The 113,994-nt window shown below is 59.9% G+C and carries 109 protein-coding genes and 1 riboswitch (2 of these 110 running past the window's edge); of the genes, 54 read left to right on the top strand and 55 right to left on the bottom strand.

Features of this window, described 5'->3' with window-relative positions:
* The 3 genes from metK to FHW68_RS14325 form a co-directional block, all read left to right on the top strand.
* Positions 1–1,108: the 3' portion of a methionine adenosyltransferase gene (gene metK / locus FHW68_RS14335; protein ID WP_183680931.1), read on the top strand. The gene continues 83 nt to the left of window position 1, outside the view; the window shows 1,108 of its 1,191 coding nt (coding positions 84–1,191); its start codon lies beyond the left edge, outside the window; its stop codon occupies positions 1,106–1,108.
* 166 nt (positions 1,109–1,274) lie between these two features.
* Positions 1,275–2,954: an NAD-dependent DNA ligase LigB gene (gene ligB, locus FHW68_RS14330; protein ID WP_183680929.1), complete on the top strand. Its 1,680-nt coding sequence runs from the start codon at positions 1,275–1,277 to the stop codon at positions 2,952–2,954.
* A 90-nt stretch (positions 2,955–3,044) separates the two neighbouring features.
* Positions 3,045–3,440: a DUF1090 domain-containing protein gene (locus tag FHW68_RS14325; protein WP_095633722.1), complete on the top strand. Its 396-nt coding sequence runs from the start codon at positions 3,045–3,047 to the stop codon at positions 3,438–3,440.
* Between the two features lie 167 nt (positions 3,441–3,607).
* On the opposite strand, the gene FHW68_RS14320 is transcribed toward FHW68_RS14325, so the two are convergent.
* Positions 3,608–4,057 (bottom strand): cytochrome c, encoded by a 450-nt coding sequence (locus FHW68_RS14320; protein WP_183680927.1) that lies wholly within the window; start codon positions 4,055–4,057, stop codon positions 3,608–3,610.
* A 128-nt stretch (positions 4,058–4,185) separates the two neighbouring features.
* Between FHW68_RS14320 and FHW68_RS14315 the strand changes: the two genes are divergently transcribed.
* Complete coding sequence (locus FHW68_RS14315; protein WP_183680925.1) at positions 4,186–5,358, top strand: murein transglycosylase A; 1,173 nt, start codon at positions 4,186–4,188, stop codon at positions 5,356–5,358.
* A 113-nt stretch (positions 5,359–5,471) separates the two neighbouring features.
* On the opposite strand, the gene FHW68_RS14310 is transcribed toward FHW68_RS14315, so the two are convergent.
* From FHW68_RS14310 to FHW68_RS14295, 4 genes are all read right to left on the bottom strand, one after another.
* A complete protein-coding gene (locus tag FHW68_RS14310) occupies positions 5,472–5,858 on the bottom strand; it encodes an MAPEG family protein (protein WP_095633725.1) in 387 nt (128 codons plus the stop codon).
* A 50-nt stretch (positions 5,859–5,908) separates the two neighbouring features.
* Positions 5,909–6,742 (bottom strand): EamA family transporter, encoded by an 834-nt coding sequence (locus FHW68_RS14305; protein ID WP_095633726.1) that lies wholly within the window; start codon positions 6,740–6,742, stop codon positions 5,909–5,911.
* Between the two features lie 92 nt (positions 6,743–6,834).
* Positions 6,835–7,719, bottom strand: a complete 885-nt coding sequence (locus FHW68_RS14300; protein WP_183680924.1) for a formate/nitrite transporter family protein — start codon at positions 7,717–7,719, stop codon at positions 6,835–6,837.
* Between the two features lie 221 nt (positions 7,720–7,940).
* On the bottom strand, positions 7,941–8,345 hold the full coding sequence (locus tag FHW68_RS14295; protein WP_183680922.1) for a hotdog domain-containing protein: 405 nt from the start codon (positions 8,343–8,345) through the stop codon (positions 7,941–7,943).
* A 190-nt stretch (positions 8,346–8,535) separates the two neighbouring features.
* A riboswitch (S-adenosyl-L-homocysteine riboswitch) is annotated at positions 8,536–8,634 on the top strand.
* 23 nt (positions 8,635–8,657) lie between these two features.
* On the opposite strand from FHW68_RS14295, the gene ahcY reads away from it, so the two are divergent.
* From ahcY to FHW68_RS14275, 4 genes are all read left to right on the top strand, one after another.
* The gene (ahcY, locus tag FHW68_RS14290; protein ID WP_095633729.1) at positions 8,658–10,067 is read left to right on the top strand and encodes an adenosylhomocysteinase; all 1,410 of its coding nucleotides are present in this window, start codon (positions 8,658–8,660) and stop codon (positions 10,065–10,067) included.
* A 185-nt stretch (positions 10,068–10,252) separates the two neighbouring features.
* Positions 10,253–11,098: a methylenetetrahydrofolate reductase [NAD(P)H] gene (metF, locus tag FHW68_RS14285; RefSeq protein WP_095633730.1), complete on the top strand. Its 846-nt coding sequence runs from the start codon at positions 10,253–10,255 to the stop codon at positions 11,096–11,098.
* 193 nt (positions 11,099–11,291) lie between these two features.
* The gene (locus FHW68_RS14280; RefSeq protein WP_095633735.1) at positions 11,292–12,107 is read left to right on the top strand and encodes an ABC transporter substrate-binding protein; all 816 of its coding nucleotides are present in this window, start codon (positions 11,292–11,294) and stop codon (positions 12,105–12,107) included.
* 222 nt (positions 12,108–12,329) lie between these two features.
* Positions 12,330–14,192, top strand: coding sequence for a DEAD/DEAH box helicase (locus FHW68_RS14275; RefSeq protein ID WP_095633731.1), 1,863 nt, complete (start codon positions 12,330–12,332; stop codon positions 14,190–14,192).
* Positions 14,193–14,360: 168 nt separating this feature from the next.
* On the opposite strand, the gene FHW68_RS14270 is transcribed toward FHW68_RS14275, so the two are convergent.
* Together FHW68_RS14270 and FHW68_RS14265 are read right to left on the bottom strand one after the other, a co-directional pair.
* Positions 14,361–14,954, bottom strand: coding sequence for a YceI family protein (locus FHW68_RS14270; protein WP_260296571.1), 594 nt, complete (start codon positions 14,952–14,954; stop codon positions 14,361–14,363).
* A gap of 32 nt (positions 14,955–14,986) precedes the next feature.
* A complete protein-coding gene (locus FHW68_RS14265) occupies positions 14,987–15,538 on the bottom strand; it encodes a cytochrome b (protein ID WP_095633270.1) in 552 nt (183 codons plus the stop codon).
* A gap of 283 nt (positions 15,539–15,821) precedes the next feature.
* On the opposite strand from FHW68_RS14265, the gene FHW68_RS14260 reads away from it, so the two are divergent.
* A complete protein-coding gene (locus FHW68_RS14260) occupies positions 15,822–16,751 on the top strand; it encodes a YncE family protein (protein ID WP_095633269.1) in 930 nt (309 codons plus the stop codon).
* Positions 16,752–16,833: 82 nt separating this feature from the next.
* On the opposite strand, the gene FHW68_RS14255 is transcribed toward FHW68_RS14260, so the two are convergent.
* Positions 16,834–18,597 carry an FAD-dependent oxidoreductase gene (locus FHW68_RS14255; RefSeq protein WP_095633268.1) on the bottom strand — a complete coding sequence of 588 codons (1,764 nt, stop codon included), beginning with the start codon at positions 18,595–18,597 and terminating at the stop codon, positions 16,834–16,836.
* 222 nt (positions 18,598–18,819) lie between these two features.
* On the opposite strand from FHW68_RS14255, the gene FHW68_RS14250 reads away from it, so the two are divergent.
* Complete coding sequence (locus tag FHW68_RS14250; protein WP_183680918.1) at positions 18,820–20,226, top strand: adenosylmethionine--8-amino-7-oxononanoate transaminase; 1,407 nt, start codon at positions 18,820–18,822, stop codon at positions 20,224–20,226.
* A gap of 138 nt (positions 20,227–20,364) precedes the next feature.
* The gene (locus tag FHW68_RS14245; protein WP_183680916.1) at positions 20,365–21,084 is read left to right on the top strand and encodes a 16S rRNA (uracil(1498)-N(3))-methyltransferase; all 720 of its coding nucleotides are present in this window, start codon (positions 20,365–20,367) and stop codon (positions 21,082–21,084) included.
* A 124-nt stretch (positions 21,085–21,208) separates the two neighbouring features.
* Here FHW68_RS14245 and FHW68_RS14240 read toward each other — a convergent pair whose 3' ends face one another.
* Together FHW68_RS14240 and FHW68_RS14235 are read right to left on the bottom strand one after the other, a co-directional pair.
* The gene (locus FHW68_RS14240) at positions 21,209–22,111 is read right to left on the bottom strand and encodes a transporter substrate-binding domain-containing protein (RefSeq protein ID WP_183680914.1); all 903 of its coding nucleotides are present in this window, start codon (positions 22,109–22,111) and stop codon (positions 21,209–21,211) included.
* 27 nt (positions 22,112–22,138) lie between these two features.
* Positions 22,139–23,425, bottom strand: coding sequence for a D-amino acid dehydrogenase (locus FHW68_RS14235; RefSeq protein ID WP_183680989.1), 1,287 nt, complete (start codon positions 23,423–23,425; stop codon positions 22,139–22,141).
* 62 nt (positions 23,426–23,487) lie between these two features.
* On the opposite strand from FHW68_RS14235, the gene FHW68_RS14230 reads away from it, so the two are divergent.
* Positions 23,488–24,396, top strand: coding sequence for a LysR substrate-binding domain-containing protein (locus FHW68_RS14230; RefSeq protein ID WP_183680912.1), 909 nt, complete (start codon positions 23,488–23,490; stop codon positions 24,394–24,396).
* A 5-nt stretch (positions 24,397–24,401) separates the two neighbouring features.
* Here FHW68_RS14230 and trhA read toward each other — a convergent pair whose 3' ends face one another.
* The 9 genes from trhA to pilG form a co-directional block, all read right to left on the bottom strand.
* The gene (gene trhA / locus FHW68_RS14225) at positions 24,402–25,019 is read right to left on the bottom strand and encodes a PAQR family membrane homeostasis protein TrhA (protein ID WP_183680910.1); all 618 of its coding nucleotides are present in this window, start codon (positions 25,017–25,019) and stop codon (positions 24,402–24,404) included.
* A 208-nt stretch (positions 25,020–25,227) separates the two neighbouring features.
* The gene (locus FHW68_RS14220; RefSeq protein WP_183680908.1) at positions 25,228–25,653 is read right to left on the bottom strand and encodes a hypothetical protein; all 426 of its coding nucleotides are present in this window, start codon (positions 25,651–25,653) and stop codon (positions 25,228–25,230) included.
* Positions 25,616–26,245 carry a nucleotidyltransferase domain-containing protein gene (locus tag FHW68_RS14215; protein ID WP_183680906.1) on the bottom strand — a complete coding sequence of 210 codons (630 nt, stop codon included), beginning with the start codon at positions 26,243–26,245 and terminating at the stop codon, positions 25,616–25,618. The genes FHW68_RS14220 and FHW68_RS14215 overlap by 38 nt, the downstream gene beginning before the upstream one ends.
* 353 nt (positions 26,246–26,598) lie before the next feature.
* A complete protein-coding gene (locus FHW68_RS14210; RefSeq protein ID WP_183680903.1) occupies positions 26,599–27,057 on the bottom strand; it encodes a chemotaxis protein CheW in 459 nt (152 codons plus the stop codon).
* A complete protein-coding gene (locus tag FHW68_RS14205) occupies positions 27,050–32,953 on the bottom strand; it encodes an Hpt domain-containing protein (RefSeq protein ID WP_183680901.1) in 5,904 nt (1,967 codons plus the stop codon). Before FHW68_RS14205 ends, FHW68_RS14210 begins: the two co-directional genes overlap by 8 nt.
* A 37-nt stretch (positions 32,954–32,990) precedes the next feature.
* Complete coding sequence (locus FHW68_RS14200; protein WP_095633258.1) at positions 32,991–35,039, bottom strand: methyl-accepting chemotaxis protein; 2,049 nt, start codon at positions 35,037–35,039, stop codon at positions 32,991–32,993.
* 123 nt (positions 35,040–35,162) lie between these two features.
* Entirely contained in the window at positions 35,163–35,726 is a 564-nt protein-coding gene (locus FHW68_RS14195) for a chemotaxis protein CheW (protein WP_095633257.1), read from the bottom strand.
* 10 nt (positions 35,727–35,736) lie between these two features.
* Entirely contained in the window at positions 35,737–36,102 is a 366-nt protein-coding gene (gene pilH / locus FHW68_RS14190; RefSeq protein ID WP_007987790.1) for a twitching motility response regulator PilH, read from the bottom strand.
* Between the two features lie 58 nt (positions 36,103–36,160).
* Entirely contained in the window at positions 36,161–36,565 is a 405-nt protein-coding gene (pilG, locus tag FHW68_RS14185; protein WP_095633256.1) for a twitching motility response regulator PilG, read from the bottom strand.
* 233 nt (positions 36,566–36,798) lie between these two features.
* Between pilG and gshB the strand changes: the two genes are divergently transcribed.
* From gshB to FHW68_RS14150, 7 genes are all read left to right on the top strand, one after another.
* Positions 36,799–37,770 carry a glutathione synthase gene (gshB, locus tag FHW68_RS14180; RefSeq protein ID WP_095633255.1) on the top strand — a complete coding sequence of 324 codons (972 nt, stop codon included), beginning with the start codon at positions 36,799–36,801 and terminating at the stop codon, positions 37,768–37,770.
* A gap of 106 nt (positions 37,771–37,876) precedes the next feature.
* On the top strand, positions 37,877–38,776 hold the full coding sequence (locus FHW68_RS14175; protein WP_095633254.1) for an energy transducer TonB: 900 nt from the start codon (positions 37,877–37,879) through the stop codon (positions 38,774–38,776).
* A gap of 134 nt (positions 38,777–38,910) precedes the next feature.
* Entirely contained in the window at positions 38,911–39,483 is a 573-nt protein-coding gene (locus FHW68_RS14170; protein ID WP_095633253.1) for a YqgE/AlgH family protein, read from the top strand.
* On the top strand, positions 39,483–39,920 hold the full coding sequence (gene ruvX / locus FHW68_RS14165; RefSeq protein ID WP_008007435.1) for a Holliday junction resolvase RuvX: 438 nt from the start codon (positions 39,483–39,485) through the stop codon (positions 39,918–39,920). The genes FHW68_RS14170 and ruvX overlap by 1 nt, the downstream gene beginning before the upstream one ends.
* A gap of 99 nt (positions 39,921–40,019) precedes the next feature.
* Entirely contained in the window at positions 40,020–40,523 is a 504-nt protein-coding gene (pyrR, locus tag FHW68_RS14160; protein ID WP_007897945.1) for a bifunctional pyr operon transcriptional regulator/uracil phosphoribosyltransferase PyrR, read from the top strand.
* Positions 40,524–40,550: 27 nt separating this feature from the next.
* Positions 40,551–41,555: an aspartate carbamoyltransferase catalytic subunit gene (locus FHW68_RS14155; protein ID WP_007897943.1), complete on the top strand. Its 1,005-nt coding sequence runs from the start codon at positions 40,551–40,553 to the stop codon at positions 41,553–41,555.
* On the top strand, positions 41,552–42,823 hold the full coding sequence (locus tag FHW68_RS14150; RefSeq protein ID WP_183680899.1) for a dihydroorotase: 1,272 nt from the start codon (positions 41,552–41,554) through the stop codon (positions 42,821–42,823). The genes FHW68_RS14155 and FHW68_RS14150 overlap by 4 nt, the downstream gene beginning before the upstream one ends.
* A gap of 140 nt (positions 42,824–42,963) precedes the next feature.
* Here the strand turns inward: FHW68_RS14150 and FHW68_RS14145 are convergent, their stop codons facing one another.
* On the bottom strand, positions 42,964–43,383 hold the full coding sequence (locus FHW68_RS14145) for a TM2 domain-containing protein (RefSeq protein WP_095633251.1): 420 nt from the start codon (positions 43,381–43,383) through the stop codon (positions 42,964–42,966).
* Positions 43,384–43,632: 249 nt separating this feature from the next.
* Between FHW68_RS14145 and FHW68_RS14140 the strand changes: the two genes are divergently transcribed.
* Complete coding sequence (locus FHW68_RS14140; protein ID WP_095633250.1) at positions 43,633–44,256, top strand: C40 family peptidase; 624 nt, start codon at positions 43,633–43,635, stop codon at positions 44,254–44,256.
* A gap of 157 nt (positions 44,257–44,413) precedes the next feature.
* Here the strand turns inward: FHW68_RS14140 and FHW68_RS14135 are convergent, their stop codons facing one another.
* Positions 44,414–45,448, bottom strand: coding sequence for a type IV pilus twitching motility protein PilT (locus tag FHW68_RS14135; protein WP_183680898.1), 1,035 nt, complete (start codon positions 45,446–45,448; stop codon positions 44,414–44,416).
* Positions 45,449–45,504: 56 nt separating this feature from the next.
* Here FHW68_RS14135 and FHW68_RS14130 point away from each other — a divergent pair, with 56 nt between their 5' ends.
* The 10 genes from FHW68_RS14130 to FHW68_RS14085 all read left to right on the top strand — a co-directional run bounded on the left by FHW68_RS14130 (position 45,505) and on the right by FHW68_RS14085 (position 52,501).
* Positions 45,505–46,203: a YggS family pyridoxal phosphate-dependent enzyme gene (locus FHW68_RS14130; protein WP_183680895.1), complete on the top strand. Its 699-nt coding sequence runs from the start codon at positions 45,505–45,507 to the stop codon at positions 46,201–46,203.
* A gap of 33 nt (positions 46,204–46,236) precedes the next feature.
* Positions 46,237–47,055, top strand: coding sequence for a pyrroline-5-carboxylate reductase (proC, locus tag FHW68_RS14125; RefSeq protein ID WP_095633248.1), 819 nt, complete (start codon positions 46,237–46,239; stop codon positions 47,053–47,055).
* Between the two features lie 24 nt (positions 47,056–47,079).
* Positions 47,080–47,667, top strand: a complete 588-nt coding sequence (locus tag FHW68_RS14120; RefSeq protein WP_095633247.1) for a YggT family protein — start codon at positions 47,080–47,082, stop codon at positions 47,665–47,667.
* Positions 47,667–47,957, top strand: a complete 291-nt coding sequence (locus tag FHW68_RS14115; RefSeq protein ID WP_183680893.1) for a DUF167 domain-containing protein — start codon at positions 47,667–47,669, stop codon at positions 47,955–47,957. The genes FHW68_RS14120 and FHW68_RS14115 overlap by 1 nt, the downstream gene beginning before the upstream one ends.
* A gap of 187 nt (positions 47,958–48,144) precedes the next feature.
* Positions 48,145–49,284, top strand: a complete 1,140-nt coding sequence (locus FHW68_RS14110; protein WP_095633245.1) for a homoserine O-acetyltransferase — start codon at positions 48,145–48,147, stop codon at positions 49,282–49,284.
* 7 nt (positions 49,285–49,291) lie between these two features.
* Complete coding sequence (gene metW / locus FHW68_RS14105) at positions 49,292–49,912, top strand: methionine biosynthesis protein MetW (protein ID WP_183680891.1); 621 nt, start codon at positions 49,292–49,294, stop codon at positions 49,910–49,912.
* 26 nt (positions 49,913–49,938) lie between these two features.
* Positions 49,939–50,373: a DUF4426 domain-containing protein gene (locus FHW68_RS14100; protein WP_063342254.1), complete on the top strand. Its 435-nt coding sequence runs from the start codon at positions 49,939–49,941 to the stop codon at positions 50,371–50,373.
* Positions 50,370–50,966 (top strand): RdgB/HAM1 family non-canonical purine NTP pyrophosphatase, encoded by a 597-nt coding sequence (rdgB, locus tag FHW68_RS14095; RefSeq protein ID WP_183680889.1) that lies wholly within the window; start codon positions 50,370–50,372, stop codon positions 50,964–50,966. The genes FHW68_RS14100 and rdgB overlap by 4 nt, the downstream gene beginning before the upstream one ends.
* Complete coding sequence (hemW, locus tag FHW68_RS14090; protein WP_095633242.1) at positions 50,963–52,168, top strand: radical SAM family heme chaperone HemW; 1,206 nt, start codon at positions 50,963–50,965, stop codon at positions 52,166–52,168. The genes rdgB and hemW overlap by 4 nt, the downstream gene beginning before the upstream one ends.
* 9 nt (positions 52,169–52,177) lie before the next feature.
* A complete protein-coding gene (locus FHW68_RS14085) occupies positions 52,178–52,501 on the top strand; it encodes a DUF3392 domain-containing protein (protein ID WP_007897907.1) in 324 nt (107 codons plus the stop codon).
* 139 nt (positions 52,502–52,640) lie between these two features.
* Here FHW68_RS14085 and trmB read toward each other — a convergent pair whose 3' ends face one another.
* The 4 genes from trmB to FHW68_RS14065 all read right to left on the bottom strand — a co-directional run bounded on the left by trmB (position 52,641) and on the right by FHW68_RS14065 (position 54,896).
* On the bottom strand, positions 52,641–53,366 hold the full coding sequence (trmB, locus tag FHW68_RS14080; protein WP_095633241.1) for a tRNA (guanosine(46)-N7)-methyltransferase TrmB: 726 nt from the start codon (positions 53,364–53,366) through the stop codon (positions 52,641–52,643).
* Between the two features lie 9 nt (positions 53,367–53,375).
* Positions 53,376–54,170 (bottom strand): thiazole synthase, encoded by a 795-nt coding sequence (locus FHW68_RS14075; protein ID WP_183680887.1) that lies wholly within the window; start codon positions 54,168–54,170, stop codon positions 53,376–53,378.
* Positions 54,171–54,233: 63 nt separating this feature from the next.
* Complete coding sequence (gene thiS, locus FHW68_RS14070) at positions 54,234–54,434, bottom strand: sulfur carrier protein ThiS (protein ID WP_168185100.1); 201 nt, start codon at positions 54,432–54,434, stop codon at positions 54,234–54,236.
* 90 nt (positions 54,435–54,524) lie between these two features.
* Positions 54,525–54,896 (bottom strand): DUF423 domain-containing protein, encoded by a 372-nt coding sequence (locus FHW68_RS14065; protein ID WP_095633239.1) that lies wholly within the window; start codon positions 54,894–54,896, stop codon positions 54,525–54,527.
* A 73-nt stretch (positions 54,897–54,969) separates the two neighbouring features.
* On the opposite strand from FHW68_RS14065, the gene mtgA reads away from it, so the two are divergent.
* A complete protein-coding gene (gene mtgA / locus FHW68_RS14060; protein WP_095633275.1) occupies positions 54,970–55,692 on the top strand; it encodes a monofunctional biosynthetic peptidoglycan transglycosylase in 723 nt (240 codons plus the stop codon).
* 198 nt (positions 55,693–55,890) lie between these two features.
* Here mtgA and rpoH read toward each other — a convergent pair whose 3' ends face one another.
* The 4 genes from rpoH to ftsY form a co-directional block, all read right to left on the bottom strand.
* Positions 55,891–56,745: an RNA polymerase sigma factor RpoH gene (gene rpoH / locus FHW68_RS14055; RefSeq protein ID WP_045059814.1), complete on the bottom strand. Its 855-nt coding sequence runs from the start codon at positions 56,743–56,745 to the stop codon at positions 55,891–55,893.
* 113 nt (positions 56,746–56,858) lie between these two features.
* The gene (ftsX, locus tag FHW68_RS14050) at positions 56,859–57,887 is read right to left on the bottom strand and encodes a permease-like cell division protein FtsX (protein ID WP_095633238.1); all 1,029 of its coding nucleotides are present in this window, start codon (positions 57,885–57,887) and stop codon (positions 56,859–56,861) included.
* Positions 57,884–58,555 carry a cell division ATP-binding protein FtsE gene (gene ftsE, locus FHW68_RS14045; protein ID WP_007897888.1) on the bottom strand — a complete coding sequence of 224 codons (672 nt, stop codon included), beginning with the start codon at positions 58,553–58,555 and terminating at the stop codon, positions 57,884–57,886. Before ftsE ends, ftsX begins: the two co-directional genes overlap by 4 nt.
* Complete coding sequence (gene ftsY / locus FHW68_RS14040) at positions 58,552–60,126, bottom strand: signal recognition particle-docking protein FtsY (RefSeq protein ID WP_183680885.1); 1,575 nt, start codon at positions 60,124–60,126, stop codon at positions 58,552–58,554. Before ftsY ends, ftsE begins: the two co-directional genes overlap by 4 nt.
* Positions 60,127–60,470: 344 nt before the next feature.
* Here ftsY and FHW68_RS14035 point away from each other — a divergent pair, with 344 nt between their 5' ends.
* The 4 genes from FHW68_RS14035 (at position 60,471) to FHW68_RS14020 (ending at position 65,016) form a co-directional block, all read left to right on the top strand.
* Positions 60,471–61,826, top strand: coding sequence for a pitrilysin family protein (locus FHW68_RS14035; RefSeq protein ID WP_095633236.1), 1,356 nt, complete (start codon positions 60,471–60,473; stop codon positions 61,824–61,826).
* Entirely contained in the window at positions 61,819–63,309 is a 1,491-nt protein-coding gene (locus FHW68_RS14030; protein ID WP_183680883.1) for a pitrilysin family protein, read from the top strand. Before FHW68_RS14035 ends, FHW68_RS14030 begins: the two co-directional genes overlap by 8 nt.
* Positions 63,309–63,926: a 16S rRNA (guanine(966)-N(2))-methyltransferase RsmD gene (gene rsmD / locus FHW68_RS14025; RefSeq protein WP_095633234.1), complete on the top strand. Its 618-nt coding sequence runs from the start codon at positions 63,309–63,311 to the stop codon at positions 63,924–63,926. Before FHW68_RS14030 ends, rsmD begins: the two co-directional genes overlap by 1 nt.
* 73 nt (positions 63,927–63,999) lie before the next feature.
* Positions 64,000–65,016: a hydrolase gene (locus tag FHW68_RS14020; RefSeq protein WP_095633233.1), complete on the top strand. Its 1,017-nt coding sequence runs from the start codon at positions 64,000–64,002 to the stop codon at positions 65,014–65,016.
* Positions 65,017–65,089: 73 nt separating this feature from the next.
* Here FHW68_RS14020 and FHW68_RS14015 read toward each other — a convergent pair whose 3' ends face one another.
* Both FHW68_RS14015 and FHW68_RS14010 read right to left on the bottom strand, forming a co-directional pair.
* A complete protein-coding gene (locus tag FHW68_RS14015) occupies positions 65,090–65,944 on the bottom strand; it encodes a sulfurtransferase (RefSeq protein ID WP_183680881.1) in 855 nt (284 codons plus the stop codon).
* Between the two features lie 44 nt (positions 65,945–65,988).
* A complete protein-coding gene (locus tag FHW68_RS14010; protein WP_095633231.1) occupies positions 65,989–66,660 on the bottom strand; it encodes a TetR/AcrR family transcriptional regulator in 672 nt (223 codons plus the stop codon).
* A gap of 146 nt (positions 66,661–66,806) precedes the next feature.
* On the opposite strand from FHW68_RS14010, the gene FHW68_RS14005 reads away from it, so the two are divergent.
* The 5 genes from FHW68_RS14005 to FHW68_RS13985 all read left to right on the top strand — a co-directional run bounded on the left by FHW68_RS14005 (position 66,807) and on the right by FHW68_RS13985 (position 71,523).
* On the top strand, positions 66,807–68,237 hold the full coding sequence (locus FHW68_RS14005; RefSeq protein WP_095633230.1) for a coniferyl aldehyde dehydrogenase: 1,431 nt from the start codon (positions 66,807–66,809) through the stop codon (positions 68,235–68,237).
* 28 nt (positions 68,238–68,265) lie between these two features.
* Positions 68,266–68,811 (top strand): twin-arginine translocation pathway signal protein, encoded by a 546-nt coding sequence (locus tag FHW68_RS14000; RefSeq protein WP_095633229.1) that lies wholly within the window; start codon positions 68,266–68,268, stop codon positions 68,809–68,811.
* 156 nt (positions 68,812–68,967) lie between these two features.
* A complete protein-coding gene (locus tag FHW68_RS13995) occupies positions 68,968–70,563 on the top strand; it encodes a GMC family oxidoreductase (protein WP_183680879.1) in 1,596 nt (531 codons plus the stop codon).
* Positions 70,564–70,678: 115 nt separating this feature from the next.
* Positions 70,679–71,158, top strand: a complete 480-nt coding sequence (gene coaD, locus FHW68_RS13990; RefSeq protein WP_007897855.1) for a pantetheine-phosphate adenylyltransferase — start codon at positions 70,679–70,681, stop codon at positions 71,156–71,158.
* A gap of 113 nt (positions 71,159–71,271) precedes the next feature.
* Complete coding sequence (locus FHW68_RS13985; protein WP_046487844.1) at positions 71,272–71,523, top strand: YfhL family 4Fe-4S dicluster ferredoxin; 252 nt, start codon at positions 71,272–71,274, stop codon at positions 71,521–71,523.
* A 92-nt stretch (positions 71,524–71,615) separates the two neighbouring features.
* Here the strand turns inward: FHW68_RS13985 and FHW68_RS13980 are convergent, their stop codons facing one another.
* The 3 genes from FHW68_RS13980 to FHW68_RS13970 are packed head-to-tail and all read right to left on the bottom strand — an operon-like array spanning position 71,616 to position 73,649.
* Positions 71,616–71,939, bottom strand: coding sequence for a hypothetical protein (locus FHW68_RS13980; protein ID WP_007897853.1), 324 nt, complete (start codon positions 71,937–71,939; stop codon positions 71,616–71,618).
* A gap of 54 nt (positions 71,940–71,993) precedes the next feature.
* Positions 71,994–72,806 (bottom strand): bifunctional DNA-formamidopyrimidine glycosylase/DNA-(apurinic or apyrimidinic site) lyase, encoded by an 813-nt coding sequence (gene mutM, locus FHW68_RS13975; protein WP_183680878.1) that lies wholly within the window; start codon positions 72,804–72,806, stop codon positions 71,994–71,996.
* 30 nt (positions 72,807–72,836) lie between these two features.
* On the bottom strand, positions 72,837–73,649 hold the full coding sequence (locus FHW68_RS13970) for an HDOD domain-containing protein (RefSeq protein ID WP_168185102.1): 813 nt from the start codon (positions 73,647–73,649) through the stop codon (positions 72,837–72,839).
* Positions 73,650–74,003: 354 nt separating this feature from the next.
* Here FHW68_RS13970 and FHW68_RS13965 point away from each other — a divergent pair, with 354 nt between their 5' ends.
* The 5 genes from FHW68_RS13965 to ilvD all read left to right on the top strand — a co-directional run bounded on the left by FHW68_RS13965 (position 74,004) and on the right by ilvD (position 80,999).
* Complete coding sequence (locus FHW68_RS13965; protein ID WP_183680875.1) at positions 74,004–75,200, top strand: class I SAM-dependent rRNA methyltransferase; 1,197 nt, start codon at positions 74,004–74,006, stop codon at positions 75,198–75,200.
* 435 nt (positions 75,201–75,635) lie between these two features.
* On the top strand, positions 75,636–76,715 hold the full coding sequence (locus FHW68_RS13960; RefSeq protein WP_183680873.1) for a SagB family peptide dehydrogenase: 1,080 nt from the start codon (positions 75,636–75,638) through the stop codon (positions 76,713–76,715).
* Positions 76,712–77,686: a diiron oxygenase gene (locus FHW68_RS13955; protein WP_183680871.1), complete on the top strand. Its 975-nt coding sequence runs from the start codon at positions 76,712–76,714 to the stop codon at positions 77,684–77,686. The genes FHW68_RS13960 and FHW68_RS13955 overlap by 4 nt, the downstream gene beginning before the upstream one ends.
* Entirely contained in the window at positions 77,679–78,899 is a 1,221-nt protein-coding gene (locus FHW68_RS13950) for a multidrug effflux MFS transporter (RefSeq protein WP_183680869.1), read from the top strand. The genes FHW68_RS13955 and FHW68_RS13950 overlap by 8 nt, the downstream gene beginning before the upstream one ends.
* A gap of 258 nt (positions 78,900–79,157) precedes the next feature.
* Positions 79,158–80,999 (top strand): dihydroxy-acid dehydratase, encoded by a 1,842-nt coding sequence (gene ilvD / locus FHW68_RS13945; protein ID WP_095633221.1) that lies wholly within the window; start codon positions 79,158–79,160, stop codon positions 80,997–80,999.
* Between the two features lie 153 nt (positions 81,000–81,152).
* On the opposite strand, the gene FHW68_RS13940 is transcribed toward ilvD, so the two are convergent.
* Entirely contained in the window at positions 81,153–82,214 is a 1,062-nt protein-coding gene (locus FHW68_RS13940; protein ID WP_095633220.1) for a phosphorylcholine phosphatase, read from the bottom strand.
* 238 nt (positions 82,215–82,452) lie between these two features.
* Between FHW68_RS13940 and FHW68_RS13935 the strand changes: the two genes are divergently transcribed.
* Positions 82,453–83,844, top strand: coding sequence for an L-cystine transporter (locus FHW68_RS13935; protein WP_183680867.1), 1,392 nt, complete (start codon positions 82,453–82,455; stop codon positions 83,842–83,844).
* Positions 83,845–83,954: 110 nt separating this feature from the next.
* Here FHW68_RS13935 and FHW68_RS13930 read toward each other — a convergent pair whose 3' ends face one another.
* Positions 83,955–84,467, bottom strand: coding sequence for a dihydrofolate reductase (locus tag FHW68_RS13930; protein ID WP_038980923.1), 513 nt, complete (start codon positions 84,465–84,467; stop codon positions 83,955–83,957).
* Between the two features lie 85 nt (positions 84,468–84,552).
* Here FHW68_RS13930 and FHW68_RS13925 point away from each other — a divergent pair, with 85 nt between their 5' ends.
* Together FHW68_RS13925 and FHW68_RS13920 are read left to right on the top strand one after the other, a co-directional pair.
* A complete protein-coding gene (locus FHW68_RS13925) occupies positions 84,553–85,932 on the top strand; it encodes a DUF2868 domain-containing protein (RefSeq protein WP_183680865.1) in 1,380 nt (459 codons plus the stop codon).
* Positions 85,925–87,301 (top strand): GTPase/DUF3482 domain-containing protein, encoded by a 1,377-nt coding sequence (locus FHW68_RS13920; RefSeq protein ID WP_183680863.1) that lies wholly within the window; start codon positions 85,925–85,927, stop codon positions 87,299–87,301. The genes FHW68_RS13925 and FHW68_RS13920 overlap by 8 nt, the downstream gene beginning before the upstream one ends.
* Before the next feature lie 145 nt (positions 87,302–87,446).
* Here FHW68_RS13920 and FHW68_RS13915 read toward each other — a convergent pair whose 3' ends face one another.
* The 7 genes from FHW68_RS13915 to FHW68_RS13885 all read right to left on the bottom strand — a co-directional run bounded on the left by FHW68_RS13915 (position 87,447) and on the right by FHW68_RS13885 (position 96,433).
* Positions 87,447–88,004 (bottom strand): phosphonate degradation HD-domain oxygenase, encoded by a 558-nt coding sequence (locus tag FHW68_RS13915; protein ID WP_183680860.1) that lies wholly within the window; start codon positions 88,002–88,004, stop codon positions 87,447–87,449.
* A complete protein-coding gene (locus FHW68_RS13910; RefSeq protein WP_183680858.1) occupies positions 88,004–89,137 on the bottom strand; it encodes a TIGR03364 family FAD-dependent oxidoreductase in 1,134 nt (377 codons plus the stop codon). The genes FHW68_RS13915 and FHW68_RS13910 overlap by 1 nt, the downstream gene beginning before the upstream one ends.
* Positions 89,138–89,207: 70 nt before the next feature.
* Positions 89,208–90,233 carry a putative 2-aminoethylphosphonate ABC transporter substrate-binding protein gene (locus FHW68_RS13905; RefSeq protein WP_183680856.1) on the bottom strand — a complete coding sequence of 342 codons (1,026 nt, stop codon included), beginning with the start codon at positions 90,231–90,233 and terminating at the stop codon, positions 89,208–89,210.
* A 37-nt stretch (positions 90,234–90,270) separates the two neighbouring features.
* The gene (locus FHW68_RS13900; protein ID WP_183680854.1) at positions 90,271–91,995 is read right to left on the bottom strand and encodes a putative 2-aminoethylphosphonate ABC transporter permease subunit; all 1,725 of its coding nucleotides are present in this window, start codon (positions 91,993–91,995) and stop codon (positions 90,271–90,273) included.
* Positions 91,995–93,071, bottom strand: a complete 1,077-nt coding sequence (locus tag FHW68_RS13895) for a putative 2-aminoethylphosphonate ABC transporter ATP-binding protein (RefSeq protein ID WP_183680851.1) — start codon at positions 93,069–93,071, stop codon at positions 91,995–91,997. The genes FHW68_RS13900 and FHW68_RS13895 overlap by 1 nt, the downstream gene beginning before the upstream one ends.
* Before the next feature lie 235 nt (positions 93,072–93,306).
* Positions 93,307–94,170, bottom strand: coding sequence for a LysR family transcriptional regulator (locus tag FHW68_RS13890; protein WP_183680849.1), 864 nt, complete (start codon positions 94,168–94,170; stop codon positions 93,307–93,309).
* A 16-nt stretch (positions 94,171–94,186) separates the two neighbouring features.
* Complete coding sequence (locus FHW68_RS13885; protein ID WP_183680847.1) at positions 94,187–96,433, bottom strand: heavy metal translocating P-type ATPase; 2,247 nt, start codon at positions 96,431–96,433, stop codon at positions 94,187–94,189.
* 85 nt (positions 96,434–96,518) lie between these two features.
* On the opposite strand from FHW68_RS13885, the gene cadR reads away from it, so the two are divergent.
* Positions 96,519–96,968: a Cd(II)/Pb(II)-responsive transcriptional regulator gene (gene cadR, locus FHW68_RS13880; RefSeq protein WP_095633209.1), complete on the top strand. Its 450-nt coding sequence runs from the start codon at positions 96,519–96,521 to the stop codon at positions 96,966–96,968.
* 161 nt (positions 96,969–97,129) lie between these two features.
* Here cadR and FHW68_RS13875 read toward each other — a convergent pair whose 3' ends face one another.
* The 3 genes from FHW68_RS13875 to FHW68_RS13865 all read right to left on the bottom strand — a co-directional run bounded on the left by FHW68_RS13875 (position 97,130) and on the right by FHW68_RS13865 (position 99,837).
* Positions 97,130–98,101, bottom strand: coding sequence for a thymidylate synthase (locus FHW68_RS13875; RefSeq protein ID WP_183680845.1), 972 nt, complete (start codon positions 98,099–98,101; stop codon positions 97,130–97,132).
* 64 nt (positions 98,102–98,165) lie between these two features.
* A complete protein-coding gene (gene lgt / locus FHW68_RS13870; protein WP_095633206.1) occupies positions 98,166–98,972 on the bottom strand; it encodes a prolipoprotein diacylglyceryl transferase in 807 nt (268 codons plus the stop codon).
* Positions 98,973–99,054: 82 nt separating this feature from the next.
* Entirely contained in the window at positions 99,055–99,837 is a 783-nt protein-coding gene (locus FHW68_RS13865; RefSeq protein ID WP_095633205.1) for a sulfite exporter TauE/SafE family protein, read from the bottom strand.
* Positions 99,838–99,971: 134 nt separating this feature from the next.
* On the opposite strand from FHW68_RS13865, the gene FHW68_RS13860 reads away from it, so the two are divergent.
* Positions 99,972–100,718, top strand: a complete 747-nt coding sequence (locus FHW68_RS13860) for an NRDE family protein (RefSeq protein ID WP_183680843.1) — start codon at positions 99,972–99,974, stop codon at positions 100,716–100,718.
* A gap of 129 nt (positions 100,719–100,847) precedes the next feature.
* On the opposite strand, the gene ptsP is transcribed toward FHW68_RS13860, so the two are convergent.
* Positions 100,848–103,127, bottom strand: coding sequence for a phosphoenolpyruvate--protein phosphotransferase (gene ptsP / locus FHW68_RS13855; protein ID WP_095633203.1), 2,280 nt, complete (start codon positions 103,125–103,127; stop codon positions 100,848–100,850).
* Between the two features lie 22 nt (positions 103,128–103,149).
* The gene (locus FHW68_RS13850) at positions 103,150–103,629 is read right to left on the bottom strand and encodes an RNA pyrophosphohydrolase (RefSeq protein WP_007897732.1); all 480 of its coding nucleotides are present in this window, start codon (positions 103,627–103,629) and stop codon (positions 103,150–103,152) included.
* Between the two features lie 143 nt (positions 103,630–103,772).
* Between FHW68_RS13850 and FHW68_RS13845 the strand changes: the two genes are divergently transcribed.
* Entirely contained in the window at positions 103,773–104,429 is a 657-nt protein-coding gene (locus tag FHW68_RS13845; protein WP_183680834.1) for an HAD family phosphatase, read from the top strand.
* 118 nt (positions 104,430–104,547) lie between these two features.
* Here the strand turns inward: FHW68_RS13845 and FHW68_RS13840 are convergent, their stop codons facing one another.
* Together FHW68_RS13840 and ilvA are read right to left on the bottom strand one after the other, a co-directional pair.
* A complete protein-coding gene (locus FHW68_RS13840) occupies positions 104,548–104,976 on the bottom strand; it encodes a DUF2269 domain-containing protein (protein WP_183680832.1) in 429 nt (142 codons plus the stop codon).
* A gap of 39 nt (positions 104,977–105,015) precedes the next feature.
* On the bottom strand, positions 105,016–106,530 hold the full coding sequence (gene ilvA, locus FHW68_RS13835; protein ID WP_095633200.1) for a threonine ammonia-lyase, biosynthetic: 1,515 nt from the start codon (positions 106,528–106,530) through the stop codon (positions 105,016–105,018).
* 277 nt (positions 106,531–106,807) lie between these two features.
* Between ilvA and rpiA the strand changes: the two genes are divergently transcribed.
* A complete protein-coding gene (gene rpiA / locus FHW68_RS13830; RefSeq protein WP_183680830.1) occupies positions 106,808–107,482 on the top strand; it encodes a ribose-5-phosphate isomerase RpiA in 675 nt (224 codons plus the stop codon).
* Between the two features lie 126 nt (positions 107,483–107,608).
* On the opposite strand, the gene FHW68_RS13825 is transcribed toward rpiA, so the two are convergent.
* The 4 genes from FHW68_RS13825 to FHW68_RS13810 all read right to left on the bottom strand — a co-directional run bounded on the left by FHW68_RS13825 (position 107,609) and on the right by FHW68_RS13810 (position 111,850).
* A complete protein-coding gene (locus FHW68_RS13825; RefSeq protein ID WP_183680827.1) occupies positions 107,609–108,526 on the bottom strand; it encodes an SdiA-regulated domain-containing protein in 918 nt (305 codons plus the stop codon).
* 97 nt (positions 108,527–108,623) lie between these two features.
* The gene (locus FHW68_RS13820; RefSeq protein ID WP_183680826.1) at positions 108,624–109,553 is read right to left on the bottom strand and encodes an SdiA-regulated domain-containing protein; all 930 of its coding nucleotides are present in this window, start codon (positions 109,551–109,553) and stop codon (positions 108,624–108,626) included.
* Positions 109,554–109,766: 213 nt separating this feature from the next.
* Positions 109,767–110,432, bottom strand: coding sequence for a fumarylacetoacetate hydrolase family protein (locus FHW68_RS13815; RefSeq protein ID WP_095633196.1), 666 nt, complete (start codon positions 110,430–110,432; stop codon positions 109,767–109,769).
* Positions 110,433–110,455: 23 nt separating this feature from the next.
* Positions 110,456–111,850 (bottom strand): FAD-binding oxidoreductase, encoded by a 1,395-nt coding sequence (locus tag FHW68_RS13810; protein ID WP_183680987.1) that lies wholly within the window; start codon positions 111,848–111,850, stop codon positions 110,456–110,458.
* Between the two features lie 204 nt (positions 111,851–112,054).
* Between FHW68_RS13810 and serA the strand changes: the two genes are divergently transcribed.
* Positions 112,055–113,284 (top strand): phosphoglycerate dehydrogenase, encoded by a 1,230-nt coding sequence (gene serA / locus FHW68_RS13805; RefSeq protein ID WP_095633194.1) that lies wholly within the window; start codon positions 112,055–112,057, stop codon positions 113,282–113,284.
* Between the two features lie 119 nt (positions 113,285–113,403).
* Here the strand turns inward: serA and FHW68_RS13800 are convergent, their stop codons facing one another.
* The gene (locus FHW68_RS13800; protein WP_095633193.1) at positions 113,404–113,829 is read right to left on the bottom strand and encodes a DUF4399 domain-containing protein; all 426 of its coding nucleotides are present in this window, start codon (positions 113,827–113,829) and stop codon (positions 113,404–113,406) included.
* A gap of 138 nt (positions 113,830–113,967) precedes the next feature.
* Here FHW68_RS13800 and FHW68_RS13795 point away from each other — a divergent pair, with 138 nt between their 5' ends.
* A protein-coding gene (locus FHW68_RS13795; RefSeq protein ID WP_095633192.1) for a transporter substrate-binding domain-containing protein crosses the window boundary here: on the top strand, positions 113,968–113,994 show its start. The gene runs 552 nt beyond the window's last position; the window shows 27 of its 579 coding nt (coding positions 1–27); its start codon is at positions 113,968–113,970; its stop codon lies off the right edge, out of view.

Raw genomic sequence — 113,994 nt, 5'->3', positions numbered from 1 at the left:
GCTGGACGCCATCATTGCTGAAGACAAATTCGCCCGTGTAGCGTGCGAGACCCTGGTCAAAACCGGCGTGGCAATCATCGCAGGTGAAGTCACCACGTCGGCCTGGGTCGATCTGGAAGACATCGTCCGTAACGTGATTCTCGACATCGGCTACAACAGCTCCAATGTCGGCTTCGACGGTGCCACTTGCGGCGTGATGAACATCATCGGCAAGCAGTCCCCCGACATCAACCAGGGCGTTGACCGTGCCAAGCCTGAAGATCAGGGCGCCGGCGACCAGGGCCTGATGTTCGGTTACGCCAGCAACGAAACCGACGTGCTGATGCCAGCACCGATCACCTTCTCGCACCAATTGGTTCAACGTCAGGCTGAAGCCCGTAAATCCGGCCTGCTGCCTTGGCTGCGCCCGGATGCCAAGTCGCAAGTGACTTGCCGTTACGAAGGCGGCAAGGTTGTCGGTATCGACGCAGTTGTACTGTCGACCCAGCACAACCCTGACGTGTCCTACAAAGACCTGCGCGAAGGCGTGATGGAGCTGATCGTCAAGCACGTACTGCCTGCCGAGCTGCTGTCCAAGGACACCCAGTTCCACATCAACCCGACCGGCCAATTCATCATCGGTGGCCCGGTGGGCGACTGCGGCCTGACCGGCCGCAAGATCATCGTCGACAGCTATGGCGGCATGGCCCGTCACGGCGGCGGCGCGTTCTCCGGCAAGGATCCATCGAAAGTTGACCGTTCGGCGGCCTACGCCGGTCGTTACGTGGCCAAGAACATCGTGGCTGCCGGCCTGGCCGAGCGTTGCGAGATTCAGGTTTCCTACGCGATCGGCGTTGCACAACCTACGTCGATTTCGTTGAACACCTTCGGCACCGGCAAAATCAGTGACGACAAGATCGTCAAACTGGTTCGCGAAGTGTTCGACCTGCGTCCATACGCAATCACCACCATGCTCGACCTGCTGCACCCGATGTACCAGGAAACCGCTGCGTACGGCCACTTCGGTCGCACCCCGGGCACCAAGACTGTGGGCGACGATACGTTCACCACTTTCACCTGGGAAAAAACCGATCGCGCCGACGACCTGCGTGTCGCTGCTGGCCTGTAAGACTTTTTCCGCGGTACCCAAAGCCCCGCACGGTTCGCCGTGCGGGGCTTTTTCATGGGGAAGATCAAAAGATCGCACTTCGAAACACGCAGAATTACACCCTCGCAACCCACACCCGAAAACTGACTAGCCTTGAAAGCATCCCCACTGAGCAAGGATGCTCTCGATGCTGCCCAACCTGCGCCTGTTTTTTGCTTTCCTGCTGACCCTCGCCAGCCAGACCGCCACTGCCACCGAATGCCCCGATTGGCCGCCCGCCCGCGCACAGGACGAAATCACCACCCTGCAACTGCAAATCGATCGCTGGGACGACAGCTACCACCGTGAAGGCCAATCGCTGATCGCCGATGAGCTCTATGACCAGTCCCGGACGCGACTGACCGAATGGCGTGAGTGTTTTGATTCAGGCCCCTCCCCAGAACCATTGCGTACCGCCGGCGGCACAATTGCTCACCCCGTCGCCCATACCGGCCTGGAAAAACTGCGCGATGGGCGCGCCGTCGAAGCCTGGCTGAAAGATCGGGGCGAGGTGTGGATTCAGCCCAAGGTTGACGGCGTGGCGGTGACGCTGATTTACCGCAACGGCTGGCTGCACCGGGCGATCAGTCGTGGGGACGGGGTAAAAGGCCAGGACTGGACAGCCGCGGCACGCCAGATCGCCGTCATCCCTGAAAAACTTACGCAGTCGCTGGACTTGCTGGTGCAAGGCGAACTCTATTGGCGCCTGACCGAACACGTACAAGCCGAGGCCGGCAGCCTCAATGCCCGCGCCACGGTGGCCGGGTTGATGGCACGCAAGGCGCTGAGCACCGAGCAGGCCGCCGGAATTGGGTTGTTTGTCTGGGACTGGCCGCAGGGCCCGAAAAGCCTGCCCGACCGGGCGGCAGCTCTGGACAAGTTGGGGTTCCCGAGTACCGCTCCCTACAGTCAGCCGATCAAGGCCTTCGCCGATGCCGAACGCTGGCGCAAGCACTGGTATCGCTCGCCGCTGCCCTTTGCCAGCGATGGAGTCGTGCTGCGCCAGGACCAGCGCCCACCGGCCGAGCGCTGGCAGGCGAAAACGCCTTACTGGAGCGTCGCCTGGAAATACCCTTTTGCCCAGGCGCTGGCCGAGGTACGTAAAGTCCACTTCAAAATCGGACGAACCGGCCGCATCACACCGGTGCTGGAACTGGTACCGGTAATGCTCGATGACCGGCAGATCAGGCGCGTCAGTGTCAGCTCCCTGCAACGCTGGGAAGCGCTGGATATTCGCCCGGGCGATCAGGTTGCCATCAGTCTGGCGGGGCTGACCATTCCCAGGCTCGATGGGGTCGTATTGCGCAGCACCGAACGCCCGGAACTGAACATACCGCTGACGGCCGACTTTCATTCTTTAAGCTGCTGGCAGCCCACACCCGGATGCGAAAGCCAATTCCTCGCACGCCTGAGCTGGCTCAGTGGCAAACAGGGGCTGGCCTTGCCTCATGTCGGGCCGGGCACCTGGGAGAAACTGCTCAAGGCCGAACGCCTCGACAGCCTGGTCGATTGGTTGACCCTTGATGAGCAAGAGCTTGCTAAGATTGACGGCTTCGGCGAGCGCAGCAGTACTCGTCTTTGGAATAGTTTTAACAGTGCCCGGCAACGTCCTTTCGCTCGCTGGCTCAAAGCCTTGGGTTTGCCACCCATCGGTCAGGCGCGCCTCGCTGGCTCCTGGCAGGCACTGGCGCAACGGAACACCGAACAATGGCAGGCCGAAGACGGCATCGGCCCGGGGCGCGCAGCACAATTGAGCGCATTTTTCCGCGATCCGCAGGTCCTGGCCTTGAGTGAAGCTTTACGTACTGCCGGGATTGACGGTTTCTAGACGTCAGCCCTGCCTGAGAACCGGGAACCCCACAGGACCGATGCGCTCAAACAGCCCATTGCCATATCGAATTTTTCACCTGGAGCTTTTATGAAACTTCTTTCACCGCTTGCCTTGTTGACCCTGTGCAGCGTGATGGCCGCTCCATTGATGGCCGCCGAAGACGCCCCCGGCCTGACCGGTTGCGCCGCCAAAAAACAAGGCATCATTAACCAGATCGAACTGGCCAAGTCCCGCGGCAACGCCGATCAACAGGCTGGCCTGGAAACTGCCCTGAGCGAAGTCACTGCCCATTGCACCGACGCTTCCTTGAAGAAGGAACGGGAAAACAGGGTGCTCGACGCCAAACACGAAGTCAGCACGCGTCAGGCCGACCTCGAGAAGGCGATGAAAAAAGGCGATGCCGAGAGAATCAACAAGCGCAAAGAGAAACTGGCTCAATCGCGCAAGGAGTTGCAGGAAGCACTGGATGAACTGGATAAATAGTCTGGCTTGAACAAGGCACTTTTGTGGCGAGGGGGCTTGCCCCCGTTGGGTTGCGAAGCAGCCCCAAAATTGCAACCGCAATCAATCTGTCGATTGCATTAGCTGGATTGCGACTGCTGCGCAGTCGAACGGGGACAAGCCCCCTCGCCACAGGAGAGCGCCGCCAATCAATGATCCCGAAACTCTTTATGGCATGCACTGCAGGCATCTTCGACTTTCTGTACCGCCGGCCCCAGATTGCTGATTTTGTAGGGCTGAACCTTGCTGGCAATCACCAGTTCACCGGTGGCGCCTTCAAGGGTGCGGGCCATTTCCTGGAAGCGTGCCTGCTTCTGCCAGACATCGTCCTTGGCGCTGGTGTGATCCTCTTCGCGCACCTGCGGGAAATGTTTCCACGGCTCACGGGACAACGCGTCGAGCTTCACCGCGCCATCGACGAATTTCGGGCCATCGAACGGAATACGTCCGCGCAACATGCCGCCCAGGTCTTCGCCAATCTTGAGCATTTGCTTGAAGATCGCCTTGCGCTGACCCAGGGGCGAGTTCGGATCGACACCACCGCAGGCAGATAAGCTCAGGCAGGCCAGCAATACAATGGAAAGTCTTTTAAGCATCATGGTGGCTTCAGGTCACTGGAAACGGCAGCCAGTATCCTCGCGTCACCGGCAAAGACCAATAGCCCTATTATCAATACGGGTTGTTTGAGCGCATGGAGCACTCAGGCAACCGGCAAAGGAATTACTCCATGAACAGCCGTTTCAAGGCATGGCGTCACAATCTGGCCTGGACCCTTCCGATGGTGGCCGTACTGGCAGGTTGCACCGGCGGCGACAGCAGCAAACCGAAAACCCACGCACTGGCGACCTACTCCAGCGCCACTTGGGAAGCGCTTCCGGCAGTGTCCGACAACGACCTCGTCGCCGGCTTCGGCTCGTGGCGCAGCGCTTGCACCCGGCTCAAGGCCGATCCGGTGTGGGGCGGCACCTGTGCGGCTTCCGCCAATGTGCAGCCAACCGCCAAAGACATCCGCAGCTTTCTAAAACAGAACCTCGACGTCTATGGCTTGCGCGCCGCCAATGACAACCCCAACGGGCTGATCACGGGTTACTACGAACCGGTGTACCCCGGCAGCCTGACCCAGACCGAGGAAGCCAACATCCCGGTGTACGGCGTGCCCGAGGACATGATCATCGTCTCGCTGGACAGCATCTATCCGGAGCTCAAAGGCAAACGCCTGCGCGGACGGCTCGAAGGTCGCGTACTCAAGCCATACGATGATGCGGCAACCATCGAAACCAAAGGTGTGAACGCGCCGGTAATTGCCTGGCTGACCGACCCGATGAACCTGCAATTCCTGCAAATCCAGGGCTCGGGTCGCATCCGTCTTGATGACGGTCGTCAGTTACGCATCGGCTACGCCGACCAGAACGGCCACCCCTATCGGCCCATCGGCCGCTGGCTGGTGGACCAGGGTGAGCTGAAAAAAGAAGACGTGACCATGGGGGCTATCAGCACTTGGGCCAAGGCTAATCCGACGCGCATTCCCGAAATGCTCGGCAGCAACCCCAGCTACGTGTTTTTCACCCGCAACCCCGACAGTAACGAAGGGCCCCGCGGTTCGTTGAATGTCCCGCTGACCGCAGGGTATAGCGCGGCGGTGGACCGCAAGGTGATTCCACTCGGCAGCTTGTTGTGGTTATCGACCACACGCCCGGACGGCAGCGCACTGGTACGCCCGGTGGCCGCCCAAGACACCGGCGGCGCAATTGCCGGCGAGGTTCGCGCGGACCTGTTCTGGGGCACCGGGGATGCCGCCGGGCAATTGGCCGGTGATATGAAACAGCAGGGGCAGATCTGGATGCTTTGGCCCAAGGGGGCGGCGTTGCCGCAAGTGCCGCAGGTAGCGGACTCGCTTTAAAAGCAAAGATCGCAGGCTTCGCCAGCAACTACATTGACCGCGTGCACCGCAATATCGCGGATGAACATCGATCCCTGTAGGCGCTGCCGAAGGCTGCGATCTTTTGATCTTCTTTAAACCGACACCACAAAGAAACTGACGATCAAGCCCATGCCAATGGCCCACACCAACGACCGCAGAATCGCCCAGTCCGCCAGATAGCAAATGATGTAGAGCAGCCGACTGGTGATGAACAACACCGACAGCACATTGATCGTCACCAGTTCGGCATTGCCGGCCAAGTGCGCGACGATCACCGCCGCCGCAAACGCCGGTGTCACTTCGAAGCTGTTCAACTGCGCCGAATGCGCACGCCTGGCCACACCTTGGAGCGAATCCAGAAACGCCCGCGGATCGTGATTCTCTTTCAGCCCGAACTTGCCGCCGCTGAACTTGGCGACGCCTGTGCATAGATACGGCAAGCAGATCGCAATCAAAATGCACCACAGAGCAACCGTCATAACGCAGTCCCTTCTTCAAATTATAGAAAATCGAATTCCATCAGCGGCGGCTAAAACTTCATCACCAACATGCCGATCAGCACCAGCCCACAGGCTAAGAGCCGGGGTCTGCCGAAAGGTTCTTTCAGATAGCGCATCCCAAACAGTACCACCAGAATCACACTGATCTCGCGCAACGCCGCCGCTTCGGCAATCGAACCGAGCTGCATCGCCCACAGCACCAGAGCGTAGCTGAACAGCACGCAGAACCCGACCGCCAACCCCAATCGCCACTGCTCGCGCCAGAACAGCATGAACGCCGGCCGCTTGCTCATCAGTGCCAACAGCGGAAACGGCCAAGCGCTGAGCAAGGTGACCCACACCAGGTAGTCCAACGGATGGGACCAGCGCCGTAGCGCCTGGCCATCGATGAAGGTGTAGCAACCAATGCACAACCCGATCAGCACCACCACCGGCAGCATCGACCATGGCAGACGCACCCCGCCACCGCCCTGCCAGAGCAGGCACAACATGCCGAACGGAATCAGCAAAATGCCCAAGATCTGCTGAGTCGTCAGCACTTCCCCGGCGTAGATCAGCGTCAGCGCCAGCACCACCAGCGGCGACAGGCCACGCATCAACGGATAGACCAAACCGAGATCGCCGACCCGATAGGCCTGGATCAACAGGTACCGATAGAGCAACTCGAATACCGCTGACGCGAGAATCCACGGCCAGATATCCAGTGGCGGTAGCGCCACGAAGGGCAGCATCAGAGCGACAAACAGCAGCGCCACGCTGTCCATGCAGGCCACCACCAACAGCCGCTCCGCACTGAATTTGATCAGGGTATTCCACGCTGCGTGCAACAGCGCCGCCACCAACACCAGAACCGTCGCAAGCACGGCACACTCCTTGTTTTTCTCCCGCCCACCCCTTCAAATCTAAATATACAAGCGAGCCTGCTCGCGATGAAACCACCGCGATGCACCTCACTTCACTCATCTTTACGCTGGCGTGGATCCGGCGTTTGATCCGTGCTTTTCTTCGGCGGCCCGCTTTCGCTACGAATCTGTGCATGGCTGATCAGTGCGAAGATAAAACTGCCGCCGATGATGTTCCCCACCAGCGTGGGTCCTGCGAATACCAGCCAGTAATCCTTCCACGGCAACTCGCCGGCAAACACCAGGTACGAGACCTCGACCGATCCGACCACGATGTGGGTGAAATCTCCCAGGGCCATGAAATAGGTGATGAGGATGATGATCCACATCTTGGCGCTTTCCATGGACGGGATCATCCAGACCATGGTGGCGATCATCCAGCCAGAGATGATGCCTTTGGCGAACATTTTGCTCGCGTCGTTCTCCATGACCTTGCGCCCGATGTCGAGGAAGGCCAGATCGGTCTTGGTATCAAAAATCGGCAGGTGCAGCATCACATAGGCCACCAGCAGAGTGCCGCAGAGATTACCCACCAGCACGATCGACCACAGCCGAAACAACCGAGCGAAATTACCCGGCGTAGGCTTGCTCATGATCGGCAGTACGGCGGTCAGGGTGTTCTCGGTAAAGAGCTGCTGACGGGCAAGAATCACGGCGAGAAAACCTGCGCAGTAACCGAAACTGGCAATCACCTTGAAGCCTTCGCCGTCCGGCAGGCGCGAATTGAGCAACCCCATGCCCATCAGTGACAACCCCATGGTCAGGCCGGCAGCCAGGGCCGACCACCACAGCGCCGCTACGCTACGCTCGAGTTCCTGATTACCTTGGGTTCGAATGATTTCATGAAGCACCGCCGCGCGCGGTGGCTGGTTCTTGTCGACTTCGCGCTGCTCTTGCGCCGAAAGGTCCGGGGTCTTGCCGTCTTGAGGCGTCTGCATAAAGCTCCTGAACCAAGGGTGGGTCGTTTAACTACGACACGTGGGGATCGGGGCTGTTCACTACCTGGCGAAACGAAGCAAACCTGTGGCGAGGGAGCTTGCTCCCTTCGGGGCGCGAAGCGGCCCTAAAACCTGCCGGGTTCTTTCAGACAGACTTCACTGTCGGCTTACGACTGCTTCGCAGCCGGGCGGGAGCAAGCTCCCTCGCCACAGAGCGGCAATCACTCGCCGATGTCATCATCCTTGAACTGGTCTTTGATGTACCTGATCTCGGTCCGGCCGTGCGGCGCGGGCAGGCCGTCTTCGCCCAGGTTCACGAAAACCATCTTCTCCACCGTCAGGATGCTCTTGCGGGTGATCTTGTTGCGCACTTCGCAAGTCAGCGTGATCGAGGAATGACCGAACTTGGTGGCAGTGATGCCCAGTTCGATGATGTCACCCTGGCGCGAGGCGCTGACAAAGTTGATTTCGGAAATGTATTTGGTCACCACGCGCTGATTGCCCAGCTGGACGATGGCGTAGATCGCCGCTTCTTCGTCGATCCAGCGCAACAGACTGCCGCCGAACAGCGTGCCGTTGGGGTTGAGGTCTTCAGGTTTTACCCATTTGCGGGTGTGGAAATTCATGGGGGCTCCGAGGTTGAGTTGTTTGGGCGATAGGGTTATAGCCCCAGCTTCAAGTTTTAAGCGACAAGCTGCAAGTTAAAAGCCGATCTGCGTTTGCTTGCCGCTTGTAGCTTGTCACTTGCCACTAGCCGGATAAAGAAAGCTATAATCACCGCCGATTTCAAAACGGCTCCTACCGTTTTCCCGCCACCTGTCCGAGGGGCGCTGCAGCAGGTTTGACCTGTCAGGCTCGGATGGGGCGTTGACTGGCGACGGCCAGACACTAAACGCACAACGGCGCCCATTCGCATACATTACGAATGGAGGCTCATCATGAGCGCTGTTATCACGCCTGCAGATTTTAACGATTACAAAGTCGCCGACATGTCCCTGGCTGCCTGGGGCCGTCGCGAAACCATCATCGCCGAATCCGAAATGCCAGCCCTGATGGGCCTGCGCCGCAAATACGCCGCCGAGCAGCCGCTCAAAGGCGCGAAGATTCTCGGCTGCATCCACATGACCATTCAGACTGCCGTGCTGATCGAAACCCTGGTTGCCCTGGGTGCCGAAGTGCGTTGGTCGTCCTGCAACATTTTCTCGACTCAAGACCAGGCCGCCGCTTCCATCGCCGCTGCCGGCATCCCGGTATTTGCCTGGAAGGGCGAGACTGAAGAAGAGTACGAGTGGTGCCTGGAGCAAACCATCCTCAAAGATGGCCAGCCTTGGGATGCCAACATGATCCTCGACGATGGCGGCGACCTGACCGAGCTGCTGCACAAGAAGTATCCGCAGGTGCTGGATCGCGTCCACGGCGTCACCGAAGAAACCACCACCGGCGTTCACCGTCTGCTGGACATGCTGGCCAAGGGCGAGCTGAAAATCCCGGCCATCAACGTCAACGACTCGGTAACCAAAAGCAAGAACGACAACAAGTACGGCTGCCGTCACAGCCTGAACGATGCGATCAAGCGCGGTACCGACCACCTGCTGTCCGGCAAGCAAGCGCTGGTCATCGGTTACGGTGACGTGGGCAAGGGCTCGGCCCAGTCCCTGCGTCAGGAAGGCATGATCGTTAAAGTGTCCGAAGTCGACCCGATCTGTGCCATGCAAGCCTGCATGGACGGTTTCGAACTGGTTTCGCCGTTCATCGACGGTATCAACAACGGTACCGAAGCCAGCATCGACAAAGCCTTGCTGGGCAAGATCGACCTGATCGTGACCACCACCGGCAACGTCAATGTTTGCGACGCAAACATGCTCAAAGCCCTGAAGAAGCGCGCTGTGGTCTGCAACATCGGTCACTTCGACAACGAAATCGACACCGCTTTCATGCGCAAGAACTGGGCATGGGAAGAAGTGAAGCCACAGGTTCACAAGGTTCACCGCACCGGCCCGGGCGCATTCGACGCTCAGAACGACGACTACCTGATTCTGCTGGCCGAAGGCCGTCTGGTTAACCTGGGCAACGCCACTGGCCACCCAAGCCGCATCATGGACGGTTCGTTCGCCAACCAGGTTCTGGCGCAGATCTTCCTGTTCGGCCAGAAGTACGCCGACCTGTCGCCAGCCCAGAAAGCCGAGCGCCTGACCGTTGAAGTACTGCCTAAGAAACTGGACGAAGAAGTGGCCCTGGAAATGGTCCGCGGTTTCGGTGGCGTGGTCACTCAATTGACCAAGCAACAGGCTGACTACATCGGCGTCACCGTCGAAGGCCCGTTCAAGCCGCACGCTTACCGGTACTGACAGCAGCTGCGAGCTACAAGCTTCAAGCTGCAAGTAAAGGCGGTTGTGTTTACTTGCAGCCTGGGCTTGGGCTTGTCTCTTCATGGTAATTAACACAGCAGTGAACTGTGAGCTTCAAACGCGAGAATCGGCGCACCGCCCACTTGCAGCTTGAAGCTTGCAACTTGCCGCTGGAGGTCCCCTCCATGTCCCAAGAACGTCGCTACAGTTTCGAATTCTTCCCGACGAAGACCGATGCTGGGCATGAAAAACTGATCGCCACTGCCCGTCATCTGGCGAGCTACAACCCCGACTTCTTCTCCTGCACCTACGGCGCTGGCGGTTCGACCCGTGATCGCACCCTCAACACCGTGTTGCAGCTTGAAAGCGAAGTCAAAGTCCCTGCCGCACCGCATCTGTCTTGCGTGGGCGACAGCAAGGACGATTTGCGCGGCCTGCTGAGCCAGTACAAGGCAGCCGGCATCACGCGCATCGTTGCGCTTCGCGGTGACCTGCCCTCGGGCATGGGCATGGCCAGCGGCGAGATGCGTCACGCCAATGACCTGGTTGAATTCATTCGTGAAGAAACCGGCGATCATTTCCACATCGAAGTCGCTGCTTACCCGGAGATGCATCCGCAAGCGCGCAACTTCGAAGACGATCTCAATAACTTTGTGCGCAAGGCTAACGCCGGCGCCAACAGTGCGATCACCCAGTACTTTTTCAACGCCGACAGTTATTTCTACTTCGTCGAGCGGGTGCAGGCCAAGGGCGTGAACATCCCGATCGTGCCGGGGATCATGCCGATCACCAATTACAGCAAGCTGGCGCGTTTTTCCGATGCGTGCGGTGCGGAAATTCCGCGCTGGATCCGCAAGCAACTGGAAGCCTACGGGGACGACACCCAGAGCATTCAAGGCTTTGGTGAGCAAGTCATCACCCAGATGTGCGAACGCCTGCTGCAGGGTGGCGCTCCAGGGCTGCATTTCTATACGCTGAACCAGGCTGAGCCGAGCCTGGCGGTGTGGAATAACCTGAAGTTGCCGCGTTAATCGTCGTTAAAGCAAGATCAAAGGATCGCAGCCTTCGGCAGCTCCTACAGAGGTATGTATGCCCCTGTAGGAAATGCCGAAGGCTGCGATCTTTTGCTTTGTGGTGTCCTTTTATTGTGCAGCCATACCCTGAAGCAGAGCTTCTGGACCCGGTTTCTGGCTCTTTATGATTTCTCGTCGTAATCTCAACCCCATGCCTCTGATCGCTCAGTTACTGACCGTGCTTCTGTTCACTTGCCTGAGCCTCACTGCTCGGGGCGAGAAGTTGCGTATTGTCACCGAACCCTGGGCACCTTACGTGTATGAGGAAAACGGCAAGTCTTTGGGGCTGGACTATGAAACCACCGCCATTGTCTTCAAACGCCTTGGAATCGACGTGGAATGGCAGTTCCTGCCATGGAAACGCTGCCTGTCGATGCTTGAGCAAGGCCAGGCAGATGGCGTGCTGGATATTTTCCACAGCGCTGAACGCGACGCGACCCTGCTCTACCCCAGCGAGCCACTCTCGCAAGTCGAGTTCGTGATGTTCTACGCCAACGAGCGACCGTATCCGTTCCGTACCCTGAACGACCTGAAAGGCCTGACCATCGGAACCTCGCCGGGCTACCTGTACAGCAAGGACTTCAGCGAATCGACGCTGTTCACCCAGGAGCCGGCACCCACCCATGAAGCCAACTTCGGCAAACTGGTGCGCGGGCGCATCGACCTGCTGATCACCGATCGCCGGGTGGGCCAGCATTTGCTCGATCAACTGAACATCCGCGACAAGATCACCGAGAACCCGCTCATCATCAGCCAGCAAAGCCAGTTTCTGGCGGTACGCCGCAATGCCGGGATGGATTTGTTGGTGCAGCGTTTCGGTGCCGAGCTCAAACGCTTCAAGCGCGAACCAGCCTACGCTGAACTGAGCGCCCGCTATGGTGCCAGCCCGGCCACCGAAGCACGGCCTGCCAACAGCACCGCAGCTGGCGGAAAAACCGTTGAGCAGCAGGAAAGCGGCGCGCAGTGATTGCTCTGTTATACTCCGGCCTTCCCGCCAGGCTCACGCCCGGACGCTCGGACTTGTTCAAGGCATCTCGACCCCGCTACAGCGCAGCTTTTCAGCCCGCGCGAGCGCTCCAGACGAGCCTTCGAGGCCCAGCAGGACCGGACGGGATTGCGTCCTCTTAAACGCGATTCGCGCCAGGCAAGACTCCCATTGGGCCAAGCCCTAACTAAAACAGGATTACTCATGTCCTTTGCTTCCCTCGGTCTCTCCGAGGCTTTAGTCCGCGCCATCGAGGCTGCGGGCTATACCGAGCCTACTCCGGTGCAACAGCGGGCCATTCCCGCCGTGTTGCAAGGTCGCGACCTGATGGTCGCGGCACAGACAGGTACTGGTAAAACCGGTGGTTTCGCCCTCCCGATTCTGGAGCGGTTGTTCCCCAACGGTCACCCGGACAAATCCCAGCGTCACGGCCCGCGCCAACCGCGCGTACTGGTCCTGACCCCAACCCGCGAACTCGCGGCCCAGGTGCACGAGAGCTTCAAGGTCTATGCCCGTGACCTGAAATTCGTCAGCGCCTGCATCTTCGGCGGCGTCGGCATGAACCCACAGGTCCAGGCCATGTCCCGCGGTGTCGACGTGCTGGTGGCCTGCCCCGGTCGCCTGCTTGACCTCGCCGGCCAAGGCAGTGTCGATTTGTCCCACGTGGAAATCCTCGTGCTGGACGAAGCCGACCGCATGCTCGACATGGGCTTCGTCCATGACGTGAAAAAGGTCCTCGCCCGCCTGCCGGGCAAACGCCAGAACCTGTTGTTCTCGGCGACATTCTCCAAAGACATCACCGACCTCGCCGGCAAGCTGCTGCACAATCCGGAACGCATCGAAGTCACGCCGCCGAACACCACGGTCGAGCGGATCGAACAGCGCGTATTCCGCTTGCCAGCCAACCACAAGCGTTCGTTGCTGGCGCACCTGATCACCGCCGGTGCCTGGGAACAAGTGCTGGTATTCACCCGCACCAAACACGGCGCCAACCGCCTGGCCGAGTACCTGGACAAACACGGCCTCACCGCCGTCGCCATCCACGGCAACAAGAGCCAGAACGCCCGCACCAAAGCCCTGGCCGACTTCAAGGCCGGTGAAGTGCGCATCCTGGTCGCCACCGACATCGCCGCTCGCGGCCTGGACATCGACCAGTTGCCTCACGTAGTCAACTTCGAACTGCCCAACGTTGACGAAGATTATGTGCACCGAATCGGTCGTACCGGCCGTGCCGGGCGTTCGGGCGAGGCGATCTCGCTGGTCGCTCCAGACGAAGAAAAGCTGCTCAAAAGCATCGAACGCATGACCAAGCAGAAGATTGCCGACGGCAACCTGATGGGCTTCGATTCCAGCGCTGTGGAAGCCGAGAAACCTGAAGTCCGCGAGCGTCCGGATGTGCGTAACCCGCGCAACCCACGTGGCCCGCGCGGCGACGGTCCGAACGGCAGCGGCGGTGGTGGCGGTCGCAAAGACAAAGGCAAGGACAAGGGCAAGGAAAAACCTGCTGCCGCTGGCCGTGGTGATCGCCCGGCCCGCGAACGCAAGCCTCGCGAAGGCACCCCGGCCCGTGAGTCTCAGCGTCCGGCACCTCGCGCCGCCGCTGATCGTGCTCCGGACGAGTTCCTGGACGACGATATCGATAACTTCGGTAACCGCGTCGATTATGTGCCTCAAGCCAAACCGGCTCAGGGCCGTGGTCGCCGTCCGGGCGCTCCGGCACAAGGCGCAGGCGCAGGTGCTCCGCGCACCGGTCAGCCACAAGGTCGCCAGAATGGTCCGCGCAACAGCAGCGGCGCATCCACCGGCACCCCGCCGGCCAAGCGCAGCGGCCCACGCAACGGTGCCCCACGTGACGGCCAGGCCCGCCGCGAAGAGTCTCGCAACCGCCGCCCGGCCCGTGACGAACAGTCTCGTTCGGAACCGGCCGTGCAGAACCCGCGCAGCCCGGCACCGAGGATCATTCACAAGGAATCAAAAAGCGATCGCTTCCCGACACCTGAGCAACTGGATCAACTGCCAGGCCGTCCACGCGGAGAAAAACCAGCCTTGCTGACACGCAATCGCTGATTTATCGCTGATATGAAAAATGCCTCGGCTCTCGCGATCCGGGGCATTTTTTTGGGCGCTGCAAACTGCTTTTGTAGGAGCTGGCGAAGCCTGCGATCTTCTGATCTTGCCTTTATCAGCGGTGATCCTGAAAAGATCGCAGCCTGCGGCAGCTCCTACGTCTCAGCATTACTTCGCTTTCACACCTTCAAATGTAACGTACAACTCGACGGCGTCGGACGCTGGGCCCAAGTCTTTCTGCTTGCCGAAATCGGAACGCTTGATGCTGGTGGTGCCTTCGAAGCCGGCACGGTAGCCGCCCCATGGATCCTTGCCTTCACCCAGGAAGGTAGCCTTGACCACGATTGGCTTGGTCACACCCAGCAAGGTCAGGTTACCGGTTACGTCGGCAGTGTCTTTGCCAGCGGCGTTTTTGCCAGTGGATTTGACGCTGGTGGAAACAAAGGTCGCCTTGCCGAACTTGTCCACATCCAGAAAATCTTTGCTGGCGATGTGCTTGTCGCGTTCGGCATGGTTGGTGAACACGCTGGCGGTATTCACATTGAACTCGATCTTGCTGTCTTCAGGCTTGGCTGCGTCAAAGCTGAACTTGCCGTCAATGTCCTTGAAGGTGCCAGTGATGTAGCTGTAACCCAGGTGGCTGATTTTGAAATCAACGAAGGCGTGCTGGCCTTCTTTGTCGACAACATAATCGGCCGCCATGACGTTAGCGGACAGCAGAGCAGAACCGATGGCCAGAGCGGCGAGCGTCTTTTTCAACATGCTTTCTATTCCTTTGGAGTCGAGGTTGAACATCAGGCTTTGCGACCCAGCATTCGGGTCAGGGTCGCATCACGATCGATAAAGTGGTGTTTCAATGCTGCCAACGCATGGAGGCCGGAAAAAATTACCAGCGCCCAAGCCAGGTACAAATGGATCACACCGGCGGTGTCTGCCTGGTCCGGCAGTCCGGACACCAATGCAGGCACTTCAAACAGGCCAAACACCGGGATCCCGACACCGTCTGCGGTGGAAATCAGGTAACCGGCAATCATCACAGCGAACAGCGCGAGATAAAGGAAGGCATGGCCGAACACGGCACCAAGACGCGTCATGCGGCTATAACTTTGCAGGGTCGGCGGTGGTGGACTGATAAAGCGCCACAACACCCGCAGCAACATGACCGCGAACAACAGCAGGCCAATGCTTTTATGCAGGTCCGGCGCATCTTTGCGCCAGGCGCTGTAGTAGTCCAGACCCACCATCCACAACCCCAACGCGAACAGACCATAGACCGCGAGCGCCACACCCCAATGCATGAAGAGGCTGATCCAACCGTAGCGGGAAGACGAGTTACGTAATTGCATTGCTCAAATCCTGTAAGAACTGCGTCCAAGACTATCGAGTTATCTATCGATTTAAAGCGGAAAATTTCGCTCTGAAATATCGAGAAATACGATGAAGACCTTGCGGTCGAGAGGTTAAGAGAGTGTTAACCAAACGAAAAAACCTACAGACGCCGTCCCATTCCCACTTAAAAAAAACCTTTACCACTCGTCAGAACTGTCATATCTGACAGTAGCCACATCACAGGTCATTGATGAACCTGATCTCGGGCGATTGTCCGAGCGTCTGAACAGGAGTTCTACCATGAGTCACCATTCGAGTTCATTTCCCGTCATTACGCGTAACCGATCCAATTCGATACCCGTAGGGGAAGGACCGCGAGGGATAGCCATCAACGACGATGGATCCCGGGTTTTTGTTTGCAATTACATTTCAGGCAATGTGTCAGTGATCAACACCCGTAACAGAAAGGTAATCCGCACCATCGCCGTCGAGCATTATCCCCAGAACATCATCCTTGCCCATGGAGGGAAAAGAGCTTATGTGACCAACTACGGGTCAAGTTCGGTTTCGGTTATTGATACTGAAACCTATGCGGTGGGTAACGTCACGGTGGGAAAATACCCTCGGGGACTCGTCGTGAGCCGAGACGGGAAGCATGTTTACGTCACCGTTCGACAAAATGAAGAGTGGCTGGCAATTATCGACACCCGCACTTATGCGGTGAGCAGAGTAAAAGGATTACCCTCCCCCTCCATAAGCGTGGATATCAGCCAGGACGATTCGCGTCTTTATATTTCCAGCACAAACTCTCCTGATGGCCCTTATCAGGACGCATTGACGATCATCAGCAGCAAGACTTTCAAAGTCCTCGATATCATCAAAACCCAAAGGTATCCGTCAGCAGTTACCGTCAGTCCCGACGACAAAGAAGTGTATGTCGTGTGTCTGGACGCTCAAAAACTGACCGTACTGGACCCCAGGTTATCGACCACCAGACATTTCGATTTTGTGACCTGCGAAGGGAAAATAGTGTTCGGCGAAAAAAACGCTTATGCCGTTGATCAAATCAAAAAAGAGGTCGTGGAAATTAATACCGCCACGCATGAAATTATGCGCCGGGTGCCCATCCCTGGTGCTTGCGAACCGTATGACATGGTGCTTGATCAATATAACCATGCCTACGTCAGCGACTACCAAAGCGACGAAGTGCATAGTGTCGATCTAGCTTAGCGTCAAAGAAAAATCAGCAGCGACCTATGCAAGACATAAAAAAAGCGCGGCATCACTGCCGCGCTTTTTTTGATTCCAGAACTTACTGCGTTTTGGTTTCAGTCGTCACTGGGGTCTTCGCAGCAGTACTGACCGCTGGCTTCTTCACCGGCTCAGGCTTTTTCGCCGTCGCCTTGACCGGGGCTTTTTTGGCTTCGGTCTTGGCAGCAGGCTTTTTCACTGGCGCTTTCTTGGCAGGCTCTGCTTTCACGGGTGTCGCAGGTTTCGGCGCCTCGACCGGTGCTGGCGCTGGAGTCGGTGCAGGTGCCGGGGCGGGTGCCGGAGCCACCGGGGTCACCGGAGCTGGTGCCTTGGCCGGTGCCGGTTTGTCGTCTGAGCCGCCGAACAGGTTGGTGAAGAAATTGCCTTTCTTCGCTGCCACGGCACCTGCCGCTGCCGCGCTCGCCGCCGGAACAACTTTCGCCGGTTCAAACGACTTGCCCGCCGCCAGGTCTTCTACCTGACTGGCTGCACGCTGACCGGTGCGCAATGCGCCTTCCAGGGTGCCTGGGTACAAGGCGTCGGTGTGTTCGCCGGCAAAGGCTACACGTTGCAGCGGACGCTCCCACAGACGCCAGTACTTGCTGATCTGGCCCGGGCCGAAGGCCAGGTATGCACCACCCATCGACGGGTCGGTGCTGTAGCGACGGATTTCATAACCAGTGAACGAACCACGTGCCTGTGGATAAAACGCATGCAGGCGAATCAGTACCTGATCGACTATCTGCTTGTCGCCAAAGGCCTGCATCACCCGTGCGTTGTCACCAGACAGGTTGATCACCACATTGGCGCCGCCTTTGAGGGCCGGCTCGACCCACAACATGCCCAGGCCGGTGTTGCTGTAGATCTCGCCGGACATGCGCGCCTTGCTTTCCCACACCGGCGTCTTGAACTTCAGCATGATCTGGTCACGCCAGCCGTAGTTGGTGCCTTTGATAGCGCCCAGGTGCTGGGCGTCCAGCGCCGGGGTCATCTGGATCTTGTTCAATGCACGCAATGGCACGGCCAGCACAACGTAGTCGGCCTGATAGCCAACGCTGCCGACTTTGACAGTGACGCCGTCCTTGTCCTGGCTTATGGACGAAACCGGGGAACTGGTCTTGATGGTTTTCAATTGTTTGGCGAAGGCCTGGGCCAGCACCGGGCTGCCACCGGGCAGACGTGAGGCCCGCAGGTCACGGTCGGCAACGCCACGGTAGACGCGGCTCTGCTGTGCGAAGTACAGCAGCGACAGACGCGAAGGTTCGTCATAGCGGGTGCGGATCTGCTGATTCACCAACTGACGTGCAGTGGCTGGCAAGCTCAAGCGATCGAGCCAGTTGGACACGGTGATCTGGTCCAGGGCGAACAATGTGCTGTTGGCGGCCGGGTTCTGCGGATCTTCGATCGAACGCGCCAGCTCATCCAGCGTTTTTTCGTAGCGTTTCAGCGCCTCGGCGGTGGCCGGCTGTTTAGTCGCCAGATCGGCGGCGGTGAAATATTCACCGTCGATCAGGTAGCTCGGGGTCCGCACGAATTCAGGGGCGGGCGTGGTGGTCAGCTTGAACGTCGAGACGTACTTGTTCAGCACCGGTTGGGTCTTGTCGTTGCCGATCCACTCACTGGTGGCCATGCCGGAGCGACCGCCCAACGTCGGCTTGGCTTCCAGCAAGGTGACTTGCCAGCCTTTGTTCTGAAGTTCGTACGCCGCGGTGAGGCCCGAAAGCCCGCCGCCGACCACGATCACCGTTTTATCCTTGGCCAGCGCCGAAACGCTGAACAGCCCCAACATCACCAGCGCACAGGCGCGCAGCCAACCAGCAGACATTCAGCGAACTCCGGAAATACATGAGGAAATAGCGGTTTTACGAGTCAGACGACTCAAAGGACCGCGAAGAATACGTCAGCCATCAAAACGCCGCCAGCCACGTCTACCGCCTTATACAAAGTAGCTCAATTGACACAATGGGTTGTCCCGATGACGCGCATTGCATAGGCTTGCGCGATTGTTTGCCCGCGCACCAAGCGAGCTGCCTCGAGGAGACTGAACATGGGCCTGAATAATCAGTGGATGCAACGCGATCTTTCGGTGTTGTGGCATCCCTGCACCCAGATGAAAGACCACGAACAGCTGCCGCTGATCCCGATCAAGCGCGGCGAAGGCGTCTGGCTGGAAGACTTCGAAGGCAAGCGCTACCTCGACGCAGTCAGCTCCTGGTGGGTCAATGTGTTCGGTCACGCCAACCCGCGGATCAACCAGCGCATCAAGGATCAGGTCGATCAGCTGGAACACGTGATCCTCGCCGGTTTCAGCCATCAGCCGGTGATCGAACTGTCGGAGCGTCTGGTGAAGATGACGCCTGAAGGCCTGACCCGGTGCTTCTACGCCGATAACGGTTCGTCATGCATCGAAGTCGCGCTGAAAATGAGCTTTCACTACTGGCTCAACCGCGGCCAGCCGAACAAGAAGCGCTTCGTCACCCTCACCAACGGATATCACGGTGAAACCATGGCGGCGATGGCGGTGGGCGATGTGCCGTTGTTCACCGAAACCTACAAAGCCCTGCTGATGGACACCATCAAGGTGCCGAGCCCCGATTGTTATCTGCGCCCCGAGGGCATGAGCTGGGAAGAACACTCGCGCAACATGTTCGCCGCCATGGAGCAGACCCTGGCCGACAACCACGACACCGTGGCTGCCGTGATTCTGGAGCCGCTGATTCAGGGCGCCGGTGGGATGCGCATGTATCATCCGGTGTACCTGAAGTTGCTGCGCGACGCCTGCGATCGTTATGGCGTGCACTTGATTCATGATGAAATCGCCGTCGGTTTCGGCCGCACCGGAACGATGTTCGCCTGCGAACAGGCCGGCATCCGTCCTGACTTCCTCTGCCTGTCCAAGGCCCTGACCGGCGGTTACCTGCCGTTGGCGGCGGTGCTGACCACCGATGAGGTCTACAGCGCCTTCTACGATGACTACCCGACCTTGCGCGCCTTCCTGCATTCCCACAGCTACACCGGCAATCCGCTGGCATGCGCGGCGGCATTGGCGACGCTGGATATCTTCGAAGAAGACAACGTCATCGAGAACAACAAGGCCCTGGCTCAACGCATGGCCTCCTCCACCGCGCACCTGGTTGACCACCCGAATGTTGCCGAAGTGCGTCAGACCGGCATGGTGCTGGCCATCGAGATGGTCAAGGACAAAGCCAGCAAGACCGCTTACCCGTGGCAGGAGCGTCGCGGTTTGAGGGTGTTCCAGCATGCACTGGAGCGTGGTGCATTACTGCGGCCGCTGGGCAGCGTGGTGTATTTCCTGCCGCCGTACGTGATTACCCCCGAGCAGATCGATTTTCTGGCCGAAGTGGCCAGCGAAGGCATCGACCTCGCCACCCGTGACAGCATCAGCGTGGCAGTGCCAAAGGACTTTCATCCGGGCTACCGTGATCCGGGCTAGTTTCTCTCGTTCCCACGCTCTGCGTGGGGACGCAGCCGGGGACGCTCTGCGTCCCAAAAGCGGACGCGGAGCGTCCGGTGAGGCATTCCCACGCAGAGCGTGGGAACGATCAGTTCAGACGAATTACAGAGACCATTGATGAGACTGTCCCGCTTCTTTATCGACGCCCCCTTGAGCATCGGCGAACACGAGCTTCCCGAGGCTCAGGCGCATTACATCAGCCGCGTGCTGCGCATGGCCGAGGGTGATGCGGTGCAATTGTTCGACGGTTCGGGCCATGAGTTTCGCGGCACGCTGGCGGACGTCGGCAAGAAGCGCGTCGTGGTGAGAATCGATGAACGCTTTGCCGGGCAGGTCGAGTCGTCGCTTGCGGTCCATCTCGGCCAGGGTTTGTCCCGTGGCGAGCGGATGGACTGGGCGATTCAGAAAGCCACCGAACTGGGGGTCAGCGAAATCACGCCGATCTTCACCGACCGCTGCGAAGTTCGCCTCAAGGACGAGCGCGCCGACAAACGCCTGATGCACTGGCGTCAGGTGGCGATCAGCGCTTGCGAGCAGTGCGGGCGTTCATCGGTGCCGGTGATTCACCCACCGCTGCTGTTGGCCGACTGGTTGAAGCAGACGGAAGCCGAATTGAAGCTGGTGTTGCACCCGGTGGCCGAGCCGCTGGTGAGCCATGCGAAGCCGGCGACACTGGCGTTTCTGATCGGCCCGGAAGGCGGGTTGTCCGACACTGAAGTCGAGCAGGCCAAGGCAGGCGGTTTCCACGCCGCCCGCCTCGGCCCTCGCGTATTGCGCACCGAAACCGCGCCGGTGGTCGCGTTGGCGGTGGCTCAACAGTTGTGGGGCGACTTCTAGGTTTGATCGTTCCCACGCTCTGCGTGGGAATGCAGCCCGGGACGCTCCGCGCCCCATCAAAAGCCGAACGCGGAGCGTTTGTAGCGGCATTCCCACGCAGAGCGTGGGAACGATCTTTCAGGAACTATTGCACCGGATCACTCACCGGCTTCGCAATGATCGCTTTCAACTCGCTGGTCATCGGAAACTCAAGATTCAAACCTTTAGGCGGAATCGGCTGCTGGAACCAGCGGTTGTAGATACTGTTGATTTCCCCTGAGCTATACAAATCAGCAAGCGTCGAATTCACCAGTTCGAGAAATTGCGGATCGCCCTTGCGCACCATGCAACTGTAGATTTCCCGTGATTGCTCCTCGCCCACCACCACCCACTTATGCGGATCGTGGGCCTTGGCGCGCTCACCGTAAAGCAATGCATCGTCCATGTAGAACGCCGCCGCCCGCCCTGACTGCAGCATCTGGAAGGCTTCGCCGTGGTCCTTGGCGCTGATCACGAACATGTCGATCTTGTGATCGACGTTGTAGCTCTTCAGAAACCGCTCATTGGTGGTGCCGGCGGTGGTCACCACGTTCTTGCCGCGCAGGTCGGCGAAGCGCTTGATGCCGCTGTCCTTCGCCGTGAGCAACTGCCCCTTCACGTAGATGAACCCATAGGAAAACGCCACTTGCCGCATGCGCTCGGCAGTCACGCCGGTGGAGCCGCATTCAAGGTCGACCGTGCCGTTCTGCACCAGTGGAATGCGTGTTTGCGAGGTCACCAGGGTGTACTTCACCTGCAAATCCGGCAGTTCAAGCTTCTGCTTGATGCGCTCGACAATCTTGCTCGCCAGGTCCACCGAATAGCCCATCGGCTGCCCCGTGTGATCACCCACATAAGAGAACGGCACCGATGCATCGCGATAGCCCAGCGTGATGCTCCTGGCATTGGCGACCTTGTTCAGCGTGCCGGTCAGCGGCGCTTCATTGGCCTGGACCTGACTGGTGAGCAGCAGGCCGAGTGTGCAGCCGATCAACGTGATTGTTTGCATTGTTATTCTCCGTTGTGGGTTAAGCGTTTAGCAGCGAGCGGGGCCGAGCCCCTGCATTTCAATCGAGGGCGCGCGTTGGGCAATCAACTCACTCAGCAGCCGCGCGCTACCGCAGGCCAAAGTGAAACCCAGGGCGCCATGCCCGAGGTTGAGCCAGAGGTTGCGGTACGCCGTGGCGCCAATCAATGGCACGCCGCTGGGGGTCGCCGGGCGCATGCCGGCCCATTCAATGGCAGCGTCGTAATCGCCGGCATTGGGCAAGGTTTCCTGGGCCTGGCGTTTGATCAGCGCCAGACGCTTGGGATCGAGCGCCGGGTCGAAGCCGACAATGTCGACCATTGCCGCCACCCGCAGTTGTGCCCCGATGCGGGCGTAAACGATTTTGCGGTTGTAATCGGTGATGCTCAGCTCTGGCGCGCGGTGTTCGGCGCGGATCGGCAGGGTCAGGCTGTAGCCCTTGAGCGGGTACAGCGGCAGGTTCATACCCGGCAACGCCAGCGCCGGGCTGCGATGACCGGCAGCGATCACCAATTGCTCGACCGGTAATACCTGCGCGCCCATTTCGATGGCCTGCACCGCGCCGTCGCCGTGGCGAATGCCGGTGACCGTGTGCCCCGGCAAAAACTCGCAACGCCCCGACGCCTTGAGCCGGGCCACCAGTTGCAGGCAGAACCCATGGCAATCGGCGACTTCTTCATCGGGCGTGTAGATCGCGCCCACAAACGGCGCCTCGGCGAGTGCCGGCTCCAGCTGTGCGCACTCGGTCCGGGACAACACCTGTTGCTGTTGCGGATCAGCCAGACTGTGGCGCGCATGCTCGAAGCTTGCGGCTTCACGAAACGTCACCAGTTTGCCGTTGCGCCGCCAATTAAAACCGTCGAGGCGATCTTCGTCGCGCCAGCCTTGCAGCGTGGCCTGGCTCAGCAGCGCCAAGCGCAGCAGGTGTGCGCCGTTGCGCTGATTCACCGAACGCCGGCAGGCCGCCAGAAAGGACGCCATCCAGCGCCATTGCGCCGGGTCCAGGCGCGGACGCAGTTTCAAGGGCGAATCAGCGCGCAACATCCAGCCCAGCGCCTGCAACGGTACGCCGGCATCAGCCAGTGGCGCGACATAGCGGTAGGACAACTGGCCGCCGTTGGCGAAACTGGTTTCGCTGGCAAACGAATCCCTGGCCTCGATCAGCGTCACATCGATGCCGTCGCGCACCAGTGCGTAAGCCGTCGTCAGCCCGATGACGCCGCCACCGATGATGCAAACCCGCTGAGCCATGTCAGTCCTTAAGCGTTGTTGGAACGTACTTGAGGTTAGGACCAGGTGACAGCCGTTGAACAATGCATAAAGATGCCTTACCCATAAACAAAGGTTATGGACTTGTCATGCGACTGCGACACATCGAGATTTTTCAGGCCATCCGCCAGACCGGTTCGGTCAGTGGCGCCGCTCAATTGCTGCACGTGTCGCAGCCGGCGGTGAGCAAAGTGCTGCAACACGCCGAACAGCAACTGGGCTTTCCATTATTCCTGCGGGTGCGCGGTAAATTGCAGCCGACGCCCGAAGCCCTGGAGCTTGAGCGCGAGGTCGACAAGGTCAGCGAAAGCCTGCAAGGCGTGCGACGTCTGGCCCAGAGCCTGCGCCGCGAGCCGGGCCACAGTGTACGAATCGGTGCGATCCCGGCGCTGGCCTTGTCGCTGCTGCCGCCGGCGATCAACGAATGGACGCAACGCTACCCGCAAATCGCCTGCGAACTGTCCAGCGCCCACAGCCGCGAGCTGATGCAGAACCTGCTGATGCGCGAAGTGGATCTCGCCCTGACGCTGCAACTGCCGGATCATCCTGGCCTGAAGGCCCAGGTTTTGGCCTGCGGGGTTTTGGTAGCGCTGGCACCGTTGGGCTATTGGCGCGATGACGTCCTGAGCCAGCCGCTGCCGTTGAGCGAACTGGCCGGCGCACCGCTGATCGGCCTGTCCAGCGCTGACCCGCTGGCCGCCCGACTCGACAGCTACCTTGAAGCGGTCAATCCAGCGCCAAAGATCCGCATCGCGGTGCAGACCTATTCGCTGGCGCGGGCGATGGTGGAATCCGGGGCCGGTTTGGCGGTAATCGACCCGTTCACCGCACTCGGCGCGTCTGCCGCCACCACGGCGATTCGACCGCTGACGCCGGCGTTGCCCATCACGCTGTACGGGGTAACCCGCGCCGACGAATCACCGCCTCACACCTTGAACGATTTGTTGCAGGTGTTCAGCCGACAGGCGCAGGCGCAGTTGGATCGCTTAATCCCGTGATGGCCTCAGAGGACATAAAACAGAATCGCCACAAAGTGCAGCACGCTCCCGGCAATCACAAACAAATGCCAGACCCCATGGGCATGTCGCAGGCGATGGTCGAGGGCAAAAAAGATGATCCCCACGGTGTACAGCACCCCGCCCGACGCCAGCCAGGCAAAGCCGACAGGCCCCAACGCCGCCAGTAATGGCTTGACCGCCACCAGCACGATCCAGCCCATCACCGCATAAATCACGATCGACAGGATCCGCGCTTCCGAGCGGGGTTTGATCTCTTGCAGGATGCCGATCAGCGCCAGCCCCCAGACGATCCCGAACAAGGTCCAGCCCCACGGCCCGCGCAGGGTCACCAGGCAAAACGGAGTGTAGCTGCCGGCAATCAGCAGGTAGATCGAAAAGTGATCGACCTTCTGCATGATCGCTTTCTTGCGCCCGCGTACGCTGTGGTACACAGTCGAAGCGCTGTAGAGCACCAGCAAGGTGAACGCATAAATCGCCACACTGACGATCTTCCACGGGCTGCCATCCATACTGGCAATCACCAGCAGCCACACGCCCCCGACAAACGCCGCCACCGCCCCGACCAGATGCGTCCAGGCGTTCAATCTTTCCCCGTGATACATGTGTTGCTCACCTCGAAATTTGTTGCCGCATCACGCAAGGCTCAAGCCTTGAGACTAAAAGCGCAATGTTTCAGAACAGGTCAGGGTAATGGTTGGCCGTGCCGACGCCATCGCGAGCAGGCTCCCACATTGGAACGCGCCCCCCTGTGGGAGCGAGCCTGCTCGCGATGGGGCCATACACAATCCCCGCAGTTTCAATGACGGAGCATTACAGTCCGGTCATCTGCTGCTGCACACGAATTTTTAGCTGCGCGGTGCTTTCCAATAGCTGCGCCAACAACGCCGGATCTTCATCCATATAGCCTTCGTACTCCGCCAGGTTCCGTCGCTCATGACACAGGGCGAATAGCCGAACCTGTACTTTGCCAACATCAGCGGTATGAACGAGGCACTGAAACACCAGATATCGCTTGTCTGAACGGTAGCCGCACAAGCGAAGCGCCGTCAGTGCAAGGGCATGGGCAGCGTTGTAAGCCAGGTCGAAACGACTCGCGAAGGAAAGCGAAGACGTTTGTGCGTCTTTCAATCGGTCCACTGCCGAACGCATCAGTCCTTCGCATTCCTTGTGATCCGGCGGTTCGGCTTTCAGTCCACCGCTACGTAACAGGTTTTCCAGGTTCTCGTTGCTGCCCATCCTTGGACTCCAAAGGGTTTCCCCCCATCAGATTGATCTTGTCCTGCTGCGCTACCCGCACGACGAAACTATTCTCAGCCGCCAGTTTTGCGGCCCAGTCGTCGGGGGTGTAGAGCGTCGGGTTGAGGACGCGGCCCAACTGCTCTTCCATCGGCATGAGCCGCTCCATCACTTCACTGTAGTGCAGGCCCTCGCCGATCAGCATGAGATCAATGTCACTGGATGCGTTTGCCTGATCCTTGGCGATAGAGCCGTACACAAATGCCCAAGTGATCTGTTTGGCAAAAGGTTGGAGCGCCTGACGCAGAGGCTCGGCAATACCAAAGGTTTTGCGGGCGATGCCCAGCAGTTCCACATAGATCGGGCAGTCGGGATTGGCTTGATAGTGGGTCTGATTGCCCTGACGGCTCATGGTCAGCACGCCTGCCCGCTGCAACCGATCCAGCTCGCGCATGAGGCTGCCTTTACCCACTTGAGCCCAGCGGGCGATCTCGTTGGCGTAAAAGCTTTGGTCGGGTTTACCAAATAGCAGGCCAAGCACTTTTTGCTGGGTGGTGGTGAACAAGGCTTCGCTTAGTGACAGGTTTTTCACGGCAACCACCGATAAGTCCCAAAAAAGGAACGATAGGTCCCTTTTTGGGAATCTTCAACCTGATGCAGAAACCTTTGTGGCAAGGGCTTGTTGGAAGGTCCGACAGCTTGGGGTTTTGTGTTTAAAAGTTTGTCCGCAGGAACAGTGAGAGGCTACGCAGCCTGGCGTCGCTGCCTACAGCAATGCCGGAACCCGCCGACTGGTGCGGTTTTGCGTTGGTCTTGCGCCATTGCGTTTAACGCCGAAGATCGTTCCCACGCTCCGCGTGGGAATGCAGCCCGGGACGCTCTGCGTCCCAAAAAGCCGAACGCGGAGCGTCCGTTGAGGCATTCCCACGCGGAGCGTGAGAACGATCAATGGGCTAACCCTGCTGTAACAAGCAACTCTTCCAACGCCAACAAATTCGGCACCTTGGCCACTTGCTCACCCACCTGCACCGCCGCCTGCTCCAGCGCGCACAACGGCACATCGACATAACTCAACTGACTGTCGAGCTTGTAAGACCGCGGAATCCCCTGCACCAGCAACGCAATGAACTTCAGCTCAGGCCGCCCGCCGAGGGCGTTGAGGATGACAATCCGTGCTCGCTCACCGATCACCACTTTGTTGCCACACGCCGACTCGAAACTGAGTAATGGAATTTGCCGCTCCCGCCACGTCACCCGCCCCAGATACCAAGGCGGTGTGTCGAGGTCGAAGGTGCCGGACTGGTAATCAATGAGCTCGGCGACAGCAACGTTGGGCAGGATGAGGTTGCGATCAGCCAAGGGCAATAAAAGCCCTGTGAGGTTGCTGGAGCGGTGTTCATGCATGGGTTTTGCTCCACCGGGCGATGCTGTCGAGCAGAACCGATTCCTGATACGGCTTGCCGAGGTAGTCGTTGACCCCGATGGCCATGGCGCGGTCGCGGTGTTTCTGGCCGGTGCGGGAGGTGATCATGATGATGGGCAGATGCCGCAAGCGCTCGTCCGCGCGCACCTGAGTCGCCACTTCGAAGCCGTCCATGCGCGGCATTTCGATGTCCAGCAGCATCAGGTCGGGCCTGTGTTCTTCCAGCAGCAACATGGCGTCGACACCGTCCTTGGCCGTCAGCACGTTCATGCCGTGGCGTTCCAGCAAACGGCTGGTGACCTTGCGCACAGTGACCGAATCATCGACCACCAGCACCAGCAACGGCCGTTGCGAGTCAGGCTCTACGTCCGGCGTCACCGGTTGTTGCGGCATTCGCGCTTGCATGGCGCGGATCGGCGCCAGCAAGTCGAGAATCAGCACCACCCGGCCATCGCCCAAAATCGTCGCGCCAGACAAACCCTGCACCGCAGCGAACTGCGGGCCAAGGCTTTTGACCACGATTTCCCGGGTGCCGGCCATGGCATCCACTTGCACCGCGACGTGCCGTTCATTGCATTGCACCAGCAACACGGGTAACGGCAGGCTCTGGCCCAGCAGTTTCGGACGGGAGCTGGTTTTCAGCAATTCACCGAGATAGCACAACTCATAACGTTGCCCGGCGTATTCATAGGTCGGCGGATCGAGCCGGTAATGCCCTTCGAGTTCGCTGGGCAGTACCCGCACGATGCCGTCGATGGTGTTCAGCGGGATTGCGTATTGATCCTCCCCACAGTGCACCATCAGCGCGCGGTTGACCGACACGGTGAACGGCAGGCGAATCCGGAAATGCACGCCCTGCCCCGGCACAGAGTCGATGCTCATGCTGCCACCGAGCTGCCGGACTTCTTCGTGAACCACGTCCATGCCCACGCCACGCCCGGAGATCTGGGTGATTTTTTCGGCGGTGGAGAACCCCGGTTGCAGGATGAATTGCAGCACGTCGCGGTCGCTGATGTCGCTGTCCGGGTCGAGCAATCCGCGCTTGATCGCCTTGCGCCGCACAGCATCCAGCGGCACACCGGCACCGTCGTCGCGGATGTCGAAAATGATGTCGCCACCCTCTCGGGACAAATCCAGGGTGATCTTGCCTTGGGCCGGTTTACCCGCCGCGATTCGCATCTCGGCCGATTCCAGCCCATGGTCAACGGCGTTGCGCAGCATGTGTTCCAGGGGCGCTGCCATGCGTTCAAGAACGTTGCGGTCCATCTCGCCTTCGGCGTTGCCAACGACGAAGTCCACGTCCTTGCCCAGTTCGCTGGCGACCTGCCGCACGATGCGTTTCAAACGCGGCAGCATCCGCTCGAACGGCACCATGCGCGTGCGCATCAGGCCTTCCTGCAATTCGGTGTTGATGCGGCCCTGCTGTTGCAGCAGGTTTTCCGCGTCGTGATTGCGCCGCTCAAGGGTTTCCTTGAGGTCGAGCAGGTCGGAGGCGGATTCGAACAGCGCTCGCGACAGCTGTTGCAGCTGCGAGTGACGGTCCATCTCCAGTGGATCGAACTCTTCGTAACCCAGGCGCTCGGCTTCGACTTGCTGACGGCTGAGAATCCGCCCCTGGGTTTCGGTATCGAGGCGGCGCAACTGGTCGCGCATGCGCTCGATGGTGGTTTCCATCTCGCTCAACGCCACCCGCGCATCGTTGACCTGTTGCTCGATGCGCCCGCGAAAGATTGAAGTTTCCCCGGCCAGGTTAACCAGGTCGTCGAGCAACTCCGCCGAGACCTTGACCGTGTCGGTGCCTTCCGGTTGCAGCGCGGTTGGCTCGGTCTTGGGCGCTATGGGCAGGGCCACGGGGGCCAATGTTTGGGGCGCTGCCGGATGGCTGAAATTCTTGATCGCATCGATCAGCCGATCGGCCGGCGGCAATGGCTGACTGGCGCGGGTGGCGTCGAGCATCTGCGCCAGTCGGTCATGGCTGCGTTGCAACAGCGAGAACAGCTCGGCGGTGGGTTGCAGCACGCCTGCCGACAAGCCTTCGTAGAGAAATTCCAGTTCGTGGGCCAGGTCGCCAATCGGCGCGATTTCAACCATTCGTGCGCCACCCTTGAGGGTGTGCAGATCGCGCAACAGGGTTTCCACTTCCTGGCGATTCGACGGCTCGGCCTGCCAGCGCAACAGGGCCGCGCCGGAGTTTTCAATGATGTCGAAACCTTCCTCGAGGAAGATCTCCAGAAGCTCGGGGTCATGGCCCGTGGAGTCATTGCTGACCGCTGGCTCGATCATCTCGGCGCTGCCGGCATTGCCCTGGCGGAATTCACGAATGGCCGCGATCAACTCACCCGGATCACCCAACGGACGGTTGTGCTGCAACTGATCAAGGAACAGGGCCAGTCGGTCATGGCTCTGTAGCAGCAATGGCACCAGCGCTTCGCTGTGGCTGTAACGGCGGTCCACCAGGCCTTCGTAAAGGTTTTCCAGTTCATGGGCCAGATCGCCGACCGGCTCGACCTCGGCCATTCGCGCACCGCCCTTGAGGGTATGCAGATCGCGCTGCAAGGACGACAGCGGCGCGGCGTTGTCCGGTTCATTCAGCCAGCGCTGCAAAACCTGACCGGCGTTCTCGAGAATATCCACCGCCTCTTCAAGGAAGATCGAAACGATTTCGTCGTCCAGCTCCACCTGTGTCGTGCTCTGCTCCAGCTCGGCGGTGACGCTGCCCAGTTCGCGGATGCTCAAGGTGCGACTGCCGTCACTGCGGATCAGGCCCATGGAGGATGGATCGAGACTCTCATCGAGTAAGCCGCGCAGGGCACGCACCCGCTGCGGTTGCGCCGTGACTTCCTGGCCGGCGGCCAGTTCGTCGAGCATGTTGATCAGCGCTTCATGGGCGCTTTGCGCTTCGTGGAAAAACCTGTCGCTGACCGCCAGGCTGCTTTCTTCCACCGCGCCATACAGGTCGAGCAAGGCTTCGCAGAGCTCATCCACCGGATGCAGATCGGCCAGGTGCGCGCCTTCGCCCAGGGTGGTCAGTTCGTCCAGTAGCGCGCTGAGTTCCTGTCGCTCGCCGGGATGTTGCTGCCAGCGCTGCAACAGGCTTTCGGCGTCCAGCAGGATGTCCATGCCCTGGGCGAGGAAGTTGTTGATCAGTTGCGGATCGCGCTTGATCCGCAGCTTCGTATTGGGCGCGCTCAACAGGCTTTGCAGACGCTCGGCCAGCAATGCCTGGGTTCGCTCGACCAGTGAGCGAGCGTCGGGTATTTCGGCCAGCGGATCGCTCTTGAGCTGTCGCAGCCCAAGCCGGAATAACCCTTCGGCTTCCAGCAGCAATTCGACTTCGTCCAGATCAAAGGCTATTCGGTGGGCTTTGTATTCCCGGGCCAGTTGATCCAAGGGCGCCGCCAGCTCGGCGATCGGCAGTACTCCGGCCATCGAGGCGCTGCCTTTGAGCGTGTGCAACGCCCGCTGCAACTCGTCGCTGGCCTGAAGCGGTACATGCTCGGCGGCTTGGTCAAGGAAGCGATTGAGGCTGCTCAAATGGGTTTCGGCTTCGTTGCGGAAGATCTCCAGCAACAGTGGGTCGAGTCCCGTGACGTCCTGCACGTTCTCATCGGACACCGGCTTGTCACCCTTGGCGAGGGCATGGGCGCGGGCGGCCAACTGATCGACATCGCTGCGCTGGCGCTGGGCGTTGGCGGCAAACTCGGCCACCAGTTCCGGCAACAGCTTCAGCGCATCGCCCACCAGTTGCTGCACCGCAGGCCCTGGCGCAACGCTGTGTTCCAGTACGCGATTGAGCAGGTTTTCCACCGCCCAGGCCAACTCACCGAGTACCAGCGCGCGGACCATCCGGCCACTGCCTTTGAGGGTGTGGAAGGCACGACGCAATTCACTCAAGACCGATGTGCTGTCGGGGCTGGCCGACCAGCGTGGCAAATACTCTTCGAGGATTTCCAGCACCTCGTCCGTCTCTTCGAGGAACACGTCCCGCAGGTCATCGTCCACCGGTTCTTCACCGGCGGGCGGCGGTAACAGGCTACCCGGCGTGGTCAGGGCCGGCGGGTTGACGGACGAGAGCGGGCTGGCCAGTACATCGGCCAGAGACTGAACGGTTTCGGGGTCGTCGAGTTCCTGTATGTCCTGCATGACCCGCGCTTCACTGGGGCTGAGCACATCCTTGAGCATCGGCACCTGCTGTTCAATGGGGAAGAAACCGAGTGAGGCCAGACCTTTTTCCGCAACATCGAGCAGGTGTTCCCCCGGCGCTTCGGGGTCATCGCTGAGGCGCTCCAGGTAATACTCGATGCCGGTGATGACGTCAGCCAGGCTGTCCAGTTGCTGCCAGCCGGGTTGGCCCGGGTCCACCAGCAGATGCTCGCGAATAAAGCCGTTGCAGGTTTCGACCAGGCTCGCCGCGCGGGCCAGCGGAATCATCGCCAACGCACCGCGCACCTGGGTCAGCAACGCCGGCAAGGGTTGCAAATGCTGGCGATCCCAGTCGGCGTCGATGTAGTCGACGATCATGTCCTTGGCCTGTTGCAGGCAAATGCGCGCTTCCTTGATCACGATCTGGTGGATCTGTGTCAGGTCGGTGGTCGGCAGACGGCTGTCTTCCTGGCTTTGCGGCTCCACGGTGCCGACCATGCCGGCCAGGGTCGCTTCGACGTAGAGCAAAGCCCCGGCGACGTCCATGAGGGTCGCGTCGTTGGGTTCACGCTGGCCTTGGGCAAGGCTCAGCACCACCGCCAGTTGATCGATGATGACCTTGCGTGGCTGGCCGAAACCGAGTACCGCCAGGGTGTCGGCGATTTGTCGCAGTGGCGCCAGCAGGCTTTCGAGGTCCGAGGCGTGCTGGCGGTCGCTGCGCACGAACAAGTCCAGGCGCTCCTTGACCCGCACCAGCTCTTCGCACAGCGCCGACAATACCGAGCGCATGGCGTCGCGGTCAGGGCCGGCCAGCCGTGCCCGTTCTTCATCGACCATCGCGCCGTCGGGTAGCGCGTCGTCAAGTGAGTAGCGATCTTTCATGGTCAGCATCTGCCCGGTGGGGTGTTCGGCCTTGGCAATATAGAACAACAAACTCTTGAGCAGCTGCGGCGGTGCCGGTTGATTGATACCAGGCATGCCGTGCTCGAGCAGACGCTTGAGCTCTTTATCGGTGTCCTTGAACAGGCTGCGCAACGCCGGGCTATTGGCGATCGAGCCATTGCGCATGCCCTCGACCAGCGCCGAAGCGACTTGCCACAATGGGCTCAGCGGCGCATTGGCGCACAGCGCTTCGAGGCGCGCAAACACCCGGGCCAGATAACCGAAGTGGGTTTCGTCATCCTGTTCGCGCAACAAACCGACCAGGGCCATCTGCAGCATCTGCCGCAATTTGCGCAGCACATTGGGCAAATCGGCCGGTTCCAGCAGCGCCAGGGCTTCCTGGCTCAGGGGCGCCAGCTGTGGCAGTTGCGGGTTGAACAGGCTGGTTTCCGACAACAGGCTTTCGCCACGGGCACTGCGCAGATCATTGATCAACGGCAACACGACCAGAGGCGAATCGCGACGGGCACCCTGCACCCGGTCCAGGTACGTCGGCAATTGCCCCAGGGCATGCAACAACAGATGGATCGCCTCGTCACGATGGCTGACGCGGTTCTGCTGCACGGCGCCGGTCAACTGCTCGATTTCTTCGGCGAGCAGGGCCGCGCCGTAGAATTCGACCATCTGCAAACTACCGTGAACCTGATGGACACAGGCCAGACACTCGCTCAGCGCCTGCGTCGCCTGCGGGTCGTCGATCAGGGTTTCGATTGCCTGATGAGCCTGCTTCAGCGTTTCGGCAATCTCGCCTTTGACCCACTCAAGGGCCACATAGTCGTGCCGATCACCCATAACCACTCCAATCAAGATGCATCCGCCCAGAGGCGGTTCAAGCGTTGTCCGCAGACTTGGCCGGCAAGGTGAAACCGGACACCGAACGTCGCAGCTGGCTGGCCATCTTCGCCAGGTTGCCAATGCTCTCGGCGGTGGCGGTGGAGCCGGACGAGGTCTGCGTAGTGATCTGCTGGATCACGTTCATCGTCAGGGAAATCTGGCCGGCGGACGAAGTCTGTTGCTGCGCGGCATTGGAAATACTCTGGATCAATGCCGCAAGGATCTTCGATACACCTTCGATTTCTTCCAGGGCCACCCCGGCATCCTGCGCCAGACGTGCGCCGCGCACTACTTCGGTGGTGGTCTGCTCCATGGAAATCACCGCTTCGTTGGTGTCGGCCTGAATCGCCCGCACCAGCGTTTCGATCTGCCGGGTCGCCGCGGACGAACGCTCGGCCAGACGCTGGACTTCATCGGCTACCACCGCAAAACCGCGCCCGGCATCGCCAGCCATGGAGGCCTGAATCGCCGCGTTGAGGGCGAGGATGTTGGTCTGATCGGCAATGTCATCGATCAGGCTGACAATGTCGCCGATTTCCTGAGAGGACTCACCCAACCGCTTGATGCGCTTGGCGGTGTCCTGGATCTGCTCGCGAATATTGTCCATGCCATGAATGGTGTTGTGCACCACTTCGTTGCCCTTGTTGGCGATTTCCACCGAGCGTTCGGCCACCGCAGAGGATTCGGCGGCGTTGGCCGAGACCTGATCGATGGACCGGGCCATGTCATTGATGGCCGTGGAGGCTTCGCAAATCTGCTGCGCCTGATGCTCCGAGGCCTGGGCCAGGTGCATGGCGGTGGCCTGGGTTTCCTGCACGGCGGCGGCGACCTGCCCGGCGGTGAGGTTGATGGTCGCCACCAAATCGCGCAATTGGTCGACGGAATAGTTGATCGAATCCGCGATGGTCCCGGTGAAGTCTTCGGTCACCGAGGCGGTCACGGTCAGGTCGCCGTCGGCAAGGTCTTCGATTTCGTCCAGCAAACGCATGATCGCGTTCTGGTTGCGCTCGTTCTTTTCGGCGGTTTCACGCAGTTGACGGTTGGTTTCACGCACCATCACCAGGCCGATGAGGATGATCGACATCAGCGCCAGCAAGGCCAGTACATAACCACCGATCGTGCCGGTGTTGCGCCCGCCAGCGAGGTTTTCGAAACGGCTGGCCAATTGCGAAGCCTCATCGAGCAGGGTTTGCGACAGGGTAAAAATGTTGGTGGCCGATTCACGGACCTTGAACAGTTGCGGCGACGTTTCGAGGATTTCATCCACCGAACCGGATACGAATTCGAACAGCTCGGAAATCTCGGTCAACCGGGCGCGCGCGTCGCGGTCTTCGACCTGGCTGATTTTCAGCGCCGCGTTGCCTTGAAGCATGCCGTTGAGCACCAGGCCGAAACGCGCCGCGTCGCGACCGAAAGCGTCGGCCGCCTGCTGCGAATTTTCATCGCCCGACAGCACGGTGTTCACCGCACCAAGAATCCGCTCGGCCAGCAGCGTCTGACGCTGGGCCACCGCCACCTGAGTGGCGGGGGCACCACGTTGCAAGAGGGTTTCGACGACTTTTTCATATTCGACCTGCAACTGCGGCACGGTTTCGGCCAGGGTCGCGGCGACTTGATGCAAGGACAACACGGTCTGCTCGCTGGAGAGGATGGCGTCGGTATTTTTCAGCAGACGCTCCCAATCCAGCTGTACGGCGCGCATTTCCGGGCGCACGGTGGACGGTGCCGGCGGCAGGCCGGTGGAGGGATCGCCTTTCTTCAGGTAGCCCCAACGCTGGGCGAAGTCATTGCGTGCATCGCTGAGCAACTTGAACGCCGCGGCCTTGCCGGCGGCGGCTTCGGTGGCGTTCTTGGCGATGCGTTGGGACAGCACGCGCAACTCACCGGCGTGGCCAATGTACTGTTTGTCGTAATTCGCCTGGGTGTTGAGGTACGCGAAGTTGGCGAACAGCAGCATGATGAAGACGATCAATGCGATGAACAGCGCAATGATCTGCGCCCGGCTGCGCGACCCTTCTGGCTTGTCTGTCTTTGCTTTTATCATCGGTCCTCGCCTGCCCTGCTTAATTCACCCAATGCCCTTGTAGGAGCGAGGCTTGCCCGCGAAGCAGGCGCTGCGGTCCCGCAGGAACACCGCGTTATCATTCTTCGCGGGCAAGCCTCGCTCCTACAGGATTGCAGCGTCGCCCCGCGCTACGTTCATGAAGCTCTGCGACTGCGCCAACGCAAACGGGCTGAAAACCTGCCAATTCTGCTCACGCTCAAACCGGCCCTGGATGAACGGTGCAATCGCGCCGTTCAAGGTATCTGCCGGTTCCAGGCTGTCCTGGGCAAAGTGCTGCAAGCCGAAGACCTCATCGACCATCAGCCCTGCAAACACGTCGTTGTGTTCCACCACCAATATTCGCCGTTGCTTGCGCAAAGGCCGTTCATGGCCGGGCTCGTAGCCATAAAAAAAGCCATGCAAATCCATGATCGGCAGCAGGCGCCCCCGCAGGTTCGCCACGCCCTTGACCCAGGGCTTGACCCCCGGCAATTGGGTAACGCGCGGTTCGTGCAGGACTTCGCTGACTTCACGCATGGGTGCGACGTACCAATGCTCACCCAAACGAAAGCCGATGCCGCTCCAGCGGTCCTGTCGGGTCGGCTGGGACGGCAAGTCCGCCGCCAGCAGACGACAGCGCTGGTCTATCTGCAGCAGCAATTCGAAAGCCGTCAGCGACTCGGTCATGGCCGAACGATCAACCGGCCAGCACGTTATTCAGGGTCTTGATCAGGGTGTCTTCGTCGACCGGTTTGGTCAGATAGTCCCTGGCGCCCTGGCGCGTGCCCCAGACTTTATCGGTTTCCTGATCCTTGGTGGTGATGATGATCACTGGAATGTGCCCGGTTTCCGGGTCTTTGGTCAGCTGACGAGTCGCCTGGAAACCGTTAAGGCCGGGCATGACGATGTCCATCAGCACTGCGTCGGGTTTTTCCTGGCGGGCCAGGGCCACGCCGTCGGCGCCGTTTTCAGCTTTCAACACTTCATGACCGTGCTTTTCGAGCATGCCGGTCAGTTTGTACATTTCGGTCGGCGAGTCATCGACGATCAGAATACGTGCCATGGTCTTCCCCATTTCTTGTCGACACCAGGCCCCATGGCCGAGCATCACTGTGCGTGTCTTACTGCGGCGAAACGGCGGTGAAGCCCGGAACATGGGCCTGAATCGCGTTCAGCAGTTCTTCCTTGCTGAAAGGCTTGGTCAAAAACTGGTCGGAACCGACAATCCGTCCCTTGGCCTTGTCGAACAACCCGTCCCTGGACGACAGCATAATCACTGGCGTGGACTTGAACGCACTGTTGTTCTTGATTAAAGCGCAGGTCTGATAACCATCCAGACGCGGCATCATGATGTCGACAAAGATGATGCCGGGGTGATTGTCGGCAATCTTGGCCAGGGCATCGAAACCATCGATTGCGGTGATGACTTCACAGCCCACATTTTTCAACAGCGTTTCGGCGGTGCGACGAATCGTTTTCGAATCATCGATCACCATGACCTTCAAGGCGCTGGAATGCTGTTCCATAGTGGCTCTACCGTCGCCTTTGTGAATCAAATTGTCCCTCTACGGGCAGTCGAGGGCTCGAAACCCTTATTGATCAAGGGCCAGCACGACATGCCAGCCTTTTTAGCACAGTCTCCCCATCCGATCTATCGGGCGACCCTGGCGGTGGTTTTTCCTTGACCGGGAACCCGCTCAGCGCCACTCTGACGCCACTTTTTCACAACGCTTTTCACCCCAATTTCGAGGAAAACCCCATGAGCGTTCGCGTCGGGATTGTCATGGATCCTATCGCCAGCATCTCCTATAAAAAGGATAGTTCGCTGGCCATGCTACTGGCCGCGCAAAAGCGTGGCTGGGAACTGTTCTATATGGAACAGCGCGATTTGTATCAGGCCGAAGGCCAGGCTCGCGGGCGGATGCGTCCGCTGAAGGTATTCGCCAACCCGGAAAAATGGTTTGAGCTGGGCGCCGAAAGCGACGCGCTGCTGAGCGATCTGGACGTGATCCTGATGCGCAAGGATCCGCCGTTCGACATGGAGTTCGTCTACTCCACGTATTTGCTGGAACAAGCGGAAAATGCGGGTGTACTGGTGGTCAACAAGCCGCAAAGCCTGCGTGACTGCAACGAAAAGCTGTTCGCCACGTTGTTCCCGCAGTGCACGCCACCGACCATCGTCAGCCGTCGTCCGGATGTGTTGCGTGAATTCGCCGATCATCATGGTGATGTGATTCTCAAGCCGCTGGACGGCATGGGCGGCTCATCGATTTTCCGCCACACCGCGGGCCACCCGAACCTGTCGGTGATCCTCGAAACCCTGACCTTGCATGGCCGTCAGCAAATCATGATCCAGGGTTACCTGCCGGCGATCGTTGATGGCGACAAGCGCATCCTGATGATCGACGGCGAGCCGGTGGATTACTGCCTGGCCCGGATTCCCGCGCTCGGTGAAACCCGTGGCAACCTCGCCGCCGGTGGTCGTGGCGAAGCCCGACCGCTGACCGAGAAAGATCGCTGGATCGCCGCGCAAGTCGGCCCGACCCTGCGTGAGAAGGGCTTGCTGTTCGTCGGTCTCGACGTGATCGGTGAGCATCTGACCGAAATCAACGTCACCAGCCCGACCTGTATTCGCGAGATCGATAACGCGTTCGGCACCGACATTGGTGGCCTTCTGATGGATGCCATAGAGAAAAAGCTGCAAGTTGCAAGCCTCAAGCCGCAAGCTTGAAGTACGCGGCATACAGCTTGTCGCTTGAAACTTGTAGCTTGAAGCTAAAAACCAACATTGCGTTATCATGCCGGGCTCGTGAAAAACTCTATGTTGGTTTTTGGTTATGACACTTCCGTCCGATCTGCCCCCTGAACTCGCCTACCGTGGCGTGCGTCCGGCTGATCGCCTCGGTTTCACCCTGTTTCTGGCGGCGCTGATTCACCTGGCCTTGCTGTTGGGCGTCGGGTTCTCCATGGTCGAACCCAAGCAAATCAGCAAAACCCTGGAAATTACCCTCGCCACGTTCAAAAGCGAAAAGAAGCCTGCGAAAGCTGACTTTCTCGCCCAGGAAAATCAGGAAGGCAGTGGCACCCTGGAAAAAAAGGCGACGCCCAAGACCACCGAGGTCGCGCCCTTCCAGGACAACAAGGTGCAGCCAGTCACCCCACCGCCAACCGCCACGCCGCCAGTGCCGGAAGCCGCCCCCAAGGCAGCCGTGACGACTGTCGCGCCGAAACCGAAAAAAACCGCGACCAAGCGCGAAGAGATCAAGACCGAGACCAAACCCAAGGTCGTGGCGCCTACCTTCGACAGCGCGCAGTTGTCCAGCGACATCGCCAGCCTGGAGGCGGAACTGGCCAGTGAACAACAGCTGTATGCCAAGCGCCCGCGCATTCACCGTTTGAGCGCCGCGTCGACCATGCGCGACAAGGGTGCCTGGTACAAAGATGAATGGCGCAAAAAGGTCGAGCGCATCGGCAACCTCAACTATCCCGATGAAGCCCGGCGCAAACAGATTTACGGCAATTTGCGACTGATGGTCTCGATCAATCGCGACGGCTCGTTGTATGAAGTGCTGGTGCTGGAATCGTCCGGCCAGCCGCTGCTGGACCAGGCGGCGCAGCGCATCGTAAGGCTCGCGGCGCCGTTTGCACCGTTCACCGGGGATCTGTCGGACATTGATCGTCTGGAAATCATTCGCACGTGGAAGTTTGCCCGTGGGGACCGGTTGTCCAGTAATTGACCGAAAATCAAAAGATCGCAGCCTTCGGCAGCTCCTACAGATGTACACATTTCAATGTAGGAGCTGCCGAAGGCTGCGATCTTTTGACTTGCTTCGGCTTGTCAGTTTGCCCCTCCAACGCCACACTAGCGCTCATGAAGAACGTCAGCCCCAGCTACCTCAAGCATCACTTCCTGATCGCCATGCCTCACATGGCCGACCCGAACTTTGCGCACACCTTGACCTATATCGTCGAGCACACGGCCAATGGAGCCATGGGGCTGGTGGTCAACCGCCCGCAGGACTTGAACCTGGCCGATATCCTCGAGCAATTGCGCCCCGAAATCGAACCGCCGGTACTCTGCCAGCATGTGCCCATCTTCATGGGTGGCCCGGTGCAAACCGATCGCGGTTTTGTCCTGCACCCGTCGGGAAAAACCTATCAGGCAACCGTTGATCTGGACGGCGAGTTGTCGCTGTCGACTTCGCAGGATGTGCTGTTCGCCATTGCCGACGGCGTTGGCCCCACGAAAAGTGTGATCACCCTCGGCTACGCCGGCTGGGAAGCCGGGCAACTGGAAGCCGAACTGGCCGACAACGCCTGGCTGACCTGCCCGTTCAACGCCGACATCCTGTTCAATACCAGCAGCGAATTACGCCTTGAAGCGGCGGCCAGGCATCTGGGCATCAATCTCAGTCTGCTCACCAGCCAGGCAGGGCACGCCTGATGGCCCTGCGGCTGATTCTGGGTTTCGATTACGGCACCAAACAGATCGGCGTTGCGGTCGGCCAGGTGATTACCGGGCAGGCCCGTGAGCTGTGCACCTTGAAGGCGCAAAACGGCATTCCGGACTGGAATCAGGTCGAAGCCCTGATTAAAGAGTGGAAACCCGACGCCGTGGTGGTCGGCCTGCCGCTGAACATGGACGGCACGCCGAGCGACATGTGCCTGCGGGCCGAGAAGTTCGCCCGACGCCTGAACGGCCGCTACAACCTGCCCTTTTATACCCATGACGAGCGCCTGACCACCTTCGAGGCCAAGGGCGAACGCCTGGTCCGTGGCGGCCAGAAAGGCAGTTACCGCGACAACCCGGTCGATGCCATCGCCGCCGCTCTGCTGTTGCAGGGCTGGCTTGACGAAAACAGCGCATTGTTCGAATCCTGACCGCACCTAATTCTGAAGAGCCGCTGCGGCGACTCCCTTAGCGACAACCCGAGCCACCTCTCAAGCAGCATTTGGCTGGGGACAAAGAAGGAGCAAACCATGAGCCTGCCCAATCCCGCCGAACTGATCAGCCAGATGGCGATCCGTCTGAAGGCTTATCTGGAAAACCGTGGCATCAGTGAACCGCGCTATATCGGTATTCGGACCGGTGGCGTCTGGGTCGCGCAGGCATTGCTCGATGAACTGGGCAGCGATTCGCCACTGGGCACGCTGGACGTTTCGTTCTACCGCGACGACTTCAGCCAGAACGGCCTGCATCCACAAGTACGCCCATCGGCGCTGCCGTTCGAGATCGAAGGCCAGCACCTGGTGCTGATCGATGACGTGCTGATGAGCGGTCGGACCATCCGCGCGGCGATGAACGAGCTCTTCGATTACGGTCGCCCGGCCAGCGTCACGCTGGTATGCCTGCTGGACCTGGACGCCGGTGAGCTGCCGATCCGCCCGAACGTGGTCGGCGCGACGCTGTCGCTGGCGGCCCACGAACGCGTGAAACTGTCCGGCCCGGAACTCAAGCTCGAGCTTCAAGACCTCGCCCTTTAATTCGCCCTATTGAGAGTCCCCCTCGCGATGACGCCTCTAGAAACCAAGCGCCCGCTGCAGCTCAATGATCAGGGCCAGCTGCGCCACTTCCTCTCGCTCGACGGTTTGCGCCGCGAGTTGCTGACGGAAATCCTCGACACCGCCGACTCGTTCCTCGAAGTCGGCGCCCGGGCGGTGAAGAAAGTCCCGTTGCTGCGCGGCAAGACCGTGTGCAACGTGTTCTTCGAGAACTCCACCCGCACCCGCACCACCTTCGAACTGGCGGCCCAGCGGCTGTCGGCCGATGTGATCACTTTGAACGTGTCCACGTCGTCGGCGAGCAAGGGCGAAACCCTGCTCGACACCCTGCGCAACCTGGAAGCCATGGCCGCCGACATGTTCGTCGTGCGTCACGGGGATTCCGGCGCGGCGCACTTCATTGCCGAGCATGTCTGCCCGCAGGTGGCGATCATCAACGGCGGCGACGGCCGTCACGCCCACCCGACCCAGGGCATGCTCGACATGCTCACTATTCGTCGGCACAAGGGCGGCTTCGAAAACCTTTCGGTGGCCATCGTCGGCGACATCCTGCATTCGCGGGTAGCGCGCTCGAACATGCTGGCCCTGAAAACCCTTGGCTGCCCGGACATTCGCGTGATTGCGCCGAAAACCCTGTTGCCGATCGGCATCGAGCAATACGGTGTGAAGGTTTACACCGACATGACCGAAGGCCTGAAGGACGTCGATGTGGTGATCATGCTGCGCCTGCAGCGTGAACGCATGACCGGCGGCCTGCTGCCGAGCGAAGGCGAGTTCTATCGCCTGTTCGGCCTGACCACCGCGCGCCTGGCCGGCGCCAAACCCGATTGCATCGTCATGCACCCGGGGCCGATCAACCGCGGGGTAGAAATTGAGTCGGCGGTGGCCGATGGCCCACACTCGGTGATCCTCAACCAGGTGACCTACGGCATCGCGATTCGTATGGCTGTGCTGTCCATGGCCATGAGCGGGCAAACAGCCCAGCGCCAATTCGAGCAGGAGAACGCCCAGTGAAGCTCAGCATTCTCGGCGCACGCGTTATCGATCCGGCCAGCGGCCTGGATCAAGTGACTGATATCCACGTTGAAGCCTGCAAGATCGTCGCCCTCGGCGCCGCTCCAGCGGGTTTCGTTGCAGTAGACACCATCGACGCCAAAGGTCTGGTGGCCGCCCCCGGCCTGGTTGACCTGAACGTCGCCTTGCGCGAGCCGGGTTACAGCCGCAAAGGCTCGATCGCCAGCGAAACCCGCGCAGCGGCGGCCGGTGGCGTGACCAGCCTGTGCTGCCCACCGAAAACCAAACCGGTGCTGGACACCTCGGCCGTGGCCGAATTGATCCTCGACCGCGCCCGCGAAGCCGGCAACACCAAGGTCTTCCCGATTGGCGCCTTGAGCAAAGGCCTGGACGGCGAACAGCTGGCCGAACTGGTCGCCTTGCGCGATGCCGGCTGCGTGGCCTTCGGCAACGGTCTGGAGAGCTTTCGCAACACCCGCACCCTGTGCCGGGCGCTGGAATATGCAGCGACGTTCGACCTGACGGTGATTTTCAACTCGCAAGACCATGATCTGGCAGAAGGTGGCTTGGCTCACGAAGGCCCGACGGCAAGTTTCCTCGGTTTGCCGGGCATTCCGGAAACCGCTGAAACCGTGGCCCTGGCCCGGGATCTGCTGCTGGTCGAGCAAAGCGGCGTGCGTGCGCACTTCAGCCAGCTCACCAGCGCTCGCGGTGTGGCACTGATCGCTCAGGCCCAGGCCCGTGGCCTGAAGGTCACGGCGGACGTGGCGTTGTATCAACTGATCCTCACCGACGAAGCGCTGATCGACTTCAGCAGCCTCTATCACGTGCAGCCGCCGCTGCGCACCCGCGCCGACCGCGACGGCCTGCGGGCAGCGGTGAAGTCGGGGGTGGTGTCGGCCATCTCCAGCCATCACCAGCCCCATGAGCGCGATGCCAAACTGGCGCCGTTCGGTGCGACCGAGCCGGGTATCAGCAGTGTTGAACTGCTGCTGCCGCTGGCGATGACCCTGGTGGAAGACGGTTTGCTGGATCTGCCAACGCTGCTCGCACGCTTGAGCACCGGCCCTGCCGACGCGTTGCGTTTACCAGCGGGCAAATTGGCGGTGGGAGGGCCGGCAGATATCGTGCTGTTCGACCCTGCGGCCTCGACCGTGGCCGGTGAAAACTGGTTGTCGAAGGGCGAAAACTGCCCGTTCATTGGCCATAGCTTGCCGGGTGTGGTGCGTTACACCCTGGTGGATGGACGGATCAGTCACCAGGCGTAAACCTGTGGCGAGGGGGCTTGCCCCCGTTCGGCTGCGTAGCAGTCGCAAATCAGCAATGGAGTTCTGTCTGAAGGAATGCGGTTGCCAATAATGGGGCCGCTTCGCAGCCCAACGGGGGCAAGCCCCCTCGCCACAATTAATCAGCGGTTCTGCGCATTGCGAATAGACACCTGGTCATTCAACGTCCAGAAGTCATACAACACTCCCAGAAAGAACAACCCGCCTGTCACCAGGTACAGCAACCCGCTGATCCATTTCCCCTGATACATCCGGTGCACACCGAAGACCCCGAGAAACGTCAGCAGAATCCACGCCACGTTGTATTCGATGGGTCCAGCGGTAAAGCGCAGGTCCGCTTCGCGGTCCATGGATGGGATCAGAAACAGGTCGATCAACCAGCCGATACCCAGCAAACCCAAGGTAAAAAACCAGATCGTCCCGGTCACCGGTTTGCCGTAATAGAAGCGGTGAGCCCCGGTAAAACCGAAAATCCACAACAGATAACCAATCACTTTGCTGTGTGTGTCTTGCTTTGAAACGGGGTGTTGATAGGGGTTCATTGATGACCTCGACTCACACGATAGAGAAATATTCTTGAATTCTTTGTGACTTTTTTACAGGCGGCCGACATACGGCAATTATTACGCTCATTTCGGGCAAAGCCTTGTAATTCCTGACTTTTATCCGACAGCTCACGTCAATTTTGTCGCTTTTTAGTTCCGTGCCCCGCCGCTTGAATCGACAAACGGCCTCGGAAGGGCAAAAAAAGCTGTTATAAAGTTGCGCGTTCCCCTTACGAGCCCTGCCTAATGCGTCCATTTTTCAAGACATGGCTAACCATTTGCCTATTATTGCCCCTGGCCGCCCACGCCACCAATCGTGAGCAACGTCTTCCCAACGTTAATGGTTACACCCCCAAATCCCATGTTTCTGCTCCTTCAAGCAAAAACAACAAACAGACAGTAAAACGCTCCACCCAACTCAGTAGCGCTAACCGCAAGCTGGTACCGCCAATGGCCAGCAAGGAAAGCAGCAACGTGTTGAGCCGCGCGGTAAACGTGCTCGGTACGCCTTATCGTTGGGGCGGCAGCAGCCCAAGCAAAGGGTTCGATTGCAGCGGGCTGGTGAAATACGCGTTCAACGACGCCACGTTTGATCTGCCACGTACCTCCAACGCCATGGCCAGCGGTCATGGCGAGAAGGTCGATCGCAACGATCTGAAGCCAGGTGACCTGATTTTCTTCAACATCAAGAGCCGTCGGGTCAATCATGTTGCCATCTACCTGGGCAACGACCGCTTCATCCACGCACCCCGCCGTGGCAAGTCGGTGACCATCGATACCCTGAAGAAACCGTACTGGGAAAACCACTACGTGGTTGCCAAGCGGGTTCTGCCCAAAGAACAGAACGCATTGCGGGTTGTTCAGCGTTGATTTGATTGTGGCGAGGGGGCTTGCCCCCGTTGGGCTGCGAAGCGGCCCCAATACCTGCCACCAAGCTTTATCAGAAAGACCGCATTGCCCGAACTTGCGACTGCTTCGCAGTCGAACGGGGGCAAGCCCCCTCGCCACAGGTCCCGCGCTGCTCTTCTCAGAAGTTATCCGGCGAGCGCGCCTTCTCCCGCGCATGCTCGCGGCTGATCACCCCCTTGGTCACCAGTTCCTTCAGGCACATGTCCAGGGTTTGCATCCCCAGCGACCCTCCGGTCTGAATCGACGAATACATCTGCGCCACCTTGTCTTCGCGGATCAGGTTACGGATCGCCGAAGTGCCGATCATGATTTCGTGGGCGGCAATTCGCCCGCCGCCGATTTTCTTGATCAATGTCTGTGACACCACCGCCAGCAAGGACTCGGAGAGCATCGAGCGCACCATCGATTTTTCGTCCCCCGGAAACACGTCCACCACCCGGTCGATGGTTTTCGCCGCCGACGTGGTGTGCAGCGTGCCGAAGACCAGGTGACCGGTCTCGGCGGCAGTCAACGCCAGCCGAATAGTCTCCAGATCACGCATCTCCCCCACCAGAATCACGTCCGGGTCCTCGCGCAGGGCCGAGCGCAGCGCCGTGGCGAAGCTGCGAGTATCGCGATGAACTTCGCGCTGATTGATCAGACATTTGCGCGATTCGTGGACGAACTCGATGGGGTCTTCGATGGTGAGGATGTGGTGATGGCGATGATTGTTCAGGTAATCGATCATCGCCGCCAGCGTGGTGGACTTGCCCGAACCGGTCGGCCCGGTCACCAGCACCAGGCCCCGGGGGGCTTCGGTAATCTTGCGAAACACTTCCCCCATCCCCAGATCGTCCATGCTCAGCACCTTGGACGGAATGGTCCGGAATACCGCGCCCGCCCCCCGGTTCTGGTTGAAGGCATTGACCCGAAACCGCGCCACGCCAGGCACTTCGAAGGAAAAGTCGGTTTCAAGATGCTTCTCGAAATCCACCCGCTGAAGGTCGTTCATGATGTCGTAGATCAGCTCATGCACTTCCTTGTGATCCAGGGCCGGCAGGTTGATACGCCGCACATCGCCGTCGACACGGATCATTGGTGGCAGGCCGGCGGACAGGTGCAGGTCAGACGCGCCTTGTTTGGCGCTGAAAGCCAGCAGCTCAGTGATATCCATAGCGCTCCTCAATTCCAGTAGAATGCCGCGAACCTTCAGACCGCTGGCGCCTCTTGATGTCCACGATAGCAGACAACATCGCTCAGGTTAGTTCACGCATCCGTGCTGCCGCCCTCGCCGCCGGGCGCAACGAGCACAGCATCCAGCTGCTGGCCGTGAGCAAGACCAAACCCGTCGCAGCCCTGCGTGAAGCCTACGCCGCCGGGGTCCGCGACTTTGGCGAAAACTACCTGCAGGAAGCCCTGGGCAAACAGCTCGAATTGGCCGACCTGCCCTTGATCTGGCACTTCATCGGCCCCATTCAATCGAACAAGACTCGCGCTATCGCCGAGCATTTCGACTGGGTGCACTCCGTGGATCGCTTGAAAATCGCACAACGCCTGTCCGAACAACGCCCGGCCGATTTGCCTCCTTTGAACATTTGCATCCAGGTCAACGTCAGCGGTGAAGCCAGCAAGTCTGGCTGTACCCCGGCCGACCTGCCCGCCCTGGCCAATGCCATCAGCGCTCTGCCGCGCCTGAAATTGCGCGGGCTGATGGCAATTCCAGAGCCGACTGATAATCGCGCCGCCCAGGACGCGGCTTTCGCTGCCGTGCGCGACTTAATCAAAAGCATGCAAGCCAGCCTGAACCTGCCACTCGACACACTTTCCATGGGCATGAGCCACGACCTCGAGTCGGCCATTGCCATGGGCGCCACTTGGGTCCGTATCGGTACGGCCCTGTTTGGTGCCCGTGATTACGGTCAACCGTGAGATGGCGGACCTCTCTCTTTATAAGGACCTGACATGAGCAAGACACGTATTGCCTTTATCGGAGCCGGCAACATGGCCGCCAGCCTGATCGGCGGCCTGCGCGCCAAAGGTCTGGACGCCGCACAGATCCGCGCCAGCGATCCGGGCGAACAAACCCGCGCCCGCGTGCATGCCGAACACGGCATCGAAGTGTTTGCCGATAACGCCGAAGCCATTCAGGGCGCGGACGTGATCGTGCTGGCGGTCAAACCCCAGGCGATGAAAGCCGTATGCGAAGCCATTCGCCCAAGCCTTGCGCCGAATCAACTGGTGGTCTCGATCGCGGCCGGCATCACCTGCGCCAGCATGAACAACTGGCTTGGCGCCCAGCCTATCGTGCGCTGCATGCCCAACACCCCGGCGCTGCTGCGTCAGGGCGTGAGCGGTTTGTTCGCCACCGGCCAAGTGAGCGCCGAACAACGCCAGCAAGCTGAAGAGCTGCTGTCGGCGGTTGGCATTGCCCTGTGGCTGGACGAAGAACAGCAACTGGACGCGGTCACCGCCGTTTCCGGCTCGGGCCCGGCGTATTTCTTCCTGTTGATCGAAGCCATGACCGCCGCGGGCGTGAAGCTGGGCCTGCCAGCGGACATCGCCGCCCGCCTGACCGTGCAAACCGCTTTGGGGGCTGCACAGATGGCGGTCGCCAGTGATGTCGACGCGGCTGAACTGCGTCGTCGCGTGACATCGCCTGCGGGCACCACCGAAGCTGCAATCAAGTCGTTCCAGGCGGGTGGTTTCGAAGCCCTGGTGGAAAAAGCACTCGGCGCCGCCGCGCACCGCTCGGCCGAGATGGCTGAGCAACTCGGCCGCTAATCAGCCCCTACAAAGGAATCAATGATGCTCGGACTCAATGACGCTGCCATTTTCATCATCAAAACCCTGGGCAGCCTGTATCTGCTGATCGTGCTGCTGCGCTTCATCCTGCAATTGGTTCGGGCGAATTTTTACAACCCGCTCTGCCAGTTCATCGTCAAAGCCACTCAACCGCTGCTCAAACCCCTGCGCCGGATCATCCCGAGCATGTTCGGGCTGGACATGTCGTCACTGGTACTGGCGCTGATGGTGCAGATGGTGCTGATAGCGGTCATCCTGCTGCTCAAAGGCTTCGAGGTCGACGTGCTGCTGTTGGTGCCTTGGGCACTGATCGCAGTCTTCTCGCTGTTTCTGAGTGTTCTGTTCTACGCGATGATCATCAGCGTGATTCTGTCCTGGGTCGCCCCGGGAAGCCACAACCCGGGCGCAGAGCTGGTACAGCAGATCACTGAACCGGTACTCGCCCCGTTCCGCCGTATCATTCCGAACCTGGGCGGCCTCGACATCTCGCCGATCTTCGCGTTTATCGCGATCCAGTTACTGCAAAGCTGGCTGATCCCGCGACTTGCGTACTACGCCCTCATGCCGCAGGGGCTGCTCGGCCTGATCTGATGAGCTACTTTCGCTGGGACGGTGATGACCTGATTCTGGAATGTCACCTGCAACCGGCGGCCCGCAGCGATGATTTCTGCGGACTGCACGGTGATCGCTTGAAGATCCGCCTGACCGCACCGCCGGTCGAAGGCAAAGCCAATGCGTACCTGATGGCGTTTCTGGCCAAGGCGTTCGGGGTTTCCAAGAGCCAGGTGAGTTTGATCAGCGGAGAGCTGAACCGGCAGAAACGGGTACGGATCTGTTCGCCGAAGAAGCTGCCGGATTTGCCGGATCTCACCCTCCCCTGATCGTCCCCACGCTCCGCGTGGGAATGCAGCCCGGGACGCTCCGCGTCCCAGCCGAAGCGGACGCAGAGCGTCCAGCGAGGCATTCCCACGCAGAGCGTGGGAACGATCGTTAACGGTGGGGAAGTTAGCTTGCTGCTAGGGTCAGCGGTCTTTAGACTTACGCCTCAATTCAATGAGAGCAGGGTCGATGCCAGCTGCCTTCCCCCCCGATTCTGTTGGTCTGGTGACGCCGCACGTGGCGCACTTCAGTGAACCCCTGGCCTTGGCCTGCGGACGTTCCCTGCCCGCTTATGACCTGATCTACGAAACCTACGGCACGCTGAATGCTATGGCGAGCAACGCCGTGCTGATCTGCCATGCGTTGTCCGGTCACCATCACGCTGCCGGCTTCCACAGCCCCGACGACCGCAAACCCGGTTGGTGGGATAGCTGCATCGGCCCCGGCAAGCCGATCGACACCAACAAGTTCTTCGTGGTCAGCCTGAATAATCTCGGCGGGTGCAATGGTTCCACCGGCCCCAGCAGCATCAATCCGGAAACCGGCAAGCCATTCGGCGCCGACTTCCCGGTCCTGACCGTGGAAGACTGGGTTCACAGCCAGGCGCGCCTGGCTGATTTGCTCGGCATCCACCAATGGGCGGCAGTGATTGGCGGCAGCCTCGGCGGCATGCAGGCCTTGCAGTGGACCATCACCTACCCGGACCGCGTGCGGCACTGCCTGGCGATTGCCTCGGCACCGAAATTGTCGGCACAGAACATTGCGTTCAACGAAGTCGCACGCCAGGCGATCCTCACCGACCCGGAGTTCCACGGCGGCTCGTTCCAGGAAGCGGGTGTGATCCCCAAGCGCGGGCTGATGCTGGCGCGGATGGTCGGGCACATCACGTATCTGTCCGACGACTCGATGGGCGAGAAATTCGGTCGCGGCCTGAAGAGCGAAAAGCTCAACTACGACTTCCACAGCGTCGAGTTCCAGGTCGAAAGCTACCTGCGCTATCAGGGCGAGGAGTTTTCCGGACGTTTCGACGCCAACACTTACCTGCTGATGACCAAGGCACTGGATTACTTCGATCCGGCGGCGAATTTCGACAATGACCTGGCGAAAACTTTCGCCAATGCCCAGGCCAGATTCTGCGTGATGTCTTTCACCACCGACTGGCGCTTCTCCCCTGCCCGCTCGCGGGAACTGGTGGACGCGCTGATGGCGGCCAGGAAAGACGTCTGCTACCTGGAGATCGACGCTCCGCAAGGCCACGATGCCTTCCTGATTCCGATCCCGCGTTATTTGCAGGCCTTCAGCAATTACATGAACCGTATAGCGCTTTGAGGAAGACATGAGAGCCGATCTGGAAATCATCCAGGAATGGATCCCCGCCGGCAGCCGCGTGCTCGACCTCGGTTGCGGCAATGGCGAGTTGTTGACCTGGCTGCGCGATAACAAACAAGTCACCGGTTATGGCCTGGAAAACGACCCGGACAACATTGCCGAGTGCGTGGCCAAGGGCATCAACGTCATCGAGCAGGATCTGGACAAGGGCTTGGGCAACTTCGCCAGCAACAGCTTCGACATCGTGGTCATGACCCAGGCCCTGCAAGCGGTGCACTACCCGGACAGGATCCTCGACGAAATGCTGCGCGTCGGTCGCCAGTGCATCATCACCTTCCCCAATTTCGGTCACTGGCGCTGCCGCTGGTACCTGGCGAGCAAGGGCCGGATGCCGGTTTCGGAGTTTCTGCCATACACCTGGTACAACACGCCGAACATCCACTTCTGCACTTTCGAAGACTTTGAAGCGCTGTGTCGCGAACGTGAAGCCAAGGTCATTGATCGGCTTGCCGTGGATCAACAGCATCGGCATGGGTGGGCCAGTAAGCTATGGCCTAATCTGTTAGGTGAGATCGGCATCTACCGCGTCAGCAGCCCCGGCCTGCCGGACCACAAGGTCGCGGTCTGAATCACGACATTTCGAGGAGAACGAGCATGGGTCGTCTAGCGCTGTTTTTACTTACTGCCTGCCTGAGCGTCACCGCCATGGCCGCCGACGTTATCAAGGGCGAGCGCAAAGAAACCTTTGGCGACGTGACGGTGCATTACAACACCTTCAATTCCACCTTCCTGACGCCGGAGATCGCCAAAGCGGCCGAGCTGACCCGCAGCAAGAACCAGGGCGTGATCAACGTTTCGGTCCTCAAGGAAGGTAAACCACAGACGGCTCAGGTCAGCGGCACGGTCAAAGACCTGACCAGCCAAAGCATCCCGCTGAAGTTCAAACAGATCACCGAAACAGGCGCGGTGTACTACATCGCCCAGTTCCCGGTGGATCAGCAGGAAATCCGCACCTTTGACATCAAAGTGCAGACCGGCGACAAAACCAACACCATCAGTTTCCAACAAGAGCTTTTCCCCGGCCAATGATGAATTTCACCCAACTCGTACTGGCCAGCCATAACGCCGGCAAACTCAAGGAACTCCAGGCCATGCTCGGCGAATCGGTGCACTTGCGCTCGATCGGCGAGTTCAGCAGCGTCGAGCCTGAAGAAACCGGCCTGTCGTTCGTCGAGAACGCCATTCTCAAGGCACGCAATGCCTCGCGCATTTCCGGCCTGCCGGCCTTGGCCGACGATTCGGGGCTGGCGGTGGATTTCCTCGGCGGTGCGCCGGGCATTTATTCGGCCCGCTACGCCGACGGTAAAGGCGATGCGGCGAACAACGCCAAACTGCTCGACGTCTTGAAAGACGTGCCGCAAGCCGAGCGCGGCGCGCAGTTCGTCTGTGTGCTGGCGCTGGTGCGTCATGCCGACGATCCGTTGCCGATTCTCTGTGAAGGCCTGTGGCATGGGCGCATCCTGACCCAGGCCAGCGGCGAACACGGTTTCGGCTACGACCCGCTGTTCTGGGTGCCGGAGCGCGAGTGCTCCAGCGCCGAATTGAGCCCGAGCGACAAGAACCGGATCAGCCACCGCGCCCGAGCAATGGATCTGCTGCGCCAGCGTCTGAGCCTCAAATGACCCATGACTCGTCCGCATCGCCGCTGATTTTCGGCGGCGACGCACAATCGCCTCGAGCGGCCCTGCCCGTGCTGCCGCCCCTGGCGTTGTACATCCACATCCCGTGGTGTGTACGCAAATGCCCTTATTGCGACTTCAACTCCCACACCGCCAGCCCCGTGCTCCCGGAAGAAGACTATGTCGACGCTCTGCTGGCCGACCTCGATCAGGACCTGCATGCGGTTTATGGCCGTGAGCTGAGCTCGATCTTCTTCGGGGGCGGCACGCCGAGCCTGTTCAGCGCCAAGGCCTTGGGCCGCCTGCTCAAGGGTGTCGAGCAACGTATTGCGTTTGCCAGCGACATTGAAATCACCCTGGAAGCCAACCCCGGAACCTTCGAGCAGGAGAAATTCCGCGCTTACCGGGGGCTGGGCATCAATCGCCTGTCGATCGGCATCCAGAGCTTTCAGGAAGAGAAACTCAAGGCCCTGGGGCGGATTCACAACAGCGATGAAGCCGTGCGTGCCGCCGGCATGGCCCGCCAGGCCGGTTTCGACAACTTCAATCTGGACCTGATGCATGGTTTGCCCGATCAGTCCCTGGACGATGCCCTGAACGACCTGCGCCAGGCCATTGCCCTGAAGCCGACGCACCTGTCCTGGTACCAGCTGACGCTGGAACCGAACACGGTGTTCTGGAACCAGCCGCCGACGCTGCCGGAAGACGACACCCTGTGGGACATTCAGGAGGCCGGTCAGGCATTGTTGGCCGAACACGGTTACGCGCAATACGAAGTCTCGGCCTATGCCCTGCCCGGTCGTGCGGCGCGGCATAACCTCAATTACTGGAGTTTCGGCGACTTCATCGGCATCGGTGCCGGTGCCCACGGCAAGCTCAGCCATCCGGACGGGCGCATCGTACGCACCTGGAAGACCCGCCTGCCGAAGGACTACCTCAACCCGGCCAAAAGCTTCCAGGCCGGCGAGAAAGCCCTCACCAACGAAGAACTGCCGTTCGAGTTCCTGATGAACGCCTTGCGCCTGACTGAGGGCGTCGAAGCGCGGTTGTACCCAGAGCGCACCGGGCTGCCCCTGGAAAGCCTCGCCGAAGGCCGTCGCGAGGCCGAACAAAGTGGCTTGTTGCAGGTCGAACCGTCACGTCTGGCGGCCACGCTACGCGGACAACTCTTTCTCAATGACTTGCTGCAGAAATTTCTGACATAAGGAAATCGAATGGATCTGGTACTCGACCTGCTCGCCACCGTGTCCCGCTGGAGCCGCAGCAACCTGTCGGAAATCTCGCTGGCGCTGGTGGGCTGTTTGCTGGTGCTGTTTGGCGCCGACATCAAGGGCTGGGTCGACCAACGCCTGGGCAGCATCGCCGGCGCCTTGCGCGTCCCGCTGATGGCCCTGCTGTGCATGGTCGGCAGTGGCGTGGCGCTGATCTATGCCACGCCATGGATCATCAAAGGCCTGAGCCAGTTCAACAACTACAGCCTGGCACCGGTGTTGTTGGTGGTGCTGGTGTTGATTGGCGTGGTCGCTGATCGCCGCTAAATTCGAATAGCACACAAAACAATGTGGGAGCGGGCTTGCCCGCGATGAGGCCATAACATTCAACATCCTTGTTGACTGTCAAACCGCCATCGCGGGCAAGCCCGCTCCCACAGGTTTTACGACTGTTTTGTATGATCGTTCAGGACTGTTTTTCGAACTTCAGATCCCACACGCCATGCCCAAGGCGTTCGCCGCGGCGTTCGAACTTGGTGATCGGGCGTTCGGCCGGGCGCGGCACGCACTTGCCGTCTTCGGCGAGGTTGCGATAGCCCGGGGCGACGTTCATCACTTCCAGCATGTACTCGGCGTACGGTTCCCAGTCGGTGGCCATGTGCAACACACCGCCGACCTTCAACTTGCTGCGCACCAGTTCGGCGAACGACGCCTGAACGATACGACGCTTGTGGTGACGGCTCTTGTGCCACGGGTCCGGGAAAAACAGCATCAGGCGATCGAGGCTGTTGTCGGCGATGCAGCGGTTGAGCACTTCGATCGCATCGCAATCGTAGACCCGCAGGTTGGTCAGGCCCTGGGTCAACACGCCATTGAGCAGCGCGCCGACACCCGGACGGTGAACTTCGACGCCAATGAAATCCTGCTCCGGCGAGGCGGCAGCCATTTCCAGCAGCGAATGGCCCATGCCGAAGCCGATTTCCAGCGAGCGCGGCGCCGAACGCCCGAACACCTGATCGAAGTCCACCGGTGCATCGGCCAAAGGCAGTACGAACAGCGGCGCTCCTTGGTCCAGACCACGCTGCTGGCCTTCGGTCATGCGCCCGGCGCGCATCACGAAACTCTTGATGCGACGGTGTTGGCGCTCTTCGCCTTCTTCCATCTGGATAGGCGTGTCGTTTGATTCAATCATCAATGGCTCTTACTTGATCAGACCATCCAGCGGCGAGGAGGCGCTGGCATAGAGTTTTTTCGGCATGCGGCCGGCGAGGTAGGCCAAGCGACCTGCAACGATGGCGTGTTTCATGGCTTCAGCCATCATGATCGGCTGCTGGGCATGGGCGATGGCCGAATTCATCAGCACCGCTTCACAACCCAGTTCCATGGCGATGGTGGCGTCGGAAGCCGTACCGACACCGGCATCCACCAACACTGGAATTTTCGCTTCTTCAAGGATGATCTGCAGGTTGTACGGGTTGCAGATCCCCAGGCCCGTGCCGATCAGACCGGCGAGTGGCATCACCGCGACGCAACCGATTTCCGCCAGTTGCCGGGCAATGATCGGATCATCGCTGGTGTACACCATCACCTCGAAGCCTTCCTTGACCAGCACTTCGGCGGCCTTGAGGGTTTCGATCACGTTGGGGAACAGGGTTTTCTGGTCCGCCAGCACTTCCAGCTTCACCAGGTTGTGGCCGCCGAGCAGCTCGCGGGCCAGACGACAGGTGCGCACAGCCTCGATAGCGTCGAAGCAGCCAGCGGTATTAGGCAAGAAGGTGTAGCGATCCGGCGACAGGACTTCGAGCAGGTTCGGTTCGCCCGGGTTCTGACCCAGATTGGTCCGGCGCACGGCGAAGGTGACAATCTCGGCGCCCGAGGCTTCGATGGCCAGGCGGGTTTCTTCCATGTCGCGGTACTTGCCTGTGCCTACCAGCAAACGCGACTGGTAAGTACGACCGGCCAGGACGAAGGGCTTGTCGCTACGAACGATGCTCATGGGAAATCCTCTGTAGGGGTGAGGTTCTTGCAGAATGATTCTGTGGCCGTTCGGGCCAGGCAGCTAGCCGCCGCCGATGGCGTGTACCACCTCGACGCAATCGCCGTCGTTCAGCGTGGTTTCAGCGTGCTGGCTGCGCGGGACGATATCCAGATTGAGCTCGACCGCCACCCGGCGTCCGGTCAGTTCCAGACGGGTCAGCAGGGCCGCAACGGTTTCACCGTCGGGCAGTTCAAGGGATTCGCCGTTCAATTGAATGCGCATACCGAATGCCGCCATCACTTTTAGGGGCTGGCATTCTAGCCCGATCAGTCAGGCCGACCCAAGCCATTCGTCACGAAATGGACCGCGTGGTCAGCTCAACCGCCAGGCGGCAAGCCCCAGGCAAAACCAGCCAACCAGGAACGCCAGGCCACCGAAGGGCGTCACGATCCCGAGCTTGCTGATACCCGTTAACGTCAGCAGGTACAGGCTGCCGGAAAACAACAGAATGCCAATGGCAAATGATGCGCCAGCCCACGTAATCAGTCGACCGGGAATCTGCGTGGCCAACAGCGCTACACCCAGTAACGCCAGGGTATGCACCAGTTGATAGGTGACGCCGGTATGGAAAATCGCCAGGTACTCGGCGCTCAGGCGGCTTTTCAGGCCATGGGCGGCGAACGCGCCCAAGGCAACACCGGTGAAGCCGAAAAAAGCAGCCAGCATCAGGAAGCTGCGCAACATGAGAACTCCAGTCAGACTCGATCAACAGGGTCTGTATAATGGCCGGCTCAACGGGTTCGGCCAAGCCATCTCTATGCTGCAGTTAATTTTCCGTCGTTTCACGAAGGCCTTGCTCTGGTTTGGGGCTGGCAGCGTATTGCTGGTGTTGCTGTTCCGGGTGGTTCCGCCACCGGGAACGGCGTTGATGGTCGAGCGCAAGATCGAATCCTGGTTCGACGGTGAACCCATTGACCTGCAACGCAACTGGAAACCCTGGGATGAAATCTCCGACGACCTGAAAGTCGCGGTGATAGCCGGTGAAGACCAGAAGTTTCCCGAGCATTGGGGCTTCGATATCGGTGCGATTCAGGCAGCGTTTGCGCATAACGAGCGCGGCGGCTCGCTTCGGGGCGCCAGCACCTTGAGCCAGCAAGTGTCGAAAAACCTGTTTCTATGGTCTGGCCGCAGCTGGCTGCGCAAAGGCCTGGAAGCCTGGTTTACCGGGCTGATCGAGGTACTCTGGCCCAAGCAGCGGATTCTTGAGGTGTACCTCAACAGCGTCGAGTGGGACGAAGGGGTATTTGGCGCCGAAGCAGCGGCCCGACATCACTTTGGTGTGGGCGCTCGCTCGATATCCCGACAGCAGGCAAGTCTGCTGGCGGCTGTATTGCCAAACCCTCGGGTGTGGAGCGCCAGCCATCCGACCTCTTACGTTGCAAGACGAGCCGGGTGGATTCGCCAGCAGATGAATCAGCTGGGTGGAGACAGTTATCTGGTCGGCCTCAACGATTCACGTCGCGCGCCCTGGTCTCAATAGCTCGTCGCAGAACCTGAACCCGCCCCCCCCCCTGTTGGAGCGAGGCTTGCCCGCGAAGACGGTGTGTCAGACACACATCATTGCTGAATGACACACCGCCTTCGCGGGCAAGCTCCTACAAGGATTAGGTGCAGGCGGGGCACCAAAAAAAAACGCCCCGATCAAGGATCGGGGCGTTTTTTATTGTCGGTGCGCAAGTTATGCGGCAATCGACAACTTGAGCTTGTTCATCGCGCTCTTCTCGAGCTGGCGAATACGCTCGGCCGACACGTTGTACTTCTGCGCCAGGTCGTGCAGCGTGGCTTTTTCTTCTGCCAGCCAGCGCTGGTAGAGGATGTCGCGGCTGCGGTCGTCCAGCACTTCAAGCGCTTCGTGCAGGTTGTGATTGGAGTTGTCGCTCCAGTCAGCGTCTTCCAGTTGACGGGCCGGGTCGTACCGGTGGTCTTCCAGATAGTTGGCCGGCGACTGGAATGCACTGTCGTCGTCCGCTTCCGCGGCTGGATCGAAAGCCATGTCATGACCGGTCAGACGACTTTCCATCTCGCGCACTTCCCGCGGCTCTACGCCCAGGCTTTCCGCCACACGATGGACTTCCTCGTTGTTCAGCCAGGCCAGACGCTTCTTCTGGCCGCGCAGGTTAAAGAACAGCTTGCGCTGAGCCTTGGTGGTCGCGACTTTCACGATCCGCCAGTTGCGCAGAATGAACTCGTGGATTTCCGCTTTGATCCAGTGCACGGCAAAGGACACCAGGCGCACACCCATTTCCGGATTGAAACGCTTGACTGCCTTCATCAGGCCGACGTTGCCTTCCTGAATCAGGTCAGCCTGGGCCAGGCCGTAGCCGGAATAGCTACGGGCAATGTGCACGACAAAACGCAGGTGGGCGAGCACCATCTGCCGAGCCGCCCCCAAATCCTGCTCATAATAGAGACTCTCGGCCAGTTCACGCTCCTGCTCCGGCGTCAGCAATGGAATGCTGTTGACGGTGTGCACATAGGCCTCCAGGTTCGCACCCGGGACCAGAGCATATGCAGGCTGCAAAGAATTGGTCATACGAAAAAACCTCCGACTTACATAACTCGTGCAGTTCAGCACTGCGAAAATTGACCGGAAACCAAAAGGCAAGTTCCCATAAAAGCTGAAAGGTCAATACGAGCAAAATGATATTACTTTGGCGCAAGCTCCCGCAGGTGGCGTGCGACTGCAATCCATGCACCGATATACCCCAACAGCACCGCGCCAAGCAAGAGCGATAGACCGTCGGCAACTGGCACTCCGGCCAGCGCAAAATCACTGCCGTACAAACCGGCCAGTCCAACTACCGCGTCGTTCAGCCAGTTCAGGCCGAACGCCAATACTCCCCAGGAAAGAATCCCCGCACCAAAGCCATAAAGCGCGCCCATGTACAGAAAGGGCCTGCGCACATAGCTGTCAGTGCCGCCGACGAGTTTAATCACTTCTATCTCTGTGCGGCGGTTTTCAATATGAAGACGAATGGTATTGCCTATCACCAAAAGTAATGCAGAAACCAGAAGCACGGTCAGACCGAAGACAAATCGGTCGCCCAGCTTGAGGATAGCTGCCAGACGCTCGACCCAGACTAGATCAAGTTGCGCCTGTTGTACCTTCGGCAATTCGGAAAGTTTTTGTCTCAATGCTTCAAGCGCCGGTTTGTCGACCTCGTTCGGGGTGACCAGAACCACGCCCGGCAGCGGGTTTTCCGGTAGTTCCTTGAGCGCTTCGCCCAGTCCGGATTGCTGCTGAAACTCATCAAGTGCCTGGTCGCGCCCCACGTATTCGGCGTCGGCCACCCCCGGCATGCCCTTGATCTGCTCGCGCAACGACTCGCCCTGTTCAGGGCTGGCATCGAGTTGCAGGTACAAGGAAATCTGCGCCGCTCGCTGCCAGGACCCACCGAGACGCTCGACGTTACCTAGCAAAAGTGACAGGCCCATCGGCAAACTCAGGGCAACGGCCATCACCATGCAGGTGAAAAAGCTGCCGATCGGGTGTTTACCCAAGCGGCGCAAGCTGTCGAGCAGACTGGCGCGATGACTTTCGATCCAGGCGCGGAACAGCGTCGGGAAGTCCGGGCCATCGTCATCGTCGCGCTTTTTCTTCTGTGACTGCGGTTGCGGATCGGCAGCCTTCGGGGCCACACGCTCGGAAACCTTGGGGCTACGTGTCGCACTCATACGCCAGCCTCCCCGTCGCCGATCAATCGGCCACGCTGCAGGGTGAGCATGCGATGACGCATGCGGGCAATCAACGCCAGGTCGTGACTGGCGATCAGTACGCTGGTACCCAGACGGTTAATGTCTTCGAACACGCCCATGATTTCTGCCGCCAGACGCGGATCGAGGTTACCGGTCGGTTCGTCTGCCAGCAGCAAGGCCGGACGGTGAACAATGGCGCGAGCGATGCCCACCCGCTGTTGCTGGCCGGTGGAGAGATCGCCGGGGTAGAGATCGGTCTTGTCCGAGAGCGCCACGCGCTCCAGGGCCGAATCCACGCGCTTGGCGACTTCAGCCTTGGACAAGCCAAGGATCTGCAACGGCAATGCGACGTTGTTGAACACCGTGCGATCGAACAGCAACTGGTGATTCTGGAACACCACGCCAATCTGCCGACGCAGGAATGGGATTTGGGCATTGCTGATGGTACTCAGGTCTTGCCCTGCCAGCAGCAATTTGCCGGTGGTCGGACGTTCCATGGCCAGCAGCAGGCGCAACAAGGTGCTTTTACCGGCGCCGGAATGGCCGGTGACAAACAAAAATTCGCCCCGACGGACTCGAAAGCTCAGCTCATGCAAGCCGACGTGACCATTCGGATAGCGTTTACCGACCTGTTCGAAACGAATCATGAACGCTCCCGCTCGGCAAACAATGCCTGGACAAAGGGTTCTGCTTCAAAAGTACGCAAATCGTCGATGCCTTCACCGACGCCGATATAGCGAATCGGCAAACCAAACTGCTTGGCCAGAGCGAAAATCACCCCACCCTTGGCGGTGCCGTCGAGTTTGGTCAGCGCCAGGCCGGTCAATTCGACGGCCTGGTTGAATTGCTTGGCCTGGTTGATGGCGTTCTGACCGGTACCGGCGTCGAGCACCAACAGCACTTCGTGCGGCGCATCGGCGTCGAGCTTGCCGATCACCCGGCGAACCTTTTTCAGTTCTTCCATCAGATTGTCTTTGGTGTGCAAGCGACCGGCGGTATCGGCGATCAGCACGTCAATGCCACGGGCCTTGGCGGCCTGCACGGCATCGAAGATGACTGAAGCCGAATCGGCACCGGTGTGCTGGGCGATGACCGGGATCTTGTTGCGCTCACCCCAGACCTGCAATTGCTCCACCGCGGCGGCGCGGAAGGTGTCACCGGCAGCGAGCATGACTTTCTTGCCTTCCAGTTGCAGCTTCTTCGCCAGTTTGCCGATGGTGGTGGTCTTGCCGGCACCGTTGACGCCCACTACCAGAATCACGAACGGCTTGTTTTGCGAGTTGATTTTCAGAGGTTGCTCGACCGGCTTGAGCATCGCTGCCAGTTCGGCCTGCAGGGATTTGTACAACGCATTGGCATCGGCCAGCTCTTTGCGGGCGACTTTCTGGGTCAGGCGCTGAATGATCACCGAGGTCGCCTCGACGCCGACATCGGCGGTCAGCAGACGGGTTTCGATGTCTTCGAGCAACTCGTCATCGATGGTTTTCCTGCCCAGGAACAGGCTGGCCATGCCCTCGCCAATGCTGGCGCTGGTCTTGGACAAGCCTTGTTTGAGGCGGGCGAAGAAACCGGCTTTGGTCTCTTCGGTACGCACAGGCTCGACCGCAGGTTCGGTGGGCGCGACAGGCGTGGCGGCGACAGGAGCGATAACCGGTGCAGGTGCAGGTGCAGGTGCAGGTGCAGGTGCAGGTGCAGGTGCAGGTGCAGGCTCTGGCATTTGGGCAATTGGAGCAACCGGAGCGGGAGCAACAGGGGCCGGTCCTACAGGTTCTGGAGCAACCGGTGCAGGTTCGGCCACGAACACAGGTTCAGCCACCGGCTCAACCACTGGTGCACGAACCGGCTCGGGGGCAAACGCAGTCGGGGCCGGGATCGGCGGCGTGAAATGAGCTGCCTGTTCATCTTCGACCAATGCCACCGGCTCTTCCGCCACCGGCAACGTCAGCCATGGCTCGGCGGCTGGCGTCAGCGGCAACGGGGCTACGACTTTGGCTTCAGGCTCAGGCGCAGGCTCGGCCGCGGGTTGCAGCACCGACTCGGCGATCGGCAGGGCAATCGGCGCGAGCGCCTCTTCCACGACCGGCGCAGGTGTTGGCTCAGAAAGTGGTTGTGGCTGTTCGACTACGGGTTCCTGCGGCTTTTTGCGCAGCCATCCGAACAGGCTTTTCTTCTCGCCAGCCGCAGCTGGGGTCTTCTTGTCGTCATTGGAACCAAACATGGAGGACGGCTATCTCACGGTAGCGACGCGCCAAAGGGCGCCTCGGCAATAAATAATTCGATGCAGAACAGACTGCGATTCATCCAGCTTGTTCACGCGCAACATTTTGTCGAGGTACCAACGGCACCTCAAAAGAAACGATTTCACGAAGGACTGGACCGGCAAAATCGGCGAAAAATCAGAGTTTAGCTGATAAACACACGCCTTCCGCCGCAAACCTATACAGCCTGATCAAGCACAAAAGCCTGATAGGCGTGGCCGCCGCTAAAACGGATCAGTATCCTAGCACCCTCTCGCCCGCCGACGCTAAGACCAAGCGGGCAGCCCAACAGGTTTAAAAACGAATGAATGCTCTAGCCCGCCGCGCTGCAGGCCTGCTGTTCAGCACAGTTTGTCTGCCACTTTCAGCCCTGGCTGCCGATCCACAACCCACCCACGAATTCACCCTCGACAACGGCCTGAAGGTCGTCGTGCGCGAAGACCATCGTGCGCCCGTCGTCGTTTCCCAGGTCTGGTACAAGGTCGGTTCAAGTTATGAGACCCCAGGGCAGACGGGGCTGTCCCATGCACTGGAACACATGATGTTCAAGGGCAGCGAGAAGGTCGGCCCCGGTGAAGCGTCGCTGATCCTGCGTGACCTCGGTGCCGAAGAGAACGCCTTCACCAGCGATGACTTCACTGCCTATTACCAAGTGCTGGCCCGTGATCGTCTGGGCGTGGCCTTCGAGCTGGAAGCGGACCGCATGGCCAATCTGCGCCTGCCGGCCGACGAGTTCACCCGGGAAATCGAGGTGATCAAGGAAGAACGTCGCCTGCGCACTGACGACAAGCCGATGGCCAAGGCCTACGAGCGTTTCATCGCCATGGCCTATCCCGCCAGCGGTTATCACACGCCGACCATCGGCTGGATGGCGGACCTGGACCGCATGAAGATCGAAGAACTGCGCCACTGGTATCAATCCTGGTATGTGCCGAATAACGCCACTCTGGTGGTGGTCGGCGATGTCACCCCGGACGAAGTCAAAACCCTGGCCCAGCGCTACTTCGGCCCGATCGCCAAGCGCGCCGTGCCATCCGCGAAAATCCCGCTGGAGCTGGCCGAGCCCGGCGAACGCAAGATCACCCTGCATGTGCAGACTCAATTGCCGAGCCTGATGCTGGCCTTCAACGTGCCAAGTATCGCCACCGCTGAAGACAAACGCTCGGTGAACGCTCTGCGCCTGATTTCCGCGCTGCTCGATGGCGGCTACAGCGGCCGGATCCCGACGCAACTGGAACGCGGCGAAGAGCTGGTGTCCGGCGGTTCGTCGAGCTACAACGCTTATACCCGCGGCGACAGCCTGTTTACCCTGTCGGCCACGCCCAACACCCAGAAAAAGAAAACCATGGCCCAGGCGGAAGCCGGCCTGTGGAAACTGCTTGAGCAGCTGAAAACCACGGCGCCGTCCAATGAAGAGCTGGAGCGCGTGCGGGCGCAGGTCATTGCCGGCCTGGTCTACGAGCGCGACTCGATCACCAGCCAGGCCACTGCCATCGGCCAACTGGAAACCGTAGGGCTGTCCTGGAAACTGATGGACACCGAGCTTGCCGATCTGGAAAGCGTGACCCCGCAGGACATTCAGAAGGCTGCCAAGCAGTATTTCACTCGCGCACGTCTCAGCGTCGCCCATGTACTGCCACAGGAGACGACTCATGAGTGAGCGTAAAACATCGCGCCTGGCCCTGATCGGCCTGATCGTCATTGCTTTGCTGGGGGCTGGCGTCTTCTATTTCTTCCAGTCTGACAAAATCAGCGCCAGCGAAGCCCTCGACAAGGCCAAGGCCAGCCAGAAACTGCAATCGTTGGCAGAACTCGACGGCAAGGCCCCAAGCCATCGCTCGCTGAACGTGCAAACCTGGAACACCGCCGAAGGCGCCAAGGTATTGTTCGTCGAAGCCCGTGAGCTGCCGATGTTCGATATGCGCCTGATCTTCGCTGCCGGTAGCAGCCAGGATGGCGATGCTCCCGGCCTGGCACTGCTGACCAATGCCATGCTCAATGAAGGGGTGGCCGGCAAGGATGTCAGCGCTATCGCCCAGGGCTTCGAAGGCCTGGGGGCCGACTTCGGCAACGGCGCCTATAAAGACATGGCGATTGCCTCGCTGCGCAGCCTCAGTGCCTTGGATAAACGCGAGCCTGCCTTGAAGCTGTTTGCTGAAGTGGTCGGCAAACCGACCCTCCCCGCCGATTCCTTTGCCCGTATCAAGAACCAGATGCTGGCCGGCTTCGAATACCAGAAACAGAACCCCGGCAAGCTCGCCAGCCTGGAGCTGATGAACCGCTTGTATGGCGATCACCCGTACGCGCATTCCAGCGACGGCACGGCGAAAAGCATTCCACCGATTACCCTGGCGCAGTTGCGGGCCTTCCATCAGAAAGCCTACGCCGCCGGTAACGTGGTGATTGCACTGGTGGGCGACCTGTCCCGCGCCGAGGCCGAGGCGGTTGCCGCACAAGTGTCCGCCGACCTGCCCAAAGGGCCGGCCCTGGCGAAAATCGAACAACCGATCGACCCCAAGCCCAGCATCGGCCACATCGAGTTTCCGTCCAAGCAGACCAACCTGATGATCGCGCAACTGGGCATCGACCGTGACGATCCGGATTACGCAGCGCTGTCGCTGGGCAATCAGATCCTTGGCGGCGGTGGCTTCGGCACCCGGTTGATGAGCGAAGTGCGCGAGAAACGTGGCCTGGCCTACGGCGTGTATTCGGGTTTCAGCCCGATGCAGGTTCGCGGCCCGTTCATGATCAACCTGCAAACCCGCGCCGAGATGAGCGAAGGCACGCTGAAACTGGTGCAGGACGTACTCGCCGACTACCTTGAAACCGGCCCCACCGAGAAAGAACTCGACGACGCCAAGCGTGAACTGGCCGGCAGCTTTCCGTTGTCCACCGCCAGCAACGCCGATATCGTCGGGCAGCTCGGCGCCATGGGCTTTTACAACTTGCCGCTGAGCTACCTGGAAGACTTCATGCAACAATCCCAGAGCCTGACCGTCGAGCAAGTCAAAACCGCACTGAACAAACACCTGAGCACGGACAAACTGGTCATCGTCAGCGCTGGCCCGACCGTGCCACAAAAGCCGTTGCCGGCCCCTACTGACAAACCTGCCGAGCAACCGCTCGGGGTTCCGGAGCACTAATGGCCCGCCCATCGCGTCCAAAAAAACCTGTTCACAACGTGCATAACGGTGTGAACCAACTGCGCATCATCGGTGGCGAATGGCGCAGCCGAAAGCTGAGCTTCCCCGATGCGCCCGGTCTGCGCCCAACGCCGGACCGAGTCCGTGAAACCCTGTTCAACTGGCTCGCGCCGTATGTCGCCGGGGCCAAGGTACTCGATCCATTTGCCGGTAGCGGCGCGTTGTTTCTCGAGGCTTTGTCCCGTGGCGCAGCAATGGGCCAGGCACTGGATGCCAGCAACATCGCGGTAGCGAGCATCAAGGAACATCTGGGCACCCTGCGCTGCACAACCGGTCAGGTACAGACTGCCGATGCCTTGCGCTATCTCGAAACCCAACCGGCCACGGCGTTCGATCTGGTGTTTCTCGACCCGCCGTTCAATCAGAATCTGTTGCCTGCCGTTTGCACCTTGCTCGAGGGGCGTCAGTGGCTGAGTGACGATGCGTGGGTCTACACTGAAAGCGAAACGGCACCGTCGATATTGGGTTTGCCAGAAAATTGGCGCCTGCATCGGGAGCAAAAATCAGGACGGGTGTACTACGCGTTATGGCAACGTATGGCAGGGATCGCCGGTTAGTCCGGCCTGTAAAAACGGTGCGAAGCTCAGTCAGTTAACGCTGCGGGTAAGCACCGCTGCATCGAGAGCAATCGTGTCCCATCTGCCAGAACGTTTCACCCCCCAATTCAGCCCCGCCTACGGCCTGGGCAATCCACACTTACAAACCTTGTGGGGACCGCTATGGCGCAAAACCACGCATATCGACCGCGAACGCGAACGCTTGTGGCTCGAGGACGGCGACTTCCTTGACTTGGACTGGCACGGGCCCCACAGCACGAATGCGCCATTGGTGCTGGTGCTGCATGGCCTGACCGGCTCATCGAATTCGCCTTACGTGGCCGGTGTGCAGAAGGCGCTGGGCGCCCAGGGTTGGGCCAGCGTTGCGTTGAACTGGCGAGGCTGTTCCGGCGAACCCAATCTGTTGCCACGCAGTTACCATTCCGGGGCCAGTGAAGACCTGGCCGAGACCATCAAGCACTTGCGAACCCAGCGCCCTCTCGCACCGCTGTACGCGGTCGGTTATTCCATGGGTGGCAACGTGTTGCTCAAGCACCTGGGCGAAACTGGCAGCAACAGCGGCGTACTCGGCGCGGTGGCGGTGTCGGTGCCGTTTCGGCTCGATCAGTGCGCCGATCGCATCAGCCAGGGTTTCTCCAAATTCTATCAAGCGCATTTCATGCGGGAGATGGTCGCCTACATCAAGAACAAGCAGCGCAGGTTCCAGCATGAAGGGCATCAGGATGGCTTGGCGGCATTAGCGGCGCTGGGCTCGCTGGAGAACATGCGCACCTTCTGGGATTTCGATGGCCGGGTCACCGCGCCGCTCAATGGTTTCGCCGATGCAGCCGATTACTATCGCCGCGCTTCGAGTCGTTATTTCCTTGGGGAGATTCGCACACCGACCCTGATTATCCAGGCGGCCGACGACCCGTTTGTCTTTCCGCATAGCCTGCCGCAAGCCGACGAATTGTCTGCCTGCACCCAATTCGAGTTGCAGGCCAAGGGTGGGCATGTCGGCTTCGTCGAGGGCACGTTCCGGCAGCCGGGTTACTATCTGGAACGGCGCATTCCCCAATGGCTCGCCACCACAGGGCGCAGTAACCGATAGGGGTGGATCGGGCCTGGAATAACAATGTGCCGCTAAAAGATCGCAGCCTCGAAAGCTGCGATCTTTTGATCTTTCATTCGCCCTTGGCGACGCCTCGCGCAGGATCGTTGATCCACTCGCTCCACGACCCGGCATACAACGCTCCCAACGGATAACCCGCCAGGCACAGGGCGAACAAGTTGTGGCACGCAGTCACACCGGAACCGCAATACGCGACCAATTCCGTTGGCGAACGATCACCGAGCTTGGCGGCAAAGCGCTGCTTGAGCTGTTCGGCTGGCAGGAATCGACCGTCGCTGCCCAGGTTGTCGGTGAACGCGGCACATTGTGCGCCGGGTATGTGCCCGGCAACCGGATCGATCGGCTCCACTTCGCCCTTGAAGCGCGGCAAGCCACGGGCGTCGAGCAAGGTCAACGCAGGCTGGCCGAGACGTTGCTGAAGTTGTTCGGCGCTGAGCACCAACGAAGCATCCGGCGTCCCGGTGAAGGTGCCGGGGGTGATCGACGCAGGATCAAGACTCAGGGGCAATCCGGCGGCGTGCCAGGCTTTCAGCCCGCCATCGAGAATGAACACGCCATCGCGCTTGCCCAGCCACGCCAGCAACCACCAAGCCCGCGCGGCGTAAGCGCCGGGACCGTCATCGTACAAAACCACTTCGCTGTCGGCATTGATGCCCCAGGCTTGAAAGCGTTCGATCAAGTCGGCGGGCTTCGGCAAGGGGTGACGTCCGGTAACCCCCTTGACCACTGTCCCGCTCAAATCACGCTCAAGATCGGCAAAGCTTGATCCGGCAATGTGCCCTTCGGCGTAGCTGCGCTGACCGTAATCAGGGTCTTCCAGGGCAAAACGACAATCCAGAATCACCAGCCCCGGCGTCTCCTTTTTCAGGTCCAACGCTTGCGGGCTGATCAATTGCGCAATGGGCATAACGGGCTCCTGTGATGTTGTCGGTTTCTGTCCTGCTGCACGCTTTATCTCACTTCTTCCAGCGCCTGGGCCAGCGGCACATAAAACTCCTGGAACAGCGCATTCACTGCCTCGCGAGCCTGATCGGTAACGAATCCAGCCTCGAGCACCAGCACCTGGTAAACGCCCCGCTTGATGGCCTGTTCACTCAGATGGTTGGAGTTTTCCCGCGTCGTGCACAGAAAGCGCACCCACGAGGTGAGGATGATCCAGGCGTTGAGGGTCAGGGATTCGATCTGAACCTTGTCCATGCACAGGATGCCGGCCTCAACGAAACCCGCATAGATGTGTGTGCCCTGGATCAGGCAGCGCTGGGAAAAACGCCGGTAACGGGCAGCCAGCTCAGGATCGCTGTCGAGCAAGTGCTCGAGGTCGCGATGCAGAAAGCGGTATTGCCACATGGCGGCGAGCAGTTCCTTGAGATAGAAGCGCTTGTCTTCGACCGTCGCGGCGCGGCCCTGGGGCGGGCGCAAAAAACTGTCCACCAGGTTTTCGTACTCACTGAACAACACAGCGATGATCGCCTGCTTGTTGGGGAAGTGGTAGTACAGGTTGCCCGGGGAAATTTCCATGTGGGCAGCAATGTGGTTCGTGCTGATACTGCGCTCGCCCTGTTGATTGAACAGCTCCAGGCTGTTCTGCACGATGCGCTCGCTGGTTTTGATCCGAGGGGCCATGGCTTGAGCTTTAATTCAGAGTGCGATGAGGGGCATCTTACGACCTATCCGCATGGGGTTAAAACAAAGCTGCACCAAAGTGTCATTTGACTTTCTAGAGCATAGACTCTAAAAAGTCCCTCATTCCAATAAATCCGGTGCCGACCATGCCTGCTGACATTGCTTACCTGAAGAACCTGCAGCAGCCCCTGGACGAGCTCCAATCTCTGTTCGATGCTCAGCGCGCAGCGTATGCCGCCAACCCGATGCCGCCCGCAGCTCAACGCCTGCAATGGCTAAAGGCGCTGAAGGCGTTGTTGAGTGATGAGCGCCAGGCCCTGATCAAGGCGATCAGCCAGGATTTCAGCCACCGCAGCGCCGATGAAACCCTGCTCGCCGAACTGATGCCCAGCCTGCACGGCATTCACTACGCCAGCCGGCACCTCAAAAGCTGGATGAAAGCTTCGCGGCGCAACGTCGGCCTCGCCTTTCAACCAGCGTCGGCCAAAGTGGTGTATCAGCCGTTGGGCGTGGTCGGCGTGATTGTGCCGTGGAACTACCCGCTTTTCCTGGCCATCGGGCCGCTGGTGGGGGCGTTGTCGGCGGGTAACCGGGTGATGCTCAAACTCAGCGAATCGACCCCCGCCACCGGTTTGCTGCTCAAGGAATTGCTGGGGCGAATCTTTCCCCAGGACCTGGTCTGCGTGGTGCTGGGCGAGGCTGATATCGGTGTGGCGTTCTCGCGGTTGCGTTTCGATCACTTGCTGTTCACTGGCGCTACCAGCATCGGCAAACACGTGATGCGCGCGGCGGCCGAGAACCTGACCCCGGTGACCCTCGAGCTGGGCGGCAAGTCCCCGGCCATCGTTTCCCGCGATGTGCCGCTCAAGGACGCCGCCGAACGCATCGCTTTCGGCAAAACCCTCAACGCCGGGCAAACCTGTGTCGCGCCCGACTACGTACTGGTGCCGGAAGACCGCGTCGGCTCTTTCGTCGAAGCCTATCGCCAAGCGGTTCGCGGGTTTTATCCAACCCTGGCCGACAACCCGGACTACACCGCCATTATCAACGACCGGCAACTGGCGCGGCTCAATGGCTACCTCAGCGACGCCACCAGCAAGGGCGCGTTGCTGATTCCGCTGTTCGATAAGGGCCAGGGTCGGCGCATGAGCCATAGCCTGTTGCTCAATGTCAGCGACGACATGACAGTGATGCAGGATGAAATCTTCGGCCCGTTGCTGCCGATCGTGCCGTACAAGGATCTCGATGAAGCGTTTGCCTACATCAACCAACGGCCTCGCCCGTTGGCGCTGTATTACTTCGGCTACGACAAGCGCGAGCAAAATCGCGTTCTCCACGAAACCCATTCCGGTGGTGTTTGCCTCAATGACACCTTGCTGCACGTTGCTCAGGACGATATGCCGTTCGGCGGCATCGGTGCCTCGGGCATGGGCCACTACCACGGCCACGAAGGCTTCCTGACCTTCAGCAAGGCCAAAGGCGTGCTGATCAAACAACGCTTCAATGCCGCGAAATTGATCTATCCGCCCTACGGCAAGGCTATTCAGAAACTGATCCAGAAGCTGTTTATCCGCTAAGCATCCTCACCGCCGGGTAATAACAATAATGAGCCCAAGCCTGTCCGATACACCCGCGCTGTCACGGCGCGGCCTGCTCAAATTCAGCCTCGGCGCCAGCGCCTTTCTGGTCACGGCCGGATTCGGCGCGAGCCTCAGCGGCTGCTCATCGAGTACGCCGGCCAGCGGTTTCGCAATTCTGCGCAGTGACGACCTGCTGTTTCTGCGGGCAGTGATTCCGGTGATGCTCGACGGCGCCGTGGCCGTCGAAAAAATCCCGACCGCCGTCGCCCAGACCCTGCACAGCCTGGATAACGGCCTGAATCACCTGTCACCGGAAATGCTCAAACTGACCCTGCAATTGTTCGATGTGTTGGGGATGGCCGTGACTCGCGGACCACTGACCGGGATCTGGGGCAGTTGGGAGAACGCCAGCAGCGACCAGATCCGGCACTTTCTCGACCGTTGGCAAAACAGCTCATTGAGCCTGCTGCGCATGGGCCACAGCTCATTAGTGCAAATGGTGATGATGGCGTGGTACAGCCGGGCGGAGTCGTGGGCACATTGTGGGTACCCGGGGCCGCCTACGGTTTGAGACCGAGTCGACCCCTATCGCGGGCAAGCCACGCTCCCACAGGTTTTGAGTCGCTCACAAAAGGGTGGTCCATCTCAGAACCTGTGGGAGCGTGGCTTGCCCGCGAAGACGTCAGCCGCCTCACCACAGAATCAAAAATAATAAGAGAACCCAAGCATGCCCGTACCCGATCCATTCCGCGAAGGCCTGGCCCGAGGCTGGAAAACCTTCAATGGCGCCCGCCTGACCCAGGACCTGACCCTCGAAGCAGACGTGGCAATCATCGGCAGCGGTGCCGGCGGCGGGACCACCGCCGAGATCCTCAGCGCTGCCGGCTACAAGGTGTTGCTGATCGAAGAAGGCCCGCTCAAGACCAGCAGCGACTTCAATATGCTCGAAGACCAGGCCTACACCAGCCTCTATCAGGAAGGCATCGGGCGCATGAGCAAGGACGGCGCAATTACCATCCTTCAGGGTCGGGCGGTGGGCGGCACTACGCTGGTCAACTGGACCTCAAGCTTTCGCACCCCGGACCCAACGCTGGAACATTGGGCCAAAGAGCACGACGTCATCGGCCACTCGCCCGCCGAGATGGCGCCCTGGTTCGAGAACATGGAACAACGCCTGGGTGTCGCCCCGTGGAGGGTGCCGCCCAATGCCAACAACGACGTCATCCGCAAGGGCTGCGAAAAACTTGGTTACGCCTGGCATGTGATTGCGCGCAATGTGCGCGGTTGCTGGAACATCGGCTACTGCGGCATGGGTTGTCCGACCAACGCCAAGCAATCGATGCTGGTCACAACCATCCCGGCAACCCTGGAAAGAGGTGGCGAGCTGCTCTATCTGGCCCGCGCCGAAAAGCTGTCGATCAAAGACGGCAGGGTTACGCAGCTGCAATGTGTAGCTATGGATGAGCGTTGCGTTGCACCCACCGGACGCATGATTACGGTCAAGGCGCGGCATTACGTACTGGCCGGCGGCGGGATCAACAGCCCGGCGCTGCTATTGCGCTCCGAGGCGCCTGATCCTCACGAGCGGCTGGGTAAACGGACCTTCCTGCACTTGGTGAACATGTCCGCCGGATTGTTCGATGAGGTAATCAATCCGTTCTACGGCGCACCGCAATCGATCTATTGCGACCATTTCCAGTGGCAGGATGGCACCACCGGCAAGATGTCCTACAAACTGGAAGTCCCGCCATTGCACCCGGCACTGGCCAGCACCCTGCTTGGCGGCTTTGGCACGCAAAACGCCCGGCATATGGAAAACCTGCCGCACACCCACGCCATGCTGGCATTGCTGCGGGACGGTTTTCACCCGGACAGCCCTGGCGGCAGCGTTGAATTGCGCGGTGACGGCACACCGGTGCTCGACTATCAGGTTTCACCGTATGCCTGGGACGGGTTGCGCCGGGCTTTCCACAGCATGGCCGAGATCCAGTTCGCCGGTGGCGCCAACGCCGTGATGCCGGTGCACGCCGACGCGCGCTACGTGAAAACCCTGGCCGAAGCACGCACACTGATTGATGGCCTGAGCCTTGAGTTGTATCGCACACGTCTGGGCAGTGCCCATGTGATGGGCGGTTGTGCCATGGGTGAAGACCCGAAAAATGCCGTGACCAACAGCCTCGGCCAACATCACCAGCTCACCAACTTGTCGATTCATGACGGCTCGCTTTTCCCCACCAGCATTGGCGCAAACCCGCAATTGTCGGTCTACGGGCTGACGGCGCAATTGGCCACTTCGCTGGCCGAACGTTTGAAAAACCCATGAAAAGGCGGAATATTCCCATCGTCTATAGTGCTTTCTTACCCAACAGGCGACTTGGCCGACCGGGAAGGCTGCGATACCATCCGACTCCCCAACGGACTCCCGCCAGGACGACGCGATGAACCGAGTGTTGTACCCAGGTACCTTCGACCCTATTACCAAGGGCCATGGCGATCTGGTCGAACGCGCCTCGCGCCTGTTCGATCATGTGATCATCGCCGTCGCCGCCAGCCCGAAAAAAAACCCGCTGTTTCCTCTGGAACAACGTGTGGAGCTGGCTCGCGAGGTCACTAAACATTTGCCGAACGTTGAAGTCGTCGGTTTCTCGACGCTGCTCGCGCATTTCGCCAAAGAGAAGAACGCCAACGTGTTCCTGCGTGGTTTGCGCGCGGTATCGGACTTCGAATACGAATTCCAGCTGGCCAACATGAACCGTCAATTGGCGCCGGATGTGGAAAGCCTGTTTCTTACGCCGTCCGAGCGTTATTCGTTCATTTCCTCGACGCTGGTTCGTGAAATCGCAGCCTTGGGCGGCGATATCACCAAGTTCGTCCACCCGGCGGTGGCCGACGCCCTCACCCTACGCTTTAAAAAGTAGGAGCTGCCGAAGGCTGCACTTGATCGCGCCCGCGTGCACTGCGGGCGCCAATGCGGCACAATTGTGCGCATTGATTTATTGCGCCCGGGCCTGTCGCCCTGGCTGGAGTTAGCATGTCCCTGATCATCACCGACGATTGCATCAACTGCGACGTCTGCGAACCCGAGTGCCCAAACGCCGCCATCTCCCAGGGCGAAGAGATCTACGTGATCGACCCGAACCTGTGCACACAATGTGTCGGCCACTACGACGAACCGCAGTGCCAGCAGGTCTGCCCAGTGGATTGCATCCCGCTGGACGAGGCTCATCCAGAGACTGAAGAACAGTTGATGGCGAAGTACCGCAAGATTACCGGTAAGGCTTGAAAGCCTGAAAAGATCGCAGCCTTCGGCAGCTCCTACCCTGGAATGCGTACACCAGTAGGAGCTGCCGAAGGCTGCGATCTTTTGATTCTGCCTCACTCCCGCTGCTCAAACCCCTCCCCGATACACCCCAAACACCGCACAAATGCGGCTTTCGCAGGATCGACCACCAACGCCTGCCCCGCATCGCCAATGCCGCCGCCCAGTGCGGTAAACGGCAACGACAGCACAAATGCCCCGGCACCGATAACTGTCGCCGCCACTAACAAAGGTCGAGCAATCAGCAAGTCGCCAAGCATGGCGTAGGCCGGTGGGTTCTGGATGGTGTAACGCGGATCGCCGCTGCCGTTCTCAGCCGCCAGCGCGGATGCACCGACGCTCAGCAGCAGCGCAACAACAAGGGTTCGAAACAGATTCATGGCACGGTCCTTCGGCAAGGCAGTGAGAACACTGACTATAGACCGTAGCCGGTATCAGCTCTGACAACGCGGACAAAAAACGCTGGCGCGCTGCCCAAGCTTGATTTCCCGCAGCCCTGTGCCACAGACCTTGCAGTGCTCACCACCACGGCCGTACACGAACAGTTCCTGCTGAAAGTAACCCGGCTGTCCGTCGCCACCGATAAAGTCCCGCAATGTAGTGCCGCCACGTTCGATGGCATGGGCAAGGATGCGCTTGATCTCGATTCCCAGCTTCAAATAGCGTGCTCGGGAAATGCTCCTGGCTTCGCGGCGCGGGTCGATGCCCGCCGCAAACAATGCTTCTGTGGCGTAGATATTGCCGACGCCGACCACCACCGCGTTGTCCATGATGAACGGTTTGACCGCCATGGAACGCCCGCGGGATTGCTCGAACAGCCGCTGGCCGTCAAACAGGTCGGTCAACGGCTCTGGCCCGAGGCGAATCAGCAGTTCATGGTTCAACGGGTCCAGGCTCCAGAGCATTGCGCCAAACCGTCGCGGGTCGGTATAGCGCAGGGCCAGGCCCGATTCCAGCTCAATGTCCACATGCTCATGCTTGGCCGCCGGCAGGCCGGCTTCCACCAGCCGCAGATTGCCCGACATCCCCAAATGACTGATCAGCGTGCCGACTTCGGCGTTGATCAGCAGGTACTTGGCGCGTCGTTCCACCAACACGATGCGCTGGCCGGACAGCCGCACATCCAGGTCTTCGGGGATCGGCCAGCGCAGACGGCGCTCACGCACGATCACCCGGCTGACGCGCTGGCCTTCCAGGTACGGTGCAATCCCGCGGCGGGTGGTTTCGACTTCCGGCAGTTCAGGCATGGGGCTCTCGAATCAGGCGAGGTTCGACACTCAACGCGTGGCGAGGTCGCGAATCTCTTGTTTCTGGGTTTCGAAATCGTATTCCGATAGACCGATGTAATCGAGCACAAGGGGCCCGACACTGTTCCACTCGTGGTCTTCGGACTGGTTGCCTAACACCCGGAAGGAGGCACAAATGTGTTCAGCCATCTTCAGGATCGCCAGCAAGTTTTTCAGCGGCGTGTTGCGTGACGATTCATCGCTGAAAATGGCCAGGGCGTTGTGATGGTTGGCAATGGCCTGGGTGACATGTTCCGGCAGGCGCCAGGACTTGGCGGTGTAATACCCGACCACGGCATGGTTGGTGTTGTATTGCCTGTTTTCGGTATCCACCACCCGGCATTCGACGCTGGCATTGGCATAGGCCTGTTCCAGCACTCTCATGTAGTCGGGGAATTTCTTGATCATCAACGGGATGCCGCAATCGTGGAACAGGCCCAGCGCATAGGCTTCATCACCGGCCTGGACACCGACACGCTTGGCCAGGGTCAGGCACGTCATCGCCACGTCCTGCGCCGTGTCCCAGAAACGGTTGAGTGTGACGATGGCATCGTCGCTCAGCTCGCCCTTGATCGACTGCGCATTGATCAGGTTGATGATCGAGCGGCTGCCCAACAGATTCACGGCTCGCTGGATTGCGGTGATCTTGTTGCTCAAGCCGTAGTACGGCGAATTGACGATTTTCAGCAAGGCGCCGGACAGGCCCGGGTCCTGGGAGATCAGCTTCGCGATCACTTCCAGATCCGGGTCGGGCATGTACTGCTCCATCTGCAGATCCACCATGATCTGTGGTTGGGGCGGCACACTGATGCCTTGCAGGGACTGTTGAATCTGTTCGGTCGTCAACTCTTGGGACATAAGTGCACACTCCGGGTCAGGCGGGGATTCTAACCTTTAAGAAGATGGGTCTGACACATCTGCCGGTGAGCCATCGACATTTCATTTATTGTCAGACAGGGACGCGCCCTGGTGGCGAGGGGGTTTACCCCCGTTGGGGCGCGAAGCGGCCTTGAAAGACTCAACAGACAAGCCGCATTGGGCGAATCTACGACTGCTTCGCAGCCGAACGGGGGTAAACCCCCTCGCCACATGTCCACTCGCCGGCCTATCCGGGATCTCAACACGCTATACTCCCGCTCTTTTTTCCGGAGCGACGTCATGTCCCTGCCTAGCCTGCGCCTCAAAGCCAACGCCGACCGTCGCCTGCGAAACGGCCACCTGTGGGTGTACAGCAACGAAATCGATGTAGCCGCTACGCCTTTGCACGGTTTCAAGGCCGGTGACCAGGCGATCCTCGAAGCCGCCAGCGGCAAGCCGCTGGGCATCGTTGCCATGAGCCCGAACAACCTGATCTGCGCCCGCCTGCTATCGCGCGATATCAAGTTGCCGCTGGACAAGTCGCTGCTGGTGCACCGCCTGAACGTTGCCCTGTCCCTGCGCGATCGCCTGTTCGACAAGCCGTTCTATCGCCTGGTCTACGGCGACTCCGACCTGCTGCCAGGCCTGGTGGTCGACCGTTTCGGCGACATCCTGGTGGTGCAGATTGCCTCCGCGACCATGGAAGCTCACAAAGACGACGTGATCGCGGCACTGACCCAAGTGCTCAAGCCAAGCGGCATTCTGTTCAAGAACGACTCCGCCGCCCGTGACGCCGAAGGCCTCAATCGCTACGTCGAAACCGTGTTCGGCCTGGTGCCGGAATGGGTCGCTCTGGAAGAGAACGGCGTGAAATTCGAAGCGCCGGTTATCCAGGGGCAGAAAACCGGCTGGTTCTACGACCACCGCATGAACCGCGCGCGCCTGGCACCTTATGCCAAAGGCAAGCGTGTCCTCGACCTGTACAGCTACATTGGCGGCTGGGGCGTGCAAGCGGCGGCGTTCGGCGCCAGTGAAGTGTTCTGCGTCGACGCTTCGGCCTTCGCCCTCGACGGGGTCGAGCGCAACGCCGCACTGAATGGCGTCGCCGAAAAAATGACCTGCATCGAAGGCGACGTGTTCGAAGCCCTGAAGGAGCTGAAAGCCAGCGAAGAGCGTTTCGACGTCATCGTGGCCGACCCTCCTGCCTTCATCAAACGCAAGAAAGACATGAAAAACGGTGAAGGCGCCTACCGTCGCCTGAACGAGCAAGCCATGCGCCTGCTTACTAAGGACGGCATCCTGGTCAGCGCTTCGTGCTCGATGCACCTGCCGGAAGATGATCTGCAGAACATTCTGCTGACCAGCGCCCGTCACCTGGACCGCAACATCCAGATGCTGGAACGTGGCGGTCAGGGCCCGGATCACCCGGTACACCCAGCGATTGCCGAGACTCGCTACATCAAGAGCATCACCTGCCGTCTGCTGCCAAACAGCTGAGTACGCCGGTTTGACGGGGAGCCAAGGCTCTCCGTCAGCCGTTTCAACGCCACAACATCCTCTCTTCTGGCTCTGCTTCTTACTCTTGCGGTCCTACAAACTTGCAGGACGTTTCCCTGCACCTCTTACTTAAAAGAATATAACTTACAAACTTTCCCCCAGCGCCAGATCGCTCCGACAAAATTACTAGAATATTCCTACTTAATATCCCCTTGATAAGAACTCATTACCGCCTATGATTGAGTTGTCACCGCGAAGTGACACTCACTATCAATGACAAGGAGTCAAAAACATGAAAGCAATTACTCTGGAAACAAACAAAATCGCCAACCTGGCTTTTCTGGTTGCGCCAAAAACCCGCTAAGTAAATGAAGCGCTGGGGAGTGCCGGCTACCCAGCGTTTTCTATGGCATTACCCAGAGCGAACTGTCCATCATGCAGATAAATCCATATTTATTCATACTTCCCCGTACGCCAGGTCAAATAGTATGGGATTATAAAAACCACAAACAATTTGAACTTGATCTGGAATATTCAACCCGGCTCGCACAACTTATCAACAACCCCAAACTGTATAACAACAGCAACAGCGTAGACACCCAACTTCTGAACTCCGGAATATTAACCCACTCTAAACAAAACACTGTTGAATGGGGCTGGGACGAACTGTCGAAGATATTCCATATCGGCACCAAGAACATTCCCTGCGAACATGTCCCTCAGAATGTTCATGAATGGTCGAAGCACTATCTGGACCATTGCAGCGAAGTACTGGCAACACCCGCGCCGGACAACAGGCCCGCTGAATACCGGGCACGGGAGCTGATTGTCCTGCCAAAACCCTCCTGTCTGCCGCAAGGCTCGCTTGCCAACGTGCTGATCGGCCGCAAAACCTGCCGCACGTTCACAGATGCAGCGGTTTCACTGGAAGATCTTGGCACACTGCTTTACCTGTCCCTGGGCTACCTGCATGAACGGGAAAATGACGTCGATGATGGCCTCGTCGAAGGTCTCGATGCCCGGCGCAGCAGCCCCTCCGGTGGCGGGCTGAATGCCTGTGAAGGCTTTCTTCACATACGAAACGTCAGCGGCCTTGAGCCCGGGTTCTACGCCTATCATCCTGTCGACCACGCACTGAGTTTCGTCAACCCGGCACTTGATTCGTCACTGGGCCAATTGCTGTGTGGGCAGCACTTCATCAATAACCTGCCTGTGGGCCTGTTCATCACCAGTCGATTCGACAAGCTGTGGTGGAAGTATCAACACTCGCGAGCCTACCGAATGGCCTTCGTGGAAGCGGGGCACATTTCCCAGACATTCCAGCTGGTAGCCACTGCGCTGGGGCTGAACACCTGGCTGACGGGCGCACTGGCAGATGATCAGGTCGAGGCGTTGCTGGGGCTTGAAGACAGTGCAGAGCAACCGTTGTTTTTTGTCGGCTGTGGCAAAAGCGACGGTCAGGTCATGTGCAAGGAATTGAAGGCGCTGCTCAGCAGCCAGGAGCTGGCGCAATGAATGCCATCATCGAGCCCTCGGAGCGCCCCGTCTCCTGGGCCCTGCGTTTCACCCTCGGCGACTGGAATGCCCGCGCTTCGGTGCGAACCAGCGAGCACGACTATCTGTTGCCGCCAGACCTGGAACAGCAACTGGAAACACGCCACTGGTTTCCCCCGGCCTTCCTCGCTTATCTGAAGCACCCGGCGATCGAAGCGCTGGGCCAAACCGTCATTCATCGGCTGTCGGCCAATCACCTGGTGTATTTCCTCGACTACACCACCTTGCTCGAACACCGCATCGTCAACCGATCCGTGGAAACCATCATCCACGGCGAGCTGAAGGCCTACGTCTCCCCACGGATGAAGACCGCCGCACTTCAGCTTTATACCGACGAGGGTTATCACGCCCTGTTCTCCAACAGTCTTGCCGAACAGGTTGCCGGGGTTTACGGGATCAGTTCGCGCCCAGCCATGCCTCACCGCATCACGCGATTGAACGCCTTGCTCGACCGCACACCTGAAAAAAACAGGGCACTGGCCTGGTTTCTCATCGGATTCGTGTCGGAGACGATCATTGCCAAGGAGCTGCTCGACATCTGCCGTGATGAGCTGGTGTCCAGCGTCCAGGCAATGCTCAGGGATCATCTTTCGGACGAGGCGCTTCACAGCCGCTATTTCGCTGAAGTGTTCCATTACTTGTGGTTGACCCTGAACAGCCGCCAACGCACGTTCGCCAGCAGGCTCCTGCTGGACAGCATGCGGATTTTCTTCGAAACCGATGAGCGATGGTTGCGGGAAAGCCTGCACAGCGCGGGTGTTAACGAGACCGCCGTCATAGAAATTCTCGGAGAACTGACCAGCCGCCAAGCCACCCTTCAGCGTGCCCGAGCCGGCAGTGGCGCGACACTCGATGCGTTGAAAAAAGCCGGATTCTTCGCCCTGCCCTACAACCAGCAGCTGTTCGTGAAGGCAGGACTTATCGATGAATGAAGGACATTCTGCGGCAACTGCCAGACAGCGTCGTGGGGCGGTCAGCCTGTTGTTGGCGATGGTGCTGCTTGGCGTATTCCCGCTGGATGTCCTGCTTCCCTCATTCCCTGCACTGGCCGAACACTTTCGCAGCCCGCCCGCCGACATTGCGCTGTCGATCAGTCTGTTTGCCGTCGGTATCGCGGCCTCTCAATTGCTGATCGGGCCGCTGTCGGATGTGATCGGGCGCAAAGGGCTTTTGCTCGCCGGAATCACCGTTTCGATGCTGGGCGCGGTGGGCTGCGTACTGACCACCGACTATGTCCATTTTCTGCTGCTGCGTGTCGTTCAGGCGTTCGGCTGCGGATGTTTCGTGCTGTCACAAGCACTGATTCAGGATCTGTTCAGGGGTGAGGAATGTGACCGGTTGCGGATTCTGATGGTCACCGCCACCGGCATTTTCATTTCAGTTTCGCCGTTGGCCGGTGCATTCCTGCAAGCCACACTGGGCTGGCAAGGCAGCTTCTGGGTGTTTACCGCATTGGCCGGCGTGGTACTGCTCAAAGCCTGGTTGTTTCTTGACAATACCCGTCCGCCAGCAACCCGCCCGCGACCAAACATCCTCCAGTCCTACCGTCGGGTCCTGCAGGATGCCGACTTCCTGCCTTATTGGTTGATTTCAGGCTTTGCGTTCGCCTGCCATTTCTCGTTCATCGTGATTTCGCCGCTGATCTTCATGGACCAACTCCAGTTATCGGCCCATGACTATGCGCTGATCCTGCTGGTATACGGCGGCGCCTACATCGTCGGCGGCATGGCTGCGGTTATGCTGGGCCAACATATCAGCCCCCGTCATCAGATCATCAGCGGGCTGAGCCTGATCCTGGTGTCCGGTCTCATCATGCTTTACCTCTCAAAGCATGTTGCACTGTCACCGGTCACCGTCCTGGTACCGATGCTCATCTGCACCGCAGGCACTACCATTGTCCGACCGGCCGCCACGTCCAAAGCCATGAGCCTGTTCCCCGAAAATTCGGGAACCTCGGCGTCGGCCGGCAGCACGGTGATTTTCATCTGCGGCGGGTTGATCAGTGCCCTTATCAGCTTGGGGCCGGGCAACCTGCAATCCACCCTTGGATACAGTTTCGTCATCCTGAGCAGCGTGGCGCTGGTGCTCAACCGTCGTATCAATCAACGAGCCAAAAGCCCAAAAGCCAACCCGGGCATCGAATAACGCCGCCGATCGTCACCCCATGCGCTTCATCAGCGCTGGATCAACGTTTTCCGGCATTCCCTCCTGACGCCAGCGGTGTAGAATCGCGAGATTCATCGCCAGTCATCCCCCGGCGGGTTTATGAGCTCAAGCTGAAGCGCGCGGCGATCCCGCAAAGTTATCGGCAACTTCCGGACACACGGCCATTTCTGAGTGTTCCAGACGTCAATAGAAGCTCACTTCCCTTTTTGATACCTGATTAGCCGCCCGGAGTGCTTCATGCCTGATTACCGCTCGAAAACATCCACCCACGGCCGCAACATGGCCGGTGCCCGCGCATTGTGGCGCGCCACGGGGATGAAAGATGACGACTTCAAGAAGCCGATCATCGCCATTGCCAACTCCTTTACCCAGTTCGTACCGGGCCATGTGCACCTCAAGGACCTGGGGCAACTGGTCGCTCGCGAAATCGAGCGGGCCGGCGGCGTCGCCAAAGAATTCAACACCATCGCCGTGGACGACGGCATCGCCATGGGCCATGACGGCATGCTCTATTCGCTGCCGAGCCGCGAGATCATCGCCGATTCCGTCGAATACATGGTCAACGCCCATTGCGCCGATGCCATCGTCTGCATCTCCAACTGCGACAAGATCACCCCCGGCATGCTGATGGCCTCCTTGCGCCTGAACATCCCGGTGATCTTCGTGTCCGGTGGCCCGATGGAAGCCGGCAAGACCAAACTGGCCAGTCACGGTCTCGACCTGGTCGACGCCATGGTGATTGCCGCCGACTCCAGCGCATCTGACGAGAAAGTCGCCGAGTACGAGCGTAGCGCCTGCCCGACATGCGGCTCCTGTTCCGGTATGTTCACCGCCAACTCGATGAACTGCCTGGTTGAAGCCCTGGGCCTGGCATTGCCGGGCAACGGTTCGACCCTGGCCACCCACAGTGATCGCGAACAGCTGTTCCTGCAGGCCGGCCGCACCATCGTCGAGCTGTGCAAACGTTATTACGGCGAGAACGATGAGTCGGTGTTGCCACGCAACATCGCCAACTTCAAGGCATTCGAAAATGCCATGACCCTGGACATCGCCATGGGCGGTTCCACCAACACCATCCTGCACTTGCTGGCCGCGGCCCAGGAAGCCGAGATCGATTTCGACCTGCGCGACATCGACCGCCTTTCCCGTCACGTACCGCAACTGTGCAAAGTCGCGCCGAACATCCAGAAGTACCACATGGAAGACGTGCACCGTGCCGGCGGGATCTTCAGTATCCTCGGCTCCCTGGCCCGTGGCGGTCTGTTGCACACCGACCTGCCGACCGTGCACAGCAAAAGCATGGCCGAAGGTATCGCCAAATGGGACATCACCCAGACCACCGACGAAGCCGTGCATCACTTCTTCAAGGCCGGCCCGGCGGGCATTCCGACGCAAACTGCGTTCAGCCAGTCGACCCGTTGGGAAACCCTGGACGACGACCGTGAAAACGGCTGCATCCGCAGTGTCGAACACGCTTACTCGAAAGAAGGCGGCCTGGCCGTTCTGTACGGCAACATCGCTCTGGACGGCTGCGTGGTGAAGACCGCCGGCGTCGACGAGTCGATCCACGTCTTCGAAGGCAACGCGAAGATCTTCGAAAGCCAGGACAGCGCCGTACGCGGCATCCTCGCCGATGAAGTGAAGGCCGGCGACATCGTGATCATTCGTTACGAAGGCCCGAAAGGCGGCCCGGGCATGCAGGAAATGTTGTACCCGACGTCTTACCTGAAATCCAAAGGCCTGGGCAAAGCCTGCGCCCTGCTCACCGATGGCCGTTTCTCTGGCGGCACTTCGGGCCTGTCCATTGGCCATGCTTCGCCAGAAGCCGCTGCCGGCGGCGCAATCGGTCTGGTGCAGGATGGCGATAAAATATTGATCGACATTCCGAACCGCTCGATCAACCTGTTGATCAGCGATGAAGAACTGGTCGCGCGCCGTGCCGAGCAGGACAAGAAAGGCTGGAAACCGGTGGAAGTGCGCCCGCGTAAAGTGACCACGGCGCTCAAAGCCTATGCCCTGTTGGCCACCAGCGCCGATAAGGGTGCGGTACGTAACAAGGCGATGCTCGACGGCTTGTAATCCTTAACCGTCGAACAAAAAAATGCCCCGCCAGGTGCGGGGCTGATCGTTCCCACGCTCCCGCGTGGGAATGCTTCAAGGGACGCTCTGCGTCCAGTGACGCGGAGCGTCACAGGCTGCATTCCCACGCAGAGGGAACGATCATCGCAGCGCTTACTGAATCTCTTCAGGCTTGACGATCACCCAGTTCTTGTCCGCCGTCACCGCTAACCCTTCTTTCGCCTGGGCTGCTGCGTTTTTGGCCATCATGCCGTTAATCTGGGTCATGTATTTGTCTTTGCGGTTGACCCACAAATGGATGCCGCCCTTGGACACGTCGACACTGTGGAACAGCATGTAGCCGTCGCTGGTCGGAGTGTCGCCGCCCACCAGGACCGGTTTTTTCCACTCATCGATGTAGGTCAGGATCGCCGCCTGCTTGCCGGCCATCCAGGTTGCCGGAGTCCACAGATACGGCGTCAGTTCGAGGCCCAGGTTAGCCTTCTCGTCATACTTGCCCGCGGTGACTTGCTTGCGTGCAGTGGTCAGCTCGCCGGTCTTGCGGTCCTTGAGCAACAGGCTCACGCCAATCACGTTCTGCGGTTTGACGTTGTAGCCGTACTTCGGATCGGAGGCGACCATGCGCACCAGTTCTTCGGAGGCGGCGGTCATCACGTAGACCTCGATGCCGTTCTCCATCAGCTTGGTGTAGAGCTCTTTCTGACCGGTGAAGATTTTCGGTGGATTGACATCGATGGTCTTGACCACATCGCCGTCGTAATAAGTGCTAGGCACTGGTTTGCCTGACGCCATCAGCTCGTCAACGTTGGCCTTGAGTTCCTGAAGCGTGAAGCCGGAAAACACTTGGGCGACCCATGGATAGCAAACCATGTCGTCTAATTCGCAGAGGCGATAGTAGTAGCTGAACAAACTTTCCTTGTGGTCGGCAGTGTCCTTGAACGGCATCAGTTTCAGGGAGGGATCGAGGCTCTCGCGGGTGATCAGGCCCTTGTTTTCCATGAACGGCAGCAACGATTCTTCAAGGTCGTAGCGATAACTGGTGTTGTCCATGTCGAACACCGCGAAGTTACCTTTGTTGGCATTGGCCGCGATCATGGCGTCCAGCGCCTTGGCCTGATCGGCTGGCCAGTGCTTCAAATCCGTGGCGAAAACCTGGCCGGCAAGGCCCAGTCCCAAACTCAGTGCGGCAGCCAGAAATTTCGGTGCGAGCTTCATCGGCGTTTCTCCCTGATTTAAAGATATCGACGCTAACAAATCCGTATGACAGTCCCCGCTTCCCCGCGACCGCTTGCATCCTGATTCCGCCAACTGCATTCCTCACAGCGGCATCGGCTTATTCCAAAAACGACAGTCCACCGCTGTTTTTGATATTAATTCATTACATTTCAAGCTGTTAGGCTTGCCGGTTCGCAGTCACACACGAAGGTGGCTGGCACACGTCTATGGAGCTTCTATGAATCTGCCGCTGATTCTCAATCTGCTGGTGTTCCTCGCCTTGCTCTTTGGCTTGGCGCAAACCCGTCACACCACCTGGAGCCTGGCCAAAAAAGTGCTGCTGGCGCTGGTCCTGGGCGTGGCATTTGGTGTCGCTCTGCACACGATTTATGGTGCGGGCAACCCGGTACTGAAAGCCTCGATCAGTTGGTTCGACCTGGTGGGCAACGGTTACGTGCAGTTGCTGCAGATGATCGTGATTCCACTGGTATTCGCCTCGATCCTCAGCGCCGTGGCACGCCTGCATAACGCTTCGTCGCTGGGCAAGATCAGCTTCCTGACTATCGGCACACTGCTGTTCACCACCGCTATCGCAGCGTTGATCGGCATCGGCCTGACCAACCTGTTCGGCCTGACCGCCGAAGGCCTGGTCGCCGGCACCCAGGAAATGGCTCGTCTGCAAACCATCCAGAGCGATTACGCGGGCAAGGTTGCTGACCTGAATGTGCCGCAGTTGCTGCTGTCGTTCATCCCGCAGAACCCGTTCGCCGACCTCGCTCGCGCCAAGCCGACCTCGATCATCAGCGTGGTGATCTTCGCCACGCTCCTTGGGGTCGCAGCGCTGCAACTGCTCAAGGATGATGTCGAGAAAGGTCAGAAAGTGATCAACGCCATCGACACCCTGCAAGCCTGGGTGATGCGTCTGGTGCGTCTGGTGATGAAGCTGACCCCGTACGGCGTATTGGCGCTGATGACCAAAGTGGTCGCCGGCTCCAACCTGCAAGACATCCTCAAGCTCGGCGGTTTTGTGGTGGTGTCCTACATCGGCCTGGGCTTGATGTTTGTGGTCCATGGCTTGCTGGTGTCGGCGGCCGGGATCAACCCGCTGCGCTTCTTCCGCAAGATCTGGCCGGTGCTGACGTTTGCCTTCACCAGCCGCTCCAGCGCCGCCACCATTCCACTGAGTATCGAAGCCCAGACCAGCCGCTTGGGGATTGCGCCATCCATCGCCAGTTTTGCTGCCTCGTTCGGCGCGACCATTGGCCAGAACGGTTGCGCCGGTCTGTACCCGGCCATGCTGGCGGTGATGGTCGCGCCGACCGTGGGCATCAACCCGCTGGACCCGCTGTGGATCGCGACGCTGGTGGCGATTGTGACGCTGAGTTCGGCCGGTGTGGCCGGGGTGGGTGGTGGCGCGACCTTCGCCGCGTTGATCGTGCTGCCGGCGATGGGTTTGCCGGTGTCACTGGTGGCGTTGCTGATTTCGGTTGAGCCGTTGATCGATATGGGTCGTACGGCGTTGAACGTGAGTGGTTCGATCACGGCGGGTGCGATTACCAGCCAGATGATGCAGCAGACGGATAAAGCGTTGCTGGATGCGGATGAGCATTCGGAGTTGGCTCACGCTTGACCCGTACTGATCGTTCCCACGCTCCCGCGTGGGAATGCCTCAAGGGACGCTCCGCGTCCAGTGACGCGGAGCGTCACGGGCTGCATTCCCACGCAGAGCGTGGGAACGATCTACGTGCGCTCCCAAACCTCGAAACTGTACGCCGGCTTGTCGCCCTCCGCCGGATTCGGAACATTCGACACCAGCTTCCACTGGTTCAAATCAAATTCCGGAAACCATGCATCCCCTTCAGGGCTGAGCGCCACGCGGGTCAGGTATAGCCGATCAGCCTGTGCCAACCCTTGGGCATACAACTGCGCCCCGCCAATCAGCATCACTTCATCAACGCCCTGCTCGTTCGCCCATTGCTGCGCGCGAACCACCGCTGCCTCCAGCGACGGATAAACCTCCGCGCCTTCCAGTTGCAGATCCGCCTGACGGCTGACCACAATGTTTAAGCGGCCGGGCAGCGGACGACCGAGGGAATCCCAGGTCTTGCGACCCATGATGATCGGTTTGCCGAGGGTGGTGGCCTTGAAGTATTTGAAGTCCCCCGGCAAGTGCCAGGGCATGCTGTTGTCGACGCCGATCACACGGTTTTCACCGAGGGCTGCGATCAGGCTGAGGGGGAGTGATTTAGTCATGTCGGCGAGGATACCAGAGCCTCCCTTACCCCGATAAGCGTCACAGCGGTTATGCTCACCGCTCAATTAAGCGACGGGAAGCCGCGTGACTGAACTGACTCCACTGCAAAACCTCTGGCTGAGTGAAACCATACGCCTGCGTGAAGAACACGCCGGCCCCTTGGACGATCTGGAAGCCAATCGAATCGCCCGCAGCGCCGGCGGCGACCTGCCAATGCGCATTCACCGCCGCGCCTTGTGGCTGGCCGAGCGTGATGGACAGGCCCTCGCCCTCAAACACTGGCTGCAAGGCGCGCGCCTTGCGCTGATAGTGCTGGCCGTTCTCGCCGTGATCAGCGGCGCCGGCCTGGCGTTTGCCGCATTGGGCGACGGCCAGAGCCCGGTCAATGTGTTCTGGGCATTGGGCAGCCTGCTCGGGCTGAATCTGATTCTTTTGCTGAGCTGGGCCCTGGGCCTGGTGTTCGCCGGTGAACAAGGCGCCGCCCTCGGGCGCTTATGGCTGTGGCTCAGTGAAAAACTCGCCCGCGACGCCAATGCCGCGCAACTGGCGCCGGCTCTGTTGCTGTTGCTGCAACGGCACAAACTCAATCGTTGGGCGCTGGGCGTGCTGGTCAACGGGTTGTGGTTGGTGGCGATGCTCAGCGCCTTGGTGATGGTGCTGACGCTGATGGCGACCCGGCGCTACGGTTTCGTCTGGGAAACCACCATTCTGGGCGGCAACACCTTTGTCGCCATGACCCAAGCCCTCGGCGCCCTGCCGGCCTTGCTCGGTTTCAGTGTGCCCGGTGTGGAGATGATCCGCGCCAGCGGCGATGCCGCGCTGAACATCGAAAGTGCCCGCCAGGCTTGGGCGGCGTGGCTGGTGGGGGTGCTGCTGGTGTACGGCGTTTTGCCGCGATTGCTGCTCGCATTATTCTGCCTGTGGCGCTGGAAAACCGGACAAGCAGCCCTGCATCTGGATTTGAACCTGCCCGGCTACGCCCAACTGCGCGAACGGTTGATGCCCACCAGCGAACGCCTGGGCATCAGCGACGTCGCGCCTGCGCAACTGCATCGGCTTGAAAACGCTGCCAGCGATCTGCAAAGCGATGGCGCACTGTTGGTGGCCATCGAGCTGGACGATCAACGTCCCTGGCCGCCGCCGTTGCCGAAAAACGTCAACAACGCCGGCGTCCTCGACAGCCGCGAATCCCGGCACAAGCTGCTCGAACAACTGAGTCGCTTCCCACCGGCCCGTCTGGCCATCGCCTGCGATCCACGGCGTTCGCCAGACCGTGGCAGCCTGGCGCTGATCACCGAACTGGCCCGCAGCGCCAGCGCCACCCGTGTGTGGTTGTTGCAAGCGCCGCCTGGCGAAGCGCTGGATGCCGAGCGCTTGGGCGACTGGCATGTTGCGCTACAACAACTGAACCTGCCTTTCGCCGATTGCGCGCCGTTGAACTGGCTGGAGACGGGTCATGACTGATGCCTGGAAACAGCCGTTGAAGCTCGCCGTGGTCGGCCACACCAACGTCGGCAAAACCTCGTTGCTGCGAACGCTGACGCGGGACGTCGGCTTCGGCGAAGTGTCCCATCGCCCCAGCACCACACGCCATGTCGAGGGCGCGCGCCTGTCGGTGGACGGCGAGCCGTTACTTGATCTGTTCGACACGCCGGGCCTGGAAGACGCCATCGCCCTGCTCGACTACCTCGAGCGCCTGGAACGACCCGGCGAACGCCTCGACGGCCCGGCACGATTGGCGCGTTTTCTGGAGAGCAGCGAAGCCAGGCAGCGCTTCGAACAGGAAGCCAAGGTGCTGCGGCAACTGCTCGCCTCGGACGCCGGGCTTTATGTAATCGATGCCCGGGAGCCGGTGCTGGCCAAGTACCGCGACGAATTGGAGGTGCTGGCCAGTTGCGGCAAACCGCTGCTGCCGGTGCTGAATTTTGTCAGCAGCGCCCAGCATCGCGAACCTGACTGGCGTGAAGCCCTGGCGCGATTGGGCCTGCATGCGCTGGTACGTTTCGACAGCGTCGCGCCACCGGAAGATGGCGAACGTCGACTCTACGAAAGCCTGGCGCTGCTGCTGGAAAACTCCCGCGAACAACTGGAGCGTTTGATCGCTGATCAGCAGGCCCAACGCCTGGCCCGTCAGCAGAGTGCAGCACGGCTGATTGCCGATTTATTGATCGATTGCGCCGCCTGTCGCCGCAGTGTGGTCAGCGAGGCGGCGCAAGAACAGCAAGCGATCAACGAACTGCGCAAAGCGGTGCGACAACGCGAACAACGCTGTGTCGAAGCGCTGCTCAAGCTTTACGCTTTCCGCCCGCAGGATGCGGCGGCCAGTGACTTGCCGTTGCTCGATGGTCGCTGGGGCGATGACCTGTTCAACCCGGAAACGTTGAGGCAGCTCGGTGTACGGGTGGGCGGCGGTATCGCAGCCGGCGCGGCGGCCGGGGCCGGTGTTGACTTGCTGGTGGGCGGCCTGACCCTCGGCGCGGCGGCGCTGGCCGGTGCGATTGCCGGCGGCGCCCTGCAAACCGCTCGCAGTTACGGCAGCCGATTGCTGGGCAAGATAAAGGGGCAGCGAGAACTGACCGTCGACGACAGCGTTCTGCGGCTGTTGGCGTTACGTCAGCGGCAATTGCTACAAGCACTGAGTTCCCGGGGCCACGCAGCGATGGACAGCATTCAGGTCGCCACGCCGCAGGACAAAACCTGGCGCGAAGGCAAACTGCCCGAAGCGCTGAACAAGGCCCGGGCCCATCCGCAGTGGTCGTCGCTCAACCCGAATTCGAAGTTGAGTCAGGCGGAGCGCCAAGAACAGGTTGAGGTGTTGGCGCAGCAACTTTAAAGACCCGCAATCTGCGGTGTCAGCGCTGGCCTCATCGCGGGCAAGCCACGCTCCCACAGGGATCTTCGGTGTTTATACGATCTCTGTATCACTCAACCTGTGGGAGCGGGCTTGCCCGCGATGGGCGCGACTGGGTTATCGAACTTTACTCAGCCAGCAGCCGCAACGCCTTTGCCTTCAAGATGCCCAGATCCATCACCGGCAGCCACTTCTGCTTGGCCAATTCATCCCACTGGCGCATCCGCAAGCTGACGGCACACAACGGATCTCGCTCGAACGCCTCGGCCTCGGCAGCCGTCATCATCCCGCCCTGATACGCCAGCGTCCGCCGACTGGCTTCGCTCAAGCGCTCGTAGTACCCGGGCGCTTTGAGCGTCAGATAACGCTTGGCCTGAACGTGGTATTCCACTAACTGCGCCAGGCGTTTGCTGAAGCCGGCGCGACGCAAATAATCGGCGCCCAAACGCTCATGGCTGACCACTCCAAAGCCACCCATGCTCTCGGCACCCTTATCACACAGATGCCCGATATCGTGAAAGAACGCCGCCAGCACCACTTCATCATCGAACCCCTCGGCCATCGCCAGTTCCGCCGCCTGCGACATGTGCTCGATCTGTGATACCGGTTCACCGATGTAATCGTTGCCGCCAAATCGCTCGTACAGACCGAATACTTCGGCGATCACCTGCTCATGGCGGTCCATCAACTGTCTCCCAATAAAGACGCGACGTTACGTTCGGCCATCGCCGGCCCGACGCTCATGCCGACGCCGGTGTGCATCAGCGCCACGCTCACCCCTGGCATCGGACGCAAAAAGGAGAACGGCCCCGGTCCGCGTGAACCATAGACGCCCTGCCAGCGTTCGACCACTTGCACCTTGCAGCCCAACGTCTGCTCGGCCAGTTCAATCATCCAGTCATCCACCTGCTCGGCATTGAATGGTGATGGATCGCTGCCGTAATGGTGGGAATCGCCGATGATCAACTCACCGTAAGGCGTCGGGCTGATCAGCAGGTGAATGCCGTTTTCATGCAGATGGGGTGCCTCGCGCAGAATCTGCGCCTGCACCGCGGCGGCTTCCGGCAGATCGGCGAAGGCGCCGTAATGGACGCAACTCAGACCGGTGAGCAGCGCGTGTTGCAGGTTGAGGTTGATCCGCGGGCGGGCGCGGAGCATTTGCAGGCGGCAGATTTGCGGATTGAGTTCGGCAATCGGCTCGGCCAGCAGCGTCTGATAATCGTGGCCGGAGCAGACAATGATCTGCTCGGCGCTAAAGGTGCCGGCGGTGCTGTGCAAGCGGCCGGGCTCGATGTCACGCACGAGTGTGGAGAAGTGAAACGTCACGCCGAGTTCGCGGCGCAGGTAGTCGATCAGCGCTGGAATGGCTTCGCGGGAATACAGTTGCTGATCGTCCATGCCGTGCAACGCGGCGCGGTGATGGCTGAACTGGCCGTTGTACAGATCACGCAATGGCGCACCGCGCAGCAGTTCGACGCGATAACCATGCTGCACGGCGCGGCCGGCGCAGAAGGCTTCCAACAGGTGTTCTTCGGCTTCGGTGCGGGCGAACAGGTACGAGCCGTTGCGCTTGAGTTGCAAGCCAGCGAACTGGGCCCATTGGCTCCAGATGTCGCGGCTGGACTTGGCCAGTTCAAGCATTGGGCCGGGAGGCTGGCCGGTGACCAGTGCCTGGCCGAAGTTGCGCACCGAGGCGCCCAAAGGGGTTTCGCTGCGTTCGAAAAGGGTGACTTTCAGACCGCGTCGGGCGGCGGCATAGGCGTGGGACAGACCGAGGATGCCGGCGCCGACGATCAGCATGTCGTTGTGATGAGTCATGGAGTTCTCCAATGACGCGGAGCGTCCTTTGCTGCATTCCCACGCAGAGCGTGGGAACGATCGGTGGTGCTTACTTGGCCGCCACTTTCTCGGACTTGCCGTCATAACGCTTGCGCCATTCGGTGAGGATCTGGTCACGATTCTTCGAGGCCCAGGCAAAGTCGTTCTTGATCAGGCGCTGCTCGTAATCGGCTGGCAGTTCGGTTTGCGGCTTGGCGATACCCGGTTGCGCCAGCACGGCGAAGTTCTCTTTATAAAGCTCCATCGCCGCCGGGCTTGCAGAGAAGTCCGCCAGCTGCTTCGCCGCGTCTTCATGGGGCGTGCCTTTGATCACGGCGGTGGCTTCGATCTCCCAGCCCAGGCCTTCCTTCGGCAGGATGATGTCCAGCGGCGCGCCCTGGCGTTTCAATTGAACAGCCGGGTATTCAAAGGAAATGCCGATCGGGAATTCACCGGCGGCCGCAAGCTTGCACGGCTTGGAACCGGAGTGAACGTACTGGCCGATGTTCTGGTGCAGGTCGTCCATGTACTGCCAGCCCTGCTTCTCGCCGAAGGTTTGCAGCCAGGCGCTGACGTCGAGGAAACCGGTGCCGGACGAGGCCGGGTTAGGCATGACGATCTTGCCTTTGTACTCAGGCTTGGTCAGGTCCTGCCAGCTCACGGGCTTGTTCAAACCCTGCTTTTCGGCCTCGATGGTGTTGAAGCAAATGGTCGCCGCCCAGACGTCCATGCCGACCCAGGCTGGCGGGTTGGCCGCGTCACGGTAGTTGCCACCGATCTTGCCCAGGTCTTTCGGTGCGTAGCGTTGCAGCATGCCTTGCTGGTCGAGAATCGCCAGGCTCGACGCCGCCAGGCCCCATACGGCGTCAGCCTGCGGGCGGGCTTTTTCGGCCAGGAGTTTGGCGGTGATGATGCCGGTGGAATCGCGCACCCACTTGATCTCGACGTCCGGGTTGGCCTTTTCAAAGGCTTCTTTGTAGGTCCTCAGTTGTTCGGCTTCGAGGGCGGTGTACACCGTCAACTCGGTTTTCGCCGCAAAGGCGTTCAGGCTGAAAGCGGTGAGGACAGCAGCGGCCAGGGCCAAAGGCTTGAACATGATCTTTTCCTGTTTGAGTTGAGGTGTGGGGGGCAAATCAATGACTGGGCGCGGTCTGCCGCCAGGCCTGGGAGCGGCGCAACAAACCGCGCGAAGCCCAGGCCAGCAGCAGGGACACCCCCGCCGAGGTGAACAGAATCAGGGTCGACATCGCCGCCGCGCCGCCGACGTTGCCGGCATCGTCCATGTTCAACACCGCCACCGCCGCGAGGATGGTGTCGGGGCTGTAGAGGAAGATCGCCGCCGAGACGGTGGTCATGGCCGAGACGAACAGGTAGCGCACGATGTCCAGCAGCGCCGGCAGGCAGATCGGCACGGTAACTCGCAGGTAATGCCGGTACAGGGGCGCCTTGAGCGACAGCGCGGCGGCTTCGAATTCGGCATCGAGTTGACGCAGCGCGGTGGTGGCGGTCATTTGTGCGGTGGTCAAATAGTGAGCAATGGTGCAAACCACCAGCAGGGTCATGGTCCCGTAGAGCACATGCAACGGGTTGCCGCTGAAGTTGAAGAAGAAGACGTAACCCAGGCCCAGCACCAGCCCCGGCACCGCCATCGGTACGAAACTGAGCATGCGCAGGGTCAGATTCAGTCCGCGCTGGCCACGGGTTTTCTCCATCAGGTAAGCCCCGGTGAAGATCAGCACACTGCCGATCAACGCCGTACACAACGCCATCTTCACGCTGTTGCCGTAGGCCAGCCAGCCACCGCCCGCCGTGTCGTTGAACTGGTAATGGTTGAGTGACAACGACAGGTTGTATGGCCAGAACTTCACCAGTGATGAGTACACCGCCATACCGAACACCAGCAGCAACACCGCGCAGATCAACAGCACGATGGCCAGATAACAACTGTCGCGCAGCATCGATGGCGCCGGTTGAAACACTTGCGTCCGACCACTCATGGAATCGCCATGACGCCGACGCAGCCAGGCGTCGACGCCAAAGCTGAACAGCGCCGGCAGCAGCAGGAGCATGCCAATCAATGCGCCGCGACCGAATTGCTGCTGGCCGACCACGGCTTTGTAGGCCTCCAGCGCCAGCACTTGATAGTCGCCCCCGACCACCACGGGCACGCCGAAGTCGGTGATGGTCAGGGTGAAGACGAGGCAGAACGCCGCGAACACCGCCTGACGGGTCGCCGGCCATGTGATGCTACGGAAAGCTTTCGCCGGACTGGCGCCCATGCTGGAAGCCGCATCGAACAATCGCGCATCCGCCAGGGACAGGGCCGACAGCAAAATCATCAAGGCGTGTGGGAAGGTGTAGATGACCTCGCCCAGAACAATGCCCCAGAAGCCGTAGATATTGTCCGAAAGCAAACCGCGCAGCATGCCCTGATTGCCGAACAGGTAAACCAGCGCGATACCCGGCAGCATCGACGGCGCCATCAGCGGCAACAACGACATGCCGCGCCAGATGCCTTTACCGGGAATCAATGTACGTTGCAGCGCGTAGGCAAACAGATAAGCCAGCGGTACGACGATGGCCGCGACACTGACAGACACTTTCAGGCTGTTGCCCAGCAACCAGTGGAAATTGGCGCTGCTCAGCAGTTCGCTGGCAGCCAGCAGACCGCCGCCCTGCCCGGCTTCGGAACTGAAGCCGCGCCAGAAGATCGCCAGCAATGGCATCAACACCGCCACGCCGAGCAACACCAGCAGCAGGACTTTGCCACCGACCACGAATAGCCGGTCGCCGATCTCGGCACGGGAGGCCTGCCGAACCTGCTTGTGCGGTATCGGCAGCGCGACGTTCACGCTCATCAGGCAAACACCTGCAGGCTGCGCGGCGGCAAGGCGACCATGATCTGCTGCGCGCCTAAACGCGGCATGGCTTCCGGCGCCAGTTCCGCCAGTAGTGCATGGCCCGGCAGCTGATCGAGTTCGAAGCTCATGCGGCAGCGGTTGCCGAGAAAAGTGATTTCGCGAACCTTGGCCGGGAACAGGTTTTCTTCATGCACCGGCGGGTTGACGTTGATCGCCTCAGGGCGGCAGAACAAACGGCCCGAGGCAGTTTTAGCGCTGCCTTCGGCCAGGCGCATCTTCATCCCGCCGACCTGAGCATGACTGTCGCTGCTACGGCGGAACGGCAGCCAGTTGCCCTGACCGACGAACTCCGCCACAAACGGTGTGGCCGGGCGATCGTAGATGTCCTGCGGCGTGGCGTACTGCTCGACCTTGCCGTTGTTCATCACGGCGATGCGGTCGGCCATCAGCATGGCTTCGTCCTGATTGTGGGTGACCATCAAGGTGGTGACGCCGAGGTTGCGCTGCAATTGGCGCAGTTCGGTGCACAGGTGCTCGCGGACCCGGGCGTCGAGCGCCGACATCGGTTCGTCCAACAGCAACAACGACGGCGCCGGCGCCAAGGCTCGCGCCAGGGCGACCCGTTGCTGCTGACCACCGGACAATTGGCCGGGGTATTTTTTCTCACTGCCGGTCAGGCCGACCAGCTCCAGCATCTGACCGACACGCTGGCGCACTTCATCGCGACCGCTGCCCGCGAGGCCGTAGGCAATGTTCGCTTCGACGCTGAGATTGGGAAACAACGCGTAGGACTGGAAGAGAATGCCGTAGTCCCGAGCCTGAGGTGCCAAGTGGGAAACGTCGCGATCGCCCAAGTACAACTCGCCGCTGTCCTGCTTCTCGAGGCCGGCGATGCAGCGCAACAAAGTGGTTTTGCCACAGCCCGACGGACCGAGCAGACACACCAGCTCACCCGCCGCGACGTCGAGGGAAACGTTATCCAGCGCGGTGAAGGCGCCGAAGCGTTTCTGCACGCCGCGCACTTTCATCGGCACGCCAGGGTTAGTCAGGGCAGTTGCAGTCGAGTGGTTCATGGACAGGCCTCATCAAGCAGATGAGGGCCATCCTAGGTTTGTAATGCGTCCGTCATGTGGCAACGAGGCAAAAACGGCCGATAGTGGTATTAGGGGATTTGGGTTGGGGGTTCAGGTTCTGTGTTGATCGTTCCCACGCTCTGCGTGGGAATGCTTCAACGGACGCTCCGCGTTCGGCTCTTGGAACCCAGAGCGTCCCGGGCTGCATTCCCACGCGGAGCGTGGGAACGATCATCTACGCCGGGGCCATTTCCTGCGCCAACCCGAGAAACGCCGCCGGCAGCCGCGCACCTTTTCGCTCTTTGAGGCAGTACAGGTACTCGGGAATCTGCGGCGCATTTTCGAGGGTCAGCACCCGCAATTGCGGATCGTGCGGCACTTCCTGGCGGGCAATGATGCTGATGCCGATGTTGCGCAATACCGCCTCACGGATCGATTCGCGGCTGCCAATCTCCAGCAACGGCCCGAAACTCACCCCGGCGCTGGCCAGCAATTCTTCGGTCAAGCGCCGAGTGGTCGAGCCCGATTCGCGCATCAACAAGGTATGCCCCGCCAGCGCACTGAGCGGCACATGATCATGCACCGCCAGCGGATGATTGCGGTGCACCGCCAGCACCAGCGGATCACTGCCGAGCACCCGGCGGATCAACCGCGCATCGTCCAGCAACTGCGAGGACGCCGCGACATCGACCCGGTAATCCTCCAGCGCTTCGAGCACTTGTTGGGAGTTGCCGATTTCCACCGACACCTCCACCTGCGGCAAGCGCTCGCGAAAGGTCTTCACCAGATCAAGGATGTAATACGGCGCGGTGGCGGCGATGCGTAACGCGCCCTGGACTTGACCGCTGTTACGCAGGAAGAACTCGATGTCGGCTTCTTGTTGCAACAGCGCTTTGACCATCGGCAACAACCGCGCGCCTTCATCACTGATACTGAGGCGACGGCCGCCACGGTAGAACAGCTCCACCGAATACTGGCTTTCCAGATGCCGGATCTGGGTCGTCACCGTCGGCTGGCTCAGGCCAAGCTTTTTCGCCGCCAGGGTAATGCTGCCCAGCCGGGCCACCATGTAAAACGCCTTCAGCTCGGCACTCAGCACACCCTTGCCTCATCGTCTATTTGCGCAACAGGCGCAAACCGTTGAACACCACCAACAGGCTTACGCCCATGTCGGCGAACACCGCCATCCACATGGTGGCGATCCCGGCGAAGGTTACCCCAAGAAAGATCACTTTGATGACCAATGCGAGGGCAATGTTCTGTTTGAGGATATTCGAGGTCTGCCGCGACAGCCGGATAAAAGCCGGAACCTTGCGTAGATCGTCATCCATCAGGGCGACATCAGCGGTTTCGATGGCGGTGTCGGTGCCGGCGGCTGCCATGGCGAAACCGATCTCGGCCCGTGCCAGTGCCGGGGCGTCGTTGATGCCATCACCCACCATTCCGACCCGATAGCCTTGGGCATACAGCGCTTCGATGGCTTGCAGCTTCTCGGTCGGCAACAGATCGCCCTGCGCCTGATCGATGCCCACGTGGGCGGCGATGACTTGAGCGGTGTGAACGTTGTCGCCGGTCAGCATCAGGGTTTTGATGCCCAACTCATGCAACTGCTCGATCGCTTCGCGACTGGACGCTTTCACGGTGTCCGCGACGGCAAACAATGCCAACGGACCGGATTTATCGAGCAACAGCACCACCGATTTGCCCTGTTTCTCCAGAGCAAACAGCTGCTCTTCCAGCGCTGGCGAACACAGGCCCAGATCTTCCACCAGGCGGTGGTTGCCCAAGTGGTAGAGCTCACCGTTGATCTCGCCGCGTACACCACGCCCCGCCAGTGCTGCGAAGTTATCCACAGTCAACGGCACCGGATGCTTATCCACAGCCTCGCTGGCGATGGCCAGCGACACCGGGTGATCCGAGCGACCGGCCAATGCCGCGGCAATGGCTGGCGCCGTTTCAGCAACGGTTGGATCGAGGGACAAATAGTCGGTCTGCACCGGTTTGCCGTGCGTGAGGGTGCCGGTCTTGTCGAGGGCCAGGTAATCGAGTTTGTAGCCGTGCTCCAGATAAACGCCGCCCTTGACCAGAATCCCTTTGCGCGCCGCTGCCGCAAGGCCGCTGACGATGGTCACCGGGGTGGAAATCACCAAGGCACACGGGCAGGCGACCACCAGCAACACCAGCGCCCGGTAGATCCAGTCGAACCACAGCGCATCCATGAACAGCGGCGGAATCACCGCTACGGCCAGGGCCAGGATGAACACCGCCGGGGTATAGATTTTCGAGAAGCTGTCGACGAAACGCTGGGTCGGAGCGCGCGCGCCCTGAGCCTGTTCCACGGCGTGAATAATCCGCGCCAGGGTCGAATTGTTTGCCGCAGCGGTTACCGTGTATTCCAGCGAACCGGACTGGTTGATGGTGCCGGCGAACACTTTGTCGCCGATGGCTTTCTCCACCGGCAGGCTTTCACCGGTGATCGGCGCCTGATTGATGGTCGAGTTACCGGACAGCACTTCGCCGTCCAGACCAATCCGCTCGCCGGGACGCACCCGCACCCGCGCACCCAGTTCGATGTCTTTTACCGGTTGCGCGACCCAACTGCCGTCGGCCTGCTGCACCGTGGCTTGCTCGGGGGCCATTTGCATCAGCCCGCCGATGGCGTTGCGCGCCCGGTCCAGAGACCTGGCTTCGATCAACTCGGCCACGGTGAACAGGAACATCACCATCGCCGCTTCCGGCCATTGGCCGATCAGAATTGCACCGGTCACCGCGATGCTCATCAGCGCGTTGATGTTCAGGTTGAAGTTTTTCAGGGCAATCCAGCCCTTTTTGTAAGTGCTAAGGCCACCGCTGAGAATCGAGACCAGCGCGATCACCGCCACCACCCAGTTCGGCGCCGCACTGGTGAAGTGGATAAGTTCGGCGGCCAGCGCCGCGACACCGGACAACGCCAGTGGCCACCAGGGCTTTTTCCCTGGCGCAGGGCTCGATACCGGTGCTTCGACGCCCTGCTCCATGGGCTCGGCGTGCATGCCCAGGGACTTGATCGCGTCGATGATCGGCAGGGTGTCTGGCAGGTCATGGGTCACGCCCAACACCCGATTGATCAGGTTGAACTCCAGCTGATGCACACCCGACAGCTTGCCGAGTTTGTTCTGGATCAGCGTCTGTTCGGTCGGGCAGTCCATGGCCTCGATGCGAAAGCTGCTCAAACGGGCACTGGCCGTCGGCGCTTCACTGAGTTTGATCAGTGATGGCGCTGCTGCTTTGGAGGAACAGCAGGAATCGCCATGGCTGCCATGCTTATGGCTTGCGTGGTCGTGCCCGGTCTCGGGTTTGTGGGTGTGAAGAGAATCGCTCATTGGTCGCGTCCATGAAGGTGCCTGTTGCCAAGTAAAGACCCTGTAGCCACTATAGGGTCAAGCAACCTTTTGGGAGATTGTCGCGATGAAAATCGGAGAGCTGGCGAAACTCACCGACTGCGCCGTAGAAACCATCCGCTACTACGAGCGCGAAAACCTGCTGCCGGAGCCGGCCCGCAGCGACGGCAATTACCGCGTCTACACCCAGGCCCACGCCGAGCGCCTGACCTTCATCCGCAACTGCCGCACCCTCGACATGACCCTCGAGGAAATCCGCAGCCTGCTGGCCCTGCGCGACAGCCCGCAGGATCAATGCGAAAACGTCAACGCGTTGATCGACGAACACATCCACCATGTAAAGGCTCGGATCGATGGTTTGCTGGCCTTGCAGACACAACTGCTCGACCTGCGCCAACGTTGCAGCGAAGGGCCGGATATCGATCAGTGCGGGATTTTGCAGCGGCTGGAAGTGAGCGGCGGGGTTGTGGCGACGGAAGTTGAGCCCTCCCATGTCGGGAGAAGTCATGGTCATTGAGGACGCCTTCGCGGGCAAGTCTCGCTCCTACGGGATTATGATCGTTCCCACGTTCTGCGTGGGAATGCAGCCATGGACGCTCTGCGTCCACTGTGACGCAGAGCGTCACGGGATTCATTCCCACGCGGAGCGTGGGAACGATCATGTAAGCGGTGCCTGAATCAGACCGCCATCGGCGCGGTCATCGGCGCGTGGTGTTCATAGCCTTCCAGCGAGAAATCGCCCGGCTCGATCAACTCCAGCCACTCCGGCTGATACACGCCGGTCTTGGCGAATTCCGGCACGCGGTCGGATATCTTCAGCTTCGGCATGGCGAACGGCTCGCGCTTAAGCTGTTCGTTGAGCATGTCCAGGTGGTTTTCGTAGACGTGGGCGTCGCCGATGAAATAGGTGAACCAGCGCGGAGTGTATCCGGTCAGGCGACCGATCAGGCTTAGCAACGCGGCGCCTTCGGTGAGGTTGAACGGCGTGCCCAGGCCCAGGTCGTTGGAACGGATGTAGAGGGTCAGGGAGATTTCCCTGGTCTCGACATTCGGGTGAAACTGGTACAGCAAGTGGCACGGTGGCAGGGCCATTTCGTCGAGCTGTGCAACGTTCCAGCCGTGGAACAGAATGCGACGGCTGCCCGGATCCTTGATGATGGTGTCGACGCACTGACGGACCTGGTCGATCGCCTTGTACAGCACAACGTAGGCCTGACCCTCTTCTTCGCCTTCGGCGATCTGACGATAACCCTGGCTCAGCGTCTGCTCGATGGCCGCCTGGTTGCTGACCGGGATCTGCTTGTACGCCGGCCATTTGCGCCATTGCACGCCGTAGATTTCGCCGAGGTCGTCTTCACCCTGACGGAAGGGGTTGGCCAGCCATTGGGCGTTTTCGTTGGCGTTCTGGTCCCAGACCTTGCAGCCCAGCGCACGGAATTGGGCGGCGTTGTTCACCCCGCGCAGAAAACCGCACATCTCGCCGATGGCGGATTTGAAGGCCATCTTGCGAGTGGTGATCGCCGGGAAACCTTCCTGCAGATCGAAGCGCAGCATCGCGCCCGGAAAGCTGATGGTGTTCACGCCGGTGCGGTTGGCCTGTTTGGTGCCGTTCTTGATGACGTGGGCGACCAGTTCGAGATATTGCTTCATGAATTACCTGTGTCCTTGAACCCGGGACCGTCGCCCCGAGGTTCGAATTTATAGCGCCTGCTTCTTATACAGCAGCTGCGGGGGCCGCCGGGGCGCGTCGATAAGCCAGCCAGATCAGGAACAACCCGCCGACGATCATCGGCAGGCACAGTACCTGACCCATGGTCAGCCAGTTCCAGGCCAGATAACCCAGTTGCGCATCCGGTACGCGAACGAATTCGACGATGAAACGGAAGATGCCATAGAACAGCGCGAACATCCCGGACACCGCCATGGTCGGCCGCGGCTTGCGCGAGAACAGCCAGAGAATCGCGAACAGCGCCACGCCTTCCAGCGCGAACTGGTACAGCTGCGAGGGATGACGGGCCAGTTGCGCCGGATCGGTCGGGAAGACCATCGCCCACGGCACATCGGTCGCTTTGCCCCACAACTCGGCGTTGATGAAGTTGCCAATGCGCCCGGCGCCCAGGCCGATCGGCACCATCGGCGCGACGAAGTCCATCAGCTGGAAAAACGACTTGTCGTTCTTTTTACCAAACCACAGCGCCGCCAGCATCACACCGATAAACCCGCCGTGGAACGACATGCCGCCCTTCCACACTTCGAAGATCAGGGTCGGGTTGGCCAGGTAGGCGTTCAGATCGTAAAACAGCACATAACCCAAACGGCCACCGACGATGACGCCCATCGACATCCAGAACACCATGTCGGAGAGTTTCTCCTTGGTCCAGGTCGGGTCGAAGCGGTTCAGCCGGCGTGATGCCAGCCACCACGCGCCGCCGATGCCGATCAGGTACATCAGGCCGTACCAGTGGATTTTCAGCGGACCGATGGCCAGGGCCACCGGGTCGATCTGCGGGTAAGGCAGCATTGCGACTCCTCGTTAGAGTTGAAACCTTCAAATTCCCGGGCGACGCTGTCACGCTAGGATTAAGCCAGGATTGCGCTATGCGTCAGAGCAAGAAGCTCAAGCCGACGCAAAACAGCAAAGCGGCAAACAATCTTTTCAGCAAGCGCGGCGACAGCCTGTGGGCCAGTCGCGCACCGAGGCGGGCGAACACCATGCTGGTCAGGGCAATCCCCAGCAACGCCGGCAAATAAACAAAACCGAGACTATGGGCCGGCAGCAGTGGATCGTGCCACCCCAGAATCATGAAACTTAATGCACTGGCCAAGGCAATTGGCAGGCCACAGGCCGACGAAGTGGCTACCGCCTGCTGCATCGGTACGCTGCGCCAGGTCAGGAACGGCACGGTCAACGAGCCGCCGCCGATGCCGAAAATCGCCGAGGCCCAGCCAATCACACTGCCGGCCACGGTCAGACCGACTTTACCGGGCACCGTTCGGCTGGCCTTGGGTTTGAAGTCCAACGCGAGCTGAACGGCGATGACCAGCGCAAATACCCCAATGATCTTTTGTAAATTCGGCCCGGAGATCGCTTCTGCCGTCAGCGCGCCGAAACCGGCACCGATCAGTATGCCGAGGGTCATCCAGGCAAAGATCGGCCAGCGTACGGCGCCGCGGCGATGGTGCTCGCGAACCGCATTGATTGACGTAAAGATGATCGTCGCCAGGGAGGTGCCGACGGCCAGATGCGTCAGAATCGACGCATCAAATCCCTGCAAGGTGAAACTGAATACCAGCACCGGGACAATGATAATCCCGCCACCTACCCCAAACAGCCCGGCCAGCACGCCCGCACAGGCGCCCAGCGCCAGATAGAGCAGAAATTCCATGGCCACATCCCCAAGCATCCCGAATCAGGAGCGGCATGGTAACGGATGCATGGCCTCAGGCTCCACTGCGGATGGCGATGGATCGATGAGCGATGTCTGCGTAGAGTGAGCAAAAAACACACAAGGACCACCTTATGTGCCTGATTGTTTTTGCCTGGCGGTCAGGTCATGCCCAGCCGCTGGTCGTGGCGGCCAACCGCGACGAATTCTATGCCCGGCCCAGTCTGCCTCTGGCGCAATGGTCAGACGCCCCGCACGTGTACGCCGGTCGCGACCTCGAGGCGGGAGGCACGTGGCTCGGTGTCGGCGCCAACGGGCGCTTCGCCGCACTGACCAACATCCGTGATCCCCTTCAACCGCCGGCGCGCAAGTCGCGAGGTGAACTGGTGGCGCAATTTCTCAGTGGGGACAGGTCGATTGTCGACTATTTAAAGGACGTTGTCGGACGTTTGCCTGAATATGCCGGTTTTAATCTGTTGGTTGGCAATGCCCATGAGCTCTGGCATTTCAATGCCCGGGAGACAGAGGCGGTCATGCTCCAACCGGGCATTTATGGGTTATCGAACGCGGGCCTGGATACGCCGTGGCCGAAAGTGCTCAAGGCCAAGGCAGCATTGAGCGAGGTATTGGGCGATCCACAGCCGCAAGCGCTATTGGCCCTGCTCAGCGATCCGCAGACAGCGCCGCTTGCCGAATTGCCGGACACCGGTGTGGGACAGGCTACCGAGACGTTATTGTCGAGCGTGTTTATCAAGAGCCCGACTTACGGGACACGGGCGAGCACGGCGTTGATCGTTCAGGCGGATGGGCAGCGGCATATGGTTGAACGGAGTTTCGGGCCGTATGGGGGGCATTTGGGGGAAGTTGAAGTCAGGATTTGAAGATGTGGTGTGTTTGCGGCCGCCTTCGCGGGCAAGCTTCGCTCCTACAGGGTTTGTGTTGGTCGCCGGAATGGACACGACGCGTCATCTGTAGGAGCGAGGCTTGCCCGCGAAGAGGCCCTCAGCCTTTTAAAGAGTCTTGACCGAAGCCGGATTAATCATCCGCGCCAACCCAAGGTTCTTCAGCGCCAGTTGCAGCGAGCTGTGGATAACTTGCGGGTTGTCGATGGTCATCAGCTCAGCCAGTAACTCCTTGGCCTTGCTCAGGTTGATCTGACGCAGCATCCACTTCACTTTCGGCAAGTTGGTGGCGTTCATCGACAGGCTGTCGAAGCCCATCGCCATCAACAGCACCGCTGCGGCCGGGTCACCGGCCATTTCGCCACAGATGCTCACGGGCTTGCCTTCGGCATGGGCGTCGCGCACCACGTTCTGCAAGGCTTGCAACACGGCCGGATGCAGGTAGTCGTAGAGATCGGCCACCCGCGGGTTGTTGCGGTCCACGGCCAGCAGGTACTGGGTCAGGTCGTTGGAGCCGACTGACAGGAAGTCCACTTGTCGCGCCAGTTCCTTGGTTTGATACACCGCCGCCGGAATTTCGATCATCACGCCAATCGGCGGCATCGGCACATCGGTGCCCTCATCGCGAACTTCGCCCCAGGCCCGATGGATCAGGTGCAGGGCTTCTTCCAGTTCATGGATACCGGAAATCATCGGCAGCAGAATGCGCAGGTTGTTCAGGCCTTCGCTGGCCTTGAGCATGGCGCGGGTCTGCACCAGGAAGATTTCCGGGTGGTCGAGGGTCACACGAATGCCGCGCCAGCCGAGGAACGGGTTGTCTTCCTTGATCGGGAAGTACGAGAGCGCCTTGTCGCCACCGATGTCCAGGCTGCGCATGGTCACCGGTTGTGGATGGAACGCGGCGAGCTGCTCACGATAAATCGCCAACTGCTCTTTTTCGCTCGGGAAGCGCTGGTTGATCATGAACGGCACTTCGGTGCGGTACAAACCCACACCCTCGGCACCGCGCTTCTGCGCCCGGGCCACGTCTGCCAGCAGGCCGGTATTGACCCACAGCGGCATTCGGTAACCGTCGAGCGTTACACACGGCAAGTCCCGCAATGCATCCAGCCCGAGGGCCAGCTGTTTCTCTTCCTCGACCACATCGGCGAACTGCTTGCGCAGCACGTCACTGGGGTTGGTATAGACCTCGCCGTGGTAGCCGTCGACGATCATCTGGATGCCGTCGACCTTGGAGTACGGCAAGTCGACCAGGCCCATCACCGTCGGAATACCCATGGCGCGCGCCAGGATTGCCACGTGGGAGTTGCCGGAACCGAGTACCGACACCAGACCGACCAGCTTGCCTTCCGGCACCTCGCCGAGCATCGCCGGCGTCAGTTCTTCGCTGACCAGAATGGTGTTGTCGGGGTAGACCAGGGTCTGCTGCCGCTCTTCCTGCAGATAAGCCAGCAAGCGCCGACCGAGGTCTTTGACGTCCGAGGCGCGCTCACGCAGGTAGGCGTCGTCCATCAGTTCGAATCGGTTGACGTGTTCGGTGACCACTTGGCGCAAGGCGCCCTGAGCCCACTGGCCGGTCTTGATCACCGTGGTGATTTCGCTGCCCAGCGAGGCATCGTCGAGCATCATCAGGTAAACGTCGAACAGCGCCCGTTCTTCAGGCCGCAGCTGGGTCGCCAGCTTGGCGGACAACGCCCGCATGTCGGCGCGCACGCCTTCGATGGCAGTCTTGAACAGGCCAAGTTCGGCGTTGATGTCGGTGATGGTCTTGTCCGGCACCACATCCAGATCCGCCGGCGGCAGCATGACGACCGCGGTTCCGACCGCCGCGCCCGGCGAACCTGGTACCCCGACGAACTTTGCTTCCTGGATACCTTTGCCCTGCCGGCCCAGGCCACGGATCGAACCGGTGGCCTCGGCGTGGGCGATAACGCCGGCAAGTTGCGCGCTCATGGTCACGAGGAAGGCTTCTTCACCCTCATCGAACTGGCGGCGTTCTTTTTGCTGAATGACCAACACGCCGACGACGCGACGGTGGTGAATGATCGGTGCCCCCAGGAATGAGGCATAGCGTTCTTCACCGGTCTCGGCGAAGTAACGATAGCGCGGGTGATCCGCGGCGTTTTCGAGGTTCAGGGGTTCTTCACGCGTGCCGACCAGACCGACCAGACCTTCGTTGGGCGCCATGCTGACTTTGCCGATCGAGCGCTTGTTCAAGCCCTCGGTGGCCATCAACACGAAGCGGTTGGTCTCCGGGTCAAGCAGGTAGACCGAGCAGACCTGGCTGCCCATGGCCTCTTTGACGCGCAACACAATAATCCCCAACGCCGCCTTGAGATCCTTGGCGGAGTTAACTTCCTGGACGATCTTGCGCAGCGTATTGAGCATGGCTCGGGGTCGAACTCCGTCGTCAGTCGCGCGCTAAAAGGCGCGGGGCAAGCTCTTTGAGAGCGCGGCGATAAACCTCGCGCTTGAATGTCACCACCTGGCCCAACGGATACCAATAACTGACCCAGCGCCAGCCATCGAACTCCGGTTTACCGGTCAAATCCATCCGCACCCGCTGCTCGTTGGAGATCAGGCGCAAGAGAAACCATTTCTGCTTCTGGCCGATGCACAGCGGTTGGCTGTGCGTTCTTACCAGACGTTGCGGCAAACGATAACGCAACCAGCCCCGGGTGCAGGCGAGTATTTCAACATCTTCGCGCTCCAGGCCCACTTCTTCGTTCAACTCGCGGTACAAGGCGTCTTCCGGCGTCTCCTGGGGGTTGATCCCTCCCTGTGGAAACTGCCAGGCATCTTGATTGATACGGCGAGCCCATAGCACCTGGCCGGCATCATTCGTCAGAATGATCCCGACATTGGGGCGGAAACCATCGGGGTCGATCACGGCAACAACCTCGCAAACGCATGTCGTCGCATTGTTCCACAAAGGTTGTGAAAGCAGCAACGAGCCGACCTACCTTATGTGCACTCTTGTGAAAAGTCCGTATTCTGGACACCTTTCTACAGACTTTTCAGCGAGTAACTGCAATGCGGCTGGCTTTATTCGACTTGGACAACACACTTCTGGGCGGTGACAGTGACCACGCCTGGGGCGATTATCTGTGCGAACGCGGTTTCCTCGACGCCGTCGCCTACAAGGCACGCAACGACGAGTTCTATCAGGATTACCTGGCCGGCAAACTGGATAACGACGCCTACCTGAACTTCTGCCTGGAAGTGCTCGGCCGCACCGAGATGGCCACGCTGGATCAATGGCACCTGGACTACATGCGCGACTGCATCGAACCGATCTTGCTGCCCAAGGCGATTGAACTGCTGACCAAGCACCGTGAGGCCGGCGACAAACTGGTGATCATCACCGCCACCAACCGCTTCGTGACCGGGCCTATCGCAACACGTTTAGGCGTTGAAACCCTGATCGCCACGGAATGCGAAATGATCGACGGCCGTTACACCGGCCGCAGCACTGATGTCCCGTGCTTTCGCGAAGGCAAGGTGACCCGGTTGAATCGTTGGCTGGAAGAAACCGGCCATAACCTGGAAGACAGCTATTTCTACAGTGACTCGATGAATGACTTGTCGCTGCTGGAACAAGTGGCGAATCCGATCGCTGTCGACCCGGATCCCAATCTGCGGGCCGAGGCCGAGAAGCGGGGTTGGCCGGTGATCAGTCTGCGCGATTGATTAAGCCTGTAGCAGCTGCCGAGGTACGAGGCTGCGTTGCGGTCCGCAGGACCGCCCTTTGGGGCCGCTTCGCAGCCCATCGCAGCCTCGTACCTCGGCAGCTGCTACAGATTCCGCGCTATACCGGCTTGGCCCCCATTAACCCCGCAATGGCGATAAAGCAGACAAAGCTGAACAGCGCCAACGCAAACGTAAACTTCCCATTCACCGCCGCGGGTGCCTTGCGCAACCGATTGAGCCGCACTACCAGCCAGAACCAGCCCAACGCTGCCACGGTGTAGAGCACACTGGACGCCAGCAGCCAGGTCTGCCCCAACGGCCAGCCCACCAGATGCACCATCCACCAACCGGTGAACGGCATGCTCAGCAATGCCAGGCCCATCAATAGCCAAATGAACACCAGCGGTCGCTGCACGGTACGAGTGTGAGCTCTCGCATCGCCGTTACGGCGTGCGCGCCAGACCCAGATCGCCAGCCCCAGCGCACTGATCAACAGCAATATCGTCGCCACGCTATGAGCGATTTTCAGGGCGGTTAACGTTTCCATTGTTCGATTTCCTTATGGCCTGCCGATCAGCGTAGCCGCTCAGCCGAGAAACAGCAGATAGGCCGGGTTGTCGCTTTCGTCCCAGTACGGGTAACCGATTTCCTCCAGCGCGGCCGGTACCAGATGCCGCTCGTCGTGCGGCACTTGCAGCCCCGCGACCACACGACCATCGGCCGCGCCGTGGTTACGGTAATGAAACATCGAAATGTTCCAGCGCCCGCCGAGCTTGTTGAGGAAGTTGAACAACGCACCCGGACGCTCCGGGAATTCGAAGCGCAGCACCACTTCATCGACCACATGGACAGCACGCCCGCCGACCATGTGGCGAATGTGTAACTTGGCCAGTTCGTTGTCGGTCAGGTCGAGCACCGGAAAACCCTGTTCGGTGAGGCTGGCGAGCAGCGCACTGCGCGGGTCGCTTTCCGGATGCGTCTGCACGCCGACAAAGATGTGCGCTTCGCTGCCGGTGTTGTAGCGGTAGTTGAATTCGGTGATCTGGCGCTTGCCGATGGCTTCGCAGAACGCCTTGAAGCTACCCGGTTTCTCGGGAATGGTCACGGCGATGATGGCTTCGCGGCCCTCGCCCAGTTCAGCGCGCTCGGCCACGTGGCGCAAGCGGTCGAAATTGACGTTGGCGCCGGAGTCGATGGCCACGAAGGTATGCCCCGTGATACCGCGTTGCTCAACGTACTTCTTGATCCCGGCTACGCCCAAGGCACCGGCGGGTTCTGTGATCGAGCGGGTATCGTCGTAGATATCCTTGATTGCCGCACAGATCTCGTCGGTGCTGACAGTGATCACTTCATCTACATAGTCTTTGCAGATATCAAACGTGTGCTGGCCAATCTGTGCCACTGCGACGCCGTCGGCGAAAAGACCCACGGTCGGCAAAACCACGCGCTCGCCGGCCGCCATCGCGGCTTGCAGGCAGTTGGAATCATCCGGTTCGACACCGATGATTTTGATCTCCGGGCGCAGGTATTTCACGTAGGCCGCGATCCCGGCGATCAGCCCGCCGCCGCCCACCGGAACGAAGATCGCATCCAGACGCCCCGGGTGCTGGCGCAGAATCTCCATGGCCACCGTGCCCTGCCCGGCAATGGTGTGGGGATCATCGTAAGGGTGAATGTAGACATAGCCTTTTTCGTCGACCAGTTTCAGCGAATAGGCCAGGGCTTCCGGGAACGAATCCCCGTGCAGCACCACTTTGCCGCCGCGCGAGCGCACGCCTTCGACCTTGATTTCCGGAGTGGTCTTGGGCATCACGATGGTCGCTTTCACGCCCAGAACCTTGGCCGCCAGGGCCAGGCCTTGCGCATGGTTGCCCGCCGATGCGGTGACCACGCCACGAGCACGCTCTTCATCGCTCAGTTGCGTGAGCTTGTTATAGGCGCCGCGAATTTTGAACGAGAACACTGGCTGCAAGTCTTCACGCTTGAGCCAGATATCGTTGCCCAGCCGCTCGGAAAGCTGGCGGGCAGTCTGCAATGGGGTTTCTACGGCAACGTCATAAACGCGCGAGGTGAGGATCTTTTTGACGTACTGTTCGAGCATCGGAAAGCATCACTGAGCGGGTTGGGCAGGGCCAAGGAGTCTAACCCGGCTTTTAGGCAGGCGACCACACTTGTAGGAGCGAGGCTTGCCCGCGAAAGCGATCTTACTGCCAATATTTATGCTGGATATGACAACCTCTTCGCGGGCAAGCCTCGCTCCTACAGTTAATCAGTTGTCTTGCGCGTGCATTTGACCCGCCAATCGGGCAATGACCTTCCCCATCGCGAGGCCTATAATGCCGGCCTTTCGTCCCCCTTTTCGGCACTTCGGAGCCCGCATGACCCAGGATCAACTCAAACAGGCAGTGGCTCAGGCCGCCGTCGACTTCATCCTTCCGAAACTCGATGACAAGAGCATCGTCGGGGTCGGCACCGGCTCCACCGCCAATTGCTTCATCGATGCCCTGGCCAAGCACAAAAGCGCGTTCGATGGCGCGGTCGCCAGCTCCGAAGCCACCGCCGCCCGCCTCAAAGGCCACGGCATTCCGGTGTATGAGCTCAATACCGTCAGCGACCTGGAGTTCTACGTCGATGGCGCCGACGAAAGCGATGAGCACCTGCACCTGATCAAGGGCGGTGGCGCGGCCCTGACCCGCGAAAAGATTGTTGCAGCCGTGGCCAAGACCTTCATCTGCATCGCCGACGCCAGCAAACTGGTGCCGGTGCTCGGCGCGTTCCCGTTGCCGGTGGAAGTGATCCCGATGGCCCGCAGCCACGTCGCCCGTCAACTGGTGAAGCTCGGCGGCGACCCGGTTTACCGTGAAGGCGTACTGACCGACAACGGCAACATCATCCTCGATGTGTTCAACATGCAGATCACCAATCCGGTGGAGCTGGAAACTCAGATCAATGCCATCGTCGGCGTGGTCACCAACGGCCTGTTCGCGGCCCGCCCGGCTGATTTGTTGCTGCTGGGCACAAGCGAAGGCGTGAAAACCCTGCGCGCCCAGTAAGCCAAACACAAAACCCCTGCAGGAGCGAAGCTTGCTCGCGAAGGCGGCGTATCAGTCGACGTCTCTATTGACTGATGCGCCGCTTTCGCGAGCAAGCTTCGCTCCTACAGGGGGTATGGGTGCTGATCAGGGTTGCGGTGGTTTTTTGAAGACGTAGAACAGGTTCGGCTCGCTGACGAGGTACAGGGTACCGTCGTCGTCCATGGCGATGCCTTCCGCTTGCGGCACCGTTTTCTGCAACCCTTGACGCCCCTTGCTCAGTGACAGGGTGGTCAGCGGTCGCCCGTCAACGTCCAGCTCCAGAATCAACCGCGATTCATCGGACAGCGCCAGCAAATGGCCGCTACGCTCGTCGTATTGCAGGCTCGACAGGTCTCGCACGAACATCCCGGCATCGCGCTTGGGGTTGTTCACCACATGCACAGCGTAGGACTTCTCCGGGTTGTAGTGCGGAAAACCCTGGACTTCGTAGATCAGCATCGGGTCGCGTTCCTTGGCGACGAACAAGCGCTTGCCCACCGAGTCATAGGCCAATCCTTCGAACCCCTTGTTGCCACGCATGTGCACACCGAGCGTGATCTGTTCGGCGTCGGCGGCATCGAGGAAGGTCGTGTCCGCCTCCAGATGAATCTTGATCAACCGTTGCTGGCGTTCGTCGGTGATCACGTACGTGTCAGCGCTGATGAACTCCACCGCCTCCGGATCGCCAAACCCGATCAGCGCCACACGCCGCAGGATTTTGCCTTCCAGGGACAATTCGATCAGCTCGGCATTTTTGTTGGTCACCGTGAACAGGCTTTTGCGCACGGGATCGAAAGTCAGTGCCGAAACATCATCGTCCAGCCCCTCGATGGCTCGCGCCTCGACCGCGACCTGATATTGATCCAGGCCAATCGACTGGGCATTCATCGGCTGCCATAGCGTTTGCACATTGAACCAGGTGCGCTCGAACAGGCGCAGGTATTGGCCGATGGCAATCAGCACAATCAGCGCAATGACCGACAGGATCAGCATCAGGGGTTTGGGGCGGGCAAGTCGGCGCATTCAGGCGGGCTCGGAAACAAGACGGGCGAATGAAATACCACGGCAGTATGAATTCAAGCTTAATGGCCAATGGCCTTTGACCACAATTACCGAACGCCTACCGTTGTTTTTCGAAGCGATAGAACAGGTTCGGCTCACTCACCATGTACAACGTGCCCGCCTCGTCCACGGTCACGCCTTCGGCTCGGGGAATGGTTTTTTTCAAGCCATTGAAACCACCCAGCAGGGTCATGAAACTGACCTGCTCGCCATTCTCGTCCAATTCCAGCAACAGATGCGAATCGGCGGACAGTACGAGGGTATGGCCCGTGCGCGGATCAATCGCCAGGGCCGACAGGTTGCGGATATCCAATGCATCGCCGGACAGCTTTTGCTTGTCGCCCTTGAGGATTTGACTGCCATCGCTTTTCCAGCTGAACAATGCTGGCGGACGCTCTTCGCCCAGCAGCAGTCGCTGGTTAGGCGCATCCCAGACGATCGCCTCGAAGGCTTTATTCTGATCTTTCGACGGGCCCAAATCGTATTTCGGGAAGCTGTCGATATTCAGTTCTTGAGTATCGGCCTCGACCTTGACGATGGAAAGCAAGTGTTTGCGCTCATCGGTGATTGCCAGCAAACCATTGCCCATGGCCGCCACGCCTTCCGGGTTACCCCAGCCCACCAACGGCATTTTGCGCAACACATCGCCCTGTAATGTCAGCTCTACCAGAAACGGCTTCTTGCCCATCACCGCAAACAGGGTTTTGGTCTGCGGGTCATAAGTGACGTCTGACGCTTCGTCCCTTTCCATGCCCGGCAGCAACTTGGCGTCGATCACTGCCCGGTAATCCGGCAGCCAGATACTTTCTTTTCGTTCAGCCGGGCTTTCGAAACGCTCCATCACCCAGAGCACGCCGCGATCATCCCAGTGCATCGCAACGGCGAGGCCATACACAGCAGCCGCCACCAGCAAAAGCCAGGAATACCAACGCATGACAAAGCGCGAGCGGCGAGCAGTTTTCAGCTTGGACAGCGGTTGGGTGGCCATGCGGGGGGGCGTTCCAGAAATTCAGGCTTGGGTAATAGCACATTGGACTGGCTCAGACGCCAGAAGCCTGGGAATTATCCGGAAAAGATGTGAAAAAAACGGGAAATGGCGGGATTGCCCTGTGCGGGCGGCCAAGATCAAAAGATCGCAGCCTTCGGCAGCTCCTACAGAGATTGGTGTAGGAGCTGCCGAAGGCTGCGATCTTTTGCTTTTTTAGCGCACGCTGCTGGTGAAGCGGCTGACGCCTGGCAGCTCGAGCACCAGTTCGTCACCGACATTCAACGGGCCAACGCCCATCGGCGTACCGGTGAGGATCACGTCACCGGCCTGCAGCGAAAAGCAGCCAGCCATGTACTGGATCATCGGCACGATCGGATTGAGCATGTCCTTGCTATTGCCGTCCTGGCGCACTTCACCATTGATGGTCAGGCGGATGCCGATGTCGGCCAGATCGGCGAAGGTGCTGCTTGCCACGAACGGCGCAATCACTGCCGCTCCGTCGAAGGACTTGGCGATTTCCCACGGCAGGCCCTTGGCTTTCAGCTCGGCCTGCTTGTCGCGCAGGGTCAGGTCCAGCGCCGGAGCGATGCCCGAGATGGCATCCAGTACTTCTTCACGGCTCGGTTTGGTCGACAGTGGCTTGCCGATCAACACAGCGATTTCCGCTTCGTAATGCACCGAGCCACGCTCGGTCGGAATGCTGAAACCGCCTTCCAGCGGCACCACGCAACTGCCCGGCTTGATGAACAGAAGCGGTTCAGTAGGCACCGGGTTGTCCAGTTCCTTGGCGTGTTCGGCGTAGTTACGGCCGATGCACACCACTTTGCCCAACGGGAAGTGAATGCGCGTGCCGTCGACATACTGGTGCTGATAGCTCATTGACCGACTCCTGATTCAGTGATTCAAACAGCGAAAATCTTGCCCGGGTTCATGATGCCGTTCGGGTCGAACACCGCTTTGACGGCTTTCATGTACTCGATCTCAACCGGCGAGCGACTGTAGGTCAAGTAATCACGCTTGGTCATGCCCACGCCGTGTTCGGCGGAAATCGAACCGTTGTACTTCTCCACGGTTTCGAACACCCACTTGTTGACGGTCGCGCACTTGGCGAAGAACTCGTCCTTGCTCAGGTTGTCCGGCTTAAGGATATTCAAATGCAGGTTGCCGTCGCCGATGTGACCGAACCAGACAATTTCGAAATCGGGGTAGTGTTCGCCGACGATCGCGTCGATTTCTTTCAAGAACGCCGGGACTTTCGACACAGTGACCGAAATGTCGTTCTTGTACGGCGTCCAGTGGGAAATGGTTTCGGAGATGTACTCGCGCAATTTCCATAGATTGTGCAACTGGGTTTCGCTCTGGCTCATCACGCCGTCCAGTACCCAGCCTTGCTCAACGCAGTGCTCGAAGGTGTCCAGGGCATGATTGGCCACTTCTTCGGTGGTCGCCTCGAATTCCAGCAGCGCGTAGAACGGGCAATCGGATTCGAATGGTGCAGGCACATCACCGCGGGCCATGACCTTGGTCAGCGCTTTGTCGGAGAAAAATTCGAAGGCGGTCAGGTCAAGCTTGCTCTGGAATGCATGCAACACCGGCATGATCGAATCGAAATCGGCGGTGCCAAGGACCATCGCGGTGAGGTTTTTCGGTGCGCGGTCCAGGCGCATGGTGGCCTCGACCACAAAGCCCAGCGTGCCTTCGGCGCCGATGAACAGCTGACGCAGGTCGTAGCCCGTGGCGTTCTTGATCAGGTCTTTGTTCAGTTCCAGCAGATCGCCCTTGCCAGTGACGACTTTCATGCCGGCCACCCAGTTGCGGGTCATGCCGTAGCGAATGACCTTGATTCCGCCGGCATTGGTGCCGATATTGCCGCCAATCTGACTGGAGCCTGCGGACGCGAAATCCACGGGATAGTACAAACCGTGCTCTTGGGCCTTGTTCTGCAATTGCTCGGTAACCACTCCCGGCTGACACACGGCCGTGCGGTCGGTCAGGTTCACGTCGAGGATCTGGTTCATGTAATCGAAAGACACGACTACTTCGCCATGGGCTGCCACGGCGGCAGCCGAAAGCCCGGTACGACCGCCGGACGGCACCAGCGCCACCTTGTGTTCATTAGCCCAACGGACAATGGCCTGGACCTGTTCGGTAGTCTTGGGGAACACAATGGCCGTCGGGGCCGGGGCGAAATGCTTGGTCCAATCCTTGCCGTAAGCATTCAGGGAGTCGGCGTCGGTCAGGACCTTGCCAGGCTCAACCAGGGTCTTCAGCTCATCAATCAGCGCAGGATCGGTCATCGACAGAACTCTCGAACAATTCATGGTCATCCTGAGAACGCTTCACGTCGCAGGAATGAGTGTTTAGCGGGGTGCATATGCTAGCATACCGACCCCGCAGGATAGTGCCCAACGGCTGTTCTGCGGTGACGGCTTTCCTGCCGTCCAGGTCAGCGTCTGCTGGCTATTTCCTGCCAATTTTCTCCGGGATACAGGTTTACGCAGATGAGCAAGACTTCTCTCGATAAGAGCAAGATCAAGTTCCTTCTTCTCGAAGGCGTCCACCAATCGGCTGTCGACGTCCTCAAGGCGGCGGGCTACACCAGCATCGAGTACCTCACAGGTTCTCTGCCGGAAGCCCAGCTCAAGGAAAAGATCGCTGATGCGCACTTCATCGGCATTCGCTCCCGCACTCAACTGACCGAAGAGATCTTCGATCACGCGAAGAAACTGGTGGCTGTCGGCTGTTTCTGCATCGGCACCAACCAGGTCGACCTCAACGCGGCTCGCGAACGCGGCATCGCCGTATTCAACGCTCCGTACTCCAACACTCGTTCCGTAGCCGAGCTGGTATTGGCCGAGGCGATCCTGTTGCTGCGTGGCATCCCTGAGAAGAACGCTTCCTGCCACCGTGGCGGCTGGATCAAGAGCGCAGCCAACTCCTTCGAGATCCGTGGCAAGAAGCTGGGCATCGTCGGTTACGGCTCGATCGGTACTCAGCTGTCGGTCCTGGCTGAAGGCCTGGGGATGCAGGTGTATTTCTACGACACCGTGACCAAGCTGCCACTGGGCAACGCGACCCAGGTGGGCAACCTGCACGAGCTGCTGGGCATGTCCGACATCGTCACCCTGCACGTTCCGGAAACCGCAGCGACTCAGTGGATGATCGGCGAGAAGGAAATCCGCGCCATCAAGAAGGGCGGCATTCTGATCAACGCTGCTCGCGGCACCGTGGTTGAACTGGACGCCCTGGCGGACGCAATCAAGGACAAGCACCTGATCGGCGCGGCCATCGACGTCTTCCCGGTGGAGCCACGCTCCAACGAAGAAGAGTTCGAAAGCCCGCTGCGTGGCCTGGACAACGTGATCCTGACCCCGCACATCGGTGGTTCTACCGCTGAGGCGCAAGCCAACATCGGTCTGGAGGTGGCGGAAAAACTGGTCAAATACAGCGACAACGGTACATCGGTATCGTCCGTGAACTTCCCGGAAGTGGCCCTGCCGGCTCACCCTGGCAAGCACCGTTTGCTGCACGTCCACGAGAACATTCCGGGTGTGATGAGCGAGATCAACAAGGTCTTCGCCGAAAACGGCATCAACATTTCCGGTCAGTTCCTGCAGACCAACGACAAAGTCGGCTACGTCGTGATCGACGTCGATGCCGAATACTCGGAAATGGCGCAAGAGAAGCTGCAGCACATCAACGGCACCATTCGTTGCCGAGTGTTGTTTTAACAGCAGCTTCGAGCGGCAAGCTACAAGCGGCAAGCCGAGTCAGCGTTGGCTTCTACTTGAAGCCTGCCGCTTAAACCTTGCCGCTATAAAAAAACGGGAGCCCCTGAGGCTCCCGTTTTTTATTTCACATTCACGGTGATTTTCTTCGAAACAATTGGCGGCTCGAACGGCATGTGCCCGGCATCGCCCAATTCCAGCTGCAAGGTGTGCTTGCCCGGTGCCAGTTTTATTTCAGCCTGGGTCTGCGCTTTGCCGAAATGCATATGGTTGGCATCCGTCGGGATCGGCGCACCGGCCGCAGGCAGTTTGTCGGCATCGATCAGCAGGTGATGATGCCCCGTGTTTTTGGTGACATCACCGGCAGGTGCCAAGGCTATGTTTTTCACAGCGAATTTGACGATGAAAGTCTGGGGTACCGTGGCACCGTCCTCAGGAGAAACGATAAACACTTCGGCACCCTTGGGGGCCGGAGTCGCAGCCGTTGCCAGCATCGAAGCACTCAGTAACAGGCCAGTCCATGCTGCACGTGACACAAAGCTTTTCATTCTCTTCTCCATTTTTTCCGTAAAATTCGCTCGGCCGTGACAACTTAACGGCCATTCGTTGTCGAAGGCACACGACAACAACCATAGCAAAGCGAGCCTGAACAGCGCATCGCGATAAATGAATTCAAAGGAGTGACCATGCGCTTTTTGCCTGGCCTGATCTGC

This window comes from Pseudomonas sp. Tn43 (genome assembly GCF_014192635.1).
Taxonomy (GTDB): domain Bacteria; phylum Pseudomonadota; class Gammaproteobacteria; order Pseudomonadales; family Pseudomonadaceae; genus Aquipseudomonas.
The sequence above is the reverse complement of the archived record's forward strand: the minus strand, read 5'-3'. Positions and strand labels throughout refer to the sequence as shown.

Coding starts and splice junctions, on each gene's coding strand:
- FHW68_RS14300 (WP_183680924.1), bottom strand. CDS start 7,719: ATGCAGACGCCTCAAGACGGCAAGACCCCGGACCTTTCGGCGCAAGAG.
- FHW68_RS14220 (WP_183680908.1), bottom strand. CDS start 25,653: ATGGGCAGCAACGAGAACCTGGAAAACCTGTTACGTAGCGGTGGACTG.
- FHW68_RS14085 (WP_007897907.1), top strand. CDS start 52,178: ATGGATCTGGTACTCGACCTGCTCGCCACCGTGTCCCGCTGGAGCCGC.
- FHW68_RS13820 (WP_183680826.1), bottom strand. CDS start 109,553: ATGGCCACCCAACCGCTGTCCAAGCTGAAAACTGCTCGCCGCTCGCGC.
- FHW68_RS14000 (WP_095633229.1), top strand. CDS start 68,266: ATGAGCCCAAGCCTGTCCGATACACCCGCGCTGTCACGGCGCGGCCTG.
- FHW68_RS14275 (WP_095633731.1), top strand. CDS start 12,330: ATGTCCTTTGCTTCCCTCGGTCTCTCCGAGGCTTTAGTCCGCGCCATC.
- FHW68_RS13940 (WP_095633220.1), bottom strand. CDS start 82,214: ATGAAGCTCGCACCGAAATTTCTGGCTGCCGCACTGAGTTTGGGACTG.
- coaD (WP_007897855.1), top strand. CDS start 70,679: ATGAACCGAGTGTTGTACCCAGGTACCTTCGACCCTATTACCAAGGGC.
- FHW68_RS13960 (WP_183680873.1), top strand. CDS start 75,636: ATGCAGATAAATCCATATTTATTCATACTTCCCCGTACGCCAGGTCAA.
- FHW68_RS13980 (WP_007897853.1), bottom strand. CDS start 71,939: ATGAATCTGTTTCGAACCCTTGTTGTTGCGCTGCTGCTGAGCGTCGGT.
- ahcY (WP_095633729.1), top strand. CDS start 8,658: ATGAGCGCTGTTATCACGCCTGCAGATTTTAACGATTACAAAGTCGCC.
- FHW68_RS14030 (WP_183680883.1), top strand. CDS start 61,819: ATGAGTGAGCGTAAAACATCGCGCCTGGCCCTGATCGGCCTGATCGTC.
- serA (WP_095633194.1), top strand. CDS start 112,055: ATGAGCAAGACTTCTCTCGATAAGAGCAAGATCAAGTTCCTTCTTCTC.
- rsmD (WP_095633234.1), top strand. CDS start 63,309: ATGGCCCGCCCATCGCGTCCAAAAAAACCTGTTCACAACGTGCATAAC.
- FHW68_RS14230 (WP_183680912.1), top strand. CDS start 23,488: ATGCGACTGCGACACATCGAGATTTTTCAGGCCATCCGCCAGACCGGT.
- FHW68_RS13895 (WP_183680851.1), bottom strand. CDS start 93,071: ATGAACCACTCGACTGCAACTGCCCTGACTAACCCTGGCGTGCCGATG.
- FHW68_RS13860 (WP_183680843.1), top strand. CDS start 99,972: ATGTGCCTGATTGTTTTTGCCTGGCGGTCAGGTCATGCCCAGCCGCTG.
- FHW68_RS13905 (WP_183680856.1), bottom strand. CDS start 90,233: ATGTTCAAGCCTTTGGCCCTGGCCGCTGCTGTCCTCACCGCTTTCAGC.
- hemW (WP_095633242.1), top strand. CDS start 50,963: ATGACCCATGACTCGTCCGCATCGCCGCTGATTTTCGGCGGCGACGCA.
- pyrR (WP_007897945.1), top strand. CDS start 40,020: ATGAGCCTGCCCAATCCCGCCGAACTGATCAGCCAGATGGCGATCCGT.
- FHW68_RS14210 (WP_183680903.1), bottom strand. CDS start 27,057: ATGCATGAACACCGCTCCAGCAACCTCACAGGGCTTTTATTGCCCTTG.
- FHW68_RS13920 (WP_183680863.1), top strand. CDS start 85,925: ATGACTGATGCCTGGAAACAGCCGTTGAAGCTCGCCGTGGTCGGCCAC.
- FHW68_RS14260 (WP_095633269.1), top strand. CDS start 15,822: ATGAGTCACCATTCGAGTTCATTTCCCGTCATTACGCGTAACCGATCC.
- metF (WP_095633730.1), top strand. CDS start 10,253: ATGTCCCAAGAACGTCGCTACAGTTTCGAATTCTTCCCGACGAAGACC.
- FHW68_RS14255 (WP_095633268.1), bottom strand. CDS start 18,597: ATGTCTGCTGGTTGGCTGCGCGCCTGTGCGCTGGTGATGTTGGGGCTG.
- FHW68_RS14075 (WP_183680887.1), bottom strand. CDS start 54,170: ATGAGCATCGTTCGTAGCGACAAGCCCTTCGTCCTGGCCGGTCGTACT.
- FHW68_RS14035 (WP_095633236.1), top strand. CDS start 60,471: ATGAATGCTCTAGCCCGCCGCGCTGCAGGCCTGCTGTTCAGCACAGTT.
- FHW68_RS14120 (WP_095633247.1), top strand. CDS start 47,080: ATGCTCGGACTCAATGACGCTGCCATTTTCATCATCAAAACCCTGGGC.
- rpiA (WP_183680830.1), top strand. CDS start 106,808: ATGACCCAGGATCAACTCAAACAGGCAGTGGCTCAGGCCGCCGTCGAC.
- FHW68_RS14130 (WP_183680895.1), top strand. CDS start 45,505: ATGTCCACGATAGCAGACAACATCGCTCAGGTTAGTTCACGCATCCGT.
- FHW68_RS14110 (WP_095633245.1), top strand. CDS start 48,145: ATGCCAGCTGCCTTCCCCCCCGATTCTGTTGGTCTGGTGACGCCGCAC.
- FHW68_RS14175 (WP_095633254.1), top strand. CDS start 37,877: ATGACACTTCCGTCCGATCTGCCCCCTGAACTCGCCTACCGTGGCGTG.
- FHW68_RS14100 (WP_063342254.1), top strand. CDS start 49,939: ATGGGTCGTCTAGCGCTGTTTTTACTTACTGCCTGCCTGAGCGTCACC.
- FHW68_RS13950 (WP_183680869.1), top strand. CDS start 77,679: ATGAATGAAGGACATTCTGCGGCAACTGCCAGACAGCGTCGTGGGGCG.
- FHW68_RS14195 (WP_095633257.1), bottom strand. CDS start 35,726: ATGACCGAGTCGCTGACGGCTTTCGAATTGCTGCTGCAGATAGACCAG.
- FHW68_RS13800 (WP_095633193.1), bottom strand. CDS start 113,829: ATGAAAAGCTTTGTGTCACGTGCAGCATGGACTGGCCTGTTACTGAGT.
- FHW68_RS14010 (WP_095633231.1), bottom strand. CDS start 66,660: ATGGCCCCTCGGATCAAAACCAGCGAGCGCATCGTGCAGAACAGCCTG.
- ptsP (WP_095633203.1), bottom strand. CDS start 103,127: ATGCTCAATACGCTGCGCAAGATCGTCCAGGAAGTTAACTCCGCCAAG.
- FHW68_RS14115 (WP_183680893.1), top strand. CDS start 47,667: ATGAGCTACTTTCGCTGGGACGGTGATGACCTGATTCTGGAATGTCAC.
- FHW68_RS13900 (WP_183680854.1), bottom strand. CDS start 91,995: ATGAGCGTGAACGTCGCGCTGCCGATACCGCACAAGCAGGTTCGGCAG.
- FHW68_RS13910 (WP_183680858.1), bottom strand. CDS start 89,137: ATGACTCATCACAACGACATGCTGATCGTCGGCGCCGGCATCCTCGGT.
- FHW68_RS14310 (WP_095633725.1), bottom strand. CDS start 5,858: ATGACGGTTGCTCTGTGGTGCATTTTGATTGCGATCTGCTTGCCGTAT.
- pilH (WP_007987790.1), bottom strand. CDS start 36,102: ATGGCACGTATTCTGATCGTCGATGACTCGCCGACCGAAATGTACAAA.
- FHW68_RS14265 (WP_095633270.1), bottom strand. CDS start 15,538: ATGCAATTACGTAACTCGTCTTCCCGCTACGGTTGGATCAGCCTCTTC.
- FHW68_RS13845 (WP_183680834.1), top strand. CDS start 103,773: ATGCGGCTGGCTTTATTCGACTTGGACAACACACTTCTGGGCGGTGAC.
- FHW68_RS14320 (WP_183680927.1), bottom strand. CDS start 4,057: ATGATGCTTAAAAGACTTTCCATTGTATTGCTGGCCTGCCTGAGCTTA.
- cadR (WP_095633209.1), top strand. CDS start 96,519: ATGAAAATCGGAGAGCTGGCGAAACTCACCGACTGCGCCGTAGAAACC.
- FHW68_RS13885 (WP_183680847.1), bottom strand. CDS start 96,433: ATGAGCGATTCTCTTCACACCCACAAACCCGAGACCGGGCACGACCAC.
- FHW68_RS14240 (WP_183680914.1), bottom strand. CDS start 22,111: ATGCAAACAATCACGTTGATCGGCTGCACACTCGGCCTGCTGCTCACC.
- trhA (WP_183680910.1), bottom strand. CDS start 25,019: ATGTATCACGGGGAAAGATTGAACGCCTGGACGCATCTGGTCGGGGCG.
- FHW68_RS14065 (WP_095633239.1), bottom strand. CDS start 54,896: ATGTTGCGCAGCTTCCTGATGCTGGCTGCTTTTTTCGGCTTCACCGGT.
- rpoH (WP_045059814.1), bottom strand. CDS start 56,745: ATGACCAATTCTTTGCAGCCTGCATATGCTCTGGTCCCGGGTGCGAAC.
- FHW68_RS13995 (WP_183680879.1), top strand. CDS start 68,968: ATGCCCGTACCCGATCCATTCCGCGAAGGCCTGGCCCGAGGCTGGAAA.
- FHW68_RS13930 (WP_038980923.1), bottom strand. CDS start 84,467: ATGACTAAATCACTCCCCCTCAGCCTGATCGCAGCCCTCGGTGAAAAC.
- mutM (WP_183680878.1), bottom strand. CDS start 72,806: ATGCCTGAACTGCCGGAAGTCGAAACCACCCGCCGCGGGATTGCACCG.
- FHW68_RS13815 (WP_095633196.1), bottom strand. CDS start 110,432: ATGAGCTATCAGCACCAGTATGTCGACGGCACGCGCATTCACTTCCCG.
- thiS (WP_168185100.1), bottom strand. CDS start 54,434: ATGCGCATTCAATTGAACGGCGAATCCCTTGAACTGCCCGACGGTGAA.
- FHW68_RS13985 (WP_046487844.1), top strand. CDS start 71,272: ATGTCCCTGATCATCACCGACGATTGCATCAACTGCGACGTCTGCGAA.
- mtgA (WP_095633275.1), top strand. CDS start 54,970: ATGCTGCAGTTAATTTTCCGTCGTTTCACGAAGGCCTTGCTCTGGTTT.
- FHW68_RS14140 (WP_095633250.1), top strand. CDS start 43,633: ATGCGTCCATTTTTCAAGACATGGCTAACCATTTGCCTATTATTGCCC.
- ftsE (WP_007897888.1), bottom strand. CDS start 58,555: ATGATTCGTTTCGAACAGGTCGGTAAACGCTATCCGAATGGTCACGTC.
- FHW68_RS13875 (WP_183680845.1), bottom strand. CDS start 98,101: ATGAAGCAATATCTCGAACTGGTCGCCCACGTCATCAAGAACGGCACC.
- FHW68_RS14315 (WP_183680925.1), top strand. CDS start 4,186: ATGAACAGCCGTTTCAAGGCATGGCGTCACAATCTGGCCTGGACCCTT.
- FHW68_RS14250 (WP_183680918.1), top strand. CDS start 18,820: ATGGGCCTGAATAATCAGTGGATGCAACGCGATCTTTCGGTGTTGTGG.
- FHW68_RS13825 (WP_183680827.1), bottom strand. CDS start 108,526: ATGCGCCGACTTGCCCGCCCCAAACCCCTGATGCTGATCCTGTCGGTC.
- FHW68_RS14155 (WP_007897943.1), top strand. CDS start 40,551: ATGACGCCTCTAGAAACCAAGCGCCCGCTGCAGCTCAATGATCAGGGC.
- FHW68_RS13935 (WP_183680867.1), top strand. CDS start 82,453: ATGAATCTGCCGCTGATTCTCAATCTGCTGGTGTTCCTCGCCTTGCTC.
- gshB (WP_095633255.1), top strand. CDS start 36,799: ATGAGCGTTCGCGTCGGGATTGTCATGGATCCTATCGCCAGCATCTCC.
- metW (WP_183680891.1), top strand. CDS start 49,292: ATGAGAGCCGATCTGGAAATCATCCAGGAATGGATCCCCGCCGGCAGC.
- FHW68_RS13965 (WP_183680875.1), top strand. CDS start 74,004: ATGTCCCTGCCTAGCCTGCGCCTCAAAGCCAACGCCGACCGTCGCCTG.
- lgt (WP_095633206.1), bottom strand. CDS start 98,972: ATGCTGCCTTACCCGCAGATCGACCCGGTGGCCCTGGCCATCGGTCCG.
- FHW68_RS14245 (WP_183680916.1), top strand. CDS start 20,365: ATGAGACTGTCCCGCTTCTTTATCGACGCCCCCTTGAGCATCGGCGAA.
- trmB (WP_095633241.1), bottom strand. CDS start 53,366: ATGATTGAATCAAACGACACGCCTATCCAGATGGAAGAAGGCGAAGAG.
- FHW68_RS13840 (WP_183680832.1), bottom strand. CDS start 104,976: ATGGAAACGTTAACCGCCCTGAAAATCGCTCATAGCGTGGCGACGATA.
- FHW68_RS14145 (WP_095633251.1), bottom strand. CDS start 43,383: ATGAACCCCTATCAACACCCCGTTTCAAAGCAAGACACACACAGCAAA.
- ftsX (WP_095633238.1), bottom strand. CDS start 57,887: ATGAGTGCGACACGTAGCCCCAAGGTTTCCGAGCGTGTGGCCCCGAAG.
- FHW68_RS13865 (WP_095633205.1), bottom strand. CDS start 99,837: ATGGAATTTCTGCTCTATCTGGCGCTGGGCGCCTGTGCGGGCGTGCTG.
- rdgB (WP_183680889.1), top strand. CDS start 50,370: ATGATGAATTTCACCCAACTCGTACTGGCCAGCCATAACGCCGGCAAA.
- FHW68_RS14270 (WP_260296571.1), bottom strand. CDS start 14,954: ATGTTGAAAAAGACGCTCGCCGCTCTGGCCATCGGTTCTGCTCTGCTG.
- FHW68_RS14280 (WP_095633735.1), top strand. CDS start 11,292: ATGCCTCTGATCGCTCAGTTACTGACCGTGCTTCTGTTCACTTGCCTG.
- FHW68_RS14295 (WP_183680922.1), bottom strand. CDS start 8,345: ATGAATTTCCACACCCGCAAATGGGTAAAACCTGAAGACCTCAACCCC.
- FHW68_RS14005 (WP_095633230.1), top strand. CDS start 66,807: ATGCCTGCTGACATTGCTTACCTGAAGAACCTGCAGCAGCCCCTGGAC.
- FHW68_RS13915 (WP_183680860.1), bottom strand. CDS start 88,004: ATGGACCGCCATGAGCAGGTGATCGCCGAAGTATTCGGTCTGTACGAG.
- ilvA (WP_095633200.1), bottom strand. CDS start 106,530: ATGCTCGAACAGTACGTCAAAAAGATCCTCACCTCGCGCGTTTATGAC.
- FHW68_RS13810 (WP_183680987.1), bottom strand. CDS start 111,850: ATGACCGATCCTGCGCTGATTGATGAGCTGAAGACCCTGGTTGAGCCT.
- ligB (WP_183680929.1), top strand. CDS start 1,275: ATGCTGCCCAACCTGCGCCTGTTTTTTGCTTTCCTGCTGACCCTCGCC.
- FHW68_RS14135 (WP_183680898.1), bottom strand. CDS start 45,448: ATGGATATCACTGAGCTGCTGGCTTTCAGCGCCAAACAAGGCGCGTCT.
- FHW68_RS13955 (WP_183680871.1), top strand. CDS start 76,712: ATGAATGCCATCATCGAGCCCTCGGAGCGCCCCGTCTCCTGGGCCCTG.
- FHW68_RS14200 (WP_095633258.1), bottom strand. CDS start 35,039: ATGATAAAAGCAAAGACAGACAAGCCAGAAGGGTCGCGCAGCCGGGCG.
- FHW68_RS14015 (WP_183680881.1), bottom strand. CDS start 65,944: ATGCCCATTGCGCAATTGATCAGCCCGCAAGCGTTGGACCTGAAAAAG.
- ruvX (WP_008007435.1), top strand. CDS start 39,483: ATGGCCCTGCGGCTGATTCTGGGTTTCGATTACGGCACCAAACAGATC.
- proC (WP_095633248.1), top strand. CDS start 46,237: ATGAGCAAGACACGTATTGCCTTTATCGGAGCCGGCAACATGGCCGCC.
- FHW68_RS14325 (WP_095633722.1), top strand. CDS start 3,045: ATGAAACTTCTTTCACCGCTTGCCTTGTTGACCCTGTGCAGCGTGATG.
- FHW68_RS14205 (WP_183680901.1), bottom strand. CDS start 32,953: ATGGGTGATCGGCACGACTATGTGGCCCTTGAGTGGGTCAAAGGCGAG.
- ftsY (WP_183680885.1), bottom strand. CDS start 60,126: ATGTTTGGTTCCAATGACGACAAGAAGACCCCAGCTGCGGCTGGCGAG.
- FHW68_RS14170 (WP_095633253.1), top strand. CDS start 38,911: ATGAAGAACGTCAGCCCCAGCTACCTCAAGCATCACTTCCTGATCGCC.
- pilG (WP_095633256.1), bottom strand. CDS start 36,565: ATGGAACAGCATTCCAGCGCCTTGAAGGTCATGGTGATCGATGATTCG.
- ilvD (WP_095633221.1), top strand. CDS start 79,158: ATGCCTGATTACCGCTCGAAAACATCCACCCACGGCCGCAACATGGCC.